The 115,343-nt window shown below is 72.1% G+C and carries 93 protein-coding genes and 2 pseudogenes (2 of these 95 cut by a window edge); 47 read left to right on the top strand and 48 right to left on the bottom strand.

The features are described from left to right. Both ACP4IX_RS16710 and ACP4IX_RS16705 read left to right on the top strand, forming a co-directional pair. Nucleotides 1–230, top strand: the 3' portion of a protein-coding gene (locus tag ACP4IX_RS16710) for an SDR family NAD(P)-dependent oxidoreductase (protein ID WP_426526009.1). Its footprint begins 463 nt before the window's first position; 230 of the gene's 693 nt are visible here — the last part of the coding sequence; its start codon lies beyond the left edge, outside the window; it ends in the stop codon at nucleotides 228–230. Nucleotides 231–494: 264 nt separating this feature from the next. Then, a complete protein-coding gene (locus ACP4IX_RS16705; protein WP_426526011.1) occupies nucleotides 495–893 on the top strand; it encodes an ester cyclase in 399 nt (132 codons plus the stop codon). A gap of 238 nt (nucleotides 894–1,131) precedes the next feature. On the opposite strand, the gene ACP4IX_RS16700 is transcribed toward ACP4IX_RS16705, so the two are convergent. The 3 genes from ACP4IX_RS16700 to ACP4IX_RS16690 all read right to left on the bottom strand — a co-directional run bounded on the left by ACP4IX_RS16700 (nucleotide 1,132) and on the right by ACP4IX_RS16690 (nucleotide 3,449). Then, nucleotides 1,132–1,857: an SDR family NAD(P)-dependent oxidoreductase gene (locus ACP4IX_RS16700; RefSeq protein ID WP_426555962.1), complete on the bottom strand. Its 726-nt coding sequence runs from the start codon at nucleotides 1,855–1,857 to the stop codon at nucleotides 1,132–1,134. Nucleotides 1,858–2,385: 528 nt separating this feature from the next. Continuing rightward, complete coding sequence (locus ACP4IX_RS16695) at nucleotides 2,386–2,583, bottom strand: DUF397 domain-containing protein (protein ID WP_426555961.1); 198 nt, start codon at nucleotides 2,581–2,583, stop codon at nucleotides 2,386–2,388. Then, nucleotides 2,580–3,449, bottom strand: coding sequence for a helix-turn-helix domain-containing protein (locus ACP4IX_RS16690; RefSeq protein WP_426555960.1), 870 nt, complete (start codon nucleotides 3,447–3,449; stop codon nucleotides 2,580–2,582). Before ACP4IX_RS16690 ends, ACP4IX_RS16695 begins: the two co-directional genes overlap by 4 nt. A 144-nt stretch (nucleotides 3,450–3,593) precedes the next feature. Here ACP4IX_RS16690 and ACP4IX_RS16685 point away from each other — a divergent pair, with 144 nt between their 5' ends. From ACP4IX_RS16685 to ACP4IX_RS16660, 6 genes are all read left to right on the top strand, one after another. Beyond that, nucleotides 3,594–4,082, top strand: coding sequence for an ATP-binding protein (locus ACP4IX_RS16685; RefSeq protein ID WP_426526019.1), 489 nt, complete (start codon nucleotides 3,594–3,596; stop codon nucleotides 4,080–4,082). Between the two features lie 31 nt (nucleotides 4,083–4,113). Further along, complete coding sequence (locus ACP4IX_RS16680; RefSeq protein ID WP_426555959.1) at nucleotides 4,114–5,727, top strand: TIGR02677 family protein; 1,614 nt, start codon at nucleotides 4,114–4,116, stop codon at nucleotides 5,725–5,727. Further along, complete coding sequence (locus tag ACP4IX_RS16675; RefSeq protein WP_426555958.1) at nucleotides 5,724–6,992, top strand: TIGR02678 family protein; 1,269 nt, start codon at nucleotides 5,724–5,726, stop codon at nucleotides 6,990–6,992. Before ACP4IX_RS16680 ends, ACP4IX_RS16675 begins: the two co-directional genes overlap by 4 nt. 8 nt (nucleotides 6,993–7,000) lie before the next feature. Beyond that, entirely contained in the window at nucleotides 7,001–11,239 is a 4,239-nt protein-coding gene (locus ACP4IX_RS16670) for a TIGR02680 family protein (RefSeq protein WP_426555957.1), read from the top strand. After that, the gene (locus tag ACP4IX_RS16665) at nucleotides 11,230–12,588 is read left to right on the top strand and encodes a TIGR02679 family protein (RefSeq protein WP_426555956.1); all 1,359 of its coding nucleotides are present in this window, start codon (nucleotides 11,230–11,232) and stop codon (nucleotides 12,586–12,588) included. Before ACP4IX_RS16670 ends, ACP4IX_RS16665 begins: the two co-directional genes overlap by 10 nt. Before the next feature lie 528 nt (nucleotides 12,589–13,116). Next, nucleotides 13,117–13,635, top strand: coding sequence for a transglycosylase SLT domain-containing protein (locus ACP4IX_RS16660; RefSeq protein WP_426526029.1), 519 nt, complete (start codon nucleotides 13,117–13,119; stop codon nucleotides 13,633–13,635). Between the two features lie 483 nt (nucleotides 13,636–14,118). Here the strand turns inward: ACP4IX_RS16660 and ACP4IX_RS16655 are convergent. Beyond that, a pseudogene (locus ACP4IX_RS16655) lies at nucleotides 14,119–14,427 on the bottom strand (IS5/IS1182 family transposase); the annotation flags it as partial. Nucleotides 14,428–14,598: 171 nt separating this feature from the next. Between ACP4IX_RS16655 and ACP4IX_RS16650 the strand changes: the two are divergent. Continuing rightward, a complete protein-coding gene (locus tag ACP4IX_RS16650) occupies nucleotides 14,599–14,994 on the top strand; it encodes a VOC family protein (protein WP_426526031.1) in 396 nt (131 codons plus the stop codon). A gap of 351 nt (nucleotides 14,995–15,345) precedes the next feature. Here the strand turns inward: ACP4IX_RS16650 and ACP4IX_RS16645 are convergent, their stop codons facing one another. Together ACP4IX_RS16645 and ACP4IX_RS16640 are read right to left on the bottom strand one after the other, a co-directional pair. After that, nucleotides 15,346–15,798, bottom strand: a complete 453-nt coding sequence (locus tag ACP4IX_RS16645) for a hypothetical protein (protein WP_426555955.1) — start codon at nucleotides 15,796–15,798, stop codon at nucleotides 15,346–15,348. Between the two features lie 440 nt (nucleotides 15,799–16,238). Further along, nucleotides 16,239–16,607 carry a VOC family protein gene (locus ACP4IX_RS16640; protein WP_426526035.1) on the bottom strand — a complete coding sequence of 123 codons (369 nt, stop codon included), beginning with the start codon at nucleotides 16,605–16,607 and terminating at the stop codon, nucleotides 16,239–16,241. 93 nt (nucleotides 16,608–16,700) lie between these two features. Here ACP4IX_RS16640 and ACP4IX_RS16635 point away from each other — a divergent pair, with 93 nt between their 5' ends. After that, nucleotides 16,701–17,162 carry a MarR family winged helix-turn-helix transcriptional regulator gene (locus ACP4IX_RS16635; RefSeq protein WP_426526037.1) on the top strand — a complete coding sequence of 154 codons (462 nt, stop codon included), beginning with the start codon at nucleotides 16,701–16,703 and terminating at the stop codon, nucleotides 17,160–17,162. 196 nt (nucleotides 17,163–17,358) lie between these two features. Here ACP4IX_RS16635 and ACP4IX_RS16630 read toward each other — a convergent pair whose 3' ends face one another. The 6 genes from ACP4IX_RS16630 to ACP4IX_RS16605 form a co-directional block, all read right to left on the bottom strand. After that, a complete protein-coding gene (locus ACP4IX_RS16630; RefSeq protein WP_426555954.1) occupies nucleotides 17,359–18,543 on the bottom strand; it encodes a PQQ-dependent sugar dehydrogenase in 1,185 nt (394 codons plus the stop codon). A gap of 100 nt (nucleotides 18,544–18,643) precedes the next feature. Further along, nucleotides 18,644–19,804: an XdhC family protein gene (locus tag ACP4IX_RS16625; RefSeq protein ID WP_381944830.1), complete on the bottom strand. Its 1,161-nt coding sequence runs from the start codon at nucleotides 19,802–19,804 to the stop codon at nucleotides 18,644–18,646. Continuing rightward, nucleotides 19,801–22,011 (bottom strand): xanthine dehydrogenase family protein molybdopterin-binding subunit, encoded by a 2,211-nt coding sequence (locus ACP4IX_RS16620; RefSeq protein ID WP_381944832.1) that lies wholly within the window; start codon nucleotides 22,009–22,011, stop codon nucleotides 19,801–19,803. The genes ACP4IX_RS16625 and ACP4IX_RS16620 overlap by 4 nt, the downstream gene beginning before the upstream one ends. Continuing rightward, nucleotides 22,008–22,991, bottom strand: coding sequence for an FAD binding domain-containing protein (locus tag ACP4IX_RS16615; protein WP_426526045.1), 984 nt, complete (start codon nucleotides 22,989–22,991; stop codon nucleotides 22,008–22,010). Before ACP4IX_RS16615 ends, ACP4IX_RS16620 begins: the two co-directional genes overlap by 4 nt. Beyond that, nucleotides 22,988–23,620, bottom strand: a complete 633-nt coding sequence (locus tag ACP4IX_RS16610; RefSeq protein WP_426555953.1) for a (2Fe-2S)-binding protein — start codon at nucleotides 23,618–23,620, stop codon at nucleotides 22,988–22,990. The genes ACP4IX_RS16615 and ACP4IX_RS16610 overlap by 4 nt, the downstream gene beginning before the upstream one ends. A gap of 507 nt (nucleotides 23,621–24,127) precedes the next feature. Continuing rightward, on the bottom strand, nucleotides 24,128–24,661 hold the full coding sequence (locus ACP4IX_RS16605; RefSeq protein ID WP_426555952.1) for a TetR-like C-terminal domain-containing protein: 534 nt from the start codon (nucleotides 24,659–24,661) through the stop codon (nucleotides 24,128–24,130). 183 nt (nucleotides 24,662–24,844) lie between these two features. Here ACP4IX_RS16605 and ACP4IX_RS16600 point away from each other — a divergent pair, with 183 nt between their 5' ends. Continuing rightward, nucleotides 24,845–25,588 (top strand): SDR family oxidoreductase, encoded by a 744-nt coding sequence (locus tag ACP4IX_RS16600; RefSeq protein WP_426526051.1) that lies wholly within the window; start codon nucleotides 24,845–24,847, stop codon nucleotides 25,586–25,588. Next, entirely contained in the window at nucleotides 25,588–26,478 is an 891-nt protein-coding gene (locus ACP4IX_RS16595) for an SDR family oxidoreductase (RefSeq protein WP_426526053.1), read from the top strand. The genes ACP4IX_RS16600 and ACP4IX_RS16595 overlap by 1 nt, the downstream gene beginning before the upstream one ends. A gap of 142 nt (nucleotides 26,479–26,620) precedes the next feature. On the opposite strand, the pseudogene ACP4IX_RS16590 reads toward ACP4IX_RS16595, so the two are convergent. The 3 genes and pseudogenes from ACP4IX_RS16590 to ACP4IX_RS16580 form a co-directional block, all read right to left on the bottom strand. Then, a pseudogene (locus ACP4IX_RS16590) lies at nucleotides 26,621–26,926 on the bottom strand (ABC transporter ATP-binding protein); the annotation flags it as partial. A 604-nt stretch (nucleotides 26,927–27,530) separates the two neighbouring features. After that, nucleotides 27,531–29,060 carry a helix-turn-helix domain-containing protein gene (locus tag ACP4IX_RS16585; RefSeq protein ID WP_426526607.1) on the bottom strand — a complete coding sequence of 510 codons (1,530 nt, stop codon included), beginning with the start codon at nucleotides 29,058–29,060 and terminating at the stop codon, nucleotides 27,531–27,533. A 75-nt stretch (nucleotides 29,061–29,135) separates the two neighbouring features. Then, nucleotides 29,136–29,333 carry a DUF4236 domain-containing protein gene (locus ACP4IX_RS16580; protein WP_426555951.1) on the bottom strand — a complete coding sequence of 66 codons (198 nt, stop codon included), beginning with the start codon at nucleotides 29,331–29,333 and terminating at the stop codon, nucleotides 29,136–29,138. 292 nt (nucleotides 29,334–29,625) lie between these two features. On the opposite strand from ACP4IX_RS16580, the gene acnA reads away from it, so the two are divergent. Further along, a complete protein-coding gene (acnA, locus tag ACP4IX_RS16575; RefSeq protein ID WP_426555967.1) occupies nucleotides 29,626–32,340 on the top strand; it encodes an aconitate hydratase AcnA in 2,715 nt (904 codons plus the stop codon). 200 nt (nucleotides 32,341–32,540) lie between these two features. Here acnA and ACP4IX_RS16570 read toward each other — a convergent pair whose 3' ends face one another. Next, nucleotides 32,541–36,350 (bottom strand): GH92 family glycosyl hydrolase, encoded by a 3,810-nt coding sequence (locus tag ACP4IX_RS16570; protein ID WP_426555950.1) that lies wholly within the window; start codon nucleotides 36,348–36,350, stop codon nucleotides 32,541–32,543. Between the two features lie 539 nt (nucleotides 36,351–36,889). On the opposite strand from ACP4IX_RS16570, the gene ngcE reads away from it, so the two are divergent. The 9 genes from ngcE to ACP4IX_RS16525 all read left to right on the top strand — a co-directional run bounded on the left by ngcE (nucleotide 36,890) and on the right by ACP4IX_RS16525 (nucleotide 49,454). Next, on the top strand, nucleotides 36,890–38,338 hold the full coding sequence (gene ngcE / locus ACP4IX_RS16565) for an N-acetylglucosamine/diacetylchitobiose ABC transporter substrate-binding protein (protein WP_426525177.1): 1,449 nt from the start codon (nucleotides 36,890–36,892) through the stop codon (nucleotides 38,336–38,338). Nucleotides 38,339–38,423: 85 nt separating this feature from the next. After that, the gene (locus tag ACP4IX_RS16560; RefSeq protein WP_426525175.1) at nucleotides 38,424–39,350 is read left to right on the top strand and encodes a carbohydrate ABC transporter permease; all 927 of its coding nucleotides are present in this window, start codon (nucleotides 38,424–38,426) and stop codon (nucleotides 39,348–39,350) included. 4 nt (nucleotides 39,351–39,354) lie between these two features. Beyond that, nucleotides 39,355–40,278, top strand: coding sequence for a carbohydrate ABC transporter permease (locus ACP4IX_RS16555; RefSeq protein WP_426525173.1), 924 nt, complete (start codon nucleotides 39,355–39,357; stop codon nucleotides 40,276–40,278). A 260-nt stretch (nucleotides 40,279–40,538) separates the two neighbouring features. Beyond that, the gene (locus tag ACP4IX_RS16550) at nucleotides 40,539–41,750 is read left to right on the top strand and encodes an ROK family transcriptional regulator (RefSeq protein WP_426525171.1); all 1,212 of its coding nucleotides are present in this window, start codon (nucleotides 40,539–40,541) and stop codon (nucleotides 41,748–41,750) included. A gap of 133 nt (nucleotides 41,751–41,883) precedes the next feature. Next, entirely contained in the window at nucleotides 41,884–42,987 is a 1,104-nt protein-coding gene (locus tag ACP4IX_RS16545; RefSeq protein ID WP_426525183.1) for a sugar ABC transporter substrate-binding protein, read from the top strand. Between the two features lie 160 nt (nucleotides 42,988–43,147). Continuing rightward, nucleotides 43,148–43,939 carry an ATP-binding cassette domain-containing protein gene (locus ACP4IX_RS16540; RefSeq protein ID WP_426525168.1) on the top strand — a complete coding sequence of 264 codons (792 nt, stop codon included), beginning with the start codon at nucleotides 43,148–43,150 and terminating at the stop codon, nucleotides 43,937–43,939. Beyond that, on the top strand, nucleotides 43,936–45,228 hold the full coding sequence (locus tag ACP4IX_RS16535) for a sugar ABC transporter permease (protein ID WP_426555949.1): 1,293 nt from the start codon (nucleotides 43,936–43,938) through the stop codon (nucleotides 45,226–45,228). The genes ACP4IX_RS16540 and ACP4IX_RS16535 overlap by 4 nt, the downstream gene beginning before the upstream one ends. Before the next feature lie 629 nt (nucleotides 45,229–45,857). After that, nucleotides 45,858–47,780: a 1-deoxy-D-xylulose-5-phosphate synthase gene (gene dxs / locus ACP4IX_RS16530; protein ID WP_426525164.1), complete on the top strand. Its 1,923-nt coding sequence runs from the start codon at nucleotides 45,858–45,860 to the stop codon at nucleotides 47,778–47,780. A 150-nt stretch (nucleotides 47,781–47,930) separates the two neighbouring features. Beyond that, nucleotides 47,931–49,454: an amino acid permease gene (locus ACP4IX_RS16525; RefSeq protein ID WP_426525162.1), complete on the top strand. Its 1,524-nt coding sequence runs from the start codon at nucleotides 47,931–47,933 to the stop codon at nucleotides 49,452–49,454. 83 nt (nucleotides 49,455–49,537) lie between these two features. On the opposite strand, the gene ACP4IX_RS16520 is transcribed toward ACP4IX_RS16525, so the two are convergent. The 6 genes from ACP4IX_RS16520 to ACP4IX_RS16495 all read right to left on the bottom strand — a co-directional run bounded on the left by ACP4IX_RS16520 (nucleotide 49,538) and on the right by ACP4IX_RS16495 (nucleotide 57,332). Further along, nucleotides 49,538–49,915 carry an NTP pyrophosphohydrolase gene (locus ACP4IX_RS16520; RefSeq protein WP_426555948.1) on the bottom strand — a complete coding sequence of 126 codons (378 nt, stop codon included), beginning with the start codon at nucleotides 49,913–49,915 and terminating at the stop codon, nucleotides 49,538–49,540. A 640-nt stretch (nucleotides 49,916–50,555) separates the two neighbouring features. Further along, entirely contained in the window at nucleotides 50,556–52,685 is a 2,130-nt protein-coding gene (locus ACP4IX_RS16515; protein ID WP_426555947.1) for a 3-hydroxyacyl-CoA dehydrogenase NAD-binding domain-containing protein, read from the bottom strand. Then, nucleotides 52,682–53,899, bottom strand: a complete 1,218-nt coding sequence (locus ACP4IX_RS16510) for a thiolase family protein (RefSeq protein ID WP_426525156.1) — start codon at nucleotides 53,897–53,899, stop codon at nucleotides 52,682–52,684. The genes ACP4IX_RS16515 and ACP4IX_RS16510 overlap by 4 nt, the downstream gene beginning before the upstream one ends. Nucleotides 53,900–54,082: 183 nt before the next feature. Further along, a complete protein-coding gene (locus tag ACP4IX_RS16505) occupies nucleotides 54,083–55,369 on the bottom strand; it encodes an HRDC domain-containing protein (protein WP_426525154.1) in 1,287 nt (428 codons plus the stop codon). Nucleotides 55,370–55,569: 200 nt separating this feature from the next. Next, nucleotides 55,570–56,232 carry a response regulator transcription factor gene (locus tag ACP4IX_RS16500; RefSeq protein WP_003972894.1) on the bottom strand — a complete coding sequence of 221 codons (663 nt, stop codon included), beginning with the start codon at nucleotides 56,230–56,232 and terminating at the stop codon, nucleotides 55,570–55,572. A gap of 425 nt (nucleotides 56,233–56,657) precedes the next feature. Continuing rightward, complete coding sequence (locus ACP4IX_RS16495; protein ID WP_426525151.1) at nucleotides 56,658–57,332, bottom strand: DUF3000 domain-containing protein; 675 nt, start codon at nucleotides 57,330–57,332, stop codon at nucleotides 56,658–56,660. A 173-nt stretch (nucleotides 57,333–57,505) separates the two neighbouring features. Between ACP4IX_RS16495 and hemE the strand changes: the two genes are divergently transcribed. Beyond that, nucleotides 57,506–58,573, top strand: a complete 1,068-nt coding sequence (gene hemE, locus ACP4IX_RS16490; protein WP_426525149.1) for a uroporphyrinogen decarboxylase — start codon at nucleotides 57,506–57,508, stop codon at nucleotides 58,571–58,573. Between the two features lie 54 nt (nucleotides 58,574–58,627). On the opposite strand, the gene ACP4IX_RS16485 is transcribed toward hemE, so the two are convergent. Next, nucleotides 58,628–60,043, bottom strand: coding sequence for an FAD-dependent oxidoreductase (locus ACP4IX_RS16485; protein ID WP_426555946.1), 1,416 nt, complete (start codon nucleotides 60,041–60,043; stop codon nucleotides 58,628–58,630). A 28-nt stretch (nucleotides 60,044–60,071) separates the two neighbouring features. Continuing rightward, nucleotides 60,072–61,115, bottom strand: coding sequence for a DUF4349 domain-containing protein (locus tag ACP4IX_RS16480; protein ID WP_426555945.1), 1,044 nt, complete (start codon nucleotides 61,113–61,115; stop codon nucleotides 60,072–60,074). A 216-nt stretch (nucleotides 61,116–61,331) separates the two neighbouring features. Between ACP4IX_RS16480 and hemG the strand changes: the two genes are divergently transcribed. Both hemG and hemQ read left to right on the top strand, forming a co-directional pair. Beyond that, entirely contained in the window at nucleotides 61,332–62,810 is a 1,479-nt protein-coding gene (gene hemG / locus ACP4IX_RS16475; protein WP_426555944.1) for a protoporphyrinogen oxidase, read from the top strand. Nucleotides 62,811–62,814: 4 nt separating this feature from the next. Then, entirely contained in the window at nucleotides 62,815–63,546 is a 732-nt protein-coding gene (hemQ, locus tag ACP4IX_RS16470) for a hydrogen peroxide-dependent heme synthase (RefSeq protein WP_426525141.1), read from the top strand. On the opposite strand, the gene ACP4IX_RS16465 is transcribed toward hemQ, so the two are convergent. From ACP4IX_RS16465 to ACP4IX_RS16445, 5 genes are all read right to left on the bottom strand, one after another. Continuing rightward, nucleotides 63,547–65,190 carry an alpha/beta hydrolase gene (locus tag ACP4IX_RS16465; protein ID WP_426555943.1) on the bottom strand — a complete coding sequence of 548 codons (1,644 nt, stop codon included), beginning with the start codon at nucleotides 65,188–65,190 and terminating at the stop codon, nucleotides 63,547–63,549. 120 nt (nucleotides 65,191–65,310) lie between these two features. After that, nucleotides 65,311–66,105 carry a TIGR04222 domain-containing membrane protein gene (locus tag ACP4IX_RS16460; RefSeq protein ID WP_426555942.1) on the bottom strand — a complete coding sequence of 265 codons (795 nt, stop codon included), beginning with the start codon at nucleotides 66,103–66,105 and terminating at the stop codon, nucleotides 65,311–65,313. Between the two features lie 117 nt (nucleotides 66,106–66,222). Beyond that, entirely contained in the window at nucleotides 66,223–67,476 is a 1,254-nt protein-coding gene (locus ACP4IX_RS16455) for a DUF692 domain-containing protein (RefSeq protein WP_426555966.1), read from the bottom strand. Between the two features lie 395 nt (nucleotides 67,477–67,871). Next, complete coding sequence (locus ACP4IX_RS16450) at nucleotides 67,872–68,150, bottom strand: hypothetical protein (protein WP_426525135.1); 279 nt, start codon at nucleotides 68,148–68,150, stop codon at nucleotides 67,872–67,874. 63 nt (nucleotides 68,151–68,213) lie between these two features. Then, nucleotides 68,214–68,933, bottom strand: a complete 720-nt coding sequence (locus ACP4IX_RS16445; protein ID WP_426525133.1) for a peptidyl-tRNA hydrolase — start codon at nucleotides 68,931–68,933, stop codon at nucleotides 68,214–68,216. A 40-nt stretch (nucleotides 68,934–68,973) separates the two neighbouring features. Here ACP4IX_RS16445 and ACP4IX_RS16440 point away from each other — a divergent pair, with 40 nt between their 5' ends. Both ACP4IX_RS16440 and ACP4IX_RS16435 read left to right on the top strand, forming a co-directional pair. Continuing rightward, a complete protein-coding gene (locus ACP4IX_RS16440; RefSeq protein ID WP_426555941.1) occupies nucleotides 68,974–69,828 on the top strand; it encodes an ABC transporter ATP-binding protein in 855 nt (284 codons plus the stop codon). Beyond that, the gene (locus tag ACP4IX_RS16435) at nucleotides 69,825–70,496 is read left to right on the top strand and encodes an ABC transporter (RefSeq protein ID WP_426555940.1); all 672 of its coding nucleotides are present in this window, start codon (nucleotides 69,825–69,827) and stop codon (nucleotides 70,494–70,496) included. The genes ACP4IX_RS16440 and ACP4IX_RS16435 overlap by 4 nt, the downstream gene beginning before the upstream one ends. Before the next feature lie 44 nt (nucleotides 70,497–70,540). On the opposite strand, the gene ACP4IX_RS16430 is transcribed toward ACP4IX_RS16435, so the two are convergent. From ACP4IX_RS16430 to zapE, 9 genes are all read right to left on the bottom strand, one after another. Then, on the bottom strand, nucleotides 70,541–70,738 hold the full coding sequence (locus ACP4IX_RS16430) for a hypothetical protein (RefSeq protein WP_279564478.1): 198 nt from the start codon (nucleotides 70,736–70,738) through the stop codon (nucleotides 70,541–70,543). Nucleotides 70,739–70,756: 18 nt separating this feature from the next. Then, on the bottom strand, nucleotides 70,757–71,635 hold the full coding sequence (locus ACP4IX_RS16425) for a polysaccharide deacetylase family protein (protein ID WP_426525127.1): 879 nt from the start codon (nucleotides 71,633–71,635) through the stop codon (nucleotides 70,757–70,759). A gap of 95 nt (nucleotides 71,636–71,730) precedes the next feature. Beyond that, the gene (locus ACP4IX_RS16420) at nucleotides 71,731–73,266 is read right to left on the bottom strand and encodes an FAD-dependent oxidoreductase (protein WP_426555939.1); all 1,536 of its coding nucleotides are present in this window, start codon (nucleotides 73,264–73,266) and stop codon (nucleotides 71,731–71,733) included. A 73-nt stretch (nucleotides 73,267–73,339) separates the two neighbouring features. Further along, nucleotides 73,340–74,731 carry an alkaline phosphatase PhoX gene (locus ACP4IX_RS16415; RefSeq protein ID WP_426525123.1) on the bottom strand — a complete coding sequence of 464 codons (1,392 nt, stop codon included), beginning with the start codon at nucleotides 74,729–74,731 and terminating at the stop codon, nucleotides 73,340–73,342. Between the two features lie 124 nt (nucleotides 74,732–74,855). Next, on the bottom strand, nucleotides 74,856–75,632 hold the full coding sequence (locus ACP4IX_RS16410; RefSeq protein WP_426555938.1) for a slipin family protein: 777 nt from the start codon (nucleotides 75,630–75,632) through the stop codon (nucleotides 74,856–74,858). Between the two features lie 137 nt (nucleotides 75,633–75,769). After that, a complete protein-coding gene (locus ACP4IX_RS16405) occupies nucleotides 75,770–77,263 on the bottom strand; it encodes a SulP family inorganic anion transporter (RefSeq protein WP_426555937.1) in 1,494 nt (497 codons plus the stop codon). Between the two features lie 8 nt (nucleotides 77,264–77,271). After that, nucleotides 77,272–77,853, bottom strand: a complete 582-nt coding sequence (locus ACP4IX_RS16400; RefSeq protein ID WP_426555936.1) for a carbonic anhydrase — start codon at nucleotides 77,851–77,853, stop codon at nucleotides 77,272–77,274. 78 nt (nucleotides 77,854–77,931) lie between these two features. Beyond that, on the bottom strand, nucleotides 77,932–78,333 hold the full coding sequence (locus ACP4IX_RS16395) for a hypothetical protein (RefSeq protein WP_426525115.1): 402 nt from the start codon (nucleotides 78,331–78,333) through the stop codon (nucleotides 77,932–77,934). A 185-nt stretch (nucleotides 78,334–78,518) separates the two neighbouring features. Further along, nucleotides 78,519–79,622: a cell division protein ZapE gene (gene zapE / locus ACP4IX_RS16390; RefSeq protein WP_426525113.1), complete on the bottom strand. Its 1,104-nt coding sequence runs from the start codon at nucleotides 79,620–79,622 to the stop codon at nucleotides 78,519–78,521. A 255-nt stretch (nucleotides 79,623–79,877) separates the two neighbouring features. Here zapE and ACP4IX_RS16385 point away from each other — a divergent pair, with 255 nt between their 5' ends. From ACP4IX_RS16385 to msrB, 4 genes are all read left to right on the top strand, one after another. Continuing rightward, the gene (locus tag ACP4IX_RS16385; protein ID WP_426555935.1) at nucleotides 79,878–80,672 is read left to right on the top strand and encodes a pyrimidine reductase family protein; all 795 of its coding nucleotides are present in this window, start codon (nucleotides 79,878–79,880) and stop codon (nucleotides 80,670–80,672) included. 195 nt (nucleotides 80,673–80,867) lie between these two features. Beyond that, nucleotides 80,868–81,341: an indole-3-glycerol phosphate synthase gene (locus ACP4IX_RS16380; RefSeq protein WP_426525109.1), complete on the top strand. Its 474-nt coding sequence runs from the start codon at nucleotides 80,868–80,870 to the stop codon at nucleotides 81,339–81,341. Between the two features lie 85 nt (nucleotides 81,342–81,426). Beyond that, nucleotides 81,427–82,824, top strand: a complete 1,398-nt coding sequence (gene murC / locus ACP4IX_RS16375) for a UDP-N-acetylmuramate--L-alanine ligase (protein WP_426525107.1) — start codon at nucleotides 81,427–81,429, stop codon at nucleotides 82,822–82,824. 14 nt (nucleotides 82,825–82,838) lie between these two features. Continuing rightward, nucleotides 82,839–83,246 carry a peptide-methionine (R)-S-oxide reductase MsrB gene (gene msrB, locus ACP4IX_RS16370; protein ID WP_426525105.1) on the top strand — a complete coding sequence of 136 codons (408 nt, stop codon included), beginning with the start codon at nucleotides 82,839–82,841 and terminating at the stop codon, nucleotides 83,244–83,246. 1 nt (nucleotide 83,247) lies between these two features. Here msrB and ACP4IX_RS16365 read toward each other — a convergent pair whose 3' ends face one another. After that, nucleotides 83,248–84,681 (bottom strand): sensor histidine kinase, encoded by a 1,434-nt coding sequence (locus ACP4IX_RS16365; protein ID WP_426555934.1) that lies wholly within the window; start codon nucleotides 84,679–84,681, stop codon nucleotides 83,248–83,250. Further along, nucleotides 84,678–85,394: a response regulator transcription factor gene (locus ACP4IX_RS16360; RefSeq protein WP_426555933.1), complete on the bottom strand. Its 717-nt coding sequence runs from the start codon at nucleotides 85,392–85,394 to the stop codon at nucleotides 84,678–84,680. Before ACP4IX_RS16360 ends, ACP4IX_RS16365 begins: the two co-directional genes overlap by 4 nt. Before the next feature lie 106 nt (nucleotides 85,395–85,500). Between ACP4IX_RS16360 and ACP4IX_RS16355 the strand changes: the two genes are divergently transcribed. From ACP4IX_RS16355 to ACP4IX_RS16325, 7 genes are all read left to right on the top strand, one after another. Then, entirely contained in the window at nucleotides 85,501–86,850 is a 1,350-nt protein-coding gene (locus tag ACP4IX_RS16355; RefSeq protein ID WP_426555932.1) for a ferredoxin reductase family protein, read from the top strand. A 58-nt stretch (nucleotides 86,851–86,908) separates the two neighbouring features. Further along, nucleotides 86,909–87,310 (top strand): FMN-binding protein, encoded by a 402-nt coding sequence (locus ACP4IX_RS16350; RefSeq protein WP_426555931.1) that lies wholly within the window; start codon nucleotides 86,909–86,911, stop codon nucleotides 87,308–87,310. Nucleotide 87,311: 1 nt separating this feature from the next. Beyond that, nucleotides 87,312–88,073, top strand: coding sequence for an FAD:protein FMN transferase (locus ACP4IX_RS16345; RefSeq protein ID WP_426555930.1), 762 nt, complete (start codon nucleotides 87,312–87,314; stop codon nucleotides 88,071–88,073). 68 nt (nucleotides 88,074–88,141) lie between these two features. Further along, nucleotides 88,142–89,293, top strand: a complete 1,152-nt coding sequence (locus tag ACP4IX_RS16340) for an ABC transporter ATP-binding protein (RefSeq protein WP_426525093.1) — start codon at nucleotides 88,142–88,144, stop codon at nucleotides 89,291–89,293. Continuing rightward, the gene (locus tag ACP4IX_RS16335) at nucleotides 89,290–89,994 is read left to right on the top strand and encodes an ABC transporter permease (RefSeq protein ID WP_426525091.1); all 705 of its coding nucleotides are present in this window, start codon (nucleotides 89,290–89,292) and stop codon (nucleotides 89,992–89,994) included. Before ACP4IX_RS16340 ends, ACP4IX_RS16335 begins: the two co-directional genes overlap by 4 nt. Next, a complete protein-coding gene (locus ACP4IX_RS16330; RefSeq protein WP_426525089.1) occupies nucleotides 89,991–90,656 on the top strand; it encodes an ABC transporter permease in 666 nt (221 codons plus the stop codon). Before ACP4IX_RS16335 ends, ACP4IX_RS16330 begins: the two co-directional genes overlap by 4 nt. An 80-nt stretch (nucleotides 90,657–90,736) precedes the next feature. Further along, on the top strand, nucleotides 90,737–91,696 hold the full coding sequence (locus ACP4IX_RS16325) for an ABC transporter substrate-binding protein (protein ID WP_426525087.1): 960 nt from the start codon (nucleotides 90,737–90,739) through the stop codon (nucleotides 91,694–91,696). Between the two features lie 16 nt (nucleotides 91,697–91,712). Here ACP4IX_RS16325 and ACP4IX_RS16320 read toward each other — a convergent pair whose 3' ends face one another. The 5 genes from ACP4IX_RS16320 to ACP4IX_RS16300 form a co-directional block, all read right to left on the bottom strand. Further along, entirely contained in the window at nucleotides 91,713–92,312 is a 600-nt protein-coding gene (locus ACP4IX_RS16320; RefSeq protein ID WP_426555929.1) for a GTP-binding protein, read from the bottom strand. Next, nucleotides 92,299–92,658: a DUF742 domain-containing protein gene (locus ACP4IX_RS16315; RefSeq protein ID WP_426525083.1), complete on the bottom strand. Its 360-nt coding sequence runs from the start codon at nucleotides 92,656–92,658 to the stop codon at nucleotides 92,299–92,301. Before ACP4IX_RS16315 ends, ACP4IX_RS16320 begins: the two co-directional genes overlap by 14 nt. Before the next feature lies 1 nt (nucleotide 92,659). Then, a complete protein-coding gene (locus tag ACP4IX_RS16310; protein ID WP_426525081.1) occupies nucleotides 92,660–93,079 on the bottom strand; it encodes a roadblock/LC7 domain-containing protein in 420 nt (139 codons plus the stop codon). Further along, nucleotides 93,076–95,559 (bottom strand): nitrate- and nitrite sensing domain-containing protein, encoded by a 2,484-nt coding sequence (locus ACP4IX_RS16305; protein WP_426555928.1) that lies wholly within the window; start codon nucleotides 95,557–95,559, stop codon nucleotides 93,076–93,078. The genes ACP4IX_RS16310 and ACP4IX_RS16305 overlap by 4 nt, the downstream gene beginning before the upstream one ends. A 68-nt stretch (nucleotides 95,560–95,627) precedes the next feature. Then, complete coding sequence (locus ACP4IX_RS16300) at nucleotides 95,628–96,641, bottom strand: substrate-binding domain-containing protein (protein ID WP_426555927.1); 1,014 nt, start codon at nucleotides 96,639–96,641, stop codon at nucleotides 95,628–95,630. Nucleotides 96,642–97,285: 644 nt separating this feature from the next. On the opposite strand from ACP4IX_RS16300, the gene ACP4IX_RS16295 reads away from it, so the two are divergent. From ACP4IX_RS16295 to ACP4IX_RS16270, 6 genes are all read left to right on the top strand, one after another. Continuing rightward, entirely contained in the window at nucleotides 97,286–97,933 is a 648-nt protein-coding gene (locus ACP4IX_RS16295; protein ID WP_426523332.1) for a ScbR family autoregulator-binding transcription factor, read from the top strand. A 151-nt stretch (nucleotides 97,934–98,084) separates the two neighbouring features. Continuing rightward, complete coding sequence (locus ACP4IX_RS16290; protein ID WP_426555926.1) at nucleotides 98,085–99,356, top strand: damage-control phosphatase ARMT1 family protein; 1,272 nt, start codon at nucleotides 98,085–98,087, stop codon at nucleotides 99,354–99,356. Between the two features lie 188 nt (nucleotides 99,357–99,544). After that, complete coding sequence (gene cyc2 / locus ACP4IX_RS16285) at nucleotides 99,545–101,728, top strand: germacradienol/geosmin synthase Cyc2 (protein WP_426523334.1); 2,184 nt, start codon at nucleotides 99,545–99,547, stop codon at nucleotides 101,726–101,728. 75 nt (nucleotides 101,729–101,803) lie between these two features. Beyond that, nucleotides 101,804–102,412: a PDZ domain-containing protein gene (locus tag ACP4IX_RS16280; RefSeq protein WP_426555925.1), complete on the top strand. Its 609-nt coding sequence runs from the start codon at nucleotides 101,804–101,806 to the stop codon at nucleotides 102,410–102,412. 414 nt (nucleotides 102,413–102,826) lie between these two features. Beyond that, nucleotides 102,827–103,957: an aminopeptidase P family protein gene (locus ACP4IX_RS16275; protein WP_426555924.1), complete on the top strand. Its 1,131-nt coding sequence runs from the start codon at nucleotides 102,827–102,829 to the stop codon at nucleotides 103,955–103,957. A gap of 73 nt (nucleotides 103,958–104,030) precedes the next feature. Continuing rightward, nucleotides 104,031–104,984, top strand: coding sequence for an aminoglycoside phosphotransferase family protein (locus tag ACP4IX_RS16270; RefSeq protein ID WP_426555923.1), 954 nt, complete (start codon nucleotides 104,031–104,033; stop codon nucleotides 104,982–104,984). A gap of 75 nt (nucleotides 104,985–105,059) precedes the next feature. Here the strand turns inward: ACP4IX_RS16270 and treZ are convergent, their stop codons facing one another. Continuing rightward, nucleotides 105,060–106,805 (bottom strand): malto-oligosyltrehalose trehalohydrolase, encoded by a 1,746-nt coding sequence (treZ, locus tag ACP4IX_RS16265; protein ID WP_426523338.1) that lies wholly within the window; start codon nucleotides 106,803–106,805, stop codon nucleotides 105,060–105,062. 196 nt (nucleotides 106,806–107,001) lie between these two features. Here treZ and ACP4IX_RS16260 point away from each other — a divergent pair, with 196 nt between their 5' ends. Together ACP4IX_RS16260 and ACP4IX_RS16255 are read left to right on the top strand one after the other, a co-directional pair. Further along, complete coding sequence (locus ACP4IX_RS16260) at nucleotides 107,002–107,553, top strand: FHA domain-containing protein (protein WP_426555922.1); 552 nt, start codon at nucleotides 107,002–107,004, stop codon at nucleotides 107,551–107,553. A gap of 235 nt (nucleotides 107,554–107,788) precedes the next feature. Then, nucleotides 107,789–109,114: a M14 family zinc carboxypeptidase gene (locus ACP4IX_RS16255; RefSeq protein WP_426555921.1), complete on the top strand. Its 1,326-nt coding sequence runs from the start codon at nucleotides 107,789–107,791 to the stop codon at nucleotides 109,112–109,114. A gap of 111 nt (nucleotides 109,115–109,225) precedes the next feature. Here ACP4IX_RS16255 and treY read toward each other — a convergent pair whose 3' ends face one another. Both treY and glgX read right to left on the bottom strand, forming a co-directional pair. After that, a complete protein-coding gene (gene treY, locus ACP4IX_RS16250) occupies nucleotides 109,226–111,613 on the bottom strand; it encodes a malto-oligosyltrehalose synthase (protein ID WP_426555920.1) in 2,388 nt (795 codons plus the stop codon). A gap of 93 nt (nucleotides 111,614–111,706) precedes the next feature. Then, nucleotides 111,707–113,836, bottom strand: a complete 2,130-nt coding sequence (gene glgX, locus ACP4IX_RS16245; RefSeq protein ID WP_426555919.1) for a glycogen debranching protein GlgX — start codon at nucleotides 113,834–113,836, stop codon at nucleotides 111,707–111,709. A gap of 366 nt (nucleotides 113,837–114,202) precedes the next feature. Here glgX and ACP4IX_RS16240 point away from each other — a divergent pair, with 366 nt between their 5' ends. After that, nucleotides 114,203–115,343, top strand: the 5' portion of a protein-coding gene (locus ACP4IX_RS16240; protein ID WP_426523343.1) for an SAV2148 family HEPN domain-containing protein. 107 nt of this gene lie beyond the right edge of the window; the window shows 1,141 of its 1,248 coding nt (coding positions 1–1,141); it begins with the start codon at nucleotides 114,203–114,205; its stop codon lies off the right edge, out of view.

Genomic DNA, 115,343 nt, shown 5'->3' with positions numbered 1-115,343 from the left:
CCTACGGCTCGTCCAAGAGCGCGGTCACCATGCTGACCGTGCAGTACGCCAAAGCGATTCCCGACGTCCGTTTCAACGCGGTGGACCCCGGCCAGACCGCGACCGAATTCACCGGCCGCATCGGGCACGGTGTCGAGGAGGGCGCCGAGGCAGCGGTGCGCATCGCCACCCTCGGGCCGGACACGCCCACCGGCACGGTGACCGACCGTTCCGGTGTGCTCCCTTGGTGACGGTCCCGCCGCGACCGTCCTGAAAACCGCGGACCGAACGCAATCCCCCCGCATCGACGTCGGTTTCGTCAGCAGGCACCCAGGCAGCCAGGCCGCCGAAGCCGCCATCACCCAGGCCACCACCGCACTCCGCTCAGCCCTCCACGCCGCCTGAACCCACACCACTGCAGCACCGCGCGGCCAGACCGTCCACGGGTGAGTCCCACGGCGAGACGCCGCTCGGTCACGCCCCGGGTCCGGGGCGCCACAGAAAGGGAAAGACCCATGTCCGACACCACCACCGACCTGCGCGACTTCTACGAGCGCTACGTCGAGGCGCTCAACGCGCGCGAGTTCGACCGCATGGACGAGTTCGTCCACGAATCCATCGTCATGCACAGCGAGCCGAGCTCCCGCGCGGCCCTCGTCGCACAGTTGCACAGCATCGTCGACGCGGTCCCCGACTTCCACTGGGAGATCCAGGAGCTCGCCATCAACGGCGACAACATCGCCGTCCGTGCGATCAACACCGGCACCCCCACCAAGGAGTGGCTCGGGGCGGCTCCCACCGGCAAGTCGATCGAGATCGTCGAGTACGCCATCTACCGGGTCCACGACGGGAAGTTCCTGCACATGTCGGCCGTCCACGACGCCGAGGCCCTGCAAGAGCAGCTCGCAGGCTGACCCGGTCGGACCCGGCCGACGCGGAGTCCTACGCAAGCGGGGTGCCCCGTCCTTCCGGACGGGGCACCCCGCTTCTGAGGCAGTCGACCACCGGCTCGCACGTCCTCGCGATCCGCAGCGGGTACCGCTCACGTCCGCCCGGCCCCGCTGCTCGCACCAGGAGCGCGGCGTCATCGGCCGCCGGCACGCCGAGCCGCGTGCCACCGACCGCACCGGTGACCGTCGCGCACCCCCGGGCTCAGTCGGTCCTGAACTTGTCGGCGAGCTGGAACTCGAACTCCTCGGGCAGGTCGTAGTGGAAGACCTCGGGGGCGTCGCGCTCGACGTGGGCCTTCCAGTAGAGGTCGGCGATCACGTCCGGCTCCGAGTTCGGCCGGCCACTCCCGATCTGCGCGCCCAGGGCGACGTGCGCGACGTGCACTCCCCGGCCGGCGACGGACTCGTTCAGTGCGAGGAGCCAGTTGCGCAGGGCGGCGTTCGCGACGTTCGCGTTGGCGACCTGCGGGACGACCATCGGGCCCGATCCGGCACCGCTCGTACCGATGATGGTGCCGGCACCGCGGTCGATCATGCCGGGGAGCACCTGGCGAACAGCGGCGATCGCGCCGAAGAAGTTGGTCTCGAGCTCGGGCAGAACCGCTTCGACAGTGAGATCGACCGCGGGGACGAGTGGCCGGTCCGCCAGGTCCGACAGCGTCGGGGCAGGCGAGTACTCCAGGACGTCGATGGTTCCGAAGTGCTCCTCTGCGGCCGCCAGCGCCTTCTCCAGCTCCGGCCGGTCAGTGACATCGGCTGGGAAAGCGGCCGCCGACACCCCTGCGCTCCGGAACCTGTCGACCATGGCCCCGAGTTGCGCTTCACGTCGCGCCACGAGCGCCACGTCGAAGCCGCCCTTCTCCGCGAACTTCGCACCGATGGCGAACCCGAGTTGCGGCCCCGCCCCCACGATCGCAATGGTCGACACGGCTCGTCCTCCAACAGCAGATCCGTATGTTCCGGTTGTCGGCTGTCGCAGCGTCGGACCCGGGCCCGGCTCACCGGCCAACCGATACTCGACCTCGCTGTCGAGTCCTGTCGTTCATAGTGTCACGGCTTCCTCCCGCATGAGTCGCTCGGGCCGACACGGTCTCCCGGACCGGCCCGAAGGCCCCTGAGAAGTCCCACAGGCGGAGCCGAACCCCTCCCGGACGCGACTGGATTCCTCAGCCCGCCCCGCGTGGCAGGAATCGACCGGCGCTGCCCCCCCCGGCTCCCGTTCATCCGCCCAGGGCGGGTCCGCTCCCGGAACGGACCTTCCGCCAGGACTCCCTCGGCATGCGCCTCTTCGACGACGGCAGCGTCATCAAGTCCATGACCGTCTGGAGGATGGGCAACACGACCGACTGACCCGGCCACCCTGTTCGACGGCCCCCGGGGGCCCACGCCCGTGCCGGCCCGGTCCGCGGTCTCACCGCGGCCGGGCCGGCACAGGGCTCACGTCCTCGGGTAACCCTCAAGCCTTCCCGACGAACCCCGCCCACGCTTCACGTGAGACACGAATGACGGGTCCGGCCATGGCCTTGGAGTCCCGGATGTGTACGACTCCCGTGTCGGCCGCGACCTCGACGCACTGGCCACCCTCGGCTCCGCTGTAGCTGCTCCTGAACCAAGCGAGGCCGGAGGCTACGGCTGAGGACTCAGAGCTCTTCATAGCGATCTCAGCAACCTTTCCACGAAGTCGAACGACTCTCGGGATGGGAGAGCCTGCGATCGGATGATCCCATAGCGGGCGGCGGCGAGAGTCGTCTGCTCCGGCTCGGTTTGAAGGGCGCTGGTTCCTTGCACTTCGGTGTAGACGAACCTCATTCCGTCCTTGCGTGTGATCACCGTGAACGCGCCGTCTACCCCAGCGTTGTGCTCGCGATCTGTTGGCATGACTTGCAGCTCGACATTCTGCTTCTCGCCGATCAGGAGCAGATGTTCCAACTGACCCCGATGCACGGCCTTGCCTCCCCAAGGGTGCCGCAGCGCCGCTTCTTCGAGTACGAAGCTCAGTAGAGGCGCGGGCCACCGGTTGAAGATGTCCTGCCGGGCCAACCGGGCCGCCACCCGTTGCTCGACGGTCTCCTGGTCCAGGACCGGGCGCCGCATGTCGAGTACGGCCCTCGTGTACTCCTCGGTCTGGAGTAGACCGTTGAGTACGTGGGTGTCGTAAGCAAGCAGCTCAAGGGCCTCCTTCTCGAGCGTCGCCATTCCCTGGAAGAACACCGGATACTGAGCCCGCTCCACCTGCTCCTTCCACACCGTCAGCAACCCGCCCGCGTCCAGAACCTCGTCGGCACGCTCGATGGTCCTGGGTGAGGGGATCCGCCGCCCCTGCTCGTACGACGCGACCGTGGACGCCGAATAGCCGATCCGCCGCCCGAACTCCTCCCGCTCCAGCCCCGCCCGTACCCGCAGCGTCTTCATCGTCTGCCCGAACGCGGCGACCACGGCCTGGCCGGACGTGTCCGCCGTCGCCTGGCCCGCGTCGTCCGCCACCACGGTGTCGGCCCCCTCGCGTGCGACCTCGGTCATCGCTACCGCCTCCCTGCCCCAACGCCGCCCCGGCGACCTCGTCACGCCGCGCACCGCGTACCCGTACCGCCGCAACGCGTACAACGGGCCGTGTCGGTGCGTCACCACTGGTCACGCTACGCGACCGAAGGCACCGTCGTCGGCATGACGAGCCAACTCCCCAGCCCCCCCAGTGCCTCCCAACCCACGCGTCCCAGCGATGTCTTGAGCCACACCTTCGAGATGCGGTTCACCTCCACCCCGCGGGGCGCCCGCCTCGCCCGCCGGCTGGCCGCACACCGGTTGGACGCCTGGGGAATCCCGTACGGCACCGGCCCGCACGAGGAGATCGTGCTGATTGTCGGTGAGCTGACCGCCAACGCGGTACGGCACGGCCACGTCGCCGGCCGGGACTTCCATCTGCTCCTGCGCGCGAGCGAACCCGCCCGCACGGTCAGGATCGAGGTCACCGACACCCGTACCGAATGCACACCACCCGAACCGGACGCGCTGCCCGCACCCGACCCGCAGGACAACAGCGGCCGAGGTCTGCTGCTGGTCGCGGGTCTCGCCACCCGCTGGGGATGGCACCTCCGGCCGGGAGATCCGGGCAAGACGGTCTGGGCGGAGTGCGTGTTCGCAACTCCCCTGTGAGCTCGGGGCCCTGGTGGAACAATGTGGCGAGATGACCGCCAGTGACTACTCTCCGTTCGCCCACCTCACCGTCCCCAACGCCCCCCTCTACCGCCAGGTCATGCGCGCGTTCCTCGCCGCCAAGGAGCGGTTCGCGGTGCATCTGCGGCCGGAGGACGTGTACGCCGCCCTGGACGCGGGGAGCCGGCCCGCCGACCCGGACGCGGTGACGCAGGCGCTGGACAAGCTCGTGGAGTGGGGCAATCTGCGGGCCGACCCCGATCACGCGCGGGTGACGGCGGTCGAGGACTTCTACCGCAGGCGGTTCATCTACCAGCTCACCCGGGCCGGTGAGGCGGCCGAGGCGGCGTTGGGGACGTACGACGAGGTGCTGGGCCGGCGCGGCGAACTCCAGGCGGTCGCGCTGCACGACATCGTGACGCAACTGCGTGCGCTGCTGGTGATCGCCGCGGAGGGAGAGCCCGACCCGGCCAAGACCTACGTCGCGCTGTCCGTGCTGACGGCGCGTTTCACCGACCTCGCCGACAACGCCCGCGCCTTCATGGGCTCGCTCCAGCGCACCATCGACCTGCACGACATCGAGGTCGAGGCGTTCCTCGCGTACAAGGACCGGCTGATCCAGTACCTGGAGCGGTTCATCCAGGACCTCATCACCCTCGGCGGGCGGATCGCCCTGCTCATCGGGGAACTGGAGGAGCAGGAGCGGGTCGGTCCGCTGCTGCGGCTCGCCGCCGCCCGCGAGGCCGCCGACGCCGCTCCCGAGGACGCCGAGCGGGCGGAGGCGGTGGCGTACGAGCGGTGGACCGCCCGGTGGTCCGGGCTCGCCGAGTGGTTCGTGTCGGGGGAGGGGCGGGAGTCGCAGGCCAGACTGCTGCGCGGGCGGGCACTCGGCTCGATCCCGCAACTGCTGGCCGTCGTACGGCAGCTCAACGAGCGGCGGGCCGGACGCTCGGACCGGTCGGCCGACTTCCGCACCCTCGCGCGCTGGTTCGCCCAGGCACCCGACGACGCGGCACGGCACCGGCTGTGGCGGGTGGCGTTCGGGTTGCACTCCTCCCGGCACCTCACCGTCGACGCCGACACCCTCGCCGAACGGACGGCCGCCCCTGAGCCGGCCTCCACCCCGTGGCACGAGGCACGGCCGCTGAGTATCAGCCCCCAGTTGCGTCGCACCGGCAGCTATGAGAGGCGTGGCAAGCCGCGCCGGGTGGCCGACCGGGGTGAGGCGAAGCGCCGGCTCGCCGAGATCGCCGCCCGGCAGACGGAGGAGACCAGGCGGGCGCGGGACCGTCTCGTGACGGACGGACCGGTGCGGCTGTCCCGGCTCGGCGGACTCGACCCGCATGCCTTCCAGTTGTTCCTGCGGCTGCTCGGCGACGCGCTCGCCACCTGGCGGCCGGGCACCATCACCACAGTCGCCACCAGCGGGGACGGTTCGATGGAGATCCGGCTGACCGCCCTCGACGACGGATCGACAGCCGAAGTGCGCACTCCCGACGGTGTGTTCAGCGGCCCCGATCACCTGATCGACATCGTCGACCTCACGGTGGGGCAGGGCGACCGCGCCGCCGCACCGCCATCGGCACCCGTTTCCCTCCCCGCCCCGCGGCGGGACACCGTTCCCCAACTCACGGAGGACCGATGAGTGGCCCCCGCCCCCTGGCCGAGGTCCTGGACGGCCAGCGGCAGGCCGACCTCCAGAAGGCCGCACGAGCCCTGCTGAAGAAGCCGCTGCTCACGGCCGACGGACCGTACGCGGACGAGCTCAAGCTGGTGCGCCGGCACACCGCCGAGCTGCGGGAGTGGTTCGAACGCAACGTCGGCTGGACGCTGCGCACGGACGCCGACGCCGCCCGGCTGCGCAAGACACCGGGCACCCTCACCGACGCCACACACCCGGCGCGCGAGGCCACCCGCAGCGCCCTGCCCTTCACCCGCCGCCGCTACGTCCTGCTCTGCCTGGCCCTGGCCGCGCTGGAACGGGGCGAGTCCCAGGTGGCGCTCGGACGCCTCGCCGAGCAGGTCGTCCTGGCCGCAGCCGATCCCGAACTCGTCGCTGCCGGGATCACGTTCACTCTGGAGCGGCGCGACGAGCGCCTCGACCTCGCGGCCGTCGTCCGCCTGCTGCTGCGGCTCGGCGTGCTGCGGCGGGTCGCCGGCGACGAGGACGCCTACGTCAGCGGATCGGGCGACGTGCTGTACGACGTGCGGCGGCGCGTGCTGGCCGGGATGCCCGCGTCCCTGCGCGGTCCCTCCATGGTCGAGGCCGACGGCTTCGAGGAGCGCCTGGTGGAGATGACCGCGTCGACCGTGCTCGACAGCGACGAGCTCAGGTTCCGGGCGGTCCGCTGGAAACTGACCCGCATCCTGCTGGACGACCCGGTGCTGTACTACGACGACCTGACCGACGACGAACTGGCCTACCTCACCCGGCAGCGCGGCTTCATCACCGCCCGCATCAACGAGCTGACGGGACTCGTCCCGGAGACCCGGGCCGAGGGCATCGCCATGGTCGACCCGATGGACGACCTCACGGACGCGCGCATGCCGGAACAGGGCACCCACGGCCACATCACCCTGCTGCTGGCGGGGCACCTGGCCCGGGCGGACGGGCCCGTCGAACCGGCGGAACTGGCGGCACGCGTACGGGAACTGGCCGTGGAGCACGGCGGGTTCTGGTCCAAGTCGGCGAGGGAACCGGGAGCGGAGCCCGAACTCGTCGAGCAGGCGCTGGCCAGGCTGGTGGCGCTGGGACTCGCCGAGCGCACCGAAGGGGGCGTCGTACCGCGGCCGGCCCTCGCGCGGTACGCGGTCGGCGAACCTGTCGTCAGGGAACCCGGACGGGCCCGCAGGTCCGCCACGACGGAACGACCAGTGCGGCCCGTGCAGCCCGTGCAGGACGAAAGGTGAACCGCCCCGTGACCGCGCTCCCCGGCCCCGAGTCGCCCGGCCCCGCGCTGCCCGTTCCCGCGCCCGGCCGGTGGCGGCCCCTGCGCATCGGACTCGTCGATCTCTTCCACTACGACGTCGAGGAGTTCTGGTTCCGCGACGGCCGGCTGCTGTTGCGCGGCAACAACGGCACCGGCAAGTCGAAGGTGCTGGCCCTCACCCTGCCGTTCCTCCTGGACGGCGACCTCTCCGCCCGTCGCGTCGAACCCGACGGCGACCCCGGCAAGCGCATGGAGTGGAACCTCCTCCTGGGCGGCGCGCACCCGCACCCCGAACGGCTCGGCTACACCTGGATCGAGTTCGGACGACTCGACGGCAGCACGGGTGAGGCGCACTTCCGCACGCTGCTGTGCGGACTCAAGGCGGTCGCCGGGCGTGGCATCGCCCGCCACTGGTTCGCGGTCACCGGCCAGCGGGTCGGCGCCGGCCTCGGCCTGCTGGACGCGACCGGGACGGCACTGTCCCGGGACCGGCTCGCCGAGGCCATCGGCGCCCACGGCATGGTGTACGACACGGCGAAGGCCTACCGCAGGGCGGTCGACGAAGCCCTCTTCGGGCTGGGGGAGCGGCGCTACGGCGCCCTCGTCGACCTCCTGATCCAGCTGCGCCAGCCCCAGCTGTCCAAGCGCCCCAGCGAGGCCGCCCTGTCCCGGGCACTGACCGAGGCACTCCCGCCGATGGACCAGGCGGTCGTCGCCGACGCGGCGGAGGCCTTCCGGTCGCTGGACGAGGAGAAGGAGGAACTGCGGGCGGCCCGCGAGGCCGAACAGGCGTCCAGGGCGTTCCTCGACCACTACCGCCGCTACGCCCGCCTCGCCTCCCGGCGCCGCGCCCGCCTGCCCCGCCGCGAACACTCCCGGTACGAGAACCTGCAACGGGAACTCGCCAGGGCACAGGGGGACCGGGACCGGGCCTCGGCGGAACGCGAGCAGGCCGCGGCGAGGGGCACCGCCCTCGACGAGCGGGCCGCACGGCTGGCCGCCCAGGACGCCACGCTGCGGTCCCGGCCCGAGATGCGCGACGCCCGCGCGCTCGACCGGGCGGCGGACGACGCCTCCCGCACGGCGGCAGACCTGAAACGGGCCGAGGCGGACCGGCGTACGGCGGCCGAGGCACACACCCGGGCTCTGGGCCGGCTCGCCACCGCGGCCAACCGGCTGACAGCCGCCCGGGAGGCGTTGGACGGGATCCGGGACCGGGTGGCCGAGAGCGCCGTAGCCGCCCGGCTCGAGCTCCCCAGGACGGAGGGAGCCCCCGACCCGGTTCTGCGCCGGGAGGCGGACGAGGCGACCGCGAGCAGGCAGCGCGCCGTCGAGCACGTGGGGGATCTCGTCGCGCGGGCCGAGCAGGCCGAGGAGCGGCACCGCGCCGTTCGGCTGCGCGTCGACGAGGCCGACGAGGAGGTCGTGCACGGGGAGGAGCGACTGGCCGAGGCGGAGGAGGACGTGGCCCGGGAGGGGTGGGCGCTGGTCACGGCCGTGCGGGAGCGTCTTTCCGGATGTGTGGAGCTGCGGGTGCCCGGGCTGCCCGGGGTCCTGGACGCCGTACAGGACTGGTCGAGCTCTCTGGACGGCCCGATGCCCGCCCGTACGGCGGCGAGCGAGGCGCATCGCGCCGCCGCCTCCGGCCTGGCCGACCGGGCGGCCGGACTGGCCCACCGCGAGGCGGCGACGGCGGAGCGGCAGCGACTGGCGGTGGAGGAACTGACCGCCCTCGAATCAGGCGGGGAGCGCGGCCCCGCGGCTCCCCCCACCCGCACACCTGGCGTACGGGACCGGGACCCCGGCGCCCCGCTGTGGCGGCTCGTCGACTTCCACCCACACGTCACCGCGGCCGACCGTGCGGGACTGGAAGCCGCGCTGCAGGCGTCGGGGCTCCTCGACGCCTGGGTGCGGCCGGACGGCTCCGCGGTCGCGGCGGACGGACACGACGTACTGCTCGATCCGGTCGGGCTGCTCGGCGGACCCGGACTCGACCGTGCGCTGTGCCCGGCCGTCGACCCCGCGGACGCGGGGGCCGCCGCAGTGGGGGAGGAGACGGTCGCGCGCCTGCTCGCCTCCATCGGGCTGGCCGCGGGCGACAGCGACGGGTCCGGCGAGGCCTCCTGGGAGGCCGGCGGCTACGACACCTGGGTCTGCCGGGACGGGCGCTTCCGCGTCGGGGCGCTCACCGGGAGCTGGGCCAAGGACAGCGCCCAGTACGTGGGGGAAGGCGCGCGGGAGCAGGCACGCCGTGTCCGCACGCGGGAACTGCGCGCCGAGATCGACGGCCTGACGGCGGAGCGGGAACGACTGGCCGAGGAGTCCCGCGCCGTGGCCGGGCGCCGTGCCACGCTGGACGCCGAACTCGCCGCACTGCCCGGCGACGACGACCTGCGGCGCGCCCACGCACGCGTCACCGCCGCGGCCGAAGCGGTCCGTCGGGCCCGAGCCCGGCGGGACGAACGTGCCGCGGAACTGGCTCCGGCGGCGGAGCGGGCCGATCGTGCGGCGGCCGAACTCACCGACACCGCGGCGGCCCTGAACCTCCCCGCCGACCACACGGGACTCGGCGCCGTGCGCCAGGCGCTCGCCGACCACACCGCGCTCCTGGCGGCCCTGTGGCCGGCACTGCGCGAGCGCGCGGAGGCCGAGCGCGCGGTGGCCGGTGAGCGGGAGGAGACCGGCCGGGCCGAACTCCTCGTGTCCGGACTCGCGGAGCGCGCCACGGAGGCGGCGCGGTCGGCCGCGGCGGCGGACGAACACCTCACGACGCTCCGCTCCACCGTCGGAGCGGCCGTCGCCGAGCTGCAGAGGCAACTGGAGGAGACGGCCGAGGCGGCCCGGGCCTGCGAGCACGAGCAGCGGCAGGCCCGGGCGGACTACGGTGACGCCGACCGGCGGGCCAGCCGAGCCGAGGGACGCATCGAGCGGCTCACCGAGGACGTCACCGAGGCGACCGCCGCGCGGGAGGAAGCGGTCGCGGCGCTCCAGCGGTTCGCCGCGACGGGGCTGCTCGCCGTCGCGCTGCCCGACATCGACGTACCGGACGACGGCGGAGGGACATGGGCGGCGACCCCCGCCGTCGCCCTCGCGCGGGCGGTGGAGTCCCGGCTCTCCGCGATCGACGACACCGACGCGGCGTGGGAGCGCGTCCAGAAACGGCTGAGCGAGGAGTTCGGCAGGCTCCAGGACGCGCTGTCGCGGCACGGCCACACCGCCACCGCCCGCCCGAGCGAGGACGGCATGCGGGTCGACATCGTCTATCAGGGCCGGGAACGGGCCGTGCCCGAACTCGCGGAGGCGCTGGCCGTGGAGGTAGCGGAACTGACCCGCATCCTGTCCGCACGCGAGCGCGAGATCCTCCAGACCCATCTGATCACCGAGGTCGCCGGGACGCTCCAGGAGCTGATCGGGGCGGCCGAACGGCAGGTGGCTGCCATGAACAGGGAGCTGGAGGAGCGCCCGACCTCCACGGGCATGAAGCTGCGGCTGGTGTGGAGAGCGTCCCGCCGGGCTCCGCAGGGACTGGCTCAGGCCCGCGAACGGCTGCGTCAGTCCGCCGACGCGTGGTCCCCCGAGGACCGGGCCGCAGTCGGTGCGTTCCTCCAGGAGCAGATCGCCCACCGGCAGGCCGACGACAGCGCCGGCAGCTGGCTGGAGGACCTCACCGCAGCCCTCGACTACCGGTCCTGGCACGAGTTCGGCGTCGAACGCCACCAGCACGGCAAGTGGGTCCCTGCCACCGGTCCCGCCTCGGGCGGGGAGCGGGTGCTGGCCGCGTCCGTACCCCTGTTCGCCGCCGCGTCCTCGCACTACGCGAGCGCGGGCGGCGCGCACGCCCCGCGCCTGGTCACCCTGGACGAGGCGTTCGCCGGCGTCGACGACGACTCCCGCGCCAAGTGCCTCGGACTGCTGCGCGCTTTCGACCTCGACGTCGTCATGACCAGTGAGCGCGAATGGGCCTGCTACCCCCAGGTGCCGGGTATCGCCATCGCCCAGCTCTCCCGCGTCGACGACATCGACGCCGTACTGGTGACACGGTGGGAATGGGACGGCAGCGAACGGCGGCGCGGCACGGAGCCCGGTGACGGGGCGGACGCGTTCGCGGCGGCCACCGGTGCCGGAGACTCCGGCGAGCGGCCCGACGGCCCTGTGAGTCCATCCCGTGGGACAGGGCGGACCGCCGTGGTCGACAGTGCCGGCGGGCAGGGGGCCCCGTGGACGTGAACCATGCGACGGCCCCGCCCGACCGCGACGGCGGCCGGACGGCACCCGGACGCACGACACCGCCGGACGTGACCACGGACGAGGTGCCGAGGGGGCCCGCACCGGCGGAAGCCCGGGCCGACGTCGACCCCGAGCGCCTCGGACGCCTGCTCGGCGATCCCGGCCTCACCTGGTTCGTGGACCGCGTGCGGCAACGGATGGCACGCGGCCGGCCGCTCACCGGCACCGTCACCCTGTCCGACCCCGACGAGTCCCAACGCCGTGCCGCCGAACGCCTCCTGGGACGGGCACCACGAGCCCGCGGCTCCCTCGGCATCCGCCTCGACATCGTGGACGAGATCCTGCGTCGCTCCGGTGTCAGCCCCGGCGGCCTGGCGGCGGCCGTCGTCGCCCTCGCCGGCCCGGTCGTACTCCACGCCGAGACGCGGAACAGAGAGGAGCGGGCCTGGGAGGAGGCGTACGCCCCGCTCGGTACCCTCGACGCGGAGCTGGCCCCCTGGGCCGAACGGATCCGCGGTGACGGTCTCGTACGACGCCTCGCCCGCACACCGGAGGCGGCGGCCCCCTTGGTGGAGGCCGCCGTGCGCGCGTTGCGTGCACTGCCCGCGTCACCCCCGACGTCGCGGGCGACGTTCGCGGCACGGGACCTCTCGGGCGCCCATGCCCTGGACGAGGGGACGCCGCTCGCCACTCTCGTCCTGTCCGGCATCCGGTGCCTCACCGGCTTCCCCGACGGATCCGGGGCGCAGTGGCGGCGGGAGGCGTGGGCCTCGGCGGGCCTGCTCAAGGACGACCTGTCATCGACCGTCCTCACCCTCAACCTGCGCGGTACCCCGGCCCTCGACTGGATGGCCGACGCGGGGGAGCCGGCGGTGCTGACCCTCCGCTCCCTCACCGGCCGCGCACCGGTTGCCTCCGTTGCCCCGACGGGAACCGTCCACATCTGCGAGAACCCCGCGGTACTGTCCGCTGCCGCCGACACCCTCGGCCGGGCGTGCCCGCCCATGGTGTGCCTTCAGGGGCAACCGTCCGCCGCCGCGCTCACGTTGCTGCGCGACCAGTCCTCGCGCGGAGCCCGCCTTCTCCATCACGGCGATTTCGACTGGGGCGGGGTGCGCATCGCCACAGCACTGGGGCGAAGCGTCCCTTGGCTGCCGTGGCGCTACACGGCGGCGGATTACCGAGCAGCGGTGACCGCGGTGACCGAAGCCCCGGATTTGACGGGCCCGCCCGCTGCGACCCCCTGGGACCCGGCCCTGGCCGTCGCTCTCGCCGAGTGCGGTGTCCGGGTCGAGGAGGAAACGGTACTGAACGACCTGCTCACGGACCTCGGCACGCAGTCCCGCTGAGGCGCGTCCCCCGGCCGCGGCGGGCGCGGAATCCTGCGCGTACCGACTGACACACCCTCGTCACGCGCGTCCTCGTGCACCACCTCGCCCGGTACGGGACGCCGGCCTGCCGGACGACTCCGAAAGGTGACTGCGCCGTATCGTCGAGTGAGGCACCTGTCTCCGCAGGGTGACGAGAGACGACCGCCGGGTGACCGGCTCTGTGAGGACGCGCACAGGGCTCACGTCACACGGGGCCGGGGTTAGTAGACGCCCGGCGGCCGCTCGCCCGCGTGGTCGCCGACCGTCCGGGCACGTCACGCGGCCGGTCTGCGAAGCGGCGTAGTAGGTCACACACTTGTCGCGGCGCCGGAGCGTTCCGCAGTGTGTTCGACGTACCGGGGAGCCGAGCGCCGGGACCGGACGGGAAGAGCCCGTTCGTGATCCAGACACCGGCCCTGATGACGCGAAGCCGCGTCCAACGCGGACACCGCGTCGCCGACCCCCCGTCGGCCTCCCCATCACGTTCCCGAATGGAGAGGTACACCCGTGCACGCCATCATGAGCCGTCCCAACTTCCGCAAGTCCGCCGTGGCCTCCCTCGCCGCCGCGGGCGCCGCCGCCGTCACCCTCACCCTCGCCCCGAGCCCGGCACACGCCGCCGAGCCGGCCAAGGCATCCACCGCGCAGACCCAGGCCCAGACCGACGAGATCAAGGCCATCGTCAAGGCCGGCGAGAAGAAGCACGGCGACGACCTCGACGGCTGGATCCGCACCGCCCTGGACGTCATGGACGCCAAGAACATCCCGGGCACCTACGAAGGCCTGCACCGCAACATCATGCGTGAGTCGTCCGGCAACCCGAACGCGCAGAACAACTGGGACGTCAACGCCCAGAACGGCATCCCCTCGAAGGGCCTGCTCCAGACGATCCAGCCCACCTTCGACGCCTACCACGTCAAGGGCACGAAGGACTCCATCACCGACCCGGTCGCCAACATCGTCGCCGCCTGCAACTACGCGGCCGACAAGTACGGCTCCATGGACAACGTCGACTCCGCCTACTGACCGGCGGACCCACCGACCGCCTGAGCCCCCGGGACAACCGGTCCCGCGCGGAGGCCGGCGGGGCCCAGGCAGCACGGCGGGGCCGGAGGCACGACACGTCCCTCCGGCCCCGCCTGCGTCGCACCCCGTGCGTCCCAGAAAAGTCGCAGAGGTGCCACCACGCCCCCTACGGCCGTACGGAGCTGCCCGACGATTGAGCGGGCCGTCGGCAGGCTCCGAGGGACCCTGGCCCGGCCCCGCATGCAGCTCAGTCGAACAGCCGTGCCGACGCGGTCTCGCCCGGCAAGATCCGCCAGGCGGGCACCCGCACCGTCCGGCTCACCGAACAGGGGCTGGAGATGGGCTCGCGGAGGGTGTGTGAGTGTGACCGTAAGGCAGTGAGCCGACCACACGGCCCCGCTTGTCCTCGTCCATGAGTCGTTCAGGCCGACGCCCTGCCCGTGACCCGTCACGTGTGTAGTGCCGGGCATTCCGTCCCTCAGCCCCTGAGCCCGTTCTGCGACCTGCCGCGATGAGCAGCTGCGGGGCGGCGAGGCCGGCGAGCACGGTCAGCCCTTCATGGAGGTAGCGGTAGGCCGTCGGGGCGGAGATCCGGTTGTCGCGGGCGAGTTGAGTCAGCCGGGCACCGTCCAGGAACCAGCGCAGGATCAACACGCCCTGCTTGAACGGCCCTGGGGCGCGGGTGCCCTCTCGGGTCCCGAGACGCTCACGATGTTCGAGCAGCAGCGTCGCGAGTGCCTCAGCAGTGGCCCGGCTGACATCGAGCACGCCGGTGTAGGTGATACTGGCCAACGCGTGAAGCCTCTCGGTACCCGGAACCTGTTCTTTCGCAGACCTCCTACCAGGGGCTTCTCGCGTATCTGATGCCGGGTCAAGCCCGTCTGATGTCCCTGGTCGGGAAGATCTCGGGTCTGTCGGACGGGCAGCATACTCTGAGCGCCGTCCGCACTATCTGGGAGAGTCATGACAAGCAGGTTCACCGAGTTGGCCGTTGACTGCCGTGATCCGGAGAAGCTCGCGGCGTTCTGGTGCGAGGTCCTGGACTTCAAGGTGATCGACCGGAGCGAGGGCAAGGTCGAGATCGGCTCCTGGGTGCCGACCGTCGAGGATGTTCGGGCCCGCCAGATGCCGCCCACCCTGCTGTTCATCCAGGTGCCCGAGGGCAAGACCGTGAAGAACCGGCTTCACCTCGACGTCAGCCCGATCGACGGCAGCACCGAGGACGAGGTGACCAGATTGCTCCGCCTCGGCGCCACCAAGACGGATGTGGGCCAGGGCTCGGACCGGAACTGGGTGGTCATGGCAGACCCCGAGGGCAACGAGTTCTGTGTCCTGCGCACCCTGGCACCGCAGAGCTAGACCGCGAGCGGGCACCCGCACCCCGTCACACTCCGCAACTATCACGTTGCCGAGAAGACCTCAGTAGGGACTTCGGTGGCTAGGTTGTTGCCGAGCCGTCCGAGGTGGCGCCGCAGCGCGAATACAGCTCATGCAGCATCTCTCGCTCACCCGCGGTGTCCGTCGCTCCCCGAGCGTGGCGACGGCCTCCTCAAGGACCGCCTGCCTCACGGGCCGACTTCCGGACCCATGGCTCGCACGTACGAGTGCCGTCCGATCCGAAGCCGTCGAGGGCGGTGGACGCACGGCCGGGCGGCCGGTGCGGTGGACCCCGCCGGCCGCGCACCGATCCTGTCGTCCCGCCTTCCCGGGCTATCGTCGGTTGATTCCGGGCAGACGAACGTCGGCATCATCGAGCATCAGCAGGGTGCGCGCCCGGGTCCGTTCCTTCATATAGAGCCAGGAGGCCTCCACCAGACCCCTGTCGAGGAGGAGCTGATCCAGCACCTCGAAGTAGACGGCACCGCCGACGTGCTCCGTGGAGTGGTCCACGATGCGCTCCACGAAGTCCCAGCACCGGGTGAGCAGCCGCGTGTCCGGGTTGTCGCTCCTCAGCTGCGGCAGCAGCACCGGCGTGGTGAAGCATCCGGCCAGCAGTTCGTACAGCATCACGGCCGCGTCCTCGGTCAGGACGGCCGCTTCCGCGGGGCGGCGGAACATCTCGGCGATGGAGTCGGCGGATTCGGGGACCATGCGCAACAGCAGCGGGGGGATCTCCTTGACCGGGATTTCCTCGACCGGATCCCCGGCGCGGGTGTCGCTCATGTCTACCTCAGCAGGTGTGTCGGTCGTGCCATGGGCATGGGCTCGGAGCCCTTCGTGCGAGATGTCCCGGACCTCGTGGGGGAGACGGGCGACAGAACGGGCGTGGACCCCCACCTCTTCGGTGTCATTCCTGCCCGTTCCTTCATTTGCTGGAGTGGATCCGGGCCATGGCCTGGTCGAACATCATCCGCCGGCGGGCAGGGCCCACGCCATGGTCCGCGGCCACCGCACGATCTTCGTTTGTCCCCACACCAACCGATGATCACGCGGTGGCCGTACCCGTTCCCAGCCGGGTCCGCGACAAGATCGCGAAGTCAGAGTGGAGTGTTAGGCCGTGTCCGCAAAGTCCCGTCTGCTGCCCGACGCCCGGCACGCTCCCCCAAGCTCTTCGAGCAGAGGGCCCACTCGCCGCATCGGACGTCGCTCGGCCCCCTTCACGGTCAGCCTCCGTGCACGGTGAGCCGGTAGCCCTCGGGTCCGGTGAAGGAGAACGTCGGCCCGAAAGGGCTGTCCTGGAGGGGGGTGACGTCCTGCGTGCCGGCGGCGAGGAGCTGCTCGCGCAGCGCCGGGGCATCAGAGGTGCGCAGCCACAGAGCCACGCCCAGGCCAGGACGGGCGACGGTGTCCAGGTCAACGCCGGGCAGCAGCTCCCGGACGGCGAACGGGATCGGGGTCGTGGCGAAGACGACCGCGTGCGCCGGCCCGGGGGCCCGGCGCAGTCCGAGTTTCTCCTCGAAGAACGCGGCCGCAGCCGGTACGTCCCTGACCTGCAGGGCGATGAAGTCGAGGCCTTCGACGGTGGCGGTCATGATCTCTCCCAGGGTTGGTCAGCGGAGCTGTGAAGTCAAAACTTTGACATAGGGGACAGTAGGCATCCGCCACCGCTATGTCAAAATGCTGACATGGAAGACCAGGTACCTGTTCCCCCGCCGCATCCGGCCAAGGACGTCACCGAACACGTGGGATACCGGCTCAAGAAGGCCTCCGCCGCTCTGCGCGGCGCCATGGACAAGGCCCTGCGCGAGCACGACCTCACCGTCCCGCAGTACTCCTGCCTCGAACTCCTCGACGAACAACCCGGCCTGTCCAACGCTGACCTCGCCCGCGGCACCTTCGTCACCCGGCAGTCGGCCAACGTCGTCCTGCGCGGCCTCAAGGACGCAGGCCTGATCACCCAAGCCACCAGCACCGACCACGGCCGCGCCCTGCCCATCCACCTGACCGAGACCGGCCGACAGCGCCTGCACGCCGCCCGCAGCGCCGTCTACGCCATCGAGGAACGCATGATCGACAGCATCCCCGCGCACCGGCTGACGGCGCTCCTGGCCGACCTCGACGCCATGACCGAAGCCTTCGACACATGACCACCGGCGCCTTCCCGCGGCCGGGAAGGGGCCGGGCAGCCGGCCCGAAGTCCGTGGCGGTGCGGTCGATGTCGCGGGCGGCGTTGAGAGCGGAACGGGCGAGAAAGCCGGCGACGGTCATATGGCATACGGCGGCTGTCCGGACGAGGAGTCGGTACTCGGCATCGTTGAAGTTGAGGTGTCGTGTCGGCCGTAGTCAGGGCTGGTCGACCTCGATGCGCAGGATGCGGTCGTCGCCTGGGCGCGGGTCGGTGCCGCCCCAGGTGGCGAGGTCGGTGTTGGAGGTGACGATCCACAGCGCTCCGTCGGGCGCGACCTCGACGGTGCGGATACGGCCGTAGTCACCTCTATGGTGGGTGATGGGCTCCGCGGTGGCGACGGTGGCGTCGACGGGCAGTTGCCAGAGCCGCTGGCCGCCGAGGGCGCCGATCCACAGTGACCCCTCGGCGTAGGCGACCCCGGACGGACTGGCGTCGTCGGGGTGGATGACCGCGATGGGTTCCTCGCCGGCCGATCCCCGGGTGCCCTCGGACTCGGGCCATCCGTAGTCGGCGCCCGCGCGGAGCACGTTCACCTCGTCCCAGGTGCGGTGCCCGAGTTCTGAGGCGTAGGCGGTGCGGTCGGGGCCGAAGGCGATGCCCTGGACGTTTCGGTGCCCGCTGGAGTAGATCGGTGAGTCCCCCGGATTGTCGCGCGGGACGGAGCCGTCGGTGGCGATGCGCAGGATCTTGCCGTTGAGGGATTCGTCGTCCGCCGCGTTCTCGGGTTCGAAGGCGTCGCCGGTGCCGATCCACAGGTGGCCGTCGGGTCCGACGACGATGCGGCCGCCGTGGTGACGGTCGGCGGTCCGGATGCCGTCGAGCAGGACCCGGTTGAGGGTGAGGGAGCGGAAGTCTTCTGCGATCGTGAGTGCGACGATCCGGTTCTCCCTGGCGCCGGAGACCGAGGCGTAGACCGTGCGGTCGTCGGCGAAGTCGGGTGAGGCGACGATACCGAGCAGTCCTCCCTCGGAGGTGGCGCGCACGTCGGGGACGACCCCGACCGTCCGCGCCCTTCCGCCGTCGGCAGGGATGCGCCGGATCTTGCCGGTGATCCGTTCGGAGACGAGTGCCGAACCGTCCGGCAGGAAGGTCAGCCCCCACGGTGCGTCGAGACCGGTGGTCACCTCGGTGGGCTCGCCGAGCGTCGCCACGGCGTCCCTGCCGCCGGGCGGCGCGGACGCGGTCGCCGGCAGCGACGCCCTGGACCGTGGCTCCTCGGGCGATCCGGAACAACCGCTCAGTACGAGGCCCAAGGACAGGACCCCGCTCGACAGCCCCAGGGCCGTTCGCCTCAACCTGCCGTGCGAACCCGCGCCCTGCCTGCGCGACACATCGTTCATCGCTTCATCTCCCGTGTCCCGGCGGATCCAGGCCGCCGTACGAAGACCTCGTGTGTCAGGTCGCCGAGCGCTGCGGCTGGGCGGTCCGTGATTCCCGGAATCACAGGTGCCCCGCCCCCGACAGGGAGGGAACGGCCGCCGGGGCCTCCTCCCGGTGGATCGGACCCGTGCCCCCGGACAGCCGGGCACCGCGGCCGCCATGGCGGAGGAGGAGGATTTCGGCGCAGACGGCCAGGGCGGTCTCCGCTGGATCGGCACCACCCAGGTCGAGCCCGGCGGGGGAACTGAGCCTGGTCAGTTCGTCGTGGCGCACCCCCGCGGCCTGCAGCGATGCCCCGCGTCGCTCGGTGCTCCGGCGGGAGCCCAGGGCGCCGACGTAGGCCAGGTCCATCCGCAGCGCCGCCTGAAGCAGGGGCACGTCGAACTTGGGATCGTGGGTGAGCGACACGACCACGGTCCGGCCGTCGATCCGCCCTGCCGCCGACTCGGCGGCGAGGTGGCGGTGGGGCCAGTCCACGACGACCTCGGCCGCGTCCGGAAAACGCTCGGGGGTGGTGAACACCGGCCGCGCGTCGCACGCCGTGACCCGGAAGCCGAGCAGTACGCCTTGGCGGGCGAGGGCCGCGGCGAACTCGTTGGATCCATAGATCAGCATGCGCGGCGGCGGCACGAGGGAGTTGACGAATATCCGCGGGCCGGGACTGGAGTCCTCGTCGGCCGAGTCTCTGCGCAACACACCGGAGCGCCCCTGCTCGAGCAGGCGTCCGACGGTACCCACGGTGTCACCGTCGAAGGCGGGATCGCCCGTGCTGCCGCTCGTGCCACCGTCCCAGCACACGAGGTGCTTTCCAGCGCGTACCGGCCCGTCGGCCTCGACGATCGTGGCCAGAGCGACGGCCACCTCGTCCCGTATGTGCCGGACAAGGGTGCCCAGTTCGGGGAAGGAGTGCCGGTCGACGCGCTCGATGAAGACTTCGATGGTTCCGCCGCACGTCAGACCGACCGCTCCGGCGTCGTCGTCGCTCACCGCGTAGCGTTCGAGCACGGGGATGCCGTCCTGCATGACCTGCTGCGCCAGGTCGTACACGGCGCCTTCGACGCAGCCGCCCGACACGCTGCCGGTGACGGTTCCGTTTGGGGCGCAGACCATGACGGCTCCGGGCCGACGGGGGGCCGAGCCGTACGTCGAGACCACCGTGGCGACCGCGCAGGGTGTGCCGGCTTCCCAGAAACGGTGGACCTGCTCCCACACGCCGGTCATTCCGCTTCCCCGTCCCCGATGATCCTGTCCTGGGTGAGGGGAAGATCGCGGATGCGGCGCCCGGTGGCATGGTAGACGGCGTTGCCGATGGCTGCCGTCATCCCGGTCATCGGCGTCTCCCCGAACCCCCGCGCTCCGAACGCTTCCTCGAAGACCGGGTCGGGCTTGTCCACGAAGCCGATGTGGATCTCGGGAACATCGGCGTTGACGGGTACCAGGTAGCCCGACAGGTTGGGGTTGACGATCCGCCCCAGGTGGTGGTCGACCAGGGTGTGCTCGGTCAGGGTGAAGCCGACGGCCCAGACCGCCCCGCCGATCGCCTGGCTGCGCAGTGTCCTGCGGTTGAGGATGCGGCCGGCGTCGAACACCCCGTGCATGCGGGTGACGCGGACCTGTCCGAGCCCGGGGTCGACCCGTACTTCCGCGAAAACGGCCCCCGTGGAGTAACCGGGGGGAGTGGCGACGGGGCTGGTGGTCGCCTCCACCGGCCGGCCGTGCCGGGTGACGACCGCACGGACGGTGTCGCGGCGCCTGGGCCGTTCGGTGTCGTACAGGACACCGCTCTCGACCGTGATCCGGTCGGCCGGGACGCGGTGGAGGGGAGAGCGTGTGTCCGCGACAGCGATGTCGATCACGGTCCGGCGCGCGGTGGTGCATGCGCGATTGACCGCGGCCCCCACGCCGGGGACGGTGGCCGACGCGGCGGAGACGAACGCGTACGGGAAATCGGTGTCGCCGAGTTCGAAGTCCACGTCGTCGAACTCGACTCCCAGGCTGTCCGCGGCCACTTGCGACATCACCGTGTACGTACCGGTGCCGATGTCGTGGGTGGCGACCTGGACCGCTGCTCTCCCGTCGGCGGAGATCACGACACGCGCGCCCGCTCCCGGCCTTCCGCCGGCCGTGTGCGCCGCGGACGCCATGCCCCAGCCGACCAGGGTGTCCCCGTCACGCATCGACCCGGGCCGCGGATCGCGCTTGCTCCAGCCGAATCCGTCCGCTCCGCGGCGGTAGCACTCCCGCAGGTGCTTACTGCCGAAGGCGGCTCCGTTGTCAGGATTGACAGAGGTGTGATTGCGCAGTCGAAGCTCGATGGGGTCCATGCCCAGTTCGTAGCTCAGCTCGTCGAGAGCCGTCTCCAGACCGTGGGAGGCCACGACCTCCGGTGACCTCATGTTGCTCGGAGCGGGCAGGTGCAGCTTCACGGCCCTGTGGGCCACGTGGACGTGGGGACAGGCGTACAGCATGCGCGTGGGTTCGCTGGTGTTGAACAGCAGGTCCTCGGTACGGCTGACCTGGGATGTGGTGACGTGGTCGATCGCGGTGAGCGTGCCGTCGCGCTTGGCTCCGATCCTGAACCGCTGGTGGGACTCGGGGCGGTGACCGTTGGAGGTGTACGCCTGGGCGCGGGAGAGCACCAGCTTGACCGGACGCTTCAGACGGCGGGAGACGGCGGCGGTGAACAGGGTGTGCGGCCACACCGGGCCCTTCGCGCCGAAGCCTCCGCCCAGGAACGGGGACAGCACACGGACGTTCTCCACAGGCAGGTCACCGAGCGCTTCGGAGAGGCTGAGACGGGTGGCGCCGATGCCCTGCGCGGTTTCGTACACCGTCAGCAGGTCGCCGTCCCAGACGGCCGTGGTCGCAGACGGCTCCAGGGCGTTGTGGTGGTGCATGGGGGTGGTGTAGCCGACGTCGATGCGGACGTCCGCCTGCGCCAGCCCCGCCTCGACGTCGCCGCGGATGACCTCGTTGGGACCTTCCAGGCCCGGCGGGGGTACGTACGCCTCGTCCATGGCGTCGGCGAGGCTGGCCCGGGGCGTGCGGGTGTCGTAGGAGACGCTGACGAGCGACGCCGCGTGCTGAGCCTGCTCCAGAGTGTCTGCCACCACATAGGCCACGGGCTGGCCGCTGTGGTGGATGTCCGCGTTCTGCAGGGGGACGGTGCGCTTCCAGTAGGCCGCGAGCTGCGAGGTGGGAACGGTCAGGCGGGGCATGTTCTCGTGGGTGAAGACGGCGACCACACCGGGCGAACGCTCGGCGTCCTGGGTGCTGATGCGGGTGACTCGTCCGTTGGCGACGGTGCTGAGGACGAGGTGGCCGTACAGGGCTCCGCGGACCTGGACGTCCGCGGTGTAGGTGGCCGCACCCGTGACCTTGGCGCGTCCGTCGGTCCTGGCCACGGGGCTTCCGACGATCGGACTCATGCGCGACCTCCGAGGTCCTCGAGGATGTCGGTGAGGGCGCGTTGCACCAACTCGACCTTGAACGCGTTGTGTTCACGCGGCTGAGCGTGTTCGACCAGGGCCTTGCCGGCTGCCGTGATGGTGGCTCGGGTCAGCGGGCGGCCGCTCAGGGCCGCCTCGGCGCCCCTTGAGCGCCACGGCCTGGTGGCGATGCCGCCGAAGGCGAGCCGCACGTCGGTGACGACCCCTCCCCTTCGGGTCAGGGCAGCCGCCACGGAGACTACGGCGAACTCGAACGAGGCCCGGTCGCGCAACTTCAGGTAGCGCGAGCCTGCCGCCGGTCCGCCTTCGGGGATGTCGACACCGGTGATGAGTTCGCCGTGCCGCAGCGCCGTCTCCCTGTCGGGGGCCGTACCGGGCAGGCGGTAGAAGTCCTCGACGGGGATGGACCGGCGCCCGTCCGGTCCGAGGGTGAGTACCGTCGCGTCGAGAGCGGTCAGCGCGACGGCCAGATCGGACGGATGGACGGCGATGCAGTGATCACTGCCTCCGTGGATCGCGTGCCAGCGGTTCTGCCCTTCGATGGCCGGGCATCCGCTGCCGGGTTCACGTTTGTTGCAGGGGCTGCCGATGTCCCGGTAGTACCAGCACCGGGTCCGCTGCATGAGGTTCCCGCCGATCGTGGCCCTGTTGCGGACCTGCGGGGAGGCGGAGGCCAGCAGTGCTTCGGACAGGACCGGGAACTGTTCGCGGACCACCGGGTGGTCCGCGACATCACTCATCCGGGCCGTGGCACCGATGTGCAGTCGGCCTCGCCTCATGCCGACGTCCGCCAGCGCCAGCGTGCTCACGTCCACGACGAGGTCGGGAGCGAGGACGCCGTCCTTCATCAGATTCGTCAGCTCGGTCCCGCCCCCGATGAACGCGCCACCGGGGTGGCCCGCAACCAGGCGCACGGCGTCGGCCGCACGCGCCGAACGCGCGTAGTCGAAGAGTTTCACCGCTTGTTCCCCTTCGCGGCGTCGCGTACCGCTTCGACGATGTTCGGATAGCAGCCGCACCGGCACAGGTTGCCGCTCATCCACTCCCGGATCTCGGCGTCGGACCCGGCATGGCCCTCCTCGATGCAGGCGACGGCGGACATGATCTGCCCCGATGTGCAGAACCCGCACTGGAAGGCATCCCGCTGGATGAACGCCGCCTGCACGGGGTGCAGTTCGTCGCCGCGGGCCAAGCCTTCGACCGTGGTGATCTCACGGCCGTCCTCCATGACGGCAAGCGTCATGCAGGACTTGATCCGCCGGCCCTCGACCAGAACGGTGCAGGCGCCGCACTCACCGCGGTCGCAGCCCTTCTTCGGGCCCGTCACACCCAGGCGCTCACGCAGGGTGTCCAACAAGGTGACGCGGGATTCCACCGTGACACGCCGCTCCCTGCCGTTGACGCGAAGGGTCACTTCGGCCGTCGGAACCGGGGACGACAGCGCGCCTTCCGCACCGGCGGCGGTCGAAGAACCAAACGCGAGCGGCGCTACGCCGCCCGCCGTGGCCACGGCGGCGCCGACGGCGCCGGCCTTGAGCACACTCCGGCGACTGTGCTCATCACCTGAAAGGTCGTCAGGATCGGACATGGTGTGTCTCTCCTCGCGGGGATGATTACGGCAGGATCTGCGTTCCTCGGCACGGCAAGGCATCAGCGCGTCGCGTGGGGGTACAACCGGTCGCCATGTGACCGAGAAAGGTGCTGCTCGGCGGCCGGCCTTCCGGCCGGGCAGGGTTCACCCCCTCCACAAGATATGGACGCCGCATCCACTTGAGACGATACACAGAAATGTACAAGCGGTCCACAAGAGAGAAACTTCGACGTGGCCGATCGCGGCTTCGAACTCACCGCGCACGAAGGGGGGTTGAAGGAGTCACCCTCGGACAGTCACCTTCGCGGGGTGACGCGCACCGCCGTCTCCGCCGTCTCGGGACGAGCGCCGCCTCCACGTGGCAGCGCATCCAAGCCGCCCCACCCCGCCGACCACGGAGATGCGGCACCGCGTCGAACTCGTCGCGCACTGCGACAGACACGGCAAGGCCCACCCCGTCGACGGGGTGCCGCTTCCGCCGCTCCGGCGACCAGGTTTCAGTCCTTACGTCGTCGAGGCGCCATCCAGGACGTTGTTCACGAGGGCGATGGCGTAGTCCTCGTTCAGGGGTGCGTCGGGGATGAGCAGACGGTTGTAGCAGGCGCCCCACAGCTGGTCCACGAGGATGCCGAGATCGATGTCACCGCGGAGCTGCCCGCGGTCGCGGGCCCTCTCGAACACGGTGAGCGCCAGGGCCCGGCGTGGTGCGGAGTAGTGCTGGGAGAACGCCGCGGACAGCTCCGGGTCGGTCTGCGCCACCCCGATCAGCCCCGCGATGGCCGTCCCCGTGTCGGCGTGCGTGATCAGCCGGACGAAAGCGCGGAGCTGGGAGGTCAGGTCGGCCCTGATGTCGCCGGTGTCCGGGAACTCCAGCTGGTGCTCGCTGTGCGCGAAGAACGCCTCTGCCGCGAGCGCTCCGGCGGACGGCCACCATTTGTACAGGGTCATCTTGCTGGACCCGGCCGCCTTGGCGACCCGGTCGAAGGTGACGGCCTTGATCCCCTCGTTCAGCAGCAGGGCGGCGGCTGCCCGCAGCACCCCCGCCCGCACTTCGGCCGCCGGTCGTCGCCCACGTCCACGACGAGGTGGGGATGCACTCAACGGCTCGTCCGTCATGGGGTCACTCCTTCCGCTGTGCCAGCGGTGCTCAGCTTAGTGGACGGGGTGTCTTTATTCGGCTACCGTTATATGTACAGGAAGTCCACATAACTAGGAGTCCTCATGTCCGCAACTCAGACCTCTTCACGCGTCGCCGTCGTGACCGGCGGCTCGGGGGGTATCGGCAGAGCCGTCGTCGAACGCCTGGCGAAGGACAAGGTCTCCGTGGTCGTGCACTACAGCTCGAACGAGGCGAAGGCGCGGGAGGCTGCGGAGGCTGTCGCCGCCCTGGGTGGTCGAGCCACAGTCTTCGGAGGTGACGTCGCCGACCCGGAGGCGATGGCGGCACTGTTCGACCACGCCACCGACATCTTCGGCGGTGTCGACGTCGTCGCGCACACGGCCGGCATCATGCCGCTCGCCCCGATCACGCAGATGGACCTGGACACCTTCGACCGCATCCAGCGGACGAACGTCCGCGGCACGTTCGTCGTCAACCAGCTCGCCGCCCGACAGGTCCGCTCCGGTGGGGCGATCATCAACTTCTCCACTTCCGTGACGCGGCTGCAGATGCCGAACTACGGCCCCTACGCGGCGTCCAAGGGTGCCGTCGAGGCAATGACCCTGATCCTCGCCCGGGAACTGCGCGGCCGTGACATCACTGTCAACGCCGTCGCGCCGGGACCCACTGCCACACCCCTGTTCTTCGAGGGCAAGAGCGAGCAGGTCGTTCAGCACATCGCGAGTCTCAACCCGATGGAGCGTCTGGGCACGCCCGCGGACATCGCCGAGGTCACGGCGTTCGTCGCGGGTCCGGGGCGCTGGGTGAACGGCCAGGTGCTGTACGCCAACGGCGGGGCCGCGTGATGTCCGTCGTCCTCATCACCGGTTCCAGTACCGGTATCGGCCGCCTGACCTCACTCACCCTCGCCCGGCAGGGTCACCGTGTCTACGCCGGCATGCGTTCCCTCACCAGCGAGGACGGCGCGGCCACTGCTGCTGAGATGGCGAGGATCGCGGCCGCCGAGAACCTCGACCTCGTGGCGGTGCCACTCGACGTGTCCTCCCAGGAATCGGCCGACGCCGCGGTGCGTACCGTGGTCGACCGTGCGGGCCACCTCGATGTCGTCGTCAACAACGCCGGTCATCTCTGCGTCGGCTACGCCGAGGCGTTCACCGACGACGACCTGACCCACCTCCTCGACATCAACGCGGTCGGCGCCCACCGCGTCAACCGCGCCGCCTTGCCCCACCTGCGTGAACAGGGCTCCGGCACGCTGCTGTACGTGGGCAGCACCATCATCGTCTCCACGCCGCCGTTCCTCGGTCCCTATGCGGCCTCCAAGGCAGCCTTCGACACGCTGGCCGTGGCGACCTCCTACGAGGTGGCCCCGTTCGGCATCGAGACCAGCATCGTCATGCCCGGTGCCATCACGCGGGGAACCTCTCATTTCCCCCGTGCGAGCCGCGCATCCGACGCCACGGTCGCATCCGCCTATTCCGCCCTCGACCCGATGGTCGCCCGCAACGAGGACGCCACGGCAAGTCTGGTCCGGCCCGGCCTTGACCCGGATCCTCAACGTGTCGCCGACGAGATCGCGCGGGTGCTCGCCCTGCCCCGCGGGCACAAACCCTTCCGTACCGTCGTCGACTTCACCGAAGCCGGTGTCGACCACGTCATGGCCTTCTCCGACCTCGTCCGGGAGAGCTTCGTCCACCGCATGGGATTCGGCGACCTGCTGCGACTGCGCGAGTAGACCCCCGGACGCGGTCTCCCGGGTGGTGTGGTGCCTTGGCCGCGGCGGCCCGGCGGGCCGCCGCGTGCGCGGCCGGTCCCGCACCTTCCTGGACATCACACGACAGGCCGAGGCGCTCTCGGTCTCGTGTCCGGCCGCCGGCTCACAGCGGGTGGTGCGGGTGCGGATTCACGGTCGTCACCGGGGAGGTCCGGGTGTCGGCCGGGCGGAGCATCTGGCCGGCGGCCAGTTCGCGGTAGGTGGGACTGCTGGTGAAAAGTTCCTCGTGACGTCCGCAGACGACGGCTCTGCCCTCGTCCATCACGACGATCCGGTCCGCGTGCTGGGCCGTGGACAGCCGGTGCGCGATCACCAGGACGGCGCACTCCTGCGCCACGTCCCGTATCGCGGCGGTGAGCGCGGCTTCGTTGACGGCGTCCAGGTGGGACGTCGGCTCGTCGAGCAGCAGGAAGACGGCGCCAGGACTTCAGGCGGGCGAAGCTTCGCCGTGGTGACCCAGTCGTCTGCACCGATGTAGGCCATGTCCGCGAGGACCGGGAGGTTTCGGTGCCCGAGGTCGCGGCCGCACACGCCGACGCCTTGGACGCGCAGATGCCCCCTCGGCTGCGGCGCGCGGCAGGGCTTGATCAAGTTTCCTGAGCGTCGGGGTTGTCGGTGGTACCCAGGAGTGGGAGGGCTCGTTCGGGCTGGTCTCGGGTTGCGCGGGTGGTTTTGGTGACGTTGGCGGCTCCGAGGGTTTTGAGCAGGCCGATGGCGAGGTTGCGAAGCTTGCGTCCGCAGGGAGCGGGACGGGCTCTGGGCGTGACAGGGGCAGGGAGCCGACACCTGCCCTGAACTGTGCTTTTCTATGACTCGCTCAGGCCGACGTCCTGCCGGTGACCCATTACGTGGAGTGCCGGGCAATCCGTCCTTCAGCCCCTGAGGCCGACATCTCTCGGCCTCTCGGCCTCGGCCCAAAAGTCCCTGAGAAGTCCCACAGGCGAAGCAGAACCCCTCCTGGCTTACATACACGCAGGTCAGGAGGGGTTTAGTGGCGTTGTTTCTGAAGGCTCTCAGATGTCCCGGAAGATCTCGATCTGCGCCCCGATCGAGTTCAGCCGCTCGGCCAGGTCCTCGTAACCCCGGTTGATGACGTACACGTTGCGCAGCACCGACGTGCCCTCCGCCGCCATCATCGCCAGCAGGACCACCACGGCGGGGCGCAGGGCCGGCGGGCACATCATCTCGGCGGCGCGCCAGCGGGTGGGGCCCTCGACCAGGACGCGGTGGGGGTCGAGGAGCTGGAGTCGGCCGCCGAGGCGGTTCAGGTCGGTGAGGTAGATGGCGCGGTTGTCGTAGACCCAGTCGTGGATGAGGGTCTGGCCCTGCGCGGAGGCCGCGATCGCCGCGAAGAAGGGGACGTTGTCGATGTTCAGGCCCGGGAAGGGCATCGGGTGGATCTTGTCGATCGGCGCCTCCAGCTTCGACGGCCGGACGGTCAGGTCCACCAGGCGGGTGCGACCGTTGTCCGCGAAGTACTCCGGGGTGCGGTCGTGGTCGAGGCCCATCTCCTCCAGGACCGCCAGCTCGATCTCCAGGAACTCGATGGGGACGCGGCGGACCGTCAGCTCCGACTCGGTGACCACGGCGGCGGCGAGCAGGCTCATCGCCTCGACCGGGTCCTCGGAGGGGGAGTAGTCCACGTCGGCGTCGATGACCGGCAGGCCGTGCACGGTGAGGGTGGTGGTGCCGATGCCCTCGACCCGTACGCCCAGAGCCTCCAGGAAGAAGCAGAGGTCCTGGACCATGTAGTTGGAGGAGGCGTTGCGGATGACGGTGACGCCGTCGTGGCGGGCGGCGGCGAGGAGCGCGTTCTCGGTGACCGTGTCGCCCCGCTCGGTCAGCACGATCGGGCGGTCCGGGCGCACCTGGCGGTCGACCACCGCGTGGTAGTGGCCCTCGGTCGCGGCGACGTCCAGGCCGAACCGGCGCAGCGCGATCATGTGCGGCTCGATGGTCCGGGTGCCGAGGTCGCAGCCGCCGGCGTAGGGCAGCCGGAAGTGGTCCATGCGGTGCAGCAGCGGGCCGAGGAACATGATGATCGAGCGGGTGCGGACGGCCGCCTCGGCGTCGATGGCCTCCATGTCCAGCTCGGCCGGCGGCACCAGTTCCAGGTCGGTGCCGTCGTTGATCCAGCGGGTGCGTACGCCGATGGAGTTCAGCACCTCCAGGAGGCGGTAGACCTCCTCGATGCGGGCGACCCGGCGGAGCACCGTGCGCCCCTTGTTGAGCAGCGAGGCGCACAGCAGGGCCACGCAGGCGTTCTTGCTGGTCTTGACGTCGATGGCGCCGGAGAGGCGCCGGCCGCCGACCACACGCAGGTGCATCGGGCCCGAGTAGCCGAGAGAGACGATTTCGCTGTCCAGCGCTTCGCCGATGCGGGCGATCATCTCAAGGCTGATGTTCTGGTTGCCGCGCTCGATGCGGTTGACGGCGCTCTGACTGGTGCCGAGCGCCTCCGCAAGCTGCGACTGTGTCCAGCCACGGTGCTGCCGGGCGTCACGGATGAGCTTGCCGATGCGTACGAGGTAGTCGTCTGCCATGAGGTTGAGGCTATCTCAGATATGAGATGGCGCCTCTCGGGGGGTCCGCTCGGGTGACGTGCCGTCAACGCCGCTTCAATGATGCCTGGTCGAGCGGGTGCGCCGCCATCCGAAAGGTCCGGGCATATCCCACGATGTCGTACGGCGTCCCGTGCTGCTACGGGTGTGGCGTGGGCCTTTCCCGCCGCCGGTCGTGACGGACCAGGAATGTTTGTTGATGTTCAGGCGTACTCCGGGGAGGATCCGGAAGCTCTTGCGGAACGTGAGGGGCATCGCGCCTCCTTCCGAGTCGTGCCGGGTGGTGCCGGTGCGAGTCGGATACCCCCGTTCGGCGTAGTGATGGCCGCACGGGTCACTCGGGGTGGGGTGCACGCCACACCGCGCCCGGGCATGACCAGGCCGCCCCCATGTACTAGAGTTATCTCGACATCGAGATATCTGCCGAGGCGCACCGCAGCCGCCACCCTGGTAAGGGTTACCTAACTTAGCCTTACCTTAGCGGATCGGCCAGGGCGGCGTGGCGGCAGGATGCGGTGGTACGCGCACATAAATGAAGGAGACTGTCGTGTCGGCGAACAGCTTCGACGCCCGCAGCACACTGCAGGTGGGCGACGAGTCGTACGAGATCTTCCGGCTGGACAAGGTCGAGGGCTCCGCGCGCCTTCCCTACAGCCTGAAGGTGCTGCTGGAGAACCTGCTCCGCACCGAGGACGGCGCGAACATCACCGCCGACCACATCCGCGCCCTCGGCGGCTGGGACTCGCAGGCCCAGCCGTCGCAGGAGATCCAGTTCACGCCGGCCCGCGTGATCATGCAGGACTTCACCGGCGTGCCCTGCGTGGTCGACCTCGCCACCATGCGTGAGGCCGTCAAGGCGCTGGGCGGCGACCCGAACAAGATCAACCCGCTCTCCCCGGCCGAGATGGTCATCGACCACTCCGTCATCGCCGACAAGTTCGGCACCCCCGACGCCTTCAAGCAGAACGTCGACCTGGAGTACGGCCGCAACCGCGAGCGCTACCAGTTCCTGCGCTGGGGCCAGACCGCCTTCGACGACTTCAAGGTCGTCCCGCCGGGCACCGGCATCGTCCACCAGGTGAACATCGAGCACCTGGCCCGCGTCGTCATGACCCGTGACGGCAAGGCCTACCCCGACACCCTGGTCGGCACCGACTCGCACACCACCATGGTCAACGGCCTCGGCGTCCTCGGCTGGGGCGTCGGCGGCATCGAGGCCGAGGCCGCGATGCTCGGCCAGCCGGTCTCCATGCTGATCCCGCGCGTCGTCGGCTTCAAGCTGACCGGCGAGCTCACCCCCGGCACCACCGCCACCGACCTGGTGCTCACCATCACCGAGATGCTGCGCAAGCACGGTGTCGTCGGCAAGTTCGTCGAGTTCTACGGCGAGGGTGTGGCGGCCACGAGCCTCGCCAACCGCGCCACCATCGGCAACATGTCGCCGGAGTTCGGCTCCACCGCCGCGATCTTCCCGATCGACGACGAGACGCTGAACTACATGCGCCTGACCGGCCGCAGCGACCAGCAGGTCGCCCTCGTCGAGGCGTACGCCAAGCAGCAGGGCCTCTGGCTGGACCCGAAGGCCGAGCCGGACTTCTCCGAGAAGCTGGAGCTCGACCTGGCGACGGTCGTGCCATCCATCGCCGGCCCGAAGCGCCCGCAGGACCGCATCGTCCTCGCCAACGCCGCCGAGCAGTTCAAGCAGGACGTGCGCAACTACGTCGACAGCGTGGACGAGGCGGGCCAGGAGTCCTTCCCGGCCTCCGACGCCCCCGCCGTCTCCAACGGCGTGCCGTCCAACCCGGTCCCGGTCACCGCCCCCGACGGCACGACCTACGAGCTGGACCACGGTGCGGTGACGGTCGCGGCCATCACCTCCTGCACCAACACCTCCAACCCGTACGTCATGGTCGCCGCCGCCCTGGTGGCCAAGAAGGCGGTCGAGAAGGGCCTGACCCGCAAGCCGTGGGTCAAGACCACCCTCGCCCCGGGCTCCAAGGTCGTCACCGACTACTTCGAGAAGGCGGGCCTGACCCCGTACCTCGACAAGGTCGGCTTCAACCTCGTCGGCTACGGCTGCACCACCTGCATCGGCAACTCCGGCCCGCTGCCGGACGAGGTCTCCAAGGCCGTCAACGACCACGACCTCGCCGTCACCTCGGTCCTCTCCGGCAACCGGAACTTCGAGGGCCGGATCAACCCCGACGTCAAGATGAACTACCTGGCGTCGCCGCCGCTGGTCGTCGCCTACGCCCTCGCGGGCTCCATGAAGGTGGACATCACCAAGGAGGCCCTGGGCACCGACCAGGACGGCAACCCGGTCTTCCTGAAGGACATCTGGCCCTCCGAGGCCGAGGTCAACGACGTCGTCGCCAACGCCATCGGCGAGGACATGTTCTCCAAGTCCTACAGCGACGTCTTCGCGGGCGACGCCCAGTGGCAGGCGCTGCCGATCCCGACCGGCGACACCTTCGAGTGGGACGCCGAGTCCACCTACGTCCGCAAGCCCCCGTACTTCGAGGGCATGGGCATGGAGCCGGCCCCGGTCGAGGACATCACCGGCGCCCGCGTGCTCGCCAAGCTGGGCGACTCGGTCACCACCGACCACATCTCCCCGGCCGGTGCCATCAAGGCCGACACCCCGGCCGGCAAGTACCTCACGGAGCACGGCGTCGAGCGCCGCGACTTCAACAGCTACGGCTCGCGCCGCGGCAACCACGAGATCATGATCCGCGGTACGTTCGCCAACATCCGCCTGCGCAACCAGATCGCGCCGGGCACCGAGGGCGGCTACACCCGCGACTTCACCCAGGACGGCGGTCCGGTGTCGTTCATCTACGACGCCTCCCGCAACTACATCGAGCAGAACATTCCGCTCGTCGTCCTGGCCGGCAAGGAGTACGGCTCCGGCTCGTCCCGCGACTGGGCCGCCAAGGGCACCGCGCTCCTCGGCGTCAAGGCCGTCATCGCCGAGTCGTACGAGCGCATCCACCGCTCGAACCTCATCGGCATGGGCGTCCTGCCGCTGCAGTTCCCGGAGGGCCGCAACGCCGAGTCCCTCGGTCTGACGGGCGAGGAGTCCTTCTCCGTCACCGGCGTGACCGAGCTGAACGACGGCACGACCCCGCGCACGGTGAAGGTCACCACCGACACCGGTGTCGAGTTCGACGCGGTCGTCCGCATCGACACCCCCGGTGAGGCGGACTACTACCGCAACGGCGGCATCCTGCAGTACGTGCTGCGCAGCCTGATCACCAAGTAGGCGGTACGGCACAGCGGTTCAGGGCCGCATCCCCGGCGACGGGGGTGCGGCCCCGCGCGCGTTCCGGCGCGGGGCGAGTTGCGTGACCACCGGTGCCTCGGGGCAGGGTGGCATCCGTCACCTGTGGGGAACGGGACGGCACACGGGAGTGGCGGGTCCTGGCCGCAAGCCCGGACCCGCCACTCCCGTTTCTCATCCGCTCACGCCAGCAGTTCCACCTCCGCCAGCGTGTGCTCGCCGTCCAGGACCAGCCGGTAGTGCGCGTACGTGCCCGGCGACGTCACCGAGAACGCCCGGGTCTGCCGGTCCCAGGCGAAGGACTCGCCGGAGCGCCGGTCCAGCGTCTTCCAGGTCGTGCCGTCGGCCGAGCCCTGGAGCTTCCAGCCGGTCGGGGCCTTCGCCCGGTCCGCCGACGACGTCAGCGTGTACTGGAGGGCCTCGGCGCCCTTCTCCGGCACCGGCAGGTCCACCGACGTCACGGCCGCGTCCGTCGCCGACGTGTCGTCGAACAGGGCGCCCTCGGCCTCGATCGCGTCCGCACGCGGGGCCGGCACCTCGTCGTCCTTCGTGATCGACACCGGCGCCGCGTTCTTACCGGTGCCCCACTTCGACGGCCGCGGGCCCATGTCGAACTCCAGGACACCGCCCTTCGCGATCAGCGAGTGGGGGAGCGAAGTCGAGTTCCAGCGCTTGCCGTTGACCTTCAGGCCCTGCACGTAGACGTTCTCCGTGCTGTTCTTGGGCGCCTTGACGACCAGCTTGCGGCCGTTCTCCAGCTCGACGGTCGCCTTGGTGAACAGAGGGGAGCCGATGGCGTACTCGCCGCTGCCCATCACCAGCGGGTAGAAGCCGAGCGCGGAGAAGAGGAACCAGGCCGACTGCTCGCCGTTGTCCTCGTCACCGTGGTAGCCCTGGCCGATGTCGCTGCCGGTGTACAGGCGGGAGAGCACCTCTCGGACGTTCTTCTGCGTCTTGTGGGGCTGCCCGGCCGCGTCGTACATGTACAGGGCGTGGTGGGCGACCTGGTTGGAGTGCCCGTACATGCCCATGCGGACGTCCCGCGCCTCGGTCATCTCGTGGATGACACCGCCGTAGGAGCCCTTGAACTCCGGGGAGGCCGTCTCCGGGGTGGAGAGGTACTCGTCGAGCTTGTCACCGAGGCCCTTGCGGCCGCCGTACAGGTTGGCGAGTCCGCGGCTGTCCTGCGGGGCGGTGAAGGCGTAGCCCCAGCCGTTGGTCTCCGTGTAGTCGTACCCCCACACGCGGGGGTCGTACTTCTCGGAGTCGACGCGCCAGTTGCCCGCGAGGTCCTTGCCCTGGAAGAAGCCGGCCTTCGCGTCGAACATGTTGACGTAGTCCTGGGCGCGGTTCAGGAAGTACGCCGACTCCTCCTGGTACCGCTTCTCGCCGGTCTCCGCGTAGAGTTTCTCGCCCATCTTCGCGATGCCGTAGTCGTTGAGGTAGCCCTCCAGCGCCCACGACATGCCCTCGTGCGTCGCCGTGCTCGTGTAGCCGAGGAACGGCGAGGTCTCCATGCCCTTGCGGCCCACGCCCGAGGACGGGGGCACGGTGGTGGCGTTCTTGACGGCCGCGTCGTACGCCGCCTTCACGTCGAAGTCGTCGACTCCCTTGACGTACGCGTCGGCGAACGCCACGTCCGAGGAGGTGCCGGTCATCAGGTCCGCGTAGCCGGGGGAGGACCAGCGGGAGGTCCAGCCGCCGTCCTTGTAGTGCTGCACGAAGCCGTCGACCAGCTCACCGGCCTTGGACGGGGTGAGGAACGAGTACGCGGGCCAGGTCGTCCGGTAGGTGTCCCAGAAGCCGTTGTTGACGTACACCTTGCCGTCGACGATCTTGGCGCCGGTGTGCGTCGGGGTGTCCTCCTGGACCGCCTTCGAGAACGGGGAGGCGTACTTGTACGTCCCGTCGACCTTCTCGTGGCCCGCGTTCGGGTACAGGTACAGCCGGTAGAGGCTGGAGTACAGCGTGGTCAGCTGGTCCTGCGTGGCGCCCTCGACCTTCACCTTGCCGAGGATGCGGTCCCACTGCTTCTGGGCGTCGCGCTTGACCTTGTCGAAGGAGGTGCGCTCCGGGATCTCCTGGCGCAGGTTGTCCTTCGCCTGGTCGACGCTGATCAGCGAGGTCGCGATGCGCAGCGTCACGGTGCGGTCCCGGCCCGCGTCGAAGCGCAGGTGGCCCTTGACGCCGCTGGAGCCGCCGCCGGTGACCCTGCTGTCGAACTCGCCGTGGACGAAGAGCCGGGTGGCGCCCGCGGACCCGTCGGACTTGACGTCCGAGTAGCCGGAGAAGGTGCCGTTCTCCTTGTCCAGGGTCAGGCCGGCCTTGTCCTCGACGTTGTCGAAGATCACGCTCGCGTCGTCACCGGGGTAGGTGAAGCGCATCATCGCCGCGTGGTCGGTCGGCGCCATCTCGGCCTTCAGGCCGTTCTCGAACCGCACTCCGTAGTAGTACGGCCGGGCGGTCTCGTTCTCGTGGCGGAAGGCCAGCTCGCGCTCCTCCCGGCCGGTGTCCGGGGTGCCGGAGGCGGCGGACGGCATCACCTGGAAGGTCTGCCGGTCGCCCATCCAGGGGCTCGGCTCGTGGCTCGCGCCGAACGCCTGGAGGGTGGGCAGGTTGTCCTCGTTGTTTCCGCGCGCGTAGTCGTACAGCCAGTTCAGCACGCCGGCGTTGGTCACCGGCGTCCAGAAGTTGAAGCCGTGCGGCACGGCGGTCGCGGGGAAGTTGTTGCCGCGGGAGAAGCTGCCGCTGGAGTTGGTGCCGCGGGTGGTCAGCGCGTAGTCGGAGAGGTGCGCCTTGGGCCGCTCGGGCTTGACGCGCTCGATGGCCACGTCGTCCAGCCAGCCGCGGAACTTCGCCGGGCCCTTCGGGGAGTCGTACGCCACCAGGATGCGGTCGACGGTCTTGCCGGCCGCGACCGACCCGATCCCCGACTTCACGCTGTTCCACTGGTTGACGTACAGCACCTTGGCGTCGCCCTGGCCGCGCGGGGTGAGCGGGAAGCCGTGCTGGTCCGTCGCCTCGAGGTCGCTCAGGTAGCTGCCGTCGGTGAAGGCGAGGTCGACCGCGACGTTCGTGGCGTCGTAGTCGAGGTCGCCGTCCGCCATCGACGGGAAGATCTTGTAGGAGAGTTCCGTGCGGCGTTCGACCTTCACATTGACGTCGAAGACCTTGTTGTACGAGTACGCCCGGCCGTCCGCGGTGTGCCGGCCGGCGTACTTGAGGGCCCGCTTCCCGGTGAAGCCGGCGCCCGCCTTCGCCGTCGGCGAGCCGCTCGGGCCGCGGTCGACGAGGGAGAGCATGTCCTCGGGAACGGGCGTGTCGGTGGCGGCGGTGGCCAGTTGTACGTCGGCGAGCTGGAGCGCGTCGCCCGCCCCGTTGTTCCTGGTGACCTCCAGCCGGAAGTGCTGGAACTCGGCGGCCTCGGCGAGCTCGTACGTCTTCGTCTGGAAGCGCTGTCCGAAGGACTCCCCGGAGCGGGTGTCCAGCGTCTGCCAGGTCTCGCCGTCCGCGGAGCCCTTCAGCGTCCAGTCCACGGGGTCGCGTTCGGCGTGGTCGTTGGCCGAGGTGAGCGCGTACTTGGCGATCTTCGCCGGTTCGTCCAGGTCGAACTCGACCCAGCCGGTCGGCGCGAAGGTCAGCCACTTGGTGCCCGGTTCACCGTCGACGAGGTTCTCCTTCACCTCGCCGCCGCCCGTGTTCTCGGCGCTGGCCCGCACGCCGGTGACGTCCTCGGTGACGTTGCCCGGTATGCCGGTGCTGTAGCCGCCGTCCAGGCCCGCGGACCGCTTGTTGCCGTCCGGGTCGGTGTCCACCGTGCTGAGCCAGTCCGGAACCGGGTCGTCCGACTCGAACGAGGACGCGAACTCCCGGTCGGCCTTGGCGGGCGCGGTGGGCAGCGCGACCGCCGCCCCCTGTGAACCCACCGCCAAAGCGAAGGCGGTCGTCACCACGACCGCCGGACCCCATCTGTGCCGAACTCTGTACTGCATGCTCTGGCCACCCTCCCTGCGCTGGGGACAACGTTGTCAACTCAACTGGGCAAGGACCAGTAGGGGTCAAGTGGCATGTGATGTCAAGGGTGTTGGATGTGGCGTTCGGGGCTTATGCCGCGGATTCTTCCGGCAAGTGGCGCACAGGCCACTCATATTTCCGGGAGGTCTCAACTCGGAAAAGACGTACCGCCAACCTTGCATTCGATCTTGCTCCACTGGCGGGAAGTGGACTATACCTGTCGGCCATCGGGGGATCCGGGGGGAACACGCGAAAGGAACCGCCAGAGCGCCCGAACAGCGGTGTTCGACAGCAGTGCCCGCATGGAGGCCCCGCACGCAGCACCCGCACGGCCCGCAGCACCCGCACGGCAGTACGCGCACGCAGCGCCCGCACGGCACAAGCGCACGGCAATGGACACACGGCAGTACCCGCACGGCAGTACCCGCACTTCCTGCACGACCCAGCGTGACCCGATCGCGGTGCCGGGGAGGATCCGGTTCACCGCCTGAGTCCTGGAGAAGGCGAGGACTTGAGCATGGGATCCACTTCCGCCGAGTACGACGGCAAGGGCGTCGGCCGCCGCGATCTGATCAAGCGGTCCGCCGCGCTCGGCCTGGTCTCCGTACCGACCATGAGCTTCCTCTCCGCCTGCGCCAGCGGCGGCGGGGACGACCAGGAGAAGGCCGAGGCGGGCAAGAAGTCCGCCGAGAACCCGCTCGCGGTCAACGAGAGCGCCCAGATGGAATTCGTCCTCTTCGACGGAGGCTTCGGCAAGGAGTACGCCGAGGACGCCGTGAAGCTGTACGAGAAGGCCTTCCCGGAGGCCACGGTGAAGTTCGCCGCCACCCAGAAGATCCAGTCCACCCTGCAGCCGCGCTTCAACGGCGGCAATCCGCCGGACCTCGTCGACAACTCCGGTGCCGAGCAGATGGACATGGGCGTCCTGGTCGGCAAGAAGCAGCTCGCCGACCTCACCCCGCTGCTGGACGCCCCGTCCTACGACGACCCGAACAAGAAGGTCCGCGACACGCTGCGGCCCGGCATCGTGGAGATGGGCCAGTTCGACGGTGACCCGATCTGGATCCTGTACTACGCCTACACGGTGTACGGCAACTGGTACTCGCAGAAGGCCCTGGACTCCCTCGACGCGGAGTACCCCAAGACCTGGGACGAGATGCTCGCGGTCTGCGAGAAGGCCAAGCAGAAGGGCATGGCCGGCTGGACGTACGCGGGCAAGCACCCGTACTACATCCCCTTCGCGATGTCCCCGATGATCGCCAAGGTCGGCGGCGTCGAGGTGCTGAACGCCATCGACAACCTGGAGCCGAACGCCTGGAAGCACCCGGCGGTCAAGACGGTCTTCGAGGCCTGGTACGAGCTCTACAGGAAGGGCTACATCCTCAAGGGGACCCCGGGCCTGGACCACATCCAGTCGCAGACCGCCTGGGCCAAGGGCGACGCCCTGTTCCTCCCGAACGGCTCCTGGGTGGAGAACGAGTCGGCCAACGTCATCCCCGGCGACTTCCAGCTCAGCGTCTCCGCCCCGCCCGGCATCGACGGCTCCGACAAGATGCCGTTCGGCACCATCTGGGCCTCCGGCGGCGAGCCCTTCATCGTCCCGGCCAAGGCGGCCAACGGCGCCGGCGGCATGGAGCAGCTGCGCATCATGCTCAGCGAGGCCTCCTCGAAGAACTTCACCAGCAAGGTGAAGTCGCTGAGCGCCTACAACGGCGGCACCGACGGCATCGAGCTCACCCCGGGCCTCAAGTCCGGTGTCGCGGCGCTGGAACTGGCCGGCGACAACGTGGTGAACCCGCGCATGCAGGACTGGTACGTGCAGCTCCAGAAGGAGAAGATCGGCGTCGGCTGCCTGGGCGAGATGATGGCCGGCCGGCTCACCCCGGCCGAGACCATCAAGAAGATCCAGGGCTACGCCGACGACGCCGCCAAGGACTCGTCGATCAAGCACTACAAGCACCAGTGAGGACGTGTCACCAGGGCCTGTCCGGCGCCGGTGTGCCGGACGGGCCCTGGCGGCACCACCCGCGCGCAGATCGGGGTCGGTAGCAATGCAGCACGGCAAGTACCGGTTCATCGTGGGGTTCCTGGCGGTCCCCCTGGGGCTGTACGCGCTCTTCGTCATCTGGCCGTTCATCCAGTCCATCTACTACTCGTTCACGAACTGGACCGGCCTCAGTCCCGAGTTCTCGATGGTCGGCTTCGACAACTACTCGCGGATGCTCGACGACGACATCTTCTGGAAGTCGTTGCGGCACAGCGTGATGTTCGCGCTGCTGGTGCCGCTCGTGACACTCGGACTGGCGCTCTTCTTCGCCTTCATGATCAATGTGGGCGGGCGCCGCCGCCGCGGCGGGCCCGCGATCACCGGTGTCCGCGGCTCCGGCTTCTACAAGATCGTCTACTTCTTCCCGCAGGTGCTCTCCATCGCGATCGTCGCCCTGCTGTTCGCGTTCGCGTACAACCCGGACAGCGGAGCGATCAACTCCCTGCTGCGCGGCATCGGCCTGGACTCCGTCCAGCCGCTGTGGCTCGGTGACCCGAACCTCGCGCTGTGGTGCGTGATGGCGGTGCTCGTCTGGTCGACGGTCGGCTTCTTCGTGGTCCTCTTCTCCGCGGGCATGGCCTCCATCCCGGCGGAGTTGTACGAGGCCGCGCTGCTGGACGGGGCCAACCGCGCCGCCACCTTCTTCAAGGTCACCCTGCCCCTGCTGTGGGACACCGTGCAGTCCGGCTGGGTCTACATGGGCATCCTCGCGCTGGGCGCCGAGTCGTTCGCGGTCGTACAGATCATGACGACCGGTCCCGGCGGTCCCGACTACTCGACCACCGTCATGGTCCTGTACGTGTACCAGAAGGCGTTCCGTGACGGTCAGGCCGCCTACGCCACCACCATCGGCGTCGCCCTGCTCCTCGTCACGCTGGCCTTCGCCGCCATCGTGATGCGGCTGGGCCGGCGCGAGCGGCTGGAGTACTGATCACATGAAGACGACCGAGACCCCCGCCCCCGTACCGGCCGAGTCCGGCGCGCCCGTCCGCAAGACCGGCGCACCGCCCAGCGGGCCCCGGAAGGGGAAGAAGGAGGGCACCACCCTCAACGTCTTCTCCCACGGCGTCCTCGTCATCTGGGCGATCATGGTCGGTATGCCGCTGGTGTGGGCGGTGATGACCTCCTTCAAGGACGACGCCTCCATCTTCGGCTCGCCCTGGTCGCTCCCGGACAAGCTGAACTTCGACAACTGGTCGCGGGCCTGGTCCCAGGCGCACATGAGCGACTACTTCCTCAACACCGTCCTGGTGGTGGGCGGTTCGCTCGTCGGCACGTTGGTGCTGGGGTCCATGGCGGCCTACGTGCTGGCCCGGTTCGACTTCCCGGGCAACCGGTTCATCTATTACTTGTTCATCGCCGGCATGAGCTTCCCGATCATGCTCGCGCTGGTCCCGTTGTTCTACGTGGTGGACAACATGGGGATGCTGAACACCATCCACGGGCTGATCCTGGTCTACATCGCCTATTCGCTGCCTTTCACGGTGTTCTTCCTGACCGGGTTCTTCCGTACCCTGCCCACCTCGGTGGCGGAGGCGGCGTTCGTGGACGGGGCCTCCCACACCCGGACGTTCTTCCAGGTCATGCTGCCGATGGCCAAGCCCGGCCTGATCAGTGTGGGGATCTTCAACTTCCTGGGGCAGTGGAACCAGTACATGCTGCCGACCGTGCTGAACACGGACCCGGACAAGCACGTCCTCACCCAGGGCCTGGTGCAGCTGGCGGTCAGCCAGGGCTACAAGGGCGACTGGTCGGGTCTGTTCGCGGGCCTGGTGATGGCGATGCTGCCGGTGCTGGCCGCGTACATCGTCTTCCAGCGCCAGGTGGTGCAGGGGCTCACCGCGGGCGCCCTGAAGTAGCGCCGCCGCCCCTCGTCCGCGCGTGCCGCCCCCGGAATCCCGGGGGCGGCACGCACGCGTGTGCGGTGGCATGCGCGGGTGTGCGGTGGCACGCGCGCGTGTGTGCGGTGGCATGCGTACGGGTGTGCGGTGATCTGCGTCGGGCACCCGGATGCGGTTCAACCTCTTGACGGGAGGCGACCCGAACGGCTCAGCTTAGGGTTCACTAGTTGGACATGGACGGGGCCTCATTGAAGCGGTCCCGCGCGCAGGAGGTCGTCGTGGAGACTCCGGGGTCGCAGTCGTCGCTGCACCGAGCCAACCTTGAACGGGTCGTACGAGCGGTACGGCTCGCCGGGTCGCTCACGCAGGCGGAGATCGCGAGGGCGACAGGCCTGTCCGCGGCGACGGTCTCGAACATCGTCCGGGAACTGAAGGAGAGCGGAACGGTCGAGGTCACGCCCACGTCGGCGGGCGGCCGGCGAGCCCGCAGCGTCTCGCTGAGCGGGGACGCCGGCATTGTCATCGGCGTGGACTTCGGGCACACGCACCTGCGCGTCGCGGTCGGCAACCTCGCCCACCAGGTGCTCGCCGAGGAGTCCGAGCCGCTGGACGTCGACGCGTCGGCGGCGCAGGGCCTCGACCGGGCGGAGCAGCTGGTCAACCGGCTGATCGCGGCGACCGGCGTCGACCGGGCCAAGGTCGCCGGAGTGGGTCTCGGCGTGCCCGGCCCGATCGACGTGGAGTCCGGGACGCTGGGCTCGACCGCCATCCTGCCCGGCTGGGGCGGCACCCGGCCCGCCGAGGAGCTGCGGGGGCGGCTCGGCGTGCCGGTGCACGTGGACAACGACGCCAACCTCGGCGCCCTCGGGGAGCTGGTCTGGGGCAGTGGCCGGGGGGTGCGGGACCTGGCGTACATCAAGGTCGCCAGCGGCGTCGGCGCGGGCCTGGTGATCAGCGGCAAGATCTACCGCGGACCCGGCGGCACGGCCGGCGAGATCGGGCACATCACGCTCGACGAGGCCGGTCCCGTCTGCCGCTGCGGAAACCGGGGCTGCCTGGAGACCTTCGCGGCGGCACGCTATGTGCTCCCGCTCCTCCAGCCCGGCCACGGCGCCGATCTGACGATGGAGGGCGTCGTGCGGCTGGCGAGGGACGGTGACCCGGGCTGCCGCCGGGTGATCGCCGACGTCGGCCGCCACATCGGCAGCGGCGTCGCCAACCTCTGCAACCTGCTCAACCCGAGCCGCGTCGTCCTCGGCGGCGATCTGGCGGAGGCCGGTGAGCTGGTGCTCGGCCCGATCCGGGAGTCCGTCGGCCGTTACGCGATCCCCAGTGCGGCGCGTCAACTCTCCATCCTCCCCGGGGCACTTGGGGGACGCGCGGAGGTACTCGGGGCGCTCGCCCTCGCCCTCAGTGAGATGGGTGATTCGACGCTTTTGGACGGAAGCGCGACCGGGGCCCTGTCGGCGGCCAGCCCTGCCTTCACTTAGAGCACGGATGGCACCGTTGTCATCTCGTTAAGGATTTACTTCTTGACGCCGCACGTGCGGCCGAGTTGACTTCCAGCCACCTCGGCCGCAACGACGCGGCCTCGTCAGGGAGGTTTCTGAAGTGAACACGCGTATGCGTCGTGCTGCCGTTGCCGTTGCCGCTACCGCCATGGCCTTCTCGCTCGCCGCTTGCGGCAGTGCCGCGGAGTCCGACGAGAACAAGGACGCGTCGGACTCGTCCGCCAAGAAGGGCGACGACATCAAGGTCGGTCTGCTCCTGCCGGAGAACCAGAACGCGCGGTACGAGAAGTTCGACAAGCCCTTGATCGAGAAGAAGGTCAAGGAGCTCACGAACAACAAGGGCGAGGTCGTCTACGCCAACGCCAAGCAGGACGCCACGGTGCAGTCCCAGCAGGTCGACACGATGATCACCAACAAGGTCGACGTGCTCATCGTGGACGCCGTGGACTCCAAGGCCATCGCCGGCTCGATCAAGAAGGCCAAGGACCAGGGCATCCCGGTCGTCGCCTACGACCGCCTGGCCGAGGGCCCGATCGACGCCTACACCTCGTTCGACAACCACACCGTCGGCAAGGTGCAGGGCGAGGCCCTGCTGGAGGCGCTGGGCGACAAGGCCAAGGACGGCCAGATCGTCATGATGAACGGGGCCTCCACCGACCCGAACGCCGCCCAGTTCAAGGAGGGCGCCCACTCCGTCCTCGACGGCAAGGTGAACGTCGGCCGCGAGTACGACACCAAGGAGTGGAAGCCGGAGAACGCCAACTCCAACATGCAGGCGGCCATCTCGGCCCTCGGCAAGGACAAGATCATCGGTGTCTACTCCGCCAACGACGGCATGGCGAGCGGTGTCATCACGGCGCTGAAGCGCGCCGGTATCGCGAACATCCCGGTCACCGGCCAGGACGCCGAACTCGCGGGCGTGCAGCGCATCCTCACCGGTGAGCAGTACATGAGCGTCTACAAGTCCTACCCGCAGGAGGCCACCGTCGCGGGCGAGATGGCCGTCGCCCTCGCCAAGGGCGAGTCGCTCGACTCCATCGCCAAGGAGAAGGTCGACAGCGCCACGACCAAGGGCATCCCCACGGTCCTCATCCCGGTCGTCTCGCTGACCAAGGACAACATCAAGGAGACCGTCGTCAAGGAGGGTTTCTACACCCTCGACGAGATCTGCGCCGGCAGCTACAAGGCCGCCTGCGACAAGGTCGGTCTCAAGTAGGCAGCCCCGCGCCCCGTACCGCGTGAGCGCGTACGGGACCGGCTGCACGCAGCTTCCTCCGGCGCCCCGCACTCATCAGCCCCGCAAGCTAGGCGGGGCGCCGGACGGAACACCCCCCAAACTTCTGCACAACCTCCCGCCGGGTCAGGCGGCGAAGGAGATGGTTCACGTGTCCGCTACGCCCGTGCTGGCGTTGCGCGGGGTCTCCAAGCGATTCGGTGCCGTCCAGGCGCTCACCGACGTAGAGCTTGAGGTCCACGCCGGTGAAGTGGTCGCCCTGGTGGGCGACAACGGCGCCGGAAAGTCCACGCTGGTCAAGACGATCGCCGGCGTGCACCCCATCGATGAAGGCGCCATCGAGTGGGACGGCAAGACCGTTTCGATCAACAAGCCGCACGACGCCCAGAATTTGGGCATCGCGACCGTCTACCAGGACCTCGCGCTGTGCGACAACATCGACGTGGTCGGCAACCTCTACCTCGGCCGGGAGATCCGCAGGCGCGGCGTCCTGGACGAGGTGGAGATGGAGCGCCGCTCACGCGAGCTGCTGGACACCCTGTCCATCCGCATCCCCAGCGTCCGCATCCCGATCGCCTCGCTCTCCGGCGGTCAGCGCCAGGTCGTGGCGATCGCCCGGTCCATGCTCGGCGAGCCCAAGCTGGTCATCCTCGACGAGCCCACCGCCGCCCTCGGTGTCGAGCAGACCGCCCAGGTCCTCGACCTCGTGGAGCGGCTGCGCGAGCGCGGCCACGCGGTCATCCTCATCAGCCACAACATGGCCGATGTCAAGGCGGTCGCCGACAAGGTCGCCGTCCTGCGCCTCGGGCGCAACAACGGCGTCTTCGAGGTCAGGTCGACCTCGCAGGAAGAGATCATCTCCGCCATCACGGGCGCCACGGAGAACGCCGTGACCCGTCGTGCGGCGCGCACCAATGGGGAGATCAAGAAGTGAGCATCGACAAGACCTCCACCGCCGCCGCGGACAGCGCGGCGGAGAACCCCGACGCGGCCCCCGCCGCCGTCGCCGCGGTCGACCCGCGGCTGCTGGTCCGCGAGCAGGGCTTCGCGGGCTACCTCGGCGAGTTCAAGCGGAAGATGAAGGCCGGTGACCTCGGGTCCATACCGGTCGTCGTCGGTCTGCTGCTCATCTGGGCCATCTTCACCAGCCTGAACTCCAACTTCCTCACCGCCGGCAACTTCTCCGACATGTCCGTCGCCATGGTCGGCACGGGCATGATCGCCGTCGGTATCGTCTTCGTCCTGCTGCTCGGCGAGATCGACCTGTCGGTCGGCTCGGTCAGCGGCGTCGCGGGTGCCACCTTCGCGGTGCTGAACATCACGCACGGGATGAACGAGGTGCTGGCCCTGGTGCTGGCCATCCTCACCGGCACCGTGGCCGGCACCATCCACGGCTTCGTCTTCGCCCGCATCGGCGTCCCCGCCTTCGCCGTGACGCTGGCCGGCCTGCTGTTCTGGCAGGGCTTCATGCTGCAGATCCTCGGCAGCAACGGCACCATCAACCTGAACAGCGACGGCATCGTCGTCAAGCTGACCAGCTACTACTTCAGCGACGTGGCCGCCGCCTACGGCCTGGCGATCGTCGTGACCGCGGGGTACTTCCTCTCCGCCTTCTTCGACAACCGCCGCCGCGAGGCCGCGGGCGTGCCGTCCCGGCCGCTGAACGAGGTCATCGTGCGCACGGTGCTGCTGGCCGTCCTGGTCTTCGCCGCGGCGATCGTCTTCAACCAGTACAAGGGCCTGCCGCTGGCCGTGGTGATCTTCCTCGCGTTCCTGCTGCTCACGGACTTCGTGCTGCGCCGCACGTCCTACGGCCGCATGGTCTTCGCCCTGGGCGGCAGCGTCGAGGCGTCCCGCCGCGCCGGTATCAACGTGGAGCTGGTCCGGATCTCGGTCTTCGCGATCGCCGGCACCTTCGCCGCGATGGGCGGCCTGTTCGTCGCGTCGCGGATCGCCTCCGCCAACCAGGGTGCCGGGGCCGGCGATTTCCTGATGAACGTCATCGCCGCCGCCGTGATCGGCGGCACGTCCCTCTTCGGCGGCCGCGGCCGCACCTGGGACGCGCTGCTCGGCGTGATGGTCATCGTCTCGATCCAGTACGGCCTCGCCCTGCAGGGCGTCGCCTCGCCGGTCCAGTACATGATCACCGGCGGCGTGCTGCTGGCGACGGTCGTCATCGACGCGGTCACCCGCAAGACGCAGAAGACGGCCGGCCGCGCGTAGGGCTGGCCGGGCGGCTCAGGGGCGCGGGAACACGCTCAGGGGCGCGGGAACACGCTCAGGGGCGCGGGAACGCGCCGTCCCCGCCGCAAGCACCACCCGCGTCCTCCGGCAAGTGAGGGGGAGAGCGTGCCGGGCCCCCGTCCGCGGCTCGACCCGCCGAGACCGGCCCTGACGGACACCGCGCACGTCGCGGCCGCACCGCCGCCCGCCCGAGCTGAGCCCTCGGGCGGGCGCCGTGCTGTCCGCACGCGGCCGGCCGGTGGCCCGGCCCCGCCGTCCACCGCACGGGACGGACGGTGCCGGCGGCCGGGGACGTCGTCCTCCGTGCGGGGCCGGTGGCCCGCCGCCGCGGGGGCGGGCGTACCGTCCGGTCCGCGGGGGACGCCGACCGTCTGGGTGGACGTGTCCGTACGGGGGCTCCTCGCGGACGGGACGACGCCCGTGCGTCAGGATGCCGAGAACGACGGCCGGCGGCCCGGTTTCCGCCCGCGGGCGGGGAAGCCGTAGAACGGGCCGCCGGTGGGTAAGGCCGAACGCGTGACGTACGACGCACCGCCCGGACACGTTCCGCCACAGCGGAACATTAGACTCGACAAGCCCGGCAACAGCTCTACTGCAAGGAGGCACGGGTGCCGCTGCTGACCCGCATCACGGGACCGCGCGATCTGGACCGGCTCAGCCTGGACGAGCTGGGCCGGCTGGCAGAGGAGATCCGCACCTTCCTCGTCGACGCCGTCTCCAAGACCGGCGGCCACCTCGGCCCCAACCTCGGCGTGGTGGAACTGACCCTGGCCCTGCACCGCGTCTTCGACTCGCCGAAGGACAAGGTGCTCTGGGACACCGGCCACCAGTCCTACGTGCACAAACTGCTCACCGGCCGTCAGGACTTCTCGAAGCTGAAGATGAAGGGCGGCCTGTCCGGCTACCCCTCGCAGGCGGAGTCCGAGCACGACGTCATCGAGAACAGCCACGCCTCCACCGTCCTCGGCTGGGCCGACGGCATCGCCAAGGCCAACCAGGTCCTCGACCGCGACGACCACGTCGTCGCCGTCATCGGCGACGGCGCGCTCACCGGCGGCATGGCCTGGGAGGCGCTGAACAACATCGCCGCCGCCAAGGACCGCCCGCTCGTCATCGTCGTCAACGACAACGAGCGCTCCTACGCGCCCACCATCGGCGGCCTCGCCAACCACCTGGCGACCCTGCGCACCACCGACGGCTACGAGCGCTTCCTGGCCCGCACCAAGGAACTCCTGGAACGCACCCCGGTCGTCGGCCGCCCGCTCTACGACACCCTGCACGGCGCCAAGAAGGGCCTGAAGGACTTCATCGCCCCGCAGGGCATGTTCGAGGACCTCGGCCTGAAGTACGTCGGCCCGATCGACGGCCACGACCTCGAGGCCCTGGAATCCGCCCTCACCCGCGCCAAGCGCTTCGGCGGCCCGGTCATCGTGCACTGCCTCACCGAGAAGGGCCGCGGCTACCAGCCCGCCCTGGCGGACGAGGCGGACCGCTTCCACGCCGTCGGCAAGATCCACCCCGACACCGGCCTGCCCATCTCCACCTCCGGCGCCGACTGGACGTCCGTCTTCGGCGACGAGATGCTCGAGCTCGGCAAGGAGCGCGAGGACGTCGTCGCCATCACCGCCGCCATGCTCCAGCCGGTGGGCCTCGACAAGTTCGCCAAGGCCTTCCCCGACCGCGTCTACGACGTCGGCATCGCCGAGCAGCACGGCGCGGTCTCCGCGGCCGGCCTCGCCCACGGTGGCGTCCACCCCGTCTTCGCCGTCTACGCCACCTTCCTCAACCGCGCCTTCGACCAGGTGCTGATGGACGTCGCCCTGCACAAGTGCGGCGTGACGTTCGTGCTGGACCGCGCCGGTGTCACCGGCACCGACGGTGCCTCCCACAACGGCATGTGGGACATGTCGATCCTCCAGGTCGTCCCCGGCCTGCGCCTCGCCGCCCCGCGCGACGCCGACCAGGTCCGCGCCCAGCTGCGCGAGGCCGTCGAGGTGGACGACGCGCCGACCGTGGTGCGCTTCTCCAAGGGCGCCGTCGGGCCCGCCGTACCGGCCGTCGGCCGCGTCGGCGGCATGGACGTCCTGCGCGCCCCCGGCACCGACACCCCGGACGTCCTGCTGGTCTCCGTGGGCGCCCTCGCGCCGATGTGCCTGGAGGTGGCCGACCTGCTGAACAAGCAGGGCATCTCCACCACCGTGGTCGACCCGCGCTGGGTCAAGCCCGTCGACGAGGCCATGGCGCCGCTCGCCGAGCGGCACCGCGTGGTCGTCACCGTCGAGGACAACTCGCGCGTCGGCGGCGTCGGCTCCGCCGTCGCACAGGCCCTGCGCGACGCGGGCGTCGACGTACCGCTGCGCGACTTCGGCATCCCGCCGCGCTTCCTCGACCACGCCTCCCGCGCCGAGGTCCTGGCCGAGATCGGGCTCACCGCACCGGACATCGCCCGCCAGGTCACCGGCCTGGTCGCCAAGCTCGACGGACGCTACGAGCGCTCCGAGGCGGACTCGGTGGAGGCCGCGCGCGACTGACGCCGCGCGACCGTTGTTGCGCCGATGGGCCGGTCTCTCCACTCGTTGCAGTGGCGGAACCGGCCCATCCGCGTGAATCCGCTCACGCCGGGGCATACGCACTAGGCCCCCTCTCGATCATGTCGAGGACGACAAGCGTCGGAGGTACCCGTGAGCAGAAGTCTCTTCAGGACCAAGAAGATCGAGCAGTCCATCCAGGACACCGAGGAACCGGAGCACGCGCTCAAGAAGTCCCTGTCCGCGCTGGACCTGACCGTCTTCGGCGTCGGTGTCATCATCGGCACCGGCATCTTCGTGCTGACCGGCACGGTCGCCAAGAACAACGCCGGCCCCTCCGTGGCCCTCGCCTTCGTCGTCGCCGGCGTCGTCTGCGCGCTCGCCGCTCTCTGCTACGCGGAGTTCGCCTCCACGGTCCCGGTGGCAGGCTCCGCGTACACCTTCTCCTACGCCTCGCTCGGTGAGCTGCCCGCCTGGATCATCGGCTGGGACCTGGTCCTGGAGTTCGCGCTCGGCACGGCGGTGGTGGCCGTCGGCTGGTCGGGCTACATCCGTTCACTGCTGGACAACGCGGGCTGGCAGATGCCCGCGGCGCTCGGCGGCCGGGACGGCGCCGAGGGATTCGGCTTCGACATCCTCGCCGCCGTCCTGGTGCTGGTGCTCACCGGCATCCTCGTCCTCGGCATGAAGCTGTCGGCACGGGTCACCTCGGTCGTCGTCGCCATCAAGGTGGCCGTCGTCCTCATCGTGATCATCGCGGGTGCCTTCTTCGTCAAGGGCTCCAACTACGAGCCCTTCGTCCCGAAGTCGCAGCCGGTGGAGGCGGGCGGGGGCCTGCACTCACCACTGATCCAGCTGATGTTCGGGTGGGCGCCGGCCAACTTCGGCGTGATGGGCATCTTCACCGCGGCCTCGGTCGTCTTCTTCGCCTTCATCGGCTTCGACATCGTCGCCACGGCCGCCGAGGAGACCAAGAACCCGCAGCGCGACATGCCCCGCGGCATCCTCGGCTCCCTCTTCATCTGCACCGCGCTCTACGTCGCCGTCTCGATCGTCGTCACCGGCATGCAGCACTACAGCGAGCTGTCCATCGACGCCCCGCTCGCCGACGCCTTCAAGTCCACCGGGCACCCCTTCTTCGCCGGCGTGATCAGCTTCGGCGCCGCCGTCGGCCTGACCACGGTGTGCATGATCCTGCTGCTCGGCCAGACCCGGGTGTTCTTCGCGATGAGCCGCGACGGGCTGCTGCCGCGCTTCTTCTCCCGCGTCCACCCGAAGTTCCGCACGCCGTACCGGCCGACGATCCTGCTCGGCGTGCTCATCGCGATCGTCGCCGGCTTCACCAGCCTGAGCGAACTCGCCGAGCTGGTGAACATCGGCACGCTCTTCGCGTTCGTCATCGTCGCGCTCAGCGTGATCATCCTGCGCCGTACCCGCCCCGACCTGCCCCGTGCCTTCCGCACCCCGCTGGTGCCGCTGCTGCCGATCGTGTCGGTGGCCGCCTCGCTGTGGCTGATGCTGAACCTGCCGGCCGAGACGTGGGTGCGGTTCGGCGTGTGGATGGCGATCGGCGTCGTCGTGTACTTCCTCTACGGCCGCGGCCACAGCCGCCTGGCCCTCGGCGAGGAGGCCCCGGCCGGAAGGCCGGCGAAGCCGTCCGGAACAGACGCCCCCTGACCGTCGTCGCTCCGGCCCTGCGTGCCCCGTCCGCGCCGGGAGTCGCGGTGCCGGGCGGCGTGTGCGCCGGGACGGGGGCGCCGTCACCCGGGCCGGACGGTCCGCGGCCCCGCCACCTCGGCGCCCAGCTCCGTCACGCGGCGGCGGAGCTCGCGGTCGGCCGTCACGACCAGGACGGGGCGGTCGCCGACGGCCCGGGCGGTCAGCTCGACCATGTGATCGTCCCCGCTGCCGGGCGCCGACTCCACCCCTACGCCGGGAACCGGGTCCACCCCGCGGGCCGCGCCCTCGACGACCAGAACGATCTCCACCCGGCCGGTCCGACCCGGTACCCCGTCCGCCGCCAGCCGGTCCCGCAACCGCTCCGCGGCCCCGCGCCGGTCCCGCCACCATCCGTCGGGCACGGACCCGACGACGTTCGCGGCGTCGACGATCACGAGCAGTGAGGCGTTGTCGTCCATGGAGGAAGGGTCGCACTTTCCCGACCCGCCATGACCGGCAGCTCAAGGTGATCCAGTGAACGGCGAGTGGCTCATGGTGCACTCCGTCCACTTCCGGCCCCTGCTGGCCGTCCTGGACTGGGACTCCGTCGGCCGCCCGGGCGGGAAGGGCGGCCGGACCGGAACGCCCGTCGTCTCGGTCGACCACCAGGGACGCGCGCACATCTTCGTGCGCAACGGCGACGGAGGGCTCGGCCTGCGCCCGCAGAAGCAGAAGGGCGGCTGGGGCCCGTGGCGTGACATGAAGGGCGAGGACCTCCAGGACGATCTCGCGACCGCAGTGGACAAGGCCGGCCGCGTCGCGGTGTACGCGTCCGCCCCCGGCCGCCTCCTGCACTGGCGCCAGGAGGCAGCCGGCGCCCGCTTCCTCGACCGGTCTCCCTGGCCCTGGACGCCGACGACCGGGTGGTCGCGGCGGTCCTGTCGCCCTCGGCGGGACAGCTGCTGCTGGCCCGCCGAGGGGACGAGCCGGGGCCGGCGCTCACGGCGTGGCAGGAGGTCTGACGGCAGGCACCCGGGCTGCCCCGGACCGCACGAGCAAGAGGGGGCGGGCCGCACGGATCGTCACCGTGCGGCCCGCCCCCTTTCCCGGGCAGCCCGGTTATGCCGGAACGCTCGCCACTCCAGGCTCCAGGAACCGCTTCCCGTTCACCCGCTCGGCGACGCCCACACGGTCCAGGTACGGCGTGATGCCGCCCAGGTGGAAGGGCCAGCCGGCGCCGGTGATCAGGCAGAGGTCGATGTCCTGGGCCTCGGCGACGACGCCCTCGTCGAGCATGAGGCCGATCTCCTGGGCCACCGCGTCCAGGACGCGGTCGCGGACCTGCTCCTCGGTGAGGACGGTGTCGCCCTGCTCGAGGAGCGCGGCGACCTCCGGGTCCAGCTCCGGCTTGCCGCTGTCGTACACGTAGAAGCCGCGCTTGCCCGCCTCCACGACCGCCTTGAGGTTCGGGGAGACGGTGAAGCGCTCGGGGAAGGCCCGGTTGAGGGTCTCCGAGACGTGCAGGCCGATCGCCGGGCCGACCAGCTCCAGCAGGACCAGCGGGGACATCGGCAGGCCGAGCGGCTCCACCGCCTTCTCCGCGACCTCGACCGGGGTGCCCTCGTCGATGACGTTCTGGATCTCGCCCATGAAGCGGGTCAGGATGCGGTTCACGACGAACGCCGGGGCGTCCTTCACGAGGACCGCGGTCTTCTTCAGCTTCTTGGCGACGCCGAACGCGGTGGCCAGCGAGGCCTCGTCGGTCTGCTCGCCGCGGACGATCTCCAGGAGCGGGAGGATCGCGACCGGGTTGAAGAAGTGGAAGCCGACGACCCGCTCGGGGTGCTTCAGCTTCGACGCCATCTCCGACACGGAGAGCGAGGAGGTGTTGGTGGCGAGGATCGCGTGCGCCGGGGCGACCGCCTCGACCTCCGCGAACACCTTCTGCTTGACGCTCATCTCCTCGAACACGGCCTCGATGACGAAGTCCGCGTCCGCGAATCCCTCGGCCTTGTCCAGGACGCCGGAGACCAGGGCCTTCAGCCGGTTCGCCTTGTCCTGGCCGATACGGCCCTTGCCGAGCAGCTTGTCGATCTCCGCGTGGACGTAGCCCACACCCTTGTCGACGCGCTCCTGGTCGATGTCGGTCAGGACGACCGGCACCTCGAGGCGGCGCAGGAAGAGCAGGGCCAGCTGCGAGGCCATCAGGCCGGCGCCGACGACGCCCACCTTGGTGACCGGGCGGGCCAGCGCCTTGTCCGGGGCGCCGGCGGGGCGCTTGCCGCGCTTCTGCACCAGGTTGAAGGCGTAGATGCCGGAGCGGAGTTCGCCGCCCATGATCAGGTCGGCGAGGGCCCGGTCCTCGGCGTCGTAGCCCTGCTGGAGGTCGCCGTTCTTGGCGGCGGCGATGATGTCCAGGGCGCGGTAGGCGGCCGGGGCGGCGCCGTGCACCTTGGAGTCGGCGATGAAGCGGCCCTTGGCGACGGCCTGGTCCCAGGCCTCGCCGCGGTCGATCACCGGACGCTCGACGGCGATCTCGCCCTTGAGGACGGACGCGGTCCAGGTCAGCGACTGCTCCAGGAAGTCCGCGCCCTCGAAGATCGCGTCCGCGATGCCGAGCTCGTGGACCTGCGCGCCCTTGAGCTGCTTGTTCTGGTTCAAACTGTTCTCGATGATGACCGAGACGGCCTTGTCGGCGCCGATCAGGTTCGGCAGCAGCGTGCAGCCGCCCCAGCCGGGGACCAGGCCGAGGAAGACCTCGGGGAGCGAGAAGGCGGGGAGGGCCGCGGACACCGTGCGGTAGGTGCAGTGCAGGCCGATCTCGACGCCGCCGCCCATGGCCGCGCCGTTGTAGTACGCGAAGGTCGGCACGGCCAGCCTCGACAGCCGCTTGAAGACGTCGTGGCCGCCCTTGCCGATGGCGAGCGCGTCCTCGTGCCGCTTCAGCAGTTCGACGCCCTTGAGGTCGGCGCCGACCGCGAAGATGAACGGCTTGCCGGTGACGCCGACGCCGACGATGTCGCCGTCCGCGGCCTCCTTCTCCACCTGGCCGATCGCGGCGTCGATGTTCGCCAGCGACTGGGGGCCGAGCGTGGTCGGCTTGGTGTGGTCCAGGCCGTTGTCCAGGGTGATCAGGGCGAAGCGCCCGGCACCCAGCGGCAGGTCGAAGTGGCGTACGTGCGCGTTGGTGACGACCTCGCCGGGGAACAGCTCGGCCGCACCCTTCAGAAGCTCTGCGGTGGTGCTCACTTGTCCCCCTCGAAGTGCGGGTTCTCCCAGACGACCGTCGCGCCCATGCCGAAGCCGACGCACATGGTGGTCAGGCCGTAGCGGACGTGCGGCTGCTCCTCGAACTGGCGGGCCAGCTGCGTCATCAGGCGGACGCCCGACGAGGCGAGCGGGTGGCCGAAGGCGATGGCGCCGCCGTACTGGTTGACGCGCGCGTCGTCGTCGGCGATGCCGTAGTGCTCCAGGAACGCGAGGACCTGGACGGCGAAGGCCTCGTTGATCTCGAACAGGCCGATGTCGTCGATGGACAGGCCGGCCTGGGCCAGGGCCTTCTCCGTCGCCGGGATCGGGCCGTAGCCCATGACCTCCGGCTCGACGCCCGCGAAGGAGTACGAGACGAGGCGCATCTTGACCGGCAGGTTGTTCTCGCGGGCGAAGTCCTCGCTCGCGATGAGCGAGGCGGTCGCGCCGTCGTTCAGACCCGCCGCGTTGCCCGCGGTGACCCGGCCGTGCACGCGGAACGGCGTCTTCAGGCCCGCCAGGTTCTCCAGCGTGGTGCCCGGACGCATCGGCTCGTCGGCGGTGACCAGGCCCCAGCCCGTCTCGCCGGCCTCCTCGTTGGTGCGGCGCACGGAGACCGGCACCAGGTCGGCCTGGATCTTGCCGTCCGCGTACGCCTTGGCGGCCTTCTCCTGTGAGCGCACGGCGTACTCGTCGGCGCGCTGCTTGGTGATGCTCGGGTAGCGGTCGTGCAGGTTCTCCGCGGTCATGCCCATGAACAGGGCGGACTCGTCGACCAGCTTCTCGCTGACGAACCGCGGGTTCGGGTCCACGCCCTCGCCCATCGGGTGGCGCCCCATGTGCTCGACACCGCCCGCGATGGCGACGTCGTACGCGCCGAAGGCGACGGAGCCGGCCACCGAGGTGACGGCGGTCAGGGCGCCCGCGCACATGCGGTCGATCGAGTAGCCCGGGACCGAGGTGGGCAGGCCCGCCAGGATGCCGGCGGTGCGGCCGATGGTCAGGCCCTGGTCACCGATCTGCGTGGTCGCGGCGACGGCGACCTCGTCGATCTTCTTGGGGTCGAGGCCGGGGTTGCGGCGCAGCAGCTCCCGGATCGCCTTCACGACCAGGTCGTCGGCGCGGGTCTCGTGGTAGATGCCCTTCGGGCCCGCCTTGCCGAACGGGGTGCGGACGCCGTCTACGAAGACGACGTCCCTGACGGTACGAGGCACGATGGCTCTCCTCCAGGGTGCGGGGTGGCACTGCTGCGGCGCGCATGCACTGAGCGCGCGCTCAGCCCCATGCTACTTGTGGGTAACGTAGCTGCCCAGTCCCCCCGCCTGGAGCGGCGAACGTCACACCACCGGGTCGCCGCCCCCTCTCCGGATCTTGGCCGGAACTCGCCGCTCCTCCTCCTACGACACGCCCGTCGCCAGCGCCGTGACCAGCGCCGGTGTCACCTGCTCCACCTGCCAGGGCCGGGCCCCGTGCCCGGCGAGGGCCGCGCCCACCGACTCCGCGTCGACGGCCGCGGGCGGCTCCCAGCAGACCCTGCGCACCGTGTCCGGACTGATCAGGTTCTCCTGCGGCATGTTCAGCCGCTCGGCCAGCGCCGTCACCGCCGCCCGCGCGGCGGACAGCCGGGCCGCGGCGGCCGGGTCCTTGTCGGCCCAGGCCCGCGGCGGCGGGGGCCCGGTCACCGGCTGACCGGGCTGCGGCAACTGCGACTCGGACAGGCTCCGGGCCCGGTCCACCGCCACCTGCCACTGCTCCACCTGCCGGCGGTTGACCCTTCCGAACCCGTTCAGCGCGGCCAGCGCGTGCGCGTTGACCGGCAGTGCGAGCGCCGCCTCGACGATGGCCGCGTCCCCGAGCACCTTGCCCGGGGAGACGTCCCGGCGCTGCGCGATGCGGTCCCGGGTCTCCCACAGCTCCCGCACGACGGCGAGCTGACGGCGCCGGCGCACCTTGTGCATGCCGGACGTACGGCGCCACGGGTCCTTGCGGGGCTCGGGCGGCGGCGCCGACGCGATCGCGTCGAACTCCTGCCGGGCCCACTCCAGCTTGCCCTGCCGGTCGAGCTCCTTCTCCAGCGCGTCGCGCAGGTCGACGAGGAGCTCGACGTCGAGCGCGGCGTAGCGCAGCCACGGTTCGGGCAGCGGGCGCGTCGACCAGTCGACGGCCGAGTGGCCCTTCTCCAGGACGAAGCCCAGGACGTTCTCCACCATCGCGCCGAGGCCGACCCTCGGGAACCCGGCGAGCCGCCCGGCCAGCTCGGTGTCGAAGAGGCGGGTGGGCACCATCCCTATTTCCCGCAGGCAGGGCAGGTCCTGGGTGGCCGCGTGCAGCACCCACTCCACTCCCGAGATCGCCGCGCCCAGACCGGACAGGTCGGGACAGGCCACCGGGTCGATCAGCGCGCTCCCGGCGCCCTCGCGGCGCAGTTGCACCAGGTACGCGCGCTGGCCGTAGCGGTAGCCGGAGGCGCGCTCGGCGTCGACGGCGACGGGGCCGCGGCCGGCGGCGAAGGCGGCGGTCACCTCGGCGAGGGCGTCCGCGTCGGCGATCACCTGCGGAATGCCCTCGCGTGGTTCGAGCAAGGGGATCGGCGCCTGACTCGCAGAAGATCCGGCGTCGTCCGGAGGAGCGCCTCCGGTGGTTCGCAGTGAACGGTCTGCTGCGGTTTCGTGGGCGTCGGTCACCTGTCAAGGGTATCGGTGGATCGACGGCGCCCGCCGACGGAACGTTCCGTCGGCGGGCGCCGGGGGGTCGTAAACCAGTCAGGCCGGTGAAAGACCCGCTGTGAAGGGGAGTGCGGGGAAGGGCTCCGGGGGGCGTGGGAGAGGGGTGGGGAGGTCGGAGTCGAGCGGTCGGGTTCGGGAGGCGGCGGGTTCGGGAGCGGTCAGTGGATGATGCCCGTGCGCAGGGCCACGGCGACCATTCCGGCGCGGTCGCCCGTGCCGAGCTTGCGGGCGATGCGGGCCAGGTGGCTCTTGACGGTCAGGGCGGACAGGCCCATCGAGACGCCGATCGCCTTGTTCGACTGGCCCTCCGCGACCAGTCGCAGGACCTCCACCTCGCGGCCGGAGAGCTCGCGGTAGCCGCCCGGGTGGCTCGGGGCACCCGGGGGGCGGCGGTGCAGGCGTGCGGCGGCGGCGCCGATGGGGGCGGCGCCCGGCCGGGTGGGGAGCCCGACGTTGGTGCGGGTGCCGGTGACGACGTAGCCCTTCACGCCGCCGGCGAGGGCGTTGCGTACGGCGCCGATGTCGTCGGCGGCCGACAGGGCGAGGCCGTTGGGCCAGCCCGCGGCACGGGTCTCGGACAGCAGGGTCAGGCCGGAGCCGTCGGGGAGATGGACGTCTGCGACACAGATGTCGCGGGGGTTGCCGATGCGGGGACGAGCCTCCGCGACGGACGAGGCCTCGATGACATCGCGTACACCGAGCGCCCACAGGTGGCGGGTGACGGTGGAACGGACGCGCGGGTCGGCCACGACCACCATGGCGGTCGGCTTGTTCGGGCGGTAGGCGACCAGGCTTGCAGGCTGCTCGAGGAGAACGGACACCAGGCCTCCTGGGGGGCGGGACGGGGCCGGCTCGTGGGGGTGAAGCCGGGACGAACCGTGCTTTCAAGGTCACAGTCGTCTTCGGCACCGAACCCGTTCGCCTTTAGAGAATGATCACGATCTGGTGAGTAACAATCCGGGCAATTCGGACACGCGGTCGATCATTCGAAGATCGAACGGTTCCGCACTTTGTCGATACGGGTCCGAAAGTGGCCGTGTCGACAAAGTGACGGAACGTTTCCCGGGCCGGACGGAGACCCGTTGGACGGAGGGCAGAGAGCGGAGAGCGGGGCTCGGGAGGGCGGAGAGCGGAGAGCGTGGCTCGGGAAGGCGGAGAGCGGGGAACGGGGAAAGGCGCGGCAGGGGGACCGGGGAACGGTGAAGAACGGCCGAACGGAGAAGGAAGGCGGGGGCCGTGGAACGGCTCAGCGTGACTGCGGGCCGCGTCGTTGCGGCAGCGTCACGATCGACGCGTCGCCCGGCGCGGCCGGCGGCAGACCCGCGACCTGGGCCAGCAGATCGCACCACGAGGCGAGGTGCGTCGCGGTGTCCGGGACGCCGCCCAGCCCCTCGCGCGGCGTCCAGGACGCCCGGATCTCGATCTGTGAGGCGGACGGGCGCGCCGAGAGCCCCCCGAAGTAGTGGGAGCTCGCGCGCGTGACCGTGCCGCTGGGCTCCCCGTACGCCAGCCCGCGCGCCTGCAGGGCGCCGGTGAGCCAGGACCAGCACACGTCCGGCAGCAGCGGATCGGCGGCCATCTCCGGCTCCAGTTCGGCGCGGACCAGCGTCACCAGCCGGAAGGTGCCCCGCCAGGCGTCGTGCCCGGCCGGGTCGTGCAGCAGCACGAGGCGCCCGTCCGCCAGGTCGTCGTCGCCGTCGACGACCGCGGCCTCCAGCGCGTACGCGTACGGGGCGAGCCGCTGCGGTGCGCGGGTCGCCTCCACCTCGATCTGCGGCCGCAGCCGCGCGGCCCTGAGTGCCTCGACGGCGGCCGTGAAGGCCGGCGGTGCCGTGTTCCCCGTATGCCGGCCCTCCTCGGTGCCCTTCGGTTCGTCCATTCCGCCAGCGCCGTCCGACAGTCGTCCCTGAGCCGCAGCCATGCGGGGAAGGTTAAGGGGAACCGCGCCCCGGCGCAGGGAGGGACACCCGCGTGCGGGCGCGATGTCCGGATCACGTGGTGTCGGGCGGCCGCACGCGGGCGCCCCCACGCCGTCCGCGCGCGGCCCCACCCCGTGGTCGGGCGCTGTCGCGGCCACATGCGAGACTTGCCGGTGTGAGTGCCAACCAGAGCCCCGCGGGCAAGCAGCCGACCGCCACGTACGACTCCGCGTTCCTCAAGGCGTGCAGGCGTGAACCGGTGCCGCACACCCCCGTGTGGTTCATGCGGCAGGCCGGGCGCTCACTGCCCGAGTACCTCAAGGTGCGCGAGGGCATCCCGATGCTCGAGTCCTGCATGCGGCCGGAACTGGTCGCCGAGATCACCCTCCAGCCGGTGCGCCGGCACGGCGTGGACGCGGCGATCTACTTCAGCGACATCGTGGTCCCGCTCAAGGCCATCGGCATCGACCTCGACATCAAGCCGGGCGTCGGCCCGGTGGTCGAGAACCCCATCCGCACCCGGGCGGACCTGGCACGCCTGCGTGACCTGACCCCCGAGGACGTCTCCTACGTCACCGAGGCGTTCGGCCTGCTCACCCGCGAGCTCGGTGCCACCCCGCTGATCGGCTTCGCGGGCGCGCCGTTCACCCTCGCGAGCTACCTCGTGGAGGGCGGCCCGTCCCGCAACCACGAGCACACCAAGGCGCTCATGTACGGCGACCCGCAGCTGTGGGCCGACCTCCTGGACCGGCTCGCCGACATCACGGCCGCCTTCCTCAAGGTGCAGATCGAGGCGGGCGCGAGCGCGGTACAGCTCTTCGACTCCTGGGTCGGCGCCCTCTCGCCCGCGGACTACCGCCGCTCGGTGATGCCGGCCTCGCGCAAGGTCTTCGAGGCCGTCGCCGGGTACGGCGTGCCGCGCATCCACTTCGGCGTCGGCACGGGTGAACTCCTCGGCCTCATGGGCGAGGCCGGCGCGGACGTCGTCGGCGTCGACTGGCGCGTACCGATGGACGAGGCCGCCCGCCGGGTCGGGCCCGGCAAGGCGCTCCAGGGCAACCTGGACCCGGCCGTCCTCTTCGCCCCCCCGCAGGCGGTCGAGGCCAAGACCCGTGAGGTCCTCGACGCGGCGGCGGACCTGGAGGGCCACGTCTTCAACCTCGGCCACGGCGTCCTGCCCGCCACCGACCCGGACGCGCTGACCCGACTCGTGGAGTACGTGCACACGCAGACCGCACGCTGAGGCCCAGGCCCCTCCGGGGCCTCCAGGGGCCGCGTCCCCGCCCCTGAAGCCCCCTCAGGCCTGCCGCTCCACCGCCTTCGCCGCCTTGCGGGCGGCCACCAGTACGGGGTCCCACACCGGTGAGAAGGGCGGCGCGTACCCCAGGTCGAGGGCCGTCATCTGCTCCACCGTCATCCCGGCCGTGAGGGCCACCGCGGCGATGTCGACCCGCTTGCCCGCGCCCTCGCGGCCGACGATCTGGACGCCGAGCAGCCGGCCGGTGCGCTGCTCGGCGAGCATCTTCACCGTCATGGGGGAGGCTCCCGGGTAGTAGCCGGCACGGCTGGTGGACTCGATGGTGGCCGTCACGAACCGCAGCCCGGCCCGCAGCGCGTCCTTCGCACGCAGCCCGGTCCGCGCGATCTCCAGGTCGCAGACCTTGCTGACCGCCGTGCCGACCACGCCCGGGAACGTGGCGTAGCCGCCGCCCGCGTTGGTACCGATGACCTGGCCGTGCTTGTTGGCGTGCGTGCCGAGCGGGATGTGCCGCTGCTGCCCGGAGACCAGGTCGAGCACCTCCACGCAGTCGCCGCCCGCCCAGATGTTCTCGTGCCCGCGCACCCGCATGCCCAGGTCGGTCAGCAGTCCGCCGTGGACGCCGAGCGGTAGACCGGCGGCCTCGGCGAGCGCGGTCTCGGGGCGCACGCCGATGCCGAGCACCACCACGTCGGCCGGGAACTCGGCGTCCCCGGTGGCCACCGCCCGGACCCGGCCGTCGTCCCCGGTGAGCACCTTGGTGACCTCGGCGCCGTTCACCATGGTGATGCCGAGGCCCTCCATCGCCTCGTGCACCATGCGGCCCATGTCCGGGTCGAGCGTGGACATGGGCTCCCGGCCGCGGTTGACGACCGTCACCTCGTAGCCCCGGTTGATGAGCGCCTCGGCCATCTCCACGCCGATGTACCCGGCGCCGACGACCACCGCGCGCCGGCCACGCGTGCGTGCCAGCGTGTCGAGCAGCGCCTGCCCGTCGTCCAGCGTCTGCACCCCGTGCACGCCCGGCGCGTCGACGCCCGGCAGGTCGGGGCGGATCGGGCGGGCGCCGGTCCCGATCACGAGCTTGTCGTACGACGTCCAGGACTCGGCCCCGGAATCGACGTCACGCGCGCGTACCCGCCCGCCGGCGACGTCGATCTCCGTGACCTCGGTCCGCATCCGCAGGTCGATGTCGCGGGCGCAGTGCTCCTCGGGCGTCCTGGCGATCAGGTCGTCCCGGTCGGTCACGTCACCGCCGACCCAGTACGGGATGCCGCACGCCGAGAACGAACTGAAGTGGCCGCGCTCGAACGCCACGATCTCCAGCTCGTCCGGGCCCTTCAGCCGGCGTGCCTGGGACGCCGCGGACATCCCCGCGGCGTCCCCGCCGATCACGACCAGTCGCTCCTTCGGAGCCTTCGCGTCCCTCGTACCGCCCGCAGCGCTCATGTCCATGCGAACACGCTACGGGGGCCGGGGCATGTCAGTCCCGCCCGCCGGGCTCCTCGCCGTGCGCGGCGTCCCGGCGCGTGGCCTCGGGCGCAGGCCGGGCCGCCGGCAGCGGGACGGACGCGGCGGAGAGGGCAGCCCCGGGCACCGGCGCCGGGCGGCGCGGCAGCCGGGGCCGTACCACCCGCAGCCACAGCAGCACCAGCAGCGCCGCCACCGCGGCGAACGGCAGCACCGCGCCGAGGGCCACCGCCACCCAGCGCAGCATCGTCACGAAGGCGTCCCAGCCGCCGGCCAGCGCGTCCGCGAACCCCGGGCCGTCGTCCTTCGCCGCCCGCTCCACCGGCGTCTCGGACAGCGAGAGGGTGATGGTGGCCAGGCTCGTACGGTCCTCGAGGGCCGCCTGCCGGGCGAGCAGCGCCTCCAGCTCCGCCTGGCGGCTGCTCAGCTCGCCCTCCAGCGCCACCACGTCGCTCAGTTTCGTCGCCCGGTCCATCAGCTCGCGGATCCGGGCCACACTGGCGCGCTGCGAGGTGACGCGGCTCTCCACGTCCACGACCTGCTCGGTGACGTCCTCGGCCTGCGACCTGCGTTCGAGGAGCGTCCCGGCGCCCTCCAGCTCGTCGAGCACCTCCTCGTAGCGCTCCACGGGGACGCGCAGGACGACCTCGGTCCGCTCGTGGCCCTCGTCGTCCCTGGTGGTGGTCTCGTCGCCGACGTAGCCGCCGGCGTTCCCGGTGGCGGTGCGGGCCGCTTCGAGGGCCTTCGGGGCGTCCTTGACCCGCACGGTCAGGGAGGCGGTGCGGATGACGTGGGCCGGGGCGAGCTCCGGCGGCGCGGTCGCCTTCGCGCCGTCGGCCTCGCCGCCCGCGGCACCGGCCCGGCTCTCGGCCCGGCCGTTCGCGCGGGAGTCCTCCTGGGGCGCGGCCCCGTCGGCGGCTGCGCCGGAGTCGGAGGTGCCGCCCGCCCCGCTGCAGCCGGTGAGGGCGAGCGCCGCCGCCAGCAGCAGGCCGGCCAGGGCGCGGGCGGGCGGTGCGGTACGGCGTACCGGTCGTGGTGCTGTTCGTCGTACGTGCATGGCGGGTACCCCCGAGGGTCGTGACGGCTGACGCTCCTCCGACGCGGGCGAAGGGGCGGACGCCGACGCGGAACGGTTCCGAAGAGGTCACGGTCCGGACTCGCGGGTCCCCGCGCCGGCCTGCGCGGGCCTCGCGGTGCGCCTTCGGGACCTACGGCACACGCGCGGGCCACCCGGCCCCCTGGCGGTGTCAGTGCGTTCTGAGACGCTGGGGGCATGTGCGCAAGTGAGAGCCCCGCGGGTGGGATTCCCCCGGAGACGGGGCATGTCGTCGTCGTAGGAGCCGGAATCGCCGGACTGGCCGCCGCCCACCGGCTGCTGCGGCGCGGCACCCGGGTGACCGTGCTGGAGGCCTCCGACCGCGTCGGCGGCAAGCTGCTGCCCGGCGAGATCGCCGGCGTACGCGTCGACCTCGGCGCCGAGTCGATGCTGGCCCGCCGCCCCGAGGCCGTCGGCCTCGCCCGCGAGGTCGGCCTCGCCGACCGCCTCCAGCCCCCCTCCACCGCGTCGGCCTCCCTGTGGACCCGCGGCGCCCTGCGCCCCATGCCCAAGGGCCACGTCATGGGCGTCCCCGGCACCGCCGCCGCCCTGACCGGCGTCCTGTCCGACGAGGGCCTCGCCCGCATCGAGCGCGACGCCGGACTGCCCCGCACCGAGATCGGCGACGACGTGGCGGTGGGCGAGTACGTGGCGGCGCGCCTCGGCCGCGAGGTCGTCGACCGCCTCGTCGAACCGCTGCTGGGCGGCGTCTACGCCGGCGACGCGTACCGCATCTCGCTGCGCTCGGCCGTGCCCCAGCTCTTCGAGGCCGCCCGCACCCACACCTCGCTCACCGAGGCGGTCCGCGCCCTCCAGGGCCGGACGGCCACCTCCCCGCCGAGCGGCCCGGTCTTCATGGGCATCGAGGGCGGCATCGGCACCCTCCCCCTCGCGGTCGCGGAGTCGGTGCGCGCGCGGGGCGGCGAGATCGTCACCCACGCGCCCGTGACGGAGCTGCGCCGCACCGCCCCGGACGGCTGGCGGATCACCGCGGGCGACCGGGTGCTGCACGCCGACGCGGTCGTCGTCGCCGTCCCCGCCCGCCCCGCGGCCGAGCTGCTGCGCGCCGAGGCCCCCGCCGCCGCGGCCGAGCTGTCCGCCGTCGAGTACGCCTCCATGGCGCTGATCTCCCTCGCCTACCGCCGCGCCGACGCCGCCGTGCTCCCCGAGGGCAGCGGCTTCCTCGTGCCGCCGGTCGACGGCCGCACCATCAAGGCGGCCACCTTCGCCTCCCGCAAGTGGGGCTGGATCGCCGACGAGGACCCGGACCTGGTCGTCCTGCGCACCTCCGTCGGCCGGTACGGCGAGACGGAGATCCTCGGCCGCGACGACGAGGGCCTCGTCGCCGTCTCCCGGCACGACCTGGCGGAGGCCACCGGCCTCGCCGCCGAACCCGTCGCCACCCGCGTCACCCGCTGGCGGGACGGCCTGCCCCAGTACCCCGTCGGCCACCACGCGCGCGTGGCCCGCGTCCGCGAACACGTCGCGAAGCTCCCGGGCCTCGCGGTGTGCGGCGCGGCCTACGACGGCGTCGGCATCCCGGCGAGCATCGCGAGCGCGTACGCGGCCGTGGACCGGCTACGGGGTGACCCGCGCGGTGGGGAGCGGCTCACCGCCCACCCGGTGCAGAGCCTGCACGGCGGAGCGGGAGAATAGGGCCATGAGTGACGACGCCTCCACCCCCGCTGCCGACCGGATCCCCAACAAGGGCAAGCTGGCCAAGGACCTCAACGAGGTCATCCGCTACACCCTCTGGTCCGTCTTCAAGCTCAAGGACGTGCTGCCCGAGGACCGTGCGGGCTACGCCGACGAGGTCCAGGAGCTGTTCGACCAGCTCGCCGCCAAGGACGTGACGATCCGCGGCACGTACGACGTGTCCGGTCTGCGCGCCGACGCCGACCTCATGATCTGGTGGCACGCCGAGACCGCCGACCAGCTCCAGGAGGCGTACAACCTCTTCCGCCGCACCAGGCTCGGCCGTGCGCTGGAGCCGGTCTGGTCGAACATGGCGCTGCACCGGCCCGCCGAGTTCAACCGTGCGCACATCCCGGCGTTCCTCGCGGACGAGACGCCGCGCGACTACATCAGCGTCTACCCGTTCGTGCGCTCCTACGACTGGTACCTGCTGCCCGACGAGGACCGCCGCCGCATGCTCGCCGACCACGGCAAGATGGCCCGCGGCTACCCGGACGTGCGCGCCAACACGGTCGCCTCCTTCTCGCTCGGCGACTACGAGTGGATCCTCGCCTTCGAGGCCGACGAACTGCACCGCATCGTCGACCTCATGCGCCACCTGCGCGGCTCCGAGGCCCGGATGCACGTCCGCGAGGAGGTCCCGTTCTACACGGGGCGCCGCAAGGACATCGGTGAGCTGGTGGCCGGGCTCGCCTGATCAAACCGTCGGCGCCGCGGCCTGCTCCGGCTGCGGCACCGGCCCGCTCAGGGGCCTCGGCTCAGGTTCCGGGCGCGGGGCGCACGACGCGTCCCGCGCCGGGAGGCCGCCGTCCAGCAGGTACGCCTCCAGGTGGCCGTTGACGCAGGCGTTCGGGCCGCCCGCGACGCCGTGCGTCCCGGCGCCCCGCTCGGTCACCAGCACCGAGCCCGACAGCCGCCCGCGCAGCTCCAGCGCGCCGCCGTACGGAGTGGCCGCGTCCCGCTCGGCGGCCAGGATCAGCGTCGGCGGCAGCTCGCCCGGCCCGGTGCGCACGTCGAGGGGGCGCTGCCGGGGCGCCCGCCAGTACGCGCACGGCAGGTTCGTCCACACGTTGTCCCACGTCTCGAACGGCGCCCGGCGTGCCAGCCGCGTGTTGTCCCGGTCCCAGACCGCGAAGTCGGTCGGCCAGGGCGCGTCGTTGCACTCGACGGCCGTGTACACGGAGCTGGAGTTCTCCGCCCCGGCCGTCTCCTCCTCGGTACGCGTACCCGCCTGGTCGATCAGCGGCTGCGGATCCCCCTTCAGATACGCCGACAGCGCCTCGGCGCGGTGCGGCCAGTAGTCGTCGTAGTACCCGGCCCGCAGGAGCGCACTCTGCAACTGCGCGGGGCCCACCGTCCCGCCCGCGGGCTCCGCCGCCAGCCGCCTGCCCGCCTCCTCGTAGCGGTGCTGCACCTCCTTCGGCGTGTCCCCGAGCCCGTACACGGCGTCGTGCGCGGCGATCCACGCCTTGAAGTCCGACCAGCGGTGCTCGAAGGCCGCCGACTGGTCGAGGTTGTTGCGGTACCAGATCTGTCCGGGGTCCGGGTTCACCACCGAGTCGAACACCATCCGCCGCACGCGTGCCGGGAACAGTTCGGCGTACAGCGCCCCGAGATAGGTGCCGTACGACGCGCCCATGAACGTGAGCCGCTCCTCGCCCAGCGCGGCCCGTACGACTTCCAGGTCACGGGCGTTGTTGAGCGAGTGGTAGTGCCGCAGCGCCTCCCCGGCCCGTTCGGCGCAGCCGCGCGCGTACGCCTCGGCCTCGGCCGCGCGCCGCTTCTTGTACGCGGCCGAGGGCTGCGTCGGTGCGGGCCGGGGCTCCTCGACGAAGTCGGCGGGGTCCTGGCAGGACAGCGGCGCGGAGGGCGCGACCCCGCGGGGGGCGTATCCGACGAGGTCGTACGCCGCCGCGATCCGCTTCCACTCGGGCACCATGCCCACCAGCGGGAAGTGCAGCCCCGAGGCGCCCGGCCCGCCCGGGTTGTAGACCAGCGCGCCCTGCCCGGGCACCTCGCGGGTGCTGTTGTCCGGGTCCTCGCGGGTGGCCGGCACGCGGCTGACGGTGAGCCGGATCCGCTTCCCGTCGGGGTGCGCGTAGTCGAGGGGCACCGTGACCGTGCCGCAGCGCATGCTGCCCGGCAGGTCCTCCGCCTCGGGGCACCTGCCGAACGAGATGCCGGCGGCCGCCGCCCGCTGGGCGGCCACGGCGGTGCCGCGCGCCTCGGCGGCCCCGGACGACGTCCCCGCGGTCGCCTCCGCGGTCGCCTCCGCCGGGGCGGCGGTGAGGGTGGCCAGCAGCAAGGACCCGCTGGCCGAGTAGAGGGCGGCAGCCCGCATCGCGTATCCCTTCGGTGCACGGTGTGACACAAGGGATGTTTGGTGCGGCGACCGGGCAGGGCAAGCACCGTCCGCGGGTGTCGGCCTCGAGTGCCTCCGTACGCCCCCGCTCCCGGTGCGTCAGGCCCGGCGCTCCCAGGAGTCCCCGGGGTGCTCCTCGCGGTGGGCGAAGGCCGCGCGCAGGTCCGGTTCGCCGATCGCGTGGACGCCGCGCACGGCGACCGAGGTGAGGTAGGTGCGGTCGTCCGCGGTGCCGTCGGCGTGCCGGACGAGGGCGCCGACCAGTCGCTGCCCGGCCGGGGAGGCCCAGCGCGAGTAGGGGTGGACCTCCATCCGCGTGATCGCGAGGCACCCCAGGGTCAGGGTGAGCGGCAGCGCGAACCACAGGGCGATCAGCAGGCGCGGCTGGTCCGCGGGGAGCGGCAGCGCCTGGGCGGCGACGCCGAGCGCGCACACGGTCACCGCGGCGACCCGCACCCCCCGGACCCCGGCCGCGACGCCCCGGTGGCCGTCCGGCACGGCGAGGCCCGCGCCGACCAGCCTCTCGGCCAGGCTCCGTACCGCGTCCGCGGACGCCGCGGTGGCCCGTACCGGCGCTATGCGGGACTGCCCCTCGGGCCCTATCGCCCCTATGACCGACCGTTCCATGTCGTCCCGTCCGCACGGGTCGACGACGGTCGCCCAGCCGGTGTGCGCGAGCAGCAGCCGGCGCTGGCGTGCCATGGAGACCAGCGTCAGGTCGGCGACCCTGCGAGGGCCACCGGCCAGGAACGCCGCCTCGTACAGCGTCAGCGCGTGCTCACGGTCGACGGCGTGCGGACCGGCGACCGCGGCGCGCACCGCCGCCAGACACAGCCGCAGACAAGCGAGACCGGCGACGGCCCAGGCCGGGAGGAGGAGAAGGACCCAGAACATGCCGTACTTCTATGCCAAAGGCTTCCGCGGGCGCCATGGCCGGTTCACATTCCGGGACGCAGTGTTGTGGGTATGTGACGTTCCGTTTGGTGTTGTCCCGCCGATGCCGTGCCCGGGTCAGCGGCGCAGCAGAACACGCCTGGTCGCACGGGCCCACCGGGCCCTCCGGCGCTCCGACCGCGGCACCGGCCCCGAGCGCTCCAGCCACCACTCCCGCAGCTCCAGCCGCACATCGGCATCCCGCGGACGGCCGGTGCGCATCAGGTGCTCGACGAAGCCGAGGGCGTCGCGCCGGTAGCCGCCGGTCATCGGGCGGCCTTCGGCGTAGGCGAGGAAGGCGGGCCGGTACTCCGCACCGAGGATCACCGGCAGTTCGGGGGCGACCTTGGCGACCACGTCCGCCCGTTTCCCGGCGAGCGCCCGGGCCTGCACCCCCAGTCGCACCCGGTCGAACCCCTCGGGCACGGGCGTCCCGGCGACCAGCGCGGACAGCAGCGCGGCCTGCGCGAGGCCGAGCCGCTGACGTACGGCGTCACCGGGGCGGGGCGCGTCCCGCGTGGCTCGTGGCGCCGGCGCCCCGCCCCCGGCGAGCGCCGTACCCGACGCCTGCCCCTTCTCCACGGCGGCGCGGATCGCCGCCACCTCGCCCTCCAGCTCCTTCCCCTCGGGGAAGTTCTCGTCGCGCTCCAGGAGTACCCCCGGCGGCGACACGCGCGAGGCGAGGTCGGTCAGGATGTCGAGCACCGGCTGCGGAACGGGGTGGGCGTGACTGTCGTGCCAGACGCCGTCCCGTTCGAAGCCGCCCGCGACATGGACGTAGGCGATGGCCTCCAGCGGCAGTCCGGCGAGCGCCTCGGCCGGGTCCTCACCGCGGTTGACGTGGTTGGTGTGCAGGTTCGCCACGTCGATCAGCAGCCGCACCCCCGTCCGGTCGGCCAGCTCGTACAGGAACTGCCCCTCCGTCATCTCCTCGCCGGGCCAGGAGACGAGGGCGGCGATGTTCTCCACGGCGAGCGGCACGGGCAGCGCGTCCTGTGCGATGCGCACGTTCTCGCACAGCACGTCGAGGGCGTCGCGGGTGCGCGGCACGGGCAGCAGGTGTCCCGCCTCCATGAGCGGCGAGGCGGTCAGCGGCCCGCCCGCCCGGACGAACGCGATGTGCTCGGTGACCAGCGGCGACCCCAGCGCCTGAGCCCGCTCGGCCAGCGCCGTCAGCCGTCCCGCGTCCGGCCGTGCGGCACCGCCGAGCCCGAGCGAGACGCCGTGCGGCACGACGGTCACCCCGCGATCGCGCAGCCGCAGCAGCGAGTCGGGCAGATGCCCGGGGCAGAGGTTCTCGGACACGGCCTCGACCCAGTCGATGCCGGGCATCCGCTCAACGACGTCCGCGATCTCCGGACGCCATCCGATACCGGTTCCCAGTCGCGCCGTTCGCTGCACGGTTCCCTCCCCCTCCTGCGCACATGCCGGGGGTATCGCCCGCCGGGCCCGGCCCGAACCGCGAGGAGGGCATGTTCAGAGCAACATTTGAGGTTCCCGGCGGAGCCGGGCCGTAGGCGAGGAGCGAGCCGCACGAGCACCCGCGGGTGCCCGGCCGGGCACCGGGGTGGTGCCGGCGGTGTGGACGGGCCCGGCACGTCCGAGTCCGCGCGAGGCGCCACCGCGGCCCGGCCGGCCGGGCCGTCACCCGCTCGGCAACGGGGCTGTCAGGGCCGGTCCGACCACGGCGTACGGCGGGTTCCGTAACTCCCGGGTCCCGGTCGCCGTCAGCCGGGGACGACGACGTTGTGGATCTCCGAAAGCCGCGGTGAGGCGTCCGGGAACCCGGCCGCCTGCGTGGCGGGGACGATGACCGGCAGGTAGGCCTCGAGGGCCTCCCTGGACTCCCACACGTCCACCACGCGCAGGCCGTCGGCCGTGACCACGGCCACATGGACGAGCAGACCGGGGGCGGGGCGTCCGGAGCGGGTGCCGGCGGTGTCCTGGACCTCGTCGTACTGCTCGGCGGTGACACCGGGATACTCGATCTCCATCAAAAGTGCCATACCTCCACATTACGGCGGGGGTGCGCGCCGCGCCCCGCCCGGCGGACGGACCGGTTCCCTCGCCTACCGCAGCGCCGGGTGATCCGCCACCACTGTGCACGACCCCGGTGCGATCTCCGTGTACCCGGCGTCGCGGACCACCGGCAGGCCGCTGGTGGTGAGGCCGCCCCAGCGGGCCGGGTCGGCGGTGCGCACCGCCAGCGGGAAGCCCGCCCCGCGCCACGCCGCCCGCTCGCCGTCCGACAGCTCCCACCAGGCGAGCTGGGCACCGTGCCCGGCCTGCGCCATCGCCTTGCCGGCCGACATGTCCAGGTCGGGGCTCATCCAGAGCACCGGCGCGGAGAGGTCGGCGTCGACCGGCGGCTCCGGGTCGTCGAGGTCGGTTCCGGAGACCTGGAGCCGGGCCAGGTCCTTGGGCCAGCCGTCCAGCGGGACCGGCGGGAAGACCCGTACCTCGGCCGTCTTCCCGGTGACCGTGATGCCGGGCAGCGCCTCGGCCCGCCGCCACTCGGCGCCACGCGCCCGGCGCACCACCTTGCGGATGCGCGCGTCCTGCCAGTCCCGCATCGCCCGCGCCCACGCGCCGTCACCGGTGGACCGCTCGTCGCCGAGCATCACCAGCACCGCCCGCGCCGCGGTCTCCAGCGCGTCGGTACGGGGCGGCGGCGCCGCCCGCTCGATGCGTACGACCAGGGGAAGGACGAACTGCGGCGCGAGATCGCGGTCGCCGGGCTCGGGGCGGAAGGGACTGTGGGGGACGGAAGTCGTCGGATCGTTGCTCACGCCCACCAGTCTGCCGAGTCCCGCGCGAGAGACTGACCCCATGCAACGCGAGTTACGGCTGGACGGCGTGGGCCGTCGGTACGGTCTGCGCGGCCCCTGGGTACTGCGCGGCGTCGACCTGTGCGTGGCGCCCGGCGCCCTCGTCCGCGTCGAGGGCGCCAACGGCACCGGCAAGTCGACCCTGCTGCGTCTGCTCGCCGGGATCGACGCCCCCACCGAGGGCCGGGTCACCGGCCGGCCGCGCACGGCCTACGTCCCCGAACGCTTCCCGCCCGCCCTGCCCTTCACCGCCGTCGCCTACCTCACCCACCTCGGCACCGTGCACGGGCTGTCCCGCCGGGCGGCGGCCCGCGCGGCCGGGCAGTGGCTGGAGCGGCTGGGAGCCGCCGGGTACGCCTCCACCGAGCTGGCCCGGCTGTCCAAGGGCAGCAGCCAGAAGGTGGCCGTGGCGCAGGCCCTGCTCGCCGAACCGGAGCTGCTCGTGCTCGACGAGGCCTGGACCGGGCTCGACGCCGACGCCCGGGGCGAGCTGGAACGGGCGGTCGCCGAACGCACGACGTCCGGCGGTGCCGTCGTCTTCGTCGACCACGATCCGCGCCGCCTGGCCGGCGCGCCCGACGCCACGTACACCGTGCGCGACGGCACCCTGCGACGCCGTACCGGACACCCCGACGCCCCGGCCGGTCCGCTGGTCGCCGTCCGGGCACAGGGGCCGCCCGGCGGTGGCCCGCCCGCCGACGCGCTGCGGATCGCCGCCTCCGCCGAGGAGACCCGCCCCGGTTCCTACGCGCTCACCGTCCCCGCCTCGCACTCCGACGTCCTGCTGCGTGCGCTCCTGAGCGCCAGTCCGCCGTGGCACGTGGAGAGCGTGCACGCCCAGGAAGGCCCGCGATGACCGCCCTGCTCCGCTACCGGGCCGCCCTGCTGCTGCGCTCCCAGCGCTGGCTCCCGCCCGTCGTCCTGTACGCCGCCGCGCTCGGCATCGGGGTACAGGGCGGACAGCCGGTGCTCGACTCGCTGGGCTGGGCGGCGGCCATGCTGCTGCCGGTCGCGGCCTGGCTGGTGCGGATCTGCGTCACCGGCGAGCCGCCTGCCGCCCGGGGGTGCGTGTCGGCGGCGCGAGGTCCCGCGCGGGCCCACCTGGCGGGTGTGCTGGTGGCGCTCGCCGCCGCGGTCGTGCTGGGTACGGCCGCGACCGTGGTGGTCACGCTGATCAGCGACCCGGTGAGCACCGACCACGGCAGGCCCGTACCCCTGCTGCCGGCGGGCGGCGCCGGACTGCTCGCCGCGCTGGTGTGCGCCCTGCTCGGCATCGCCGTGGGCGTGCTCACCACCTGGCCGCTGCTGCGCTCGCCCGGCCGCGCGGTCCTCGCGCTGCCGCTCGCGGCGCTGCCGGCGCTGGTGGTGTCGGGGTCCCCGGCGCGGGCGGCGGTCGGCGGTCTGGTCACCGGCTCGCGGTCGGGGACCGTGCCGCTGCCCCTGTTCCCCCTGGCCGCGGCGGCCGCCGTCGCCGCGGCCGCGACCGCCGTGGCCTGTGCGCTCAGCTCCCGCAGACCGGCCTGAGCGGGCGGAACGGTCCGAGCCCGCGGATCGGCCGAGCCCGCGGATCAGCCCGAGCAGGCCGTGCGCTGGGCCTCCTGCCATTCGCAGACCGGGCAGAAGGTGATGCCCTTGTACGACTCGGGGTACTCCGTGGGCTCCCGGCACAGCACGCACTCCGCGTACGGCGGGCCGTCGGCCTTGGGCGGGCGGGTCGCGTCGATCAGACAGTAGTCGTTCGGACCGGGGTCGTCGTCGCTGCTCATCCCTCCAGGGTAGGCCCGTCAGCGGCGGCTGTTCGCGGCGTCGATCAGCTCCGAGACCTTCACGAAGCGGTAGCCCCGGCGGCGCAGCTCGGGCACGATCGTGCGTACCGCCTCCGCGGTGACCGGGGCGGCGCTGCGGGTGCAGTGCATGACGACGACGGACCCCGGCCGCACCCCGTCCAGTACCTGCCGGGCGACCGCGTCCGCGTCCGTCGCGAACGCGTCCCCGCTCACCACGTCCCACTGCACGGCGGTGACACCGGTGGCGGCCAGCTCCTCGAGGGCCGCCTCGTCGTAACAGCCGCCGGGGAAGCGGAAGTACGGCATCGCGTTCCTCACCCCGGCTCTCTCGAACGCCGCGTAGGCGCGTTCCACGTCCGACCGCATCCGCTGCTCGGACACGGTCGGCAGGCCGTAGCAGTCGTCGGTGTAGGCGTAGTGGCTGTAGGAGTGGTTCGCGATCTCGAACCGCGGGTCCCGGCCGATGAACGCGGCCTCGTCCGGGTACTCCTCGGCCCACCGCCCGGTCATGAACACCGTGGCCGGCACGTCCAGCTTCCGCAGGGTGGCGATCAGCCGCGGGTTGTCGAACCGTTCGCCCGCCGCCGCCCGCGCCCCCTGGTCGGCGGTCATGTCGGCGTCGAAGGTGAGGGCGACCGTCTTGCCGCCCGCGCGCGGACCGTGCTCGAAGACGGGGGTCAGGCCCGCCGGGCCGGGGGCGAGCGTCGGAGGCCGGGCCGGGGCCGGCTCGGCCGGGGCCGCGGAGGGCGCGGCCGGGGCGGCGGAGGGCGCGGTGGACGCGGGGCGCCGGGCCTGCGGGGCCTCGGCGGTCCCGCAGGCGGTGAGGGTGGTGCCCAGGGCGCACAGTACGGCCGCACGTCGTACGAGAGTGATCACCGTACGAACGTATGAGTGTGCCGTTGTGAAGGGACGACCATGGGGTGCGACGTGCCTGAAGGGTCACCCTCACGGCGCAGGACGTGCGGCCCGGGTCAGATGTCCCGCCGCTCCAGCGGTTTCGTCGCCGGGCCCTCGATCACCTTTCCGTCCGTGTCGAAGCGGGAGCCGTGACAGGGGCACTCCCAGGCGCGTTCCGCCGCGTTGAAGTCGACCAGGCAGCCCAGGTGGGTGCAGCGCGGTGACACGGCGTGCAGCGCGCCCGCCTCGTCCCGGTAGACCGCGAGCCGGTCACCGCCCGCCCGGACGACGGCTCCCTCGCCCGGCGGCAGGGCGTCCACCGGCGGCGCGGGACGCAGCCGGTCGCCGACGAAGTGGCGCGCGACCTCGGCCTGTGTCTTGAGGAACGCCGGCGCCTCACGCACCGCCGTGCGCAGCCGGCGCGGGTCGTACAGCCCGCTCCACGCGCACTCCTCGCCGTTGATCTGCGCGGCGAGCAGCCGGCCCGCCATCATGCCGCCGCTCAGTCCCCAGCCGCCGAACCCGGTGGCGACGTACGTGTGGTGCGCGCCCGGGTGCAGCGGGCCCACCATCGGCACGGTGTCCGTGGGGTCGATGTCCTGCGTGGCCCAGGCGTAGGTGAGGTCGGTGCCCGGGAAGTGCTCGCCGGCCCAGGCGGACAGGCGGTCGAAGCGCTCCCGGGTGTCGCCCGTGCCGGGCGTGAAGTGCTCCCCGGTGACGACGAGCAGCCGGCGGCCCGCGTCGCCGCCCGCGCCGTCCAGGGGCGCCGTACGGACCGAGCGGGTGTTCTCGTCCGGCGTGATGTACATGCCGTCGACATCGCGGTCCGCCGCGATGCTCCCGGCGACGACCAGCTCCCGGCGCGGGGAGAGGCGGGCGAACAGCAGCGCCCGGTCGAAGATCGGGTAGTGCGTGGCGACCACGACGTCCCGGGCCGTCACCGTCGCCCCCGCCCCGGTCGACACGCGGCACGGCTCGCCCTCGTGCAGGTCGTGGACGGTGGTGTTCTCGAAGATCCGCCCGCCGTGTGCCTCCAGGTCGTCGGCGAGGGCCAGCAGGTACTTGCGCGGATGGAACTGGGCCTGCCCGGTGACCTCGACCGCGCCCGCGACCGGGAACGGCAGTCCCGTCTCCGTCACGAACGACGCCGGCAGCCCCGCCTCCTTCGCGGCGGCCGCCTCGGCCCGCAGCTCGTCCACGCGGCCCGCGTCGCGGACGTACGTGTACGCGCTGCGGGTCTCCCAGTCGCAGTCGATGCCCAGCTCGGCCACGATCCCGGCGGCGTGCTCGATCGCCTCGGACTGCGAGCGGGCGTACAGGCGGGCGCCCTCGGGGCCGCGCGTGCGGCGCAGCTTGTCGTAGACCAGCGTGTGCTGGGCGGTCAGCTTGGCGCTGGTGTGACCCGTGACGCCGGCGGCGACCCGCCCGGCCTCCAGCACCGCCACACTGCGCCCGGCCCGCGCCAGTTCCCAGGCGGTGCTCAGCCCGGCGACGCCGGCGCCGATCACGGCGACGTCGACGCCGAGGTCCTCCGCGAGGGCGGGGCGCGGCGCACCGCCCGGTGCCGTCTGAAGCCAGTACGAGCCGTTGACCTGGGGGTTCTCCGTCATGCGGCCCCGGGTACCCCGTAACCGCGGCTTCAGTGACCGGGCGGTGCGCCCGCCGCTGCCGACGCGTCGCCCGCTACCCGCGCCAGGGGCCCGTCACCGCGAACGTCGTCCCGGGCGTGTAGCAGTTGACGTACATCGTGTCGCCGTCGGGGGAGAAGGCGACCCCGGCGAACTCGCCCCACTCCGGTTCGTCCGGCGTCCCGATGTTCTGGGCGCCGCGGGCCACCGCGTACACCTCGCCGCGCCTGGTCACGCCGTAGACGTGCTGGGCGCCGTTGCCGTCCTCGCAGACCATGAGCCCGCCGCTGGGGGCCAGGCAGATGTTGTCGGGGGACTCGCCGGGGAGTTGCACGTCGGTGTCCGGACCGAACACGATCACCAGCGTCAGCCGGCGCCGCTCGGGGTCGTAGCGCCAGATCTGCCCGTAGTGGTCGCCCGCCGAGCCCTCCGCGCTGCGGGCGAAGGACGACACGAAGTAGACGCTGCGCCCGCCCCAGTAGCAGCCCTCCAGCTTCTGCGCGTGCGTGATGCCGCCCCGGCCGAAGTCCTGGTGCCGGACGGGCGTCCCGGCGGCCAGCGGGTCGGGCACGTCCACCCACTGGATGCCGTCGAAGCAGGCGCCCGTCTCCCGGATCGAGGACAGGTCGGGTACGCCCGGTACGCGCATCGCCTGGAGCCGGCCGCCTGCCCGCAGCGAGCCCGTGCCGCCCAGCGGCTTCTCGGGCAGGAACCGGTAGAAGAGGCCGAACGGCCGCTCGAACGCGTCCTCCGTCTCGTACACCACGCCCCGTCGCGGGTCCACGGCGACCGCCTCGTGCTGGAAGCGGCCCATCGCGGTCAGCGGCACCGCGCCGGTGCGGTGCGGGTCGGCCGGGTCGACCTCGAAGACGAAGCCGTGGTCCTTGGTGTAGCCGTTGGTGCCGGCCTTGTCCTCGGTCTCCTCGCAGGTCAGCCAGGTGTGCCACGGGGTGGGACCACCCGCGCAGTTCACCGCCGTACCGGCGATCGCGACCCGCTCGTCACGGACGTGGCCCCGGGAGTCCAGGGTCAGGGCCGTGCAGCCGCCCTTGCCCTCCGGGTCGTACGTCAGCCCCTCGACCGTGGGGACGGGGAGTCTGCCGTCGGCGCGGTTCTCGTGGTTGCGGACGAGGTGGACGCCGCCGGGGCCGCCCCCGTGGCGGCCCCGGGAACGGGCGGCGAAGGCGGCCATGCCGTCGTGGTTGGACGGGACCAGGCCCTCGCCGGAGCGCAGCTCGTCGCCCTCGCGGGACAGGACCCGGTAGCGGAACCCTCTGGGCAGGTCGAGCAGGCCGTCGGGGTCGGGGATCAGGGGGCCGTAGCCGGTGTGGCCCGGGGACTGCGCGGCGGCGGTGCCGGCGAAGAGCTCGGAGAGGGCGCCGGTGAAGGCGATGCCTGCGCCCAGGGCCCCCGTGCGGGCGAGCACCTGGCGTCGTGTTGCGGACATGGGGTGACCTTCCTGCTGGCGGACAGGATTGTGACCCGCTGTGTCTATCATCTGACCGGAGTCCCGGGAACCACGCGCGTAGAACGCGTCCGTCGCCGTGCCGGTCGACGTGTCGCTCGGCGCGTCACCTCTCGACGGACCGCTCCTGTGCCTTCTCCAGGAACCGCAGGAGCTCCACGGGGAACGGCAGTACCAGGGTCGAGTTCTTCTCGGCGGCCACCGCCACGACCGTCTGCAGCAGGCGCAGTTGCAGGGCCGCCGGCGTCTCGGACATCTCCCGCGCCGCCTGGGCGAGCACCTTCGACGCCTGGAGTTCGGCGTCGGCGTTGATGACCCGCGCCCGCCTTTCCCGGTCGGCCTCGGCCTGCCGGGCCATCGAGCGCTTCATCGTGTCCGGCAGGGAGACGTCCTTGATCTCGACGCGGTCGATCTGGACGCCCCAGCCGACGGCCGGACTGTCGATCATCAGCTCCAGGCCCTGGTTGAGTTTCTCCCGGTCGGACAGCAGGTCGTCCAGGTCGCTCTTGCCGATGATCGAGCGCAGCGAGGTCTGGGCCATCTGCGAGACGGCGAACCGGTAGTCCTCGACCCGGACGAGCGCGTTGGCCGCGTCGACCACCTTGAAGTACACGACCGCGTCCACGCGCACGGTGACGTTGTCCCTGGTGATGCCCTCCTGGGCGGGCACCGGCAGGGTGACGATCTGCATGTTCACCTTGTGCAGCCGGTCCACGAACGGCACCACCATCGTGAACCCGGGCTCGCGCACCTGACCCGCGAGCCGCCCGAGCCGGAAGACCACCCCGCGCTCGTACTGCTTGACGACCCGCGCCGCCGAGGCGACATAGAGCAGCCCGGCGCTTCCGGTGGCGACTGCCGCGGTCAGCAGCTCCTCGAGCATGACGACCTCCTCGCCGTGAGGCCCGTTCCGTATGCCCTTGTCACGATATGCCGGACGCCCGGTCCGAGGCCATGCCCCGGACCGGGCGCCGTCACCGGCGGATCGTCCGCACGGGCGGACGATCCGCGCCGGTGGGCCTACACGGCGGCCGCCGTCGCCGGTTCGGTGACCTTCACCGGGTCCGTGCCGGTGGCGCTGTGCCGCTCGGCCCAGTTCTCCAGCGCGGTGCGGCAGGCGTGGTCCAGGTGGTGCAGCCCGGACAGGTCCAGCTCGACGGGGCGGTCCTGCGGCAGCGCCTCCAGGCTCTCCAGAAGCTTCGGCAGCCGCAGGAAGGTCGCGTTGCCCGTGAGGTGCACCTGGACGGGGCCGGCGCCCTTGTCGACGACCTCCGTCCTGAGGTGGGAGGCCTCCCAGGCGGTCTTGACCACGGACAGGGCCAGACCGATCAGCACGCCCTCGAACATGTTCACCGCGACGATCGACACGGCCGTCACCACCAGGATCAGCGCCTCGCCCCGGTGCCCGCGCCACAGCGACACGATGCCGCGGAACGGGATCAGCTTCCAGCCCGCGTGGACCAGGATGCCGGCCAGCGCGGGCAGCGGGATCAGCGCCAGCGTGGACGGCAGCAGCGCGGCGAACAGCAGCAGCCACACGCCGTGCAGCACCCGGCTCGCCTTGGTCCGCGCGCCGGCGCCGACGTTGGCGGAACTGCGCACGATGACCGCGGTCATCGGCAGCGCGCCGAGCAGACCGCACACGGTGTTGCCCGCGCCCTGCGCCATCAGCTCCTTGTTGTACTCGGTGCGCGGGCCGTTGTGCAGCCGGTCCACCGCGGCGGCGCTGAACAGGCTCTCCGCCGAGGCGATCAGGGTGAAGGCGACGATCGTGCCGAGGAGGCCCACGCTCGCCAGCTCGCCGAAGGCGTCGGCACCGGGCGGCTGGATCGAGTCCAGCAGGCCGTTCACCTCGACCGTCGCGACCGACAGGCCGAACGCCGCGGTGACCGCCGTGGCCAGTCCGACCGCGGCCAGCGCGCCCGGCACGGTCCGCACCCGCTCCGGCAGCCGCTTCCAGAGCACCATCACCGCGATGGTGCCGGCGCCGAGGGCGAGCGAGGTCAGGGCCTCGGTGCTGCCCAGCGCGTCGGCGGCGGCCCCGGGCAGTCCGGTGAGTTTGTCGAGGCCGGAGGCGGGCGCCTCCAGCCCGGCCGCCGAGTACAGCTGGCCGGCGATGAGCACGAGGCCGATACCGGCGAGCATGCCCTCGACGACCGACAGGGAGATCGCCCGGAACCAGCGCCCCAGCTTCAGGGCGCCCATCGCGAGCTGGATCAGACCGGCGGCCAGCACGATCACGCCGAGCGCGGGCAGCCCGTACTCGTCGACGGCGCCGAAGACCAGCACGGTCAGGCCGGCGGCCGGGCCGGACACCTGCAGGCTGCTGCCCGGGAGGAGTCCGGTGACGAGGCCGCCCACGATGCCGGTGACGAGGCCCAGTTCGGCCGGTACGCCGGAGGCGACGGCGACGCCCACGCACAGCGGGAGGGCGACCAGGAACACGACGAGCGAGGCGGTGAAGTCCTGCCGCAGATGAGGGAACGTGCGGGTCTTCTCGGATATGGCGTTCATGCCGGCGCTCACAGGGTCTCGAACGTGTCGGTGTCCGCGTGGTGTTCGCGTACGACCCCGGTGTGGACCTCGTAGTACCAGCCGTGCATCCGCAGCCGGCCGTCCGTCAGCCGGCGCTCGACACAGGGGTAGGAGCGCAGCCGCAGCAACTGGGCCAGGACGTGGTGCTGCACGGCCTCGGCGACCGTCGGGTCGGAGGGGTCGCACGGTTTCGGTTCGTCCGCGGCATGCGCCAGCCAGTCGCGCACGGCGGGTACGGCGGTCAGGTCGTCGCCGCGCACCAGCGCGCCGACGGCGCCGCAGTGCGAGTGGCCGCAGACCACGATGTCGGTGACGCCGAGTACCTCCACCGCGTACTCGATGGTGGCGGCCTCGCCGGAGGGGCGCTCGGAGCCGTGGGGCGGGACGATGTTGCCCGCGGTGCGCAGCTCGAAGAGCTGGCCGGGCCGGGCGCCGGTGATCAGGGCGGGTACGACCCGGGAGTCGGAGCAGGTGATGAACAGGACTTCGGGCGACTGGCCTTCGGCGAGCCCGGCGAACTCCTCAGGGCGCTGTCCGAACGTGCGGGCGTTGTCGATGAGGGGCTGCATGATGGGGTGATTCCTCCTGGCGCGCAGTGGGGGCGCGTCGGATGGGCAGGACAGAGGTGGGGGATGTACTGCCGGCCCTCAGCAGCGGAAGACCTGGAGTGCCGCCGGGGAGTGGTCCGGCGCGGATCTCGTCCTCTGCCCGGCCGCACGGCCGGGTGTGGCGGGTTCGGACGCCGCCGGGCCGCGCTGGCGCAGGTACGGGCGCTCGGGAGCGTCGGGCTGGGGCGCGGAGGCGGTGCGGTGCCGGTCGCGGACGCGGGGGGAACTGGTCGGTTCCCCGGACCGGCCGGCCTCGTGGCAGGTGACGGTCTCGTCGTGCAGCGCCGCGCCGGAGAGGATGGTTCCGGGATCGGCGTTGGCCACGGCCTCACGGCTGGTGTGCGCGGCTGTGAAGGGTGTGCTGGGCGCGAAGACCATCAGGGCGATCAGGACGGCGGCGAGGAACGGAACCATGGTCCGGGCCGTCGTGCCTCGTAACATGAGCCCCCCTCCAGGCTGTTCACGCCGTGCGCGTGTGCCGGCACGTGGTCAACGCGAGGTCAACGCAAGGTCAATGCGCGGTCAAGAAACACGTTAACCCTGCAAAGAGCTTTGCAGGGTTAACGTAGCGTTACGAGCTGAAGAGAGCCTGAAAATCGCGCTCGGTTGGCGGGAACGGGCTCTTCTCAGGGCGTGTCGACGAGCCGTGCCGCGTCCCGGGCCAGCGCGGTGAGCCGGGAGATCGCCCGGAAGTACTTCTTGCGGTACCCGCCCTTCAGCATCTCCTCGCCGAAGAGCCGGTCGAAGGGCAGCCCGGAGGCCAGGACGGGCACCTCACGGTCGTAGAGCCGGTCCGCGAGCACCACGAGGCGCAGCGCCGTCGACTGGTCCGGCACCGGGCGCACCCCGGTGAGGCACACGGCCGCGACGCCGTCGGTCAGGGCGCCGTAGCGGCTGGGGTGGACGCGGGCGAGGTGGTCGAGGAGCGCGGGGAAGCCGTCCAGGGAGGCGCCCGCGGTGGCCTGCGCCGCGCGGGTCACCTGCTCGTCGGAGTAGGGCGCCGGCGCCTCGGGCAGGCCGCGGTGGCGGTAGTCCTCGCCGTCGATGCGCAGGGCGCGGAAGTGGGCGGACAGGCCCTGGATCTCGCGCAGGAAGTCGGCCGCCGCGAAGCGCCCCTCGCCGAGCTTGCCCGGCAGCGTGTTCGAGGTGGCGGCGAGTGCCACGCCCGCCTCGACGAGCCGGGCGAGCAGGCTGGAGACGAGGACGGTGTCACCGGGGTCGTCGAGCTCGAACTCGTCGATGCACAGGAGACGGTGTCCGGAGAGGGTCTGCACGGTCTGCTGGAAGCCGAGGGCGCCGACGAGGTTGGTCAGCTCCACGAAGGTGCCGAACGCCTTGCGGGAGGGTTCGGCGGGGGTGGCGTGCCACAGGGAGGCCAGCAGGTGGGTCTTGCCGACGCCGTAGCCGCCGTCGAGGTAGACGCCGCGGGGGCCGGCGGGCGGCTTCGGGGTCCTGCTCCGGCCGAGGCCGAAGAAGCCGCGTCTGCCGGTGGCGGCGGGGGCCCCGTCCAGCCCGGTCGCGAAGTCCTCCAGGACCCGTACGGCCTCGCTCTGGCTGGGCTGGTTCGGGTCCGGGATGTAGGTGCTGAAGCGGACCGAGTCGAAGCGGGGCGGGGGCACCATCTCGGCGACCAGGCGGTCCGCGGGGACGCGCGGCTCGCGGGCGCACAGGGACAGCGGGGCCGTCCCGGCTATCGAGGTGGGGCCGGAGGCAGGGGAGGAGGGCGACACGGTGGTCCATGGTAGAGGCTGTTCGAGGAGGGCCCGTCGGTGTACGGGCGTGGACGGGACCGGCGCGGTCCCGGCCGCGGGGCGGTGCGGGGCGTGCGACCCGGCCTCCCGGGCAGCCGCCGCGCCCGCCCGTGCCGCCCCCGGGGAGCGCGCCCCCGGCTGCCCGGGCCCGGGGAAGGCGCGGTCGCCCGCGGCCACGCGAGCGGGCGACCGGCCGCGCGGTTGGGGTTTCGGGCACGTGGAACACTGCACCGCATGCGACGCCTGTTCCCCGTGACCCCTGTGACCGATCAGACAGCCGGCCCGGGTGCCGACGGGACCGACCGGGAGTGGAGCCTCGCCGAGCTGGCCGCCGCCTACGCCTACCCCGAGCAGGGCGGGCGGCCGGGGGCGTGGCTGCGGGCGAACATGGTCTCCACCCTCGACGGGGCCGCCCAGCACGAAGGCCGGTCCCAGCCCATCTCCAGCGCGGCCGACATGCGCGTCTTCGGCACCCTGCGCTCCCTGGCGGACGTGGTGGTCGCCGGCGCCGAGACCGTACGCCAGGAGGGGTACCGCCCGGCGCGCTCGCGCGCGGAGTTCGCCGAGCTGCGGCGGGCGGCCGGGCAGAGCCCCGCGCCGGCGATCGCGGTGGTCAGCGCGAGTCTGGAGCTGGACTTCTCGCTGCCGCTGTTCACCTCGCCCACGGTGCCCACCCTGGTCCTGACCGGCGCCGCCGCGGCCCCGGACCGGATCGCGGCCGCCGAGCGGGCCGGCGCCCGGGTGGTGATCGCCGGTGACGGCGTCGGCGTGGACCCCGCGCGTGCCGTCGACGCCCTCGTCGGGCTCGGCCACACCCGGCTGCTGACCGAGGGCGGTCCGCGGCTGCTGGGCCAGTTCGTCACGGCCGGCGTGCTCGACGAGCTGTGCCTGACCGTCTCGCCGATGCTCACCGCGGGTGACGCGCAGCGGATCGCGGGCGGGCCCTCGGTCGGGGTTCCGCGGCGGTTCGCCCTGGCGTCCCTGCTGGAGGAGGAGGGCTTCCTCTTCAGCCGGTACCGGCGTGACTGATACAGCCGGTACCGGTGTGACCGGGGGAGCGGCGTGACCGGGGGAATAGACGGAATCTACCGTTCCGATTGGTCTGTTCCGGGCACACTGAATCCGGCAGTACCCGTGCGATCACGGGGCAGGATGGTTTCCGCGGGGTCCGGTACGGCCTACGGAGGGTGGGCCCACGGGCCCGCCGAGGAGAAGGGGCGCCTGGTGTTCACAAGCGTTTTGATGATCGAGAAGGCCCTGACGTCCGCCGACGTGGAGTTCGTCACCACTCTGCACGGGGAGGAGCCGGTCGCCTTCCACGTGCTGCTCCAGCCGCGCGGCGATCAGGCGGACCGGCTGCTGCGGGCCATCGACGACGTCGCGCTCGGCGAGCTCGACGACGCCGTGCGGGAGGGCGAGACACCGGAGGGCGAGGAGGCGCTGAGCGTCGGGCAGCGGGCACTGGAGGTGTCCCTCACCGCCCTGCGCGCGTCCGGTGCCGAGGCCGAGGGCCGCCTGATCGAGGACCACCCGCTGGACGAGCTCAAGTCCCTGGTCCTGGAGGCCGGCGCCGACGAGGTGATCGTCCTGACCGATCCGCACTACGTGGAGGAGTTCTTCCACCGGGACTGGGCCTCGCGGGCCCGGCACAAGGTCGGCGTACCGGTCCTGAAACTGTTCTCCCACAGCAAGGCATAGGCTGGGGCCGCGCTCCCGCGCCGGGGGCGCGCCCACCGGCACATCACCTCTCGTACACCCGTCGCACCTCTGGGGAGAACAGCGCATGGCACCCGGCCTTCCTACCGCCATGGACCGACCGCACTTCATCGGCATCGGCGGCGCCGGAATGTCGGGCATCGCCAAGATCCTCGCCCAGCGCGGTGCCGTGGTGGCGGGCAGCGACGCCAAGGAGTCCGCGACCGCCGACGCCCTGCGCGCACTCGGCGCCACCGTGCACATCGGACACGCGGCGGAGCACCTCGCCGACGACGCGAGCTGCGTCGTCGTGTCCTCGGCGATCCGCGCGGACAACCCGGAGCTGGCCCGCGCGGCCGAACGCGGCATCCCGGTCGTGCACCGTTCCGACGCCCTCGCCGCCCTGATGAACGGCCTGCGCCCCATCGCGGTCGCCGGCACGCACGGCAAGACCACCACCACCTCCATGCTGGCGGTCTCCCTGTCCGAGCTGGGCCTGAACCCGTCGTACGCGATCGGCGGCGACCTGGACGCGCCCGGCTCCAACGCCCTGCACGGCGACGGCGAGATCTTCGTCGCCGAGGCGGACGAGAGCGACCGCAGCTTCCACACGTACGCCCCCGAGGTCGCCATCGTCCTCAACGTCGAACTCGACCACCACGCCAACTACGCGTCGATGGACGAGATCTACGAGTCCTTCGAGACCTTCGCCGGGAAGATCGTCCCCGGCGGCACCCTGGTGATCGCCGCCGACCAGGACGGCTCCCGGGAGCTGACGCGGCGGCTGGCCGGGTCGGTGCGGACGGTGACGTACGGGGAGTCCGAGGACGCCGACGTACGGATCCTGTCGGTCGTCCCGCAGGGCCTCAGGAGCGAGGTCACCGTCGTCATGGACGGCGCCGAGCTCACCTTCGCCGTCTCCGTCCCCGGCCGCCACTACGCCCACAACGCGGTCGCCGCCCTCGCCGCGGGCGCGGCCCTCGGCATCCCCGCCGCCGAGCTGGCCCCCGCCCTGGCCGCCTACACCGGCGTCAAGCGGCGCCTCCAGCTCAAGGGCGAGGCGGCCGGCGTCCAGGTCGTCGACTCCTACGCGCACCACCCCACCGAGATGACGGCCGACCTGGAGGCCATGCGCGCCGCCGTCGGCGACGCCCGCATCCTCGTCCTCTTCCAGCCGCACCTCTTCTCGCGCACCCAGGAGCTGGGCAAGGAGATGGGCCAGGCCCTGTCCCTGGCGGACGCGTCGGTCGTGCTCGACATCTACCCGGCCCGCGAGGACCCGATCCCCGGCATCACCAGCGACCTGATCATCGAGGCGGCCCGCGCCGCGGGCGCCGACGTCACGCCGGTGCGCGACAAGGCGGAGGCGCCCGGGGTGGTCGCGGGAATGGCGAAGGCCGGTGATCTGGTTCTCACCATGGGCGCGGGCGATGTCACGGACCTCGGACCGCGCATCCTGGACGAGCTGTCGAGCAAGGCGAAGTAAGGGGTTGAGGACTCATGTCGTACGACGTCGAGAAGCCGGACGAGCAGTGGCGCGCGGAGCTGGCCCCGGCCGAGTACGCCGTACTGCGGCAGGCCGCGACCGAACCCGCCTTCACCGGTGAGTACACCGACACCAAGACCGAGGGCGTCTACTCCTGCCGGGCCTGCGGCGCCGACCTGTTCACCTCGGAGACGAAGTTCGCCTCCCACTGCGGCTGGCCGTCCTTCTTCGACCCCAAGGACACCGACGCGGTCGAGCTGATCGAGGACCGGTCCCACGGAATGGTGCGCACCGAGGTGCGGTGCGCCCGGTGCGGCTCGCACCTCGGGCACGTGTTCGAGGGTGAGGGGTATCCGACCCCGACCGACCAGCGGTACTGCATCAACAGCATCGCGCTGCGGCTCGCGCCCGCGGAGAGCTGAGTCAGCGGGCGGCGGCCGGGAGCGTCACGGTGAAGACCGTCGTGCCCGGCTCGTCGCCCAGGTCGATGGTGCCGCCGTGCGCCCGCACCAGCGAGCCGGCGACGGCGAGGCCCAGCCCGCTGCCGCCGCGGTCGCGGCTGCGGGCCTTGTCGACGCGGTAGAAACGGTCGAAGATCCGCTCCCGGTCGGCGGCCGGGATGCCCGGCCCGGTGTCGGCGACCGTCACCCGGGCCGCGTCGGCCGTCACGGACACGGCCACCGCGACCTTCGTGCCCGGCGGGGTGTGCACGCCGGCGTTGGTGAGCAGGTTGTCGAGCACCTGCCGGATCCGCTGCGGGTCCAGGCGCAGCCTCACCGCCGCCGGCCCGGGCGTCACCGTCAGCGGGTGCTCCGGGTGACCGGCGCGGAAGGCGTCGCCCGCCTGCCGTACCAGCTCCGTCAGATCCGCGTCCTCCCACCGCAGCGGCGCCTCCACCTCCGCCGCGTCGAGCCGGGCGAGCAGCAGCAGGTCGTCCAGGAGAACGCCCATCCGGGCCGCCTCGGCGCGCAGCCGGGCCAGGTGCCGCTCCCGTTCCCCGGGCGCGTTGGCCGCCGCGTACTGGAACAGGTCGGCGTAGCCCCGCACCGACATCAGCGGGGTGCGCAGTTCGTGCGAGGCGTCCGCGACGAACCGGCGCAGCCGCTGCTCGGCCTCGGCGCGCACCGCCAGCGAGTCGTCGATGTGCTCCAGCATGGTGTTGAACGCGGTCCGCAGCTCCACCACCTCCTGGCCGCCGTCCCGTCCGTCCACGCGCAGCGGCAGCCGGGCGGCCGACTCGGTCAGGTCGTGCGAGGCGATGCCGTGCGCCGTGCTCGCCATGTCGCTCAGCGGCTTCAGCCCGCGCCGCAGCATCCGCCGGCCGAACACGACCAGCGCCAGCAGCGCGAGACCGAAGGCGACGACCTGCACCGTGATCAGCTGCTCCACGGTGTCCTCGACGTCCCCCATGGGCGCGGCGCTGACCAGTACCACCCCGGGTTCGACCTCGCAGGCCCGCAGCAGGTAGGGGCCGTGCCCGCCGATCCGCACGGTGCGGGTGAGGTCGTCGTCCGAGCGGGCCATCGTCTGCGCGAGGGCGGTGAACGCGCGGCTGTCCGCCGGCACCTCGGCGGGCGTGCGCAGGTCCGCCGAGCCGTCGGAGACGTCGTACACGGCGGTGTACCAGCCGTAGTAGGGCTTGCGCCGGACCGTGCCGTGCGCCGCCGCGTCCTTGGACTGCACGACCTGCACCAGCTTCATCTGGTCGGCGAGCTGCCGCTCCAGGTAGTCCCGCATGTACGCGGTCAGCACGGTCCCGACCACGGCGAACACCGCCAGCGACAGCACTCCCAGGCCCAGCGCCATCCGGGTCCCGAGCCGCAGGCCGCGGTAGGCGTGCCACCACCGCCGTATCACCGGGCCGCCTGCCGGATCGCGTACCCGAAGCCCCGCACCGTCCGGATCAGCGGCTCGGCGGTGTCGTCCGTGTCGTCCAGCTTGCGGCGCAGCCGGCTGACCACCAGCTCCACGACGTTGGACCGGCCGCCGAAGCCGTACTCCCACACGTGGTCGAGGATCTGCGCCTTGGTCAGCACGGTCGGCGACCTGCGCATCAGGTAGCGCAGCACCTCATACTCGGTCGGGGTCAGCGACAGCCGCCGCTCGCCCCGGCGCACCTCCCGGGTGTCCTCGTCCATCGTCAGGTCCGCCACCCGCAGCACCGACCGCTGGAAGCCGGGCCCGGCACTGCGCCGCAGCACGGTCCGCAGCCGCGCCATCAGCTCCTCCACCGCGAACGGCTTGACCAGGTAGTCGTCACCGCCCCGGGTCAGCCCCGCCACCCGGTCGGCCACTCCGTCGCGCGCGGTGAGGAACACCACCGGCACCATCGTCCCCGAGCGGCGCAGCCGGTCCAGGACGCCGAAGCCGTCGACGTCCGGCAGCATCAGGTCGAGCACCACGATGTCCGGCCGGAACCCGGCGGCCAGCCGCAGCGCCTGCTCGCCGGAGTTGGCGGTGACCGCCTCCCAGCCCTCGTAGCGGGCGACCGTGGCCACGAGGTCGGCGATGGGCGGGTCGTCGTCCACCACGAGGAGCCGTACTTTTTCCACCCGCTCATACTGCGCCACCGGACGTCCGCACCCCATACCGCGGTGACCGCCGTACCGAGATCGATAAGTACCTGAAAGTCGACCGACAGGGAAACGACAGGTCGGGCGGGTGAAGCTCGGTGCCGTGACCACAGTCCCGAGCGCCCCCCACCGTCAGCCGCCCTCCGCACCGGCCCTCCGCCCCAAGGCGGTGGCCCGTACCGGTCTGTACGCGATCCTGGCCGCCAACGCGGCCGTCGTGGCCGTCCTGTTCGCCCGGGCGGGCTTCGCCTCCAACACCCTCGTGGTCCTCGGCCGCCTCACCGGCCTCTACGGCGCCCTGCTCATGGCCTTCCAGCTGGTCCTGGTGGCCCGGCTGCCCTGGTTCGACCGGCGCATCGGCATGGACCGGCTGACCTCCTGGCACCGCTGGACCGGGTTCGCCGTCCTGTGGACGCTCCTCGCCCACGTCACCTTCATCACCTTCGGGTACGCCCAGCCGTCCGGCATGGACCCGCTGAACCAGCTCGTCGACCTCGCCGAGACCGTCGAGGGCGTGCTGCGCGCGCTCGTCGCCCTGGCGGTCCTCGTGGCCGTGGGCGCCGTCTCGGCACGCGCCGCCCGGCGCAGGATGGCGTACGAGACCTGGCACTTCGTCCACCTGTACACGTATGTCGCGGTGGTGCTGGCCTTCACCCACCAGGTCGCCGTCGGTACGTCCTTCACCTCCTCGCCCGCCGCGAAGACGTACTGGTACGGGGTGTGGGGCGCGGCCCTCGGCGCGGTCCTGCTGGGCCGCGTCGTGCTGCCGCTGCGGCGCAACCTGCGGCACCGGCTGCGCGTCACCGCCGTCGTCCCGGAGAACGACCACGTCGTCTCCGTGTACCTGGGCGGCCGCGACCTCGACCGGCTGCCCGCGCGGGCCGGCCAGTTCTTCCTGTGGCGGTTCCTGACCCGCGACCGCTGGTGGCAGGCCAATCCCTTCTCGCTCTCCATGGCGCCCGACGGCAGGCAGCTCCGTCTCACCGTCAAGACGGCGGGCGACGGCACCGCCGCCCTGCGCCACCTCGAGCCCGGCACCCGCGTCTTCGCCGAGGGCCCCTACGGCGCCTTCACCGCGCTGCACCGCACCCGCCCGGACACCCTGCTGATCGCCGGCGGCGTCGGCGTCACCCCGATCCGGGCCCTGCTGGAGGAGCTGCACGGACACGCGGTGCTCGTCCACCGCGTCGCCACCGCCCGCGACGCCGTCCTCCACGACGAACTGCGCGACCTCGCCCACGCCAAGGGCGCCGAACTCCACCTGGTCACCGGACCGGCCGCCCCCGACAAGCTGGGCCCGCGCGAGCTCGCCGCGCTCGTCCCCGACGTCGCCGAACGGGACGTCTACGTCTGCGGGCCGCCCGGCATGACCACGGCGGTGCTCCGCACCCTGCGCGAACTGGGCGTACCCGGACGGCAGATACACGCCGAACGCTTCAGCCTGGCCGGATGAGCCCGGCCCGACAAGCCCGGCCCGGCAAGCCCGGCCGCACGAGAGGAACCCCCGCACCGTGAAGCGCGCACTGCCCGTCCTGGTCCTGAGCATCGCCGGCCTGATCCCGGTCTGGCGCTACGCCCCGTCCCACGGGACGGCGGCCTCCGCACCCGCGCCCTCCGTCCCGTCGGTGGCGCCGTCCGCGCCGGCCGCCGGTTCCACCGTCGTCGCCGGCACCACCGTCGACACCGAGAAGGGCCCCGTACAGGTCGAGGTGACCTTCCGGGACCGGAGGATCACCGCCGTACGCCTGCTCCAGCAGCCCGACCACCCGCAGACCACGGCCGCCGTCCCCCGGCTGATCGAGGAGACGCTCGACAGTCAGAGCGCCGACGTCGACACCGTCTCCGGCGCCACGGTCACCAGTGACGGCTACCGGGAGTCCCTCCAGGCCGCCATCGACGCCCAGGGCGCCTGACGTGCGGCGCGTCGAACACGTCATGGGCTTCCCGGTCTCGCTGCGGGTCGACGACCCGGACGTGCCCGCGGAGGCCGCGGACGCCGTCTTCGCGTGGCTGCGCGAAGCCGACGCGCGCTTCAGCCCGTTCCGGCCCGACAGCGAGGTGTCCCGGCTGGACCGGGGCGAAGTGGCGCGGGCCGGCGCGGAGTTGGAGGAGGTGCTCGACCTGTGCGAGGAGTACCGGCTCGCGACCGGCGGTGCCTTCGACGTCCGGCTGCCGGGGCGGGGCCTCGACCCCTGCGCGGTGGTGAAGGGCTGGTCGGTGCAGCGGGCGGCCGGGCTGCTGCGCGCGTCCGGCGCGCGCCGCTTCTGCCTCAACGCCGGGGGTGACGTGGTCGCGGCGGGCGGGCCCTGGCGGGTGGGCGTACGGCACCCCGAGGACGCCGGCCGGCTGTGCACCGTCCTGGAGGTCACCGACGCGGCGGTCGCGACCTCCGCGCGCTACGAACGCGGCGACCACATCGTCGACGGGCGCACCGGGCGTCCGGCGGCCGGCCTGCTCAGCGTCACCGTCGTGGCGCCGACCCTCACCGAGGCGGACACGACCGCCACGGCGGCGTTCGCGATGGGTGCCGAGGGCGTCGCCTGGGCCGCGGCGCGCGAGGGCTGCGAGGTGTTCGCCGTGGACGCGGAGCGCCGGGTGCTGCGCACGGCGAGGCTGCCCGCCGCCCCCGGGAAGGTCCCGCACGGCCACCGCGGTTCCGTGACACCGGACGTCTAGACTCTCCGGGCAGCGAACCGTAGCGACCTGGCCAGAACCTCCCGCCCACCCGAAGGGTATTCGGCGTTTTGATACGGATGGACTCAGTCACCAAGCGGTACCCGGACGGCACCGTGGCGGTCGACCGGCTGTCGTTGGAGATCCCCGACCGCTCGATCACGGTCCTCGTCGGACCGTCGGGCTGCGGCAAGACGACGACCCTGCGGATGATCAACAGGATGGTCGAGCCCACCGAGGGCACCATCACCCTGGACGGCACGGACCTCCAGCGGCAGCCGGTCACCACACTGCGCCGGTCGATGGGGTACGTCATCCAGAACGCCGGTCTCTTCCAGCACCGGACGATCCTCGACAACATCGCCACCGTGCCCCGCATGATCGGGTGGGGCAAGCGCAGGTCCCGCGAGCGGGCGGCCGAGCTGATGGAACGCGTGGGTCTCGACGCCTCCCTCGGCAAGCGGTACCCGTACCAGCTCTCCGGGGGCCAGCAGCAGCGGGTCGGGGTGGCCCGGGCACTCGCCGCCGACCCGCCGGTGCTCCTCATGGACGAGCCGTTCTCCGCCGTGGACCCCGTGGTCCGCAAGGGACTGCAGGACGAACTCCTGCGCATCCAGGAGGAGCTGGGCAAGACCATCGTCTTCGTCACCCACGACATCGACGAGGCCGTCAAACTGGGCACCGTGGTCGCGGTGATGCGCACCGGCGGCCGGCTCGCCCAGTTCGCGCCGCCGGCCGAGCTGCTGTCGAACCCGGCGGACGACTTCGTCGAGGACTTCCTCGGCGCCGACCGCGGCATCCGGCGGCTGTCCTTCTTCAGCTCCACGGGCCTGGAACCGACGACGGACCCGGTCGTCCGCGTGGACGCCACGGCCGAACAGCTCGCCGCGCCCGACGCCCCCTACCTGCTGGTGACCGACGCGGAGGGCCGCCCGCTGGGCTGGGCCGAGCCGCGGGAGCTGACCGCCGGCGACATCGCGGCCGAGCGGCTGCTGCCGTACGGGCGGCCCTTCGTGCCCGGCGCCGACTCGCTGCGGGCCGCCCTCGACTGCGCGGTGCTCTCGCCCACCGGCTGGGCCGTCGCGGTGGACGCCGACGGGCGGGTGACGGGCGTGGTCTCCCAGCAGAGCATCGGCGAGGCGATCCGCACCGCCCACGGCGCGGACCGGGCCGGGGACGCCCGGGCGACGGGACCCGCCGACATCGCCAAGGCCGCCCCGTGAACGGCTTCTTCGACATCCCGAGCGACCTCGGCAACACCTACTCCGGCCTGATCGGGCTGCACCTGCGCGAGGCGCTGCTGCCCGTCCTCGCCGGGCTGCTGGCGGCGCTGCCCGTAGCCCAGCTCTGCGTGCGGTTCCGCTGGCTGTACCCGCCCGTGCTCGGCCTGACCACCGTGTTCTACGCCATCCCCTCGCTCGCGGTCTTCGTCGTCCTCATCGACTACACCGGCCAGACCGAGCTGACGGTGATGATCCCGCTGGCCGTCTACAGCCTGGTGGTCCTCGTCCCCGCCATCGTCGACGGCGTGCGGTCGGTGCCCGAGGAGACCCTGGCCGCCTCCACCGCCATGGGCTTCGGCCCCGTACGCCGCTATCTCCAGGTGCAGTTGCCGATCGCCGTGCCCGCCATCCTGGCCGGCCTCCGGGTTGCCGTCTCGGCCAGCATCTCCCTGGTCAGCGTCGGCGCCCTCATCGGCAACCAGGGCGCGCTCGGCAACCTGCTCGCGGACGCCCAGAAGTACGGCCGGCCCGAGCTGGCGGTCAACTCCGTCCTCACCACCGCCGTACTGGCGATCCTCTGCGACGCGGCGCTCGTCCTGGTGCGCACCCTGCTGACGCCGTGGATGCCGCGCGGCAGGAGCGGGCGCCGCCCGAAGCAGACCGCCGTGCGGCCCGAGCCCGAGGAGGCGGCTGCCCGGTGAACGTGCTCCACTTCGTCCACGCCTTCTTCAGCGACAGCGCCCACTGGCACGGCTACGACGGCATCCCGCAACGCCTGCTGGAGCACGTGCAGTACACGCTGATGGCGCTCGGCACCGCCGCCGCCATCGGGCTGCCCGTCGGGCTGCTGACCGGGCACACCGGCCGCGGCGGCAACGCGGTCGCCTTCGTCGCGACCGCCGCCCGCGCCCTGCCCAGCTTCGGGCTTCTCGTGCTCATCGCCGTCGTCGTCGGCATCGGCCTGCTGCCCGTGATGATCCCGCTGGTCGTGCTGGCGGTCCCGCCGATCCTGGTGACCACCTACGAGGCGGTCCGCTCCGTCGACCCGGCCCCGGTGGACGCGGCGCGGGGCATGGGCATGCACGAGCCGGGCATCCTCTTCCGGGTCGAACTCCCCGTCGCCCTCCCGCTGGTGCTCAGCGGACTGCGCTCGGCCGCCGTCCAGGTCGTGTCGACGGCCACCATCGCCGCGTACGTCAGCCTCGGCGGGATCGGCCGCTACATCATCGACGGGCTCTACCAGCGCGACTACGAGAAGGTGGTCGGCGGAGCCACGCTGGTGGCCCTGCTGGCACTGGTCACGCTCGCGGTGTTCTGGGCGGCGGGCCGACTGGCGGTGTCGCCGGGGGTGCGCAGGCGCTGACACACTCGAACACACATATGAAAGAAACCGTAACCAGGCCGTTCTTGACTGAGCGACAAGCGGCTCGTTTGGATCGGTGAATGACTTCTACCGCGAAGAGCAGCTGGTCCACGACGAGGCACACCGGCGTGGCGGCCGTCGCGCTCACCGCCGCTGCGGCGCTGCTCGCGGGCTGTTCCTCCTCCGGCGACACCTCCGACAACCCCCTCGCCGGGGAGAAGGCGGAGGCCGGCACCGTCGTCGTCGGCTCGAACAACTTCGCCGAGAGCACCCTGCTCGCCGACATCTACGGTGAGGCGCTCAAGGCGAAGGGCCTCAAGGTCACCTACCAGCACAACATCGGCAGCCGTGAGACGACCTACGGCCTGATGAAGAACGGATCGGTCACGGTGCTGCCGGAGTACAACGGCTCGCTGCTGGCCTACCTCGACCCCGATGCCGAGCAGAAGTCCACCGAGGCGGTCAACACCGCGGCCAAGGCCAAGCTCGACAAGAAGCTGACGCTGCTGAACCCGTCGCCGGCCGAGAACAAGGACTCGGTCAGCGTCAACGCCGAGACCGCGAAGAAGTACGGCCTCACCGCCGAGTCCACCCTCGCCGACCTCAAGGACATCGCGCCGGACCTGGTGATCGGCGGTTCGCCCGAGTTCCAGACCCGGCAGCAGGGACTGAAGGGCCTGGAGTCCGTGTACGGCCTGAAGTTCGAGTCGTTCAAGGCACTCGACGCGGGCGGCCCGCTGACCCAGTCGGCGCTGACCAAGAACACCGTGCAGGCGGCGGACATCTTCACCACCGACCCGACGATCGTCAAGGAGAAGTTCGTCGTCCTGAAGGACCCGGAGAACCTCTTCGGCTACGCGAACGTGACACCGCTCGTCCGCAAGGAGGGCCTGCCCCAGGAGGGCGTCGACGCGCTGAACGCGGTCTCCGCGAAGCTGGACACCGAGACCCTCCTCGACCTGGACGCCCAGGTCCAGCTGGACAAGAAGGACCCGCTGGACGTGGCCAAGGAGTGGCTGGAATCGGCCGGTCTGAGCTGACCCGCCGTACGCTCCCTCACGACGCCGCGGCCGAGGCCGCGGCGTCGATCAACTGGTCGATCAGGGCGATGAGGACGTCCCGGCTGGAACCCCGCTCCCGCGCGTCGCACAGCAGCACCTTGACGTGCTTCGGAAGCGCCAGCGCCTCCCGGATCTCCTCGGCCGGATACGGATGCCGCCCGTGGAAGCCGTTGACGCCGACGACGAACGGGATGCCCCGCCGTTCGAAGAAGTCGATGGCGGCGAAGCTCGACTCGGGCCTGCGGACGTCGACCAGCACCACGGCCCCGAGGGCCCCGATCGCCAGGTCGTTCCACATGAACCAGAACCGCTGCTGACCGGGCGTGCCGAAGAGGTACAGCACCAGTTCCCGGCCGATGGTGATCCGCCCGAAGTCCAGGGCCACGGTCGTGGCCCGCTTCTCCTCGATGCCGGCGAGGTCGTCGACGTCCAGTCCCGCGGCGGTCAGCGGCTCCTCGGTGCGCAGCGGGGCGATCTCGCTGACCGCCCCGACCATGGTGGTCTTGCCGACGCCGAAGCCACCCGCGATCAGTATCTTCACGGCCTCGGGGGCGGATGCCGTGGGCGCCTCGGAGGCGCGCTCAGAGCCGGCCAAGGCCGTCCCTCACTTTCTGCAGCAGGTCCAGGTCCGGGGTGGCGCGGGAGACGGGGTGCGGCGGCCGGGCGGTGATCCGGCCGGCCTCCAGCAGGTCCGAGAGCAGGATGACGACCACGCTCACCGGCAGGTCGAGGCGGGCCGCGACCTCCGCCACGGCGAGGGGCTCGGCGCACAGCCGCAGGATCCGCAGGTGCTCCGGCTGCGGCCGCGCGGCCCGGGAGGGCTGCGGGTCGACCGCGGCCACCGTGGTGATCAGGGTGAAGTCGGCGCGGCTGGGCCGGGTCCGGCCGCCGGTCAGGGTGAACGGCCGCACGAGCCGGCCCTCCGCGTCGCCTCCGGTCACGTCACTCGCCGGGGCCGGCGGTGGCCCGCGGAGCCGCGCTGAGGTGCTCGCCGATCTTCTTCACCAGCATGTTCATCTGGTACGCCACCACACCGACGTCGGCGTTCGGGCCGGTGAGCACGACGAGGTGGGCGCCGGGGCCGGCGGAGCTGAGTATCAGGTAGCTGTTGGCCATCTCGATGAGCGCCTGGCGCACCGGGCCGCCGCGGAAGTCCATGCTGACGCCCTTGCTGAGGCTCATCAGGCCCGACGCGGTCGCCGCCAGCCGCTCGGCGTCGTCGCGCAGGAAGCCGGTGGACTTGCTGACGACCAGTCCGTCCTCGGAGAGCACCACGGCGTGGTTCACGTCGGCGACCCGCTCCACGAGTCCGGTGAGCAGCTGGTCCAGCTCGGTGTGCGTGGCGGGGGAGGGTCGGGTCATGGGGTGTCCTTCGTCGGCGGTCGGCGATCGGCGGTGGGGGTCGACAGGGCGGCGGAGGAGCGAACCCGCTCGGCGGCGCCCGTGTCCCTGCTGTCTGCGTCTGCGTCTGCTTCTGAGTCTGCGTCGTCTGCGTCCGCGGCCTGGGCCCGCAGCGTGCCGCGCTGGAAACCGGCGAGGGACGAGGCGGCACGCTCGGCGGTGAAGTCGGCGTAGTCGTCTGCTGGGGCGTCCGGGCCGTCCCTGCCGGTGACGGCGTCCTCGTCGCGCAGCTCGGCGGCCAGGCTGGTCTGCGGCACCCGGCGGGGCAGCGGGGCGAGGCCGTTCCGCTCGGTGGCGGACCCGGGGGCGGCGGGGGCCCCGGACCGGGGCGCGGGTACGGGCCGCACCTGCCGGACGGGCCGCTTCGAGGGAGCGGGATCCGCAGCGGGGCCGGAGGACGCGGCGGTTGCCGGGGAGCCGGGGGACGCTTCGGGGAGCGTGGGCACGGGGGACGCAGGGGTCGTCCCGGACGTCTCGGTGGCCGCCGTACCGCCGGTGCCGTGGGCTCCGTCGACCGGCTCGCGCACCACGATGTCGTGCGGGATCAGCACGATCGCCGTGGTCCCGCCGTACGGGGAGGAGCGCAGCGTGACGGTGATGCCGTGCCGGTGCGCCAGCCGGGCGACGACGAACATGCCCAGCCGCAGGTCGTCGGCGAGCGCCACCACGTCGAACTGCGGCTCCACCGCCAGCTGGGCGTTGAACGAGGCGTAGTCCTCCTCCGACAGCCCGAGCCCGCGGTCTTCGATCTCGACGGCCAGGCCCTTGGCCACCACCGCCGCCCGCACACCGACCGGATTTGGCGCGGGGGAGTAGGCGGTCGCGTTGTCGATGAGCTCGGCGAGCAGGTGGATCACGTCGGCCACCGCGGGCGGTGCGAGCGCCACCTCCTCGTCGGTGTGCAGCTCCACCCGCTGGTACTCGGCGACCTCGCCGACCGCGCTGCGCAGGATGTCGACCAGCGCGACGGGCTCGCGCCAGGTGCGCCGGGGCTGCTCGCCGCTGATGATGACGAGGTTCTCCTCGTACCGGCGCAGCTGACTGGCCGTGGAGTCCAGTTCGTACAGGCCCTTGAGGATCTCGGGGTCGGTGTGTTCGCGTTCCAGGGAGTCCAGCTTGCCGAGCTGCATGTTGACGAGGTTCTGGCTCTGCCGGGCGATGCCGAGGATCACCTTCTGGAAACCGCGCCGGGTGTCGGCGAGTTCGACGGCGGTGTGCACGGCGGTGCGCTGCGCCGTGTTGAACGCCTGGGCGACCTGCCCGAGTTCGTCCCGCCCGTAGTCCAGCGGCGGGGTCGCCGACTCCACGTCGACCTTCTCGCCCCGCTCCAGCCGGGCCACCACGTCGGGCAGCCGTTCCTCGGCCAGGCTCAGCGTGGCGAGCCGCAGCCCCCGCAGCCGCCGGGACAGCGAGCGGGTGATGCGCCAGGACATGACGACGCAGAGCAGCAGGGCGAGCAGGCCGCCCGCGCTGAGGGAGGCAGCCGTGATCAGCAGCCCGCGCGCCTCGTCGGCGCTGCGGTCGAGCAGTCCGTCGGTCTGCTGCCGGATCAGTGCCTCGTACTCGCTGGAGACCTTGTCCAGCGCGGTGGTCCAGCGCTGCCGCGCGTCCGGCAGGTCGGTCCAGCCGTCCCCGTCCGCCGCACGGGCCGCGAGCACCTGGTCCTCGACGGACTCCAGGGTCTGCCACTCGGGACTGGCCAGGACCCGCTCCGTCTGCGCCTTCGCGCTGCCGTGCAGGGAGGGGACGATCTGGTCCTGGACGAGCCAGCGCCGGGTGTGCGCCAGCTGGGCGAACTGCGCCCACTGCTCCTCGTTCATCCGGCCGGACGGCCAGGCCAGGGTGAGCCGGGCGTTCTCCTGGGAGACCAGCTCCGCCGCGTGCTCCAGGGCGACCAGCGGCCCGGCCTGCGAGGTGAGGTCGCCGTCGTCGACCTGGGAGAGCTCCTGGAAGGCGTGGATCTGCTCGTCGATGATCGACGTGTACTGGTCGAGCGCCTGCTCGGGAGTGATGTCGGTGGGGTCGTCCACCTGGTCGCGGTAGTACTCCAGGCTGCCCACCGAGCCGAGCACCGAGTACAGCCGGTCCGAGACCCGGGCGGGCGCGCGCTCGATCGCGTCGGACCGGCCGACCAGCTGGGCGACCGCCGCGTCGGTCTTCTCGCGCTGGGCGTCCAGTTCCGTCCGGTCGCCGCCGGGACCGGCGAGCCAGGCGGCCGACAGACTGCGCTCCTTCTGCAGGGCGAGCGCCGCCTCGGTGCCCATGGCCCCGGTGTCGCGGCTCAGCTCCGTCTGGGAGCGCAGCCGCAGGCCCTCCGAGAACATCTGGATCGTCGTCACTCCCCACACGGCGGCGAGGGTGACGCAGGGAACCAGGGCCAGGAGGATCAGGGAGAGACGTATGGAGCCGAGGCGGCGCCGGGCACCTGTCCGTGCAGACATCGTCGTCCTAGGCGATCAGTGGGGGAGGGGGGCGGTGGTGCGCGGGCGCCCGCGGTCGCGGTGCCCCGTCAACGGGTGCCGTCCGCGGCGAACCCGGCGACCGCGTCGGCGTTCGTCCGGGTCACGAACGCGGGGCCGGTCAGTACGGGCGCGACTCCGCCACCGCTGACATTGCCGTTGGTGCGGTACAGCCAGAGCGCGTCCACCGCGAGGTAGCCCTGCAGGTACGGCTGCTGGTCCACGGCGAACTGCACGTCCCCGCGCTCGACCGCGGCGACGAGGTCCTCGTCGAGGTCGAAGGTGGCGACGTGGGCGCTGCTGCCCGCCTCCTCGACCGACTCGACCGCGGTGAGGGCGAACGCCGCGCCGTTCATGACGACCTCGTCGATGTCGGCGTTCTGCCGCAGCCGCGCGGTGACGGCCGCGCCGACCGCCTTCATGTCGGTGCCGTCGACGTAGAGCATCTCGGTCTCGCCCCCGAAGGTCTTCTTGACGCCGGCGCAGCGGGCCTCCAGGGCGACGTTGCCCCGCTCGTGGATGACGCACAGGGCGTGCCGGGCCTTGAGGGAGTTCAGCTTGTCGCCGACGGCCCGGCCCGCGACGCTCTCGTCCTGCCCGAAGTACCCCAGGAGCCCGGTGGACCGCCAGGCGTCGATGCCCGAGTTGAGGCCGACCACGGGGATGCCGACCGCCCTGGCCTCGGCGATCGGTCCCTTCATCGCCTGCGGTTTGGCGAGGGTCACGGCGATGCCGTCGGCCTTGTCGCGGATCGCGTCCCGTACCAGGCCGGCCTGGTCGGCGGCGTCGGCGTCACCGGCGTACGTCAGGTCGATGCCGTCCTTGGCGGCCGCCGCCTCCGCGCCCCTGCGCACCCGGTCCCAGAAGGCGTCGCCCTCACCGCCGTGGGTCACCATGACGATCTTCATCCGGTCGGCGCCGGACCTGCGCGAGGCGTCCCCGGCCGAGTCGTCCTCGTCCCCGCCGAGGGCGGAGCAGCCGGCCGCCAGCAGACAGACGGCCGCGGCGAGGGCCGTGGCGCGCAGACGTGCGGGGGTGTGGGTGGGCGGGGGAGATGTACTCATGGGGGTTGGGGCACCTCGCTGTGCGGCCGAGCAGGAGGAACGGGGCGAGGTGGACCGGAGCACGTGGCCGGTGCGCCAACCGGGTGAATCTCGCCTGGCCGGAGCAAACCGTGTGTGACGTCCGGTAGTCAAGTGACCAGCGACCAGGTGTGAGTTGTCGGTGCCGCATCGTGATGAACGGGGCCGGGGATGTGGGTGAAGTCGTGGGTGAGCGGGTGAAGTGCCGGGCGCGCGGAAGCCCGGCGTCCGGCGGCTCCGCCGTCCGGCCCACGGTCACTCCGCGCACCCTCCTCGGCGGCATCGACCGCGGCTACGAGGCGCTCGCCCTGCCCGGCACGGTGTGCAACGACAGCGACCGACGGCGGCCCCCGACGGCAGCACCTCGATCGCCTTCGCCGGCCGGCACTTCACCGAGCCCTCGGGCTCCAGCTGCCCCGGGCCGGCCGGGACCGGCCGGCCCGACCGGGGCTGCCCGGGACCGACCGGGACCGACCGACCGGACCCGGTCCGCGCCTTCGACGGGGCGGGCCGGTCTCGGGGATCGCGAGGCCGTAAGGACGCTGATCTGACGGTGAGTTATCGTGTACAAGGGGTTAAGACAGGTGGCACGGCCTGTTGCGTTCCAGCCCAGGAGAGTTCAGCCGATGGCGAGGCAGATACGCGCCGAGCAGACCCGCGCGACGATCCTCGGTGCCGCCGCCGACCTGTTCGACCGTCACGGATACGAGTCGACCAGCCTGAGCGAGATCGTGGCCCACGCCGGAGTCACCAAGGGCGCCCTGTACTTCCACTTCGCGGCGAAGGAAGACCTCGCCCACGCCATCATGGAGATCCAGTCCAGAACCTCGCGCCGGCTGGCGACGGAGCTGGACGGCCGGGGCTACACCTCCCTGGAGGCGCTGATGCGCCTGACGTTCGGCATGGCCCGGCTCTGCGAGGAGGGACCGGTCCTGCGGGCCGGGCTGCGGCTCGCCACCGGCGGAGTGGCGGTACGGCCACCGCTGCCGCACCCCTTCACCGAGTGGCGGGAGATCGCCTCCTCCCGCCTCCTGGACGCCGTCAGGCAGTCCGACGTGCACCCGGACATCGACATCGACTCCGTCGCCCACACCCTCGTCTGCTCCATCGTCGGCACCCGCGTCGTGGGCGGCACCCTCGAACCGGCCGCACGGCAGCCACGCCGCCTGGCCGGCATGTGGTACCTCCTGATCCGGGGCATGGTGCCGGTGACCCGACGCGCCCGCTACCTCACCCTCGCCGCCCGCCTGGAGCGGGAGACGGGCCGGGTCTGAACCCTGCCGGGGCCCGCTCGGAGTGCGAGGGTCCTCGCCGGGTGCGAGGGTCTCGCGCAGGGACGCGGGCGGCGCGACGCGGTGCGGGGGGCTCCTGCCGGGGCGCGGCGGCTCCGTCTTCCGCCCCGGGCCCCGCGATACGGTGAGATGCATGCCCGCCACCCCGTCCCAGCCCGCCCCCGTCGCCCCCGTCATCCTCGGTGACGAGCCCGGATCCTTCCCCCACGGCGTGCTGGCCGAGCGGCACCCCGCCATCATCCGGCAGGTGCGTGAGGCGTTCCCCTACGGCCCCGAGCGGCGACGGGCCCTCGACACGCTGCTCGCCGACTGCGCCGACGGCGTGATCGAGCCGCTGCCCGACGACGCCGAAGCACGCGACCGGGCACGCTGGGCGGACTGGGGGATGGACACCTACGTGGGCCGGTCCTGGTTCGACGTGCCCTGGCTGTGGGCGGAGAGTTACTTCTACCGCCGGCTCCTCGACACCGTCGGCTACTTCGGCCCCGGCACCTGGCAGGGCGTCGATCCCTTCCGCCCCGCCAAGCTCGCCGAACTCGACGCGAGGGAGACGGACGAGGAACTCGCCGCGCTCGACGGCCTCGCCGACCTGCCCGCCGACGAGCGGACCCGGGCCCTGCTGCACGGTTCGCTCTGGGGCAACCGCGCCGACCTCGGCTTCCGCCTCTCCGACAGCGCCGCCGGCACCGGTACCGGCACCCAGGACAAGGTCCAGGCCCTGGTCGCCGACGACAGCGACGCACTCTGGTCGCTGCTCCCGCCCTCCGGAACGAGCACCTCCCGGTCGGGTACCTCCCGGCCGAGCACCTCACGGGCAGGCAGCTCCGGCCCGAACACCTTGTGCCTCGTCGCCGACAACGCCGGCCGCGAACTCGTCCCCGACCTGCTCCTCGTCTCCGACCTCCTCGACCGGGGCCGCATCGACCGGGCGGTCCTGCACGTCAAGCCGTACCCGTACTACGTCTCCGACGCCACGCCCGCCGACGTGCTCGACGCCCTGCGGCGGCTCGTCGCGGCGGGCGGTGCGGCCGCCGTGCACGGCGACCGGCTGTGGACCGCGCTGACCGACGGCCGCGTCACCGTCCGTGCCCACCCCTTCTCCTGTGCTCCCCTGCCGTACGCGGAGATGCCCGACGACCTGCGGGCGGAGTTCGCCGCGGCCACGGTCACCGTCCTCAAGGGCGACCTGAACTACCGCCGCCTGGTGGGCGACCGCCGGTGGCCCCCGACCACGTCCTTCACGGACGTCACCGCCTACTTCCCCGGCCCCGTCGCCGCACTGCGCACCCTGAAGTCCGACGTGATCACCGGCCTGACCGCGGAGACGGAGGCCGCGTTGGCGGCCGGTGGCGAACAGCGGTGGCGGACGAGCGGGACGCACGCGCTGATCCAGGTCAGGCGCTGAGGCCGGGCGCTGGGGCGAGGCGCTGAGGCCGGGCACTGGGGTTGGGCACTCGGGTCGGGCACTGGGGTCGGGCGCGCGGAGGGGAGGGGGAACCGGCGAGAGTTCCGGGTTTCGTCCCGATTCACGCGATGGTGTGATGATGTCCCGGCCCGTGGATGTGCCCGGAAGGCCATGGGTAGGGCCCGGCCATGACGCAACAGCCCTTCGAACTCCCGCACTTCTACCTGCCGCATCCCGCGCGCCTGAACCCGCACCTCGACGAGGCCCGTGCCCACTCGACGACGTGGGCGCGCCAGATGGGCATGCTGGAGGGCTCGGGGGTCTGGGAGCAGTCCGACCTCGACGCGCACGACTACGGCCTGCTCTGCGCCTACACCCACCCCGACTGCGACGGGCCGGCGCTCTCCCTCGTCACCGACTGGTACGTGTGGGTCTTCTTCTTCGACGACCACTTCCTGGAGAAGTTCAAACGCACCCAGGACCGCACCGGGGGCAAGGCCCACCTCGACCGGCTCCCCCTGTTCATGCCGCTCGACCTCGGCACCGGGATGCCCGAACCGGAGAACCCGGTCGAGGCGGGCCTCGCCGACCTCTGGACGCGCACGGTGCCGGCGATGTCGGCCGACTGGCGCCGCCGCTTCGCCGTCGCCACCGAGCACCTGCTCAACGAGTCCCTGTGGGAGCTGTCCAACATCAACGAGGGGCGGATCGCCAACCCCGTCGAGTACATCGAGATGCGCCGCAAGGTCGGCGGCGCCCCCTGGTCGGCCGGGCTCGTGGAGTACGCGACCGCCGAGGTGCCCGCCGCCGTCGCCGGGTCCAGGCCGCTGAGGGTGCTGATGGAGACGTTCTCCGACGCCGTGCACCTGCGCAACGATCTCTTCTCCTACCAGCGGGAGGTCGAGGACGAGGGAGAGCTGAGCAACGGCGTACTGGTCCTGGAGACCTTCTTCGACTGCACCACCCAGGAGGCCGCCGAGCTGGTCAACGACGTCCTCACCTCCCGGCTGCACCAGTTCGAGCACACCGCGTTCACCGAAGTGCCCGCCGTCGCCCTGGAGAACGGTCTGACACCGGCCGAGACCGCCGCCGTCGGAGCGTACGCGAAGGGCCTGCAGGACTGGCAGTCCGGCGGCCACGAATGGCACATGCGTTCCAGTCGCTACATGAACAAGGGCGCCCGGCCCACGGCCCCCTGGCAGGCGCTGACCGGGCCCGGCACCTCCGCCGCGGACGTCGGCGGGCTGCTCGCCGCGGCCGCCGCCGAGCGGGCGCGACCCTACACGTACACGCCCTTCCAGAAGGTCGGCCCCTCGGTCATCCCCGACATCCGCATGCCGTTCCCGCTGGAGCTGAGCCCCGCCCTGGACGGCGCCCGGCTCCACCTGTTCGAGTGGTCGCACCGGATCGGGTTCCTCAGCGAAGGGGTGTGGGACGAGGAGAAGCTGGCCAGCTGCGACCTCCCCCTGTGCGCCGCGGGCCTCGACCCGGACGCCACCCAGGAGCAGCTGAACCTCGCCTCCGGCTGGCTGGCCTTCGGCACCTACGGCGACGACTACTACCCGCTCGTCTACGGCCACCGCCGCGACCTGGCCGCCGCCCGGCTGACGACGGCCCGGCTGTCGGCCTGCATGCCGCTCGACGGCGAACCGGTGCCGCCGCCGGCCAACGCCATGGAACGCTCCCTGATCGACCTGTGGGCACGCACGACGGCCGGCATGACGCCCGAGGAGCGGCGTCCCCTGAAGTCGGCGGTCGACAAGATGACCGAGGCCTGGGTGTGGGAGCTGGCCAACCAGATCCAGAACCGCGTCCCCGACCCGGTGGACTACCTGGAGATGCGGCGCGCCACCTTCGGCTCCGACCTCACCCTGGGCCTGTGCCGCGCCGGCCACGGCCCCGCCGTGCCGCCCGAGGTCTACCGCACCGGTCCCGTCCGGTCCCTGGAGAACGCGGCGATCGACTACGCGTGCCTCCTCAACGACGTCTTCTCCTACCAGAAGGAGATCGAGTACGAAGGGGAGATCCACAACGCGGTCCTCGTCGTGCAGAACTTCTTCGGCGTCGACTATCCGACCGCGCTCCCGGTCGTCCAGGACCTGATGAACCAGCGCATGCGCCAGTTCGAGCACGTCGTCGCGCACGAACTGCCCGTCGTCTACGACGACTTCCAGCTGTCGGACGAGGCACGAGCCATCATGCGGGGCTATGTGACCGACCTGCAGAACTGGATGGCCGGCATCCTCAACTGGCACCGGAACGTCTCGCGGTACAAGGCCGAGTACCTGGCCGGGCGCACCCACGGCTTCCTCCCCGACCGGGCCCCGGCCGTGCCCGTCCCGAGGCCCACCGCTCTGCCCGTGCTCGGCTGACCGACGGTCAGTCTCACTCTTTCGTGGCTCGTCACGCGCCGGCGCGCCGGGTAGAGCACCTGCCGGAGGCGAACCATGGAACACACAGCGTTGCGACCCAAGCCGATGCCCGGCCGGGAGCCGGGGGGCGGCTCCGCGCCCGACACCGCCCGGCGTCCGTGTGCGGGGCGGCCCCGCCGCCGACGGCTCACCACCCTGCTGCTGGGCGTGTTCACCGCGACGGTTCTGGTCCTGGCCGGCGCGGGACTCGGCACGATGGGCGCCACGGTGATCGGCACGAGCCGACTCGCCGAGCTGCAACGGCAGGCAGGGGCGCCGGGGGCGGGGCCGGGTGCGGAACAGGGGGCGTCGGCGGGCGGCCGGGCCGCCCCCGCACATTCGTCGGCCGGCCCGTCCTCGTCACCTTCCCTCGCGCCGGCCGCCGCGACCCTCGGCGTGGAGGCCGTGGACGACGAGAAGCCGGGGGCCCTGGTCGTGGGCGTCCACGTGCCCGGCCCGGGGTACGCGGCGGGCCTGGTCCGGGGCGACGTGCTCCTGACGTTCGGCACGGCCCGGGTCGACTCGGCCGCCGATCTCGCCCGCGCCGTGTCCCGCGCCCGGCCGGGCAAGGAGGTCAAGGTCACCGTGCGCCGCGCGAGCGGCGGCTACCAGCAGCTGACGGCCGTACCGGGCGTGGTCACCTGACCCCCTTCGCACCCGGCCGCCACCAGGGGCCGTCCGGCGATCACGGAGCCGCGGGCGGCTTCCCCCAACCCCGCCCCCGTGCCGTGGTGCGCGATGTCCCCGGCCGCCGGCCGGGGCGTCCCACCGCCCCGACGATCCCCCGGCCGGTCGCGCACCCGGCCGGTCGCGCACCCGCTCGGCGCGGCCGGCTCCCGGCGCGCCCGCCGGGACGCGGATCACCGATGCGCGCCGGTACGAGCACGGCGCCGGCCTCCTTCGCACGTCCGAGGGGCTCGCCCTGGCAACCGGTGCCGGTGGCGCGTACATCCATGAGTCGGGGGTGGCCGACCTGTGCCGATCGGCTCGCGCCGCCCCCTCGCTACGGGCAGGATGCTGCCCGTAGTCCCTTCACGTCCGCTGCCCAGGGAGACCCGGATGACCGGCAGTCCGCACGCTGTTTCCTTCACCGCCGACGACTACCGGGCCCGCATGGAGCGCGCGGCGCGGGCGGCCGCCGATGCCGGGCTGGCCGGGCTGCTGGTGGCGCCGGGCCCCGACCTCGTCTGGCTCACCGGTTACGCGCCCACCGCGGCCACCGAACGGCTCACCCTGCTCGTCCTCGTTCCCGGCCGCGACCCCGTCCTCGTCGTCCCGGCGCTGGAGGCCCCCGACGCCGGGAAGGCCGCCGGCGCGCCCGCCCTGACCCTGCGCGACTGGACCGACGGCAAGGACCCCTACGCCGCCACCGCCGCCCTCCTCGACCGTTCCGGGCGGTTCGGCGTCAGCGACAACGCCTGGGCGATGCACCTGCTGGCCCTGCAACGCACGCTGCCCGGCACCTCGTACGCCTCCCTCACGGAGGCGCTTCCCATGCTGCGTGCCGTCAAGGACGCGGCGGAACTGGAGCTGCTGACGGCGGCGGGCGCGGCCGCGGACGCCGCCTTCGAGGAGATCCGGAAGGTCACCTTCGGAGGGCGTCGGGAGTCCGACGTCGCCACCGATCTCGCCGGACTGCTGCGGCGGTTCGGGCACTCCCAGGTCGACTTCACCATCGTCGCCTCCGGCCCGAACGGTGCCAACCCGCACCACGAGGCCGGCGACCGGGTCATCGAGGACGGCGACACGGTCGTCCTCGACTTCGGCGGCCTGAAGGACGGCTACGGCTCCGACACCTCCCGCACCGTCCACGTGGGCGAACCCACCGACGAGGAGCGCCGGGTGCACGACCTGGTCCGCGAGGCGCAGGAGGCCGGCTTCCGGGCGGTCCGGCCCGGTGTCGCCTGCCAGGACGTCGACCGGGCCGCTCGCGCGGTCATCACCGACGCGGGGTACGGCGAGTACTTCATCCACCGCACGGGGCACGGCATCGGCGTGACCACGCACGAGCCGCCGTACATGATCGAGGGCGAGGAGCAGCCCCTGGTGCCCGGCATGTGCTTCTCCGTCGAGCCCGGCGTCTATCTGCCCGGCCGGTTCGGGGTACGCATCGAGGACATCGTCACGGTCACCGAGGACGGCGGCCGGCGCCTCAACGACACCACCCGGGAGATGGTCATAGTGGAGTGACCGACGACAGCCCGACCCGAACGCCCCGGCGGACCCGAACACCCCGGCAGACCCGGAAGACGACGGCGCGACCATGACCCAGCCACCGACACCCACCGCGGACACCGTCCGCCGACTGGTCCGTTCCCTGCTGGGCGGGAGCGCGGAACCCGACGTCCGGCCCGTCGCGGAGGGCGCCGGGCCCGCCACCTGGTGGGTCGGCACCCGGCACGTGCTGCGCCTGGCCCCCGACCGCGAGGCCGCGGTACGGCAGCGACGCGAACTGCGCCTGCGCGAGCTGGTCCGCCCGTACGTCTCCGTCGCGGTGCCGGCGAGTGTGGCGCACGGCGAGTGGGCACCGGGTCTGACCTGCACACTGGACGTCAAGGTTCCCGGCGGGCCGGGTGAGGACCACGACGTGTCGGCCCTCGGCGAGGCGGACCTCGCGGCGCTGCTCACCGGGCTGCGCGAGGTGCCGGTCCGCCAGGCCGAGACCCTGGGCGTGCCCCGGGCCGCTCCACGGTCCCTGGAGACGCTGCGGCAGGCCGCCGAGCCGGCCGCCCGTCGCCTCGCCGAGGCCGACGAGTTCGAGGCGGCTCGGCCGGAGCGGCTCACCGGGGCGGCGGCGGCCCAGCTCGGCGTCCAGCCCGGCGCGGCGGTCCTCGTCCACCACGGGCTGACCGGCGAGCACCTGGTGGTCGGCGCCGACGGCCGGGTGCGCGGTGTCCTCGGCTGGACCGACGCGGTGCTCGGCGACCCGGCCGAGGACATCGCCGCGCTCGCGCTCTCCGTGGGCTCGCCCGCCGCCGTCCGCGCCGCCACGCTCGCCGGTTACGGCGCCCGCCCGTGTCTGCGCGGGCTGTGGCTGGCCCGCTGCGACGCGGTCGTCCACCTCGCCGGGGCCCTCTCCGGCCGGTCGTCCGCGCCGGCGGCAGGGTCCGTGCCCCTGCCGCTGCTCAGGGCGCGGCTGCGGCGCGCCTGGGAGCCGATCCTGCTGGAACGGGTGACGGAACTGCGCGGGGACGGCACGGCCGAGGACCCCGCCTGAGCACGCCCCCGTCCGTTCCCCCGCTGTCTGCTGTTCCCCGCTGCCTCCCGTCCCCCGCCACCTCCTGCCCCGCGGTCATTCCTGTACGAGGACCACGCTCGACTCGCCCGGCACGCGCAGCACCCCGTCCGCGCCCGGCGCCCGCACGGGCTCCCACGCGGCGAGCACGCGCGCGGGGCGGGTGCCCAGCGGGATCGCCGCCGGTTCGGCGCCCAGGTTGACGGCCACCCGGATGTCGCCGCGCCGGAAGGCCAGCCACCGGGCCTCACCGTCGTACGCCACCTTCGTGTCGGCGAGGTCGGGGGCGGTCAGGTCCGGCTGCTCGCCGCGCAGGGCGATCAGCCGGCGGTACCAGGCCAGCACGCGGGCGTGCGGCTCGCTTTCCGGCTCGGACCAGTCGAGGCAGGACCGCTCGCGCGTCGCCGGGTCCTGCGGGTCGGGGACGTCCTCCTCCTTCCAGCCGTGCGCGGCGAACTCGCGCCGCCTGCCGCTCCGTACCGCCTGAGCGAGGTCCGGGTCGGTGTGGTCGGTGAAGAACTGCCACGGCGTGCCCGCGGCCCACTCCTCGCCCATGAAGAGCATCGGGGTGAACGGCGCGGTCAGCGTCAGCGTGGCCGCGCAGGCCGCGAGACCGGGGGAGACCAGGGAGGCCAGGCGGTCGCCCTGGGCGCGGTTGCCGACCTGGTCGTGGGTCTGGCTGTAGCCGGTCAGCCGGTGCGCGGCGACGCGGCCGCGGTCCAGCGGCCGGCCGTGACCGCGGCCCCGGAAGCTGGAGTAGGTGCCGTCGTGGAAGTAGCCCCGGGTCAGGGTCTTGGCGAGTGCCGCCAGTGGAGCCCGCGCGAAGTCGGCGTAGTAGCCCTGCGACTCCCCGGTCAGCGCGGCGTGCAGGGCGTGGTGGAAGTCGTCGTTCCACTGTGCGTGCACGCCCAGGCCGCCTTCCGCGCGCGGGGTGATGATCCGCGGGTCGTTGAGGTCCGACTCGGCGATCAGGAACAGCGGTCGCCCCAGGTCGGCGGCGAGGCCGTCCACGGCCGTCGACAGTTCCTCCAGGAAGTGGCACGCGCGGGTGTCGGCCAGGGCGTGCACCGCGTCCAGGCGCAGCCCGTCGATCCGGTAGTCCCGCAGCCACGCCAGCGCGCTGCCCACCAGATAGGCCCGCACCTCGTCCGAGCCGGGCGCGTCCAGGTTGACGGCGACGCCCCAGGGCGTGTGGTGGGTGTCGGTGAAGTACGGCCCGAAGGCGGGCAGGTGGTTGCCGGAGGGGCCCAGGTGGTTGTGCACCACGTCCAGGACCACGCCCAGGCCCAGTCCGTGGGCCCGGTCGACGAACCGTTTCAGTGCCTCGGGCCCGCCGTACGGCTCGTGCACCGCCCACAGCGAGACCCCCTCGTACCCCCAGCCGTGCCGGCCCGGGAAGGGGCACAGCGGCATCAACTGGACGTGGGTCACGCCCAGTCGGGCCAGATGGCCGAGCCGCTCGGCGGCGGCGTCGAGCGTGCCCTCGCGCGTGTAGGTGCCCACGTGCAGCTCGTACAGGACGCCGCCGGGCAGCGGGCGCCCGCCCCACTCGGCACGCCACGCGTACCGTCCGTGGTCGACGACCGCGCTGAGCCCGTCGGGCCCGTCCGGCTGCCGGCGCGAGCGCGGGTCCGGCCGCACCGGCCCGTCGTCCACCGCGAAGCCGTACCGCGAGCCGTCGCGCGCCTCGGCCTGACCGCACCACCACCCCGGCCGCTCGGGATCGCGCTCCAACGCGCGCGTGGCGCCGTCGCACTGCAACGTCACTCGGCCGGCCTGCGGTGCCCACACCTCGAACTGCACGGACGGTTCCCCTTCGTCTGCTCACCGTGATGTAGCCCGTCCATGGTCCTGCAAAAGTGATCTCTCCGCTGCTGAAAGTCCCCGTTTGCGGCGGGTGTCGTGCCGTGCCCGGCGAACGGCGGCCGTGCGCGGCGCCCGCGGCGGCCGCTCTCCCGTTTTCTGGACACTCCGGCCCGGCTGACCGACAATCACCTGCGTGACGTCGTCCTTCGAGTTCCACACATACCCCGCGCGGTTGTCCGACGCGGAGCGCGACAAGGCGCTGAAGGTACTCCGGGACGGCGTCGCGATGGGGCGTCTGTCGCACGACACGTTCATCCGCAGGATGGAACTGGCGCTCGCCGCCCGCCGCCTGGAGGAACTCGCCGCGCTCACCTCCGACCTGCCCACCGAGAGCAGGGTGTCGCGGCTGGTGTTCGGCACCGTCGAGGCGGTGTCCGGGTTCGGCGTGCGGCTGCGGCGGGCCTGGCAGGCCGAGCGGCTGCCCAAGCTGCTGCTGCCCCACCCCGGCGCCGGTCATCCGCTGCGTATAGGACGCGACCCGGCGAGCGGGCTGCGGCTGAGCCACGAGACGGTCTCCCGGGTGCACGCCGAACTCAGCCGTCAGGGCGGCATGTGGGTGCTGAGGGACCTCGGCTCCACCAACGGCACCACGGTCAACGGGCGGCGGGTCATCGGCGCGGCAGTCGTCCGCGAGGGCGACCAGGTCGGCTTCGGTCAGATGGCCTTCCGTCTCGCGGTGACCTGAGCCGGCGTCAGGCACGGCACAGCTCTGGCCTGGGCCTCACTCGTTGTCGAGCGTCCCGGTGGGGTGCCGGGCGGGGTCGTCGGCGGGGTGATCCCTGCGGCGAGCCCCTTTGCTTTTCACGGTGTTGACGTACCCCCCAAGTCGTGACTGACTGTGCGTACACCGCGCACGCCAGGTGAACCGACGGCCCGCATCGTGGAGGTGTGCCCTGACGCCCCTCCTGCGCTATCCGACCGTGGACGAGCTGGGCGTCCGGGCCGCCGCACTCGTCGCCCGCCACCCCCGGCAGGCCCGGCTGCGCCGCGTCGGCACGTCCCGCGCCGGCACCCCGCTGCTGCTGCTCTCCGTCGGCCACGGCAGCCGCCAGGCCCTCGTCGTCGCCGGCCCGCACGCCAACGAGCCCGTGGGCGGTGCCACCGTCCTGCGGCTGGCCGAGCGCGCCCTCGCCGACCCCCGGCTCACCGAGGGCGCCGACGCCACGTGGAACCTGCTGCTCTGCGTCGACCCCGACGGGCTGCGCCGCAACGAGGGCTGGCTGACCGGCCCGTACACCCTCGGCCGCTACGCCCGGAACTTCTTCCGGCCCGGCTTCCTGGAACAGCCTGAGTGGCTGCCCGACGGCCCGGACCGGGCCGTCCTGCCGGAGACCCGCGCCCTGCTCGCACTCCAGGACGAACTGCGGCCCTTCCTGCAGTGCTCCCTGCACGGCGTCGACGTCGGCGGCGGCTTCGTCGAGCTGACCCACGAGCTGCCGGGCCTCGCCCAGCGCATCGCCCACACCGCGGCCCAGCTCGGCATCCCCCGCGAACTCGGCGCCTACGACACCCTGTACTGGCCCGACCTCGGCCCCGCCGTCTACCGCATCCCGCCGCCCCGCCGGGGCGACCTCACCGCGGCCATCACCGAGGCCGCCGTCGACTCGACGTGGTGCCACCCGCAGCGGTACGGCACCGTCACCGCGGTCGTCGAGGCGCCCATGTGGGGCGTGGCCGCCGTGGCGGACGGCTCGTCCCCGGTCGACCGGGACGGCCTGCTGCGCTCGGTGAGCCGCACCCTGCGTGACGACACCCGGCGTCTGCACCGCGTCCTCGCCCGGCTCCGGCCCCACCTCGCCACCGTCCCCGAGGCGGGCCGCCTCCTCGCGCCGGTCGACGACTACCTGCTGGTCTGCCCGAGGCTAGCCGACGCGTGGGACCCCGACACCGACGACGGATCGGGCCGCTCCCTCCCGCCGATGAACACCGCCCACCTGGCCGCCCTGCGGCTCGCCGGACGGCGTCTGTCCCTGCGGACCGCGGGGCTGCTGCATCAGCTGGTGACCCGTACCGGAGGCGATCCGGCGGGCGTGCTGCCCGAGCTGGACCGGCTCGTCGACGAGGGCTGCGCCGACTACCGGGACGGTTGCGCGGCCCGCTGGATACCGGTCCCGCGCCAGGTGGAGTACCAGACCCGGGTCGTCCTCGCCGCGTTCGAACTGGCCGGGCGGCACCCCACCGCGGGCTCCCGCTCGGGCGAGCCGGGCCGGGGCTCCGAGGCCGCCGTGCCGATGCGCCGCGAATGACCGCGTCCTCCGGCGGCGCCGCGCCGACGCCCCTCCGCGCCGACGCCCCTCCGCGCGGCCGGCCGGCAGACGCGCGGACGCACGGGCGCGCGCGTGTGCGTCCGTGTGCGGTCAGGTCCCGTCCCCGTCCGCCGCCACCCGCTCCAGCAGTGCCACCGGCGACCGGGCGAACAGCTCCGCCACGCGCGTGTGCCCCATGAACTCCCGCCCGGGCGACAACGCGTCCGCCCACCGGCCCGGCGGCAGCGGCAGCGTCGTCCCGTGCCAGCCGCCCGCCCCGGCCAGTCGCAGTGACAGCCGGGTCACGGCCGTCAGGACCTCCCCGGAGCGGACGAACGCCACGCAGTGCGCCGCCGCGGGGCCCTCGGCGGGCAGCGGCTCGTACGTCGCCGCGTCGCCGAAGGCGTCGGGCCGCCGCGCGCGCACCGCCAGGGCCGCCCGGGTCACCGCGACCTTCTCGCCGCCCCCGCCGCCCTCCCCGAAGCGGACGGGCCGGCGGTTGTCCGGGTCCACCAGGGCCAGGTACTCGGCCTCCGTGCCCTGGTAGAGGTCCGGCACCCCCGGCATCGTCAGGTGCGCCAGGGCCGTGCCGAGGACGTTGGCCCGGATGTGCGGCTCCAGCGCGTCGCGGAACGCCGCCACCCGCTCGCCCGGCGCGCCGCACGGACCCGCCGCCACGAACCGGGCCACCGCCTCCTCGTACGGCGGCTCCTGCTCCGTCCAGCTGGTGAACATCCCCGCCTCGCGCACGTGCTTCAGCAGCGCCTCCCGCACGCGCTCACCGTCCGCCGGCCCGAGCCCGAACACCGTCTGCCAGGCCGCCCACGCCACCTGGGCGTCCGGCACGCCCTCACCCGTGCGGGTGACCTCCGCCAGGACGTCCGCCCAGCGCTCGGGGCATTCCGTGAGCACCGCCAGCGCGGCCCGCACGTCGGCGCTGCGCTTGGTGTCGTGGGTCGAGACGACCGTGCCGGTCGTGGGCCAGTCGCGCTGCACGCGCGCGCAGTACTCGTGGAATTGCTGCGGGGACACCGCCGGACTCCCCGGGTCCCCGCCCACCTCGGTCGCCGACAGCAGCGGCACGTAGCGGTAGAAGGCCGTGTCCTCCACCGACTTCGCGCGCAGCGCCGACGCCGTCTGCGCGAACCGCGTCCGGAACTCCACGTGGTCCGGCCCGTCTCCGTACCGCCCCAGCGCCAGGCCCCGTACGACGTCCACCGCGCCGGCCTCCTCGGGCACCGAGAACGCGAGCCGCGCCTCGGCCGCGGCCTCCTCGGTGACGACCGACGCCGCGTCCACCGACGAGTACGGCCGGTACACCTCCAGCCGGACCAGCAGCTCCCGCAGCGCCGCGCGCAGCGCCCACGGAGCCCGGTCGCGCAGGACGGGGTCCGGCGAGGCGACGCACAGGCGGTGTGCCACCCGGGTCAGCCGGTCCACCTCGGTGGCCAGCTCGTGCGTGACCACCTTGTACGCCGCCCGCCGCACCGTCGCCGCCCAGTCCCCGCCCCGGTCGGTCTGCGGGGCGGCGAACCTGCGGTACTGGCCGAGCAGTTCCCCGTACCCGGCGGGGTCCGTGAAGAGGCCGTCGACGTGGCGCAGGGCGTCGTAGCCGGTCGTGCCCGCGACGGGCCAGGCGGCCGGCAGCCGTTCACCGTCCGCCAGGATCTTCTCGACCACCGTCCACCGGCCGCCGCTCGCCTCGTGCAGCCGCCGCAGGTAGGTGTCGGGGTCGGCGAGGCCGTCGGGGTGGTCGACGCGCAGGCCGTCCACCACCCCCTCGTGCAGCAGCCGCAGCACCGTCGTGTGCGTGGCCTCGAACACCTCCGGGTCCTCCACGCGTACGCCGATCAGCTCGGAGATGCTGAAGAAGCGCCGGTAGTTCAGTTCGGTCCGGGCGAGCCGCCACCACACCGGGCGGTACCACTGCGCGTCCAGGAGCTGCGGCAACGGCAGGCCGGCCGTGCCGTCCCGCAGGGGGAAGGCGTGGTCGTGGTAGCGCAGTACGCCGCCGTCGACCCGGAGGTCGTCCAGCACCTCGCCCACCGGGGCGCCGAGCACCGGCAGCAGCACCTGGCCGCCCTGTGCCTCCCAGTCGATGTCGAACCACCGCGCGTACGGGGACTCCGGTCCCCGGCGCAGCACCTCCCACAGGGCGCGGTTGTGGCGCGGGGACATCGCCATGTGGTTCGGCACGATGTCCACCACCAGGCCCAGGCCGTGCCCGCGCGCGGTGCGGGCCAGTGCCCGCAGGCCCTCCTCGCCGCCCAGCTCCTCGCGCACGCGCGCGTGGTCCACGACGTCGTAGCCGTGCAGCGAGCCCGGGACCGCCTCCAGGACGGGGGACAGGTGCAGGTGCGACACACCGAGCGAGGCGAGGTACGGCACGGCCGCCGAGGCGGCCCCGAAGGGGAACGCGGGCTGCAGCTGCAGCCGGTAGGTGGCCGAGGGGGCCGGAGAGGCCGGGGACAGCGCCGGGGCGGGTCGCTCAGGTGTCATGGAGGACTACGTACCCGCCCCGCCGCCGTTCGTGTCATCGGCCCCCTGCACGGACGTACGGACGGGGCCCGCCCCGGTGACGCCGTACGCCCGTCAGACGGGTCGCCGCAACACCGCCAGGCTCCGGTCCACCAGGGTCAGCCGGTCCCCGGCCTGCACCTTCGCGGCAGGTTCCGCGGGCACCCCCTCCGTCAGGGCGGTGTCGACGATCACCTCCCACTGCCGGCCGTGGTCGACCGGCACCACGAAGTCCAGCGGCTTCGGCGAGGCGTTGAACATCAGCAGGAACGAGTCGTCGGCGATGCGTTCCCCGCGCGCGCCGGGTTCGGAGATCGCGTTGCCGTTCAGGAACACCGTGAGCGCCGACGCCCGCGCCGAGTGCCAGTCCCGCTGGGTCATCTCCGCACCCTCGGGGGTGAACCAGGCGATGTCCGACAGCTCGTCGTGGGTGCCCTCCACGGGGCGGCCGTGGAAGAAGCGCCGCCTGCGGAAGACCGGGTGGTCCTTGCGCAGCCAGACCATCGCGCGCGTGAACTCCAGCAGCCCCGTACCGGCACCGGCACCGTCGCCGTCGTCGTCGGGCCACGCCACCCACGCCAGCTCGTTGTCCTGGCAGTAGGCGTTGTTGTTGCCCCGCTGGGTGCGGGCGAACTCGTCGCCGTGGCTGATCATCGGCACACCCTGGGAGAGCAGCAGGGTGGCGATGAAGTTCCGCATCTGCCGCGCCCGCAGCTCCAGCACCGCCGGATCGTCGGTGTCGCCCTCGGCGCCGCAGTTCCAGGACCGGTTGTGGCTCTCGCCGTCCCGGTTGTCCTCGCCGTTGGCGTGGTTGTGCTTGTCGTTGTACGCCACCAGGTCGTGCAGGGTGAAGCCGTCGTGGCAGGTGACGAAGTTGATCGAGGCCAGCGGACGGCGGCCGTCGTCCTGGTAGAGGTCGGAGGAACCGGTCAGCCGGGACGCGAACTCCGCCAGCGTGCGCGGCTCGCCGCGCCACAGGTCCCGCACCGTGTCCCGGTACTTGCCGTTCCACTCGGTCCACAGCGGCGGGAAGTTGCCCACCTGGTAGCCGCCCTCGCCCACGTCCCACGGCTCGGCGATCAGCTTCACCTGCGACACCACGGGGTCCTGCTGCACCAGGTCGAAGAAGGACGACAGCCGGTCCACCTCGTGGAACTGCCGGGCCAGGGTGGCGGCGAGGTCGAAGCGGAACCCGTCGACGTGCATCTCGGTGACCCAGTACCGCAGCGAGTCCATGATCATCTGGAGCACGTGCGGGGACCGCATGAGGAGTGAGTTCCCGGTCCCCGTGGTGTCCATGTAGTAACGGGGGTCGTCGGTCAGCCGGTAGTAGGACGGGTTGTCGAGGCCCTTGAAGGACAGCGTGGGGCCCAGGTGGTTGCCCTCGGCGGTGTGGTTGTAGACCACGTCGAGGATCACCTCGATCCCGGCCTCGTGCAGCGCCTTCACCGCCGACTTGAACTCCAGGACCTGCTGGCCGCGGTCGCCCCAGGAGGCGTACGCGTTGTGCGGGGCGAAGAAGCCGATCGTGTTGTAGCCCCAGTAGTTGTTCAGGCCCATGTCCACCAGGCGGTGGTCGTTGACGAACTGGTGCACGGGCATCAGCTCCAGCGCGGTGACCCCCAGTTCGGTCAGGTGCCCGATGAGCGCCGGGTGCGCGAGGGCCGCGTAGGTGCCGCGCAGTTCCTCGGGGAGCTTGGGGTGCCGCATGCTCAGACCCTTCACGTGGGCCTCGTAGATCACCGTGTGGTGGTACTCCGTCCGGGGGCGCCGGTCGTCGCCCCAGTCGAAGTACGGGTTGACGACGACCGACGTCATCGAGTGCGGCGCCGAGTCCAGGTCGTTGCGCCGGTCGGGGGCGTCGAAGTGGTAGCCGTACACCTCCTCGCCCCACTGGACCGAGCCGCTGATCGCACGCGCGTACGGGTCGAGGAGCAGCTTGGCGCTGTTGCAGAGCAGCCCGCGCTCCGGGGCGTACGGGCCGTGCACGCGGTACCCGTACCGCTGCCCCGGCATCACGCCCGGCACGTACGCGTGCCGGACGAACGCGTCGCTCTCCCGCAGCTCGATCGCGGTCTCCGAGCCGTCGTCGTGCAGCAGACACAGCTCTACTCGGTCGGCGGCCTCCGTGAAGACCGCGAAGTTGGTGCCGGCGCCGTCGTACGTGGCACCGAGTGGATACGCCTCTCCAGGCCAGACCTGCATGAACACGACTCTTTCAGGTGTGGGGCGCCGGTGCGGACGCCTTGGCTCCGAGTCTCCCGGAAGTCTCCCCGAAAGTGAGGCGACCGCCTGGCACGTACGTCCTCCTGCCCACCCGTCGGCCTTTTGCACGACCGGCGCCCGGGGGAGGGCGCGAGGGATCCTTCCCCGTACCGGGCGGCGTCACCGCTATGAATCCGCTCACTCCCCGGTGTAACGCGGGCCGGAACGCGCTTGCGGATCAGGTCCGTTGGGAAAACCGGCCCGGCCATCGGGCTGCACCGCGGACCGCTCGCGGAGTACCCTTCCTTGATCGTTGGGACGGGGTCTCCCCGGTAGTGCTCCGGGGGAGCGGAAGGCGGTGCGCGGGTGGGCTCGGGAGGGCTGGAGCTGCCTCCTGGTGACGACGGTCACCAGGGGGACTCCACGGACGTCCCGCCCGGTGCGGTGTCCCTGGCGCGGCCGATGAGCGCGGGCGCGATCGGTCCGGAGCTGGACTGGGACACCGACGCCTGGCACGAGGTGCGCACCCGTGCGCAGCGGGCCGGCCGGGCCTACATCTGGCTGAACCTCGTCGAACAGCGGCTGCGCGCGGTCGTGGCCGCCGTCCTCAGGCCGGTCTACGAGCCCGTCCACGGCGACGAGTGGGTGGTCGCCGCCGCCGGGCCCGCCGGCCAGGAGTGGGTGCAGCGGGCCGTCGCCGTCCGCGAGGTCAGCCGCCGCAAGGGGTACCTGCTCGACCCGGCCGACGACAACGTCCTCAGCTTCCTCACGCTGCCGCAGCTGCGCGAGCTGATGATCCAGCACTGGCCCTGCTTCGAGCCCTACGTGGACGAGCGCCGCGACGTGGAACTCGCCCTGGACGAGCTGGAGGTCACCCGCAACGTCGTCTCCCGCAACCGGGCGCTGTCCGAGGCGGTGCTCAGCCAGGCCGAGCGGGCCTCGGCGCGGCTGCTGGAGGTCCTCGGCGCGGGCGGCGACGTGCCGTCCACACGGCGGCTGCCGGTCGACGCGGTGGAGGACCTGGTCGGCGACCGCTACGCCGACGTGGTCGCCGTGCACTCGGACCGGGTGCGGCTGCTGCGCCAGTTCCCGGCCGAGGACCTCTTCGGCGGCGCGCGGCGCGTGGACGCCCTCGGTATCGGCCTCAACCTGCTCGTGCAGAACTTCTCCGGCCGCCGCCTGCTCCGGCTGGCCGAGTCCGGAGGCCGGGTGCGGCTGCTCTTCCTGAACCCGGCCTCCAGTGCGATCAAGCGCCGCGAGCGCGAACTCGGCATCAAGCGGGGCGAGCTGAGCCGCGCCGTGGAGATGAACATCCTGCACATGCGCCGGGTGCGTTCCCGGCTGCGGGACCCGGGCGCGTTCGAGATCCAGGTCTTCGACGAGACCCCCCGCTTCACGGCCTACCTCGTCGACGGGGACGGCGCCGACGGCATCGCGGTCGTGCAGTCCTATCTGCGCCGGACGCGGGGGATGGAGGCGCCGGTACTCGTCCTTCGGAACGGACGGA

This window comes from Streptomyces sp. WG5 (assembly GCF_049974565.1).
In the GTDB taxonomy this organism is placed as follows: Bacteria; Actinomycetota; Actinomycetes; order Streptomycetales; family Streptomycetaceae; genus Streptomyces.
This window is presented reverse-complemented; position numbering and strand designations above follow the sequence as displayed.

Bases quoted from the DNA above. Each gene is read 5' to 3' on its own strand.
- ACP4IX_RS16555 (WP_426525173.1), top strand. From the start codon at position 39,355: ATGAAGACGACCGAGACCCCCGCCCCCGTACCGGCCGAGTCCGGCGCG.
- ACP4IX_RS16560 (WP_426525175.1), top strand. From the start codon at position 38,424: ATGCAGCACGGCAAGTACCGGTTCATCGTGGGGTTCCTGGCGGTCCCC.
- ACP4IX_RS16495 (WP_426525151.1), bottom strand. From the start codon at position 57,332: ATGGCTGCGGCTCAGGGACGACTGTCGGACGGCGCTGGCGGAATGGAC.
- ngcE (WP_426525177.1), top strand. From the start codon at position 36,890: ATGGGATCCACTTCCGCCGAGTACGACGGCAAGGGCGTCGGCCGCCGC.
- ACP4IX_RS16620 (WP_381944832.1), bottom strand. From the start codon at position 22,011: ATGAGTCCGATCGTCGGAAGCCCCGTGGCCAGGACCGACGGACGCGCC.
- ACP4IX_RS16385 (WP_426555935.1), top strand. From the start codon at position 79,878: ATGCGACGCCTGTTCCCCGTGACCCCTGTGACCGATCAGACAGCCGGC.
- hemQ (WP_426525141.1), top strand. From the start codon at position 62,815: ATGAGTGACGACGCCTCCACCCCCGCTGCCGACCGGATCCCCAACAAG.
- ACP4IX_RS16675 (WP_426555958.1), top strand. From the start codon at position 5,724: ATGAGTGGCCCCCGCCCCCTGGCCGAGGTCCTGGACGGCCAGCGGCAG.
- ACP4IX_RS16420 (WP_426555939.1), bottom strand. From the start codon at position 73,266: ATGACGGAGAACCCCCAGGTCAACGGCTCGTACTGGCTTCAGACGGCA.
- ACP4IX_RS16430 (WP_279564478.1), bottom strand. From the start codon at position 70,738: ATGAGCAGCGACGACGACCCCGGTCCGAACGACTACTGTCTGATCGAC.
- murC (WP_426525107.1), top strand. From the start codon at position 81,427: ATGGCACCCGGCCTTCCTACCGCCATGGACCGACCGCACTTCATCGGC.
- ACP4IX_RS16450 (WP_426525135.1), bottom strand. From the start codon at position 68,150: ATGGCACTTTTGATGGAGATCGAGTATCCCGGTGTCACCGCCGAGCAG.
- ACP4IX_RS16585 (WP_426526607.1), bottom strand. From the start codon at position 29,060: ATGGCAGACGACTACCTCGTACGCATCGGCAAGCTCATCCGTGACGCC.
- ACP4IX_RS16435 (WP_426555940.1), top strand. From the start codon at position 69,825: ATGACCGCCCTGCTCCGCTACCGGGCCGCCCTGCTGCTGCGCTCCCAG.
- ACP4IX_RS16685 (WP_426526019.1), top strand. From the start codon at position 3,594: ATGACGAGCCAACTCCCCAGCCCCCCCAGTGCCTCCCAACCCACGCGT.
- ACP4IX_RS16280 (WP_426555925.1), top strand. From the start codon at position 101,804: ATGGAACACACAGCGTTGCGACCCAAGCCGATGCCCGGCCGGGAGCCG.
- ACP4IX_RS16645 (WP_426555955.1), bottom strand. From the start codon at position 15,798: ATGAGCGACACCCGCGCCGGGGATCCGGTCGAGGAAATCCCGGTCAAG.
- cyc2 (WP_426523334.1), top strand. From the start codon at position 99,545: ATGACGCAACAGCCCTTCGAACTCCCGCACTTCTACCTGCCGCATCCC.
- ACP4IX_RS16610 (WP_426555953.1), bottom strand. From the start codon at position 23,620: ATGTCCGATCCTGACGACCTTTCAGGTGATGAGCACAGTCGCCGGAGT.
- hemG (WP_426555944.1), top strand. From the start codon at position 61,332: ATGTGCGCAAGTGAGAGCCCCGCGGGTGGGATTCCCCCGGAGACGGGG.
- ACP4IX_RS16595 (WP_426526053.1), top strand. From the start codon at position 25,588: ATGTCCGTCGTCCTCATCACCGGTTCCAGTACCGGTATCGGCCGCCTG.
- ACP4IX_RS16630 (WP_426555954.1), bottom strand. From the start codon at position 18,543: ATGAACGATGTGTCGCGCAGGCAGGGCGCGGGTTCGCACGGCAGGTTG.
- ACP4IX_RS16580 (WP_426555951.1), bottom strand. From the start codon at position 29,333: ATGCCCCTCACGTTCCGCAAGAGCTTCCGGATCCTCCCCGGAGTACGC.
- ACP4IX_RS16310 (WP_426525081.1), bottom strand. From the start codon at position 93,079: ATGACCCGACCCTCCCCCGCCACGCACACCGAGCTGGACCAGCTGCTC.
- ACP4IX_RS16545 (WP_426525183.1), top strand. From the start codon at position 41,884: ATGCGTCGTGCTGCCGTTGCCGTTGCCGCTACCGCCATGGCCTTCTCG.
- ACP4IX_RS16275 (WP_426555924.1), top strand. From the start codon at position 102,827: ATGACCGGCAGTCCGCACGCTGTTTCCTTCACCGCCGACGACTACCGG.
- ACP4IX_RS16405 (WP_426555937.1), bottom strand. From the start codon at position 77,263: ATGAACGCCATATCCGAGAAGACCCGCACGTTCCCTCATCTGCGGCAG.
- ACP4IX_RS16520 (WP_426555948.1), bottom strand. From the start codon at position 49,915: ATGGACGACAACGCCTCACTGCTCGTGATCGTCGACGCCGCGAACGTC.
- ACP4IX_RS16305 (WP_426555928.1), bottom strand. From the start codon at position 95,559: ATGTCTGCACGGACAGGTGCCCGGCGCCGCCTCGGCTCCATACGTCTC.
- ACP4IX_RS16400 (WP_426555936.1), bottom strand. From the start codon at position 77,853: ATGCAGCCCCTCATCGACAACGCCCGCACGTTCGGACAGCGCCCTGAG.
- ACP4IX_RS16415 (WP_426525123.1), bottom strand. From the start codon at position 74,731: ATGTCCGCAACACGACGCCAGGTGCTCGCCCGCACGGGGGCCCTGGGC.
- ACP4IX_RS16290 (WP_426555926.1), top strand. From the start codon at position 98,085: ATGCCCGCCACCCCGTCCCAGCCCGCCCCCGTCGCCCCCGTCATCCTC.
- msrB (WP_426525105.1), top strand. From the start codon at position 82,839: ATGTCGTACGACGTCGAGAAGCCGGACGAGCAGTGGCGCGCGGAGCTG.
- ACP4IX_RS16600 (WP_426526051.1), top strand. From the start codon at position 24,845: ATGTCCGCAACTCAGACCTCTTCACGCGTCGCCGTCGTGACCGGCGGC.
- ACP4IX_RS16480 (WP_426555945.1), bottom strand. From the start codon at position 61,115: ATGCACGTACGACGAACAGCACCACGACCGGTACGCCGTACCGCACCG.
- ACP4IX_RS16680 (WP_426555959.1), top strand. From the start codon at position 4,114: ATGACCGCCAGTGACTACTCTCCGTTCGCCCACCTCACCGTCCCCAAC.
- ACP4IX_RS16485 (WP_426555946.1), bottom strand. From the start codon at position 60,043: ATGGACATGAGCGCTGCGGGCGGTACGAGGGACGCGAAGGCTCCGAAG.
- ACP4IX_RS16625 (WP_381944830.1), bottom strand. From the start codon at position 19,804: ATGACCGGCGTGTGGGAGCAGGTCCACCGTTTCTGGGAAGCCGGCACA.
- ACP4IX_RS16300 (WP_426555927.1), bottom strand. From the start codon at position 96,641: ATGAGTACATCTCCCCCGCCCACCCACACCCCCGCACGTCTGCGCGCC.
- ACP4IX_RS16395 (WP_426525115.1), bottom strand. From the start codon at position 78,333: ATGTTACGAGGCACGACGGCCCGGACCATGGTTCCGTTCCTCGCCGCC.
- ACP4IX_RS16690 (WP_426555960.1), bottom strand. From the start codon at position 3,449: ATGACCGAGGTCGCACGCGAGGGGGCCGACACCGTGGTGGCGGACGAC.
- ACP4IX_RS16540 (WP_426525168.1), top strand. From the start codon at position 43,148: ATGGTTCACGTGTCCGCTACGCCCGTGCTGGCGTTGCGCGGGGTCTCC.
- ACP4IX_RS16635 (WP_426526037.1), top strand. From the start codon at position 16,701: ATGGAAGACCAGGTACCTGTTCCCCCGCCGCATCCGGCCAAGGACGTC.
- ACP4IX_RS16295 (WP_426523332.1), top strand. From the start codon at position 97,286: ATGGCGAGGCAGATACGCGCCGAGCAGACCCGCGCGACGATCCTCGGT.
- ACP4IX_RS16570 (WP_426555950.1), bottom strand. From the start codon at position 36,350: ATGCAGTACAGAGTTCGGCACAGATGGGGTCCGGCGGTCGTGGTGACG.
- ACP4IX_RS16465 (WP_426555943.1), bottom strand. From the start codon at position 65,190: ATGCGGGCTGCCGCCCTCTACTCGGCCAGCGGGTCCTTGCTGCTGGCC.
- glgX (WP_426555919.1), bottom strand. From the start codon at position 113,836: ATGCAGGTCTGGCCTGGAGAGGCGTATCCACTCGGTGCCACGTACGAC.
- ACP4IX_RS16325 (WP_426525087.1), top strand. From the start codon at position 90,737: ATGACTTCTACCGCGAAGAGCAGCTGGTCCACGACGAGGCACACCGGC.
- ACP4IX_RS16460 (WP_426555942.1), bottom strand. From the start codon at position 66,105: ATGTTCTGGGTCCTTCTCCTCCTCCCGGCCTGGGCCGTCGCCGGTCTC.
- ACP4IX_RS16270 (WP_426555923.1), top strand. From the start codon at position 104,031: ATGACCCAGCCACCGACACCCACCGCGGACACCGTCCGCCGACTGGTC.
- ACP4IX_RS16455 (WP_426555966.1), bottom strand. From the start codon at position 67,476: ATGCCCGGCATCGACTGGGTCGAGGCCGTGTCCGAGAACCTCTGCCCC.
- ACP4IX_RS16695 (WP_426555961.1), bottom strand. From the start codon at position 2,583: ATGAAGAGCTCTGAGTCCTCAGCCGTAGCCTCCGGCCTCGCTTGGTTC.
- ACP4IX_RS16705 (WP_426526011.1), top strand. From the start codon at position 495: ATGTCCGACACCACCACCGACCTGCGCGACTTCTACGAGCGCTACGTC.
- ACP4IX_RS16410 (WP_426555938.1), bottom strand. From the start codon at position 75,632: ATGCTCGAGGAGCTGCTGACCGCGGCAGTCGCCACCGGAAGCGCCGGG.
- ACP4IX_RS16650 (WP_426526031.1), top strand. From the start codon at position 14,599: ATGACAAGCAGGTTCACCGAGTTGGCCGTTGACTGCCGTGATCCGGAG.
- treY (WP_426555920.1), bottom strand. From the start codon at position 111,613: ATGACACCTGAGCGACCCGCCCCGGCGCTGTCCCCGGCCTCTCCGGCC.
- ACP4IX_RS16640 (WP_426526035.1), bottom strand. From the start codon at position 16,607: ATGACCGCCACCGTCGAAGGCCTCGACTTCATCGCCCTGCAGGTCAGG.
- ACP4IX_RS16440 (WP_426555941.1), top strand. From the start codon at position 68,974: ATGCAACGCGAGTTACGGCTGGACGGCGTGGGCCGTCGGTACGGTCTG.